The organism is Sphaerotilus natans (assembly GCF_900156335.1).
Lineage (GTDB): Bacteria > Pseudomonadota > Gammaproteobacteria > Burkholderiales > Burkholderiaceae_C > Sphaerotilus > Sphaerotilus natans.
The window spans coordinates 1-84,822 of sequence record NZ_FTMZ01000023.1 but is presented as its reverse complement, the minus strand read 5'-3'; the positions used below and the strand labels follow the sequence as shown (position 1 = coordinate 84,822).

Annotated in this window: 90 protein-coding genes, 2 tRNA genes and 2 pseudogenes; 62 read left to right on the top strand and 32 right to left on the bottom strand. The window is 69.3% G+C overall.

Annotated elements, in window-relative coordinates; all coding sequences use genetic code 11:
* Positions 1-316 (top strand): annotated as a pseudogene (locus BW996_RS21810) (IS3 family transposase); the annotation flags it as partial.
* Between the two features lie 46 nt (positions 317-362).
* Here BW996_RS21810 and BW996_RS17635 read toward each other — a convergent pair.
* Positions 363-947, bottom strand: a complete 585-nt coding sequence (locus tag BW996_RS17635) for a hemerythrin domain-containing protein (protein WP_037476938.1) — start codon at positions 945-947, stop codon at positions 363-365.
* Between the two features lie 259 nt (positions 948-1,206).
* Here BW996_RS17635 and tkt point away from each other — a divergent pair, with 259 nt between their 5' ends.
* Entirely contained in the window at positions 1,207-3,264 is a 2,058-nt protein-coding gene (gene tkt / locus BW996_RS17630) for a transketolase (protein WP_037476936.1), read from the top strand.
* A gap of 78 nt (positions 3,265-3,342) precedes the next feature.
* Positions 3,343-4,344, top strand: a complete 1,002-nt coding sequence (gene gap / locus BW996_RS17625; RefSeq protein ID WP_037476934.1) for a type I glyceraldehyde-3-phosphate dehydrogenase — start codon at positions 3,343-3,345, stop codon at positions 4,342-4,344.
* A gap of 91 nt (positions 4,345-4,435) precedes the next feature.
* On the opposite strand, the gene BW996_RS17620 is transcribed toward gap, so the two are convergent.
* From BW996_RS17620 to BW996_RS17610, 3 genes are all read right to left on the bottom strand, one after another.
* On the bottom strand, positions 4,436-5,278 hold the full coding sequence (locus BW996_RS17620) for an SPOR domain-containing protein (protein ID WP_037476932.1): 843 nt from the start codon (positions 5,276-5,278) through the stop codon (positions 4,436-4,438).
* The gene (locus BW996_RS17615; RefSeq protein WP_037476930.1) at positions 5,272-6,081 is read right to left on the bottom strand and encodes a biotin--[acetyl-CoA-carboxylase] ligase; all 810 of its coding nucleotides are present in this window, start codon (positions 6,079-6,081) and stop codon (positions 5,272-5,274) included. The genes BW996_RS17620 and BW996_RS17615 overlap by 7 nt, the downstream gene beginning before the upstream one ends.
* Before the next feature lie 67 nt (positions 6,082-6,148).
* Positions 6,149-6,628 carry an SET domain-containing protein gene (locus tag BW996_RS17610; RefSeq protein ID WP_037476928.1) on the bottom strand — a complete coding sequence of 160 codons (480 nt, stop codon included), beginning with the start codon at positions 6,626-6,628 and terminating at the stop codon, positions 6,149-6,151.
* A 170-nt stretch (positions 6,629-6,798) separates the two neighbouring features.
* Here BW996_RS17610 and BW996_RS17605 point away from each other — a divergent pair, with 170 nt between their 5' ends.
* Positions 6,799-9,417: a DNA topoisomerase III gene (locus tag BW996_RS17605; protein WP_037476926.1), complete on the top strand. Its 2,619-nt coding sequence runs from the start codon at positions 6,799-6,801 to the stop codon at positions 9,415-9,417.
* A 166-nt stretch (positions 9,418-9,583) separates the two neighbouring features.
* A complete protein-coding gene (locus BW996_RS17600; protein ID WP_051631383.1) occupies positions 9,584-10,606 on the top strand; it encodes an AEC family transporter in 1,023 nt (340 codons plus the stop codon).
* Here the strand turns inward: BW996_RS17600 and BW996_RS17595 are convergent.
* The gene (locus tag BW996_RS17595; protein WP_051631382.1) at positions 10,584-11,105 is read right to left on the bottom strand and encodes a PIN domain-containing protein; all 522 of its coding nucleotides are present in this window, start codon (positions 11,103-11,105) and stop codon (positions 10,584-10,586) included. The genes BW996_RS17600 and BW996_RS17595 overlap by 23 nt on opposite strands.
* A 114-nt stretch (positions 11,106-11,219) precedes the next feature.
* Between BW996_RS17595 and BW996_RS17590 the strand changes: the two genes are divergently transcribed.
* From BW996_RS17590 to BW996_RS21805, 3 genes are all read left to right on the top strand, one after another.
* Positions 11,220-11,981: a YbaK/EbsC family protein gene (locus tag BW996_RS17590; protein WP_051631381.1), complete on the top strand. Its 762-nt coding sequence runs from the start codon at positions 11,220-11,222 to the stop codon at positions 11,979-11,981.
* A gap of 197 nt (positions 11,982-12,178) precedes the next feature.
* Positions 12,179-13,870 (top strand): MFS transporter, encoded by a 1,692-nt coding sequence (locus BW996_RS17585; protein ID WP_037476924.1) that lies wholly within the window; start codon positions 12,179-12,181, stop codon positions 13,868-13,870.
* 158 nt (positions 13,871-14,028) lie between these two features.
* Positions 14,029-14,202: a hypothetical protein gene (locus BW996_RS21805; protein WP_169740563.1), complete on the top strand. Its 174-nt coding sequence runs from the start codon at positions 14,029-14,031 to the stop codon at positions 14,200-14,202.
* 45 nt (positions 14,203-14,247) lie between these two features.
* On the opposite strand, the gene BW996_RS17580 is transcribed toward BW996_RS21805, so the two are convergent.
* Positions 14,248-14,880: a response regulator gene (locus tag BW996_RS17580; RefSeq protein WP_037476922.1), complete on the bottom strand. Its 633-nt coding sequence runs from the start codon at positions 14,878-14,880 to the stop codon at positions 14,248-14,250.
* Positions 14,877-16,391: a sensor histidine kinase gene (locus BW996_RS17575; protein ID WP_051631380.1), complete on the bottom strand. Its 1,515-nt coding sequence runs from the start codon at positions 16,389-16,391 to the stop codon at positions 14,877-14,879. The genes BW996_RS17580 and BW996_RS17575 overlap by 4 nt, the downstream gene beginning before the upstream one ends.
* 177 nt (positions 16,392-16,568) lie before the next feature.
* Here BW996_RS17575 and pqqA point away from each other — a divergent pair, with 177 nt between their 5' ends.
* The 5 genes from pqqA to pqqE are packed head-to-tail and all read left to right on the top strand — an operon-like array spanning position 16,569 to position 19,791.
* Positions 16,569-16,643, top strand: coding sequence for a pyrroloquinoline quinone precursor peptide PqqA (pqqA, locus tag BW996_RS21800; protein ID WP_169740564.1), 75 nt, complete (start codon positions 16,569-16,571; stop codon positions 16,641-16,643).
* Between the two features lie 10 nt (positions 16,644-16,653).
* On the top strand, positions 16,654-17,568 hold the full coding sequence (gene pqqB, locus BW996_RS17565; RefSeq protein WP_037476918.1) for a pyrroloquinoline quinone biosynthesis protein PqqB: 915 nt from the start codon (positions 16,654-16,656) through the stop codon (positions 17,566-17,568).
* A gap of 32 nt (positions 17,569-17,600) precedes the next feature.
* Complete coding sequence (pqqC, locus tag BW996_RS17560; protein ID WP_037476916.1) at positions 17,601-18,401, top strand: pyrroloquinoline-quinone synthase PqqC; 801 nt, start codon at positions 17,601-17,603, stop codon at positions 18,399-18,401.
* On the top strand, positions 18,398-18,652 hold the full coding sequence (gene pqqD, locus BW996_RS17555; protein ID WP_037476914.1) for a pyrroloquinoline quinone biosynthesis peptide chaperone PqqD: 255 nt from the start codon (positions 18,398-18,400) through the stop codon (positions 18,650-18,652). Before pqqC ends, pqqD begins: the two co-directional genes overlap by 4 nt.
* A 2-nt stretch (positions 18,653-18,654) precedes the next feature.
* Positions 18,655-19,791 (top strand): pyrroloquinoline quinone biosynthesis protein PqqE, encoded by a 1,137-nt coding sequence (pqqE, locus tag BW996_RS17550; RefSeq protein ID WP_037476957.1) that lies wholly within the window; start codon positions 18,655-18,657, stop codon positions 19,789-19,791.
* Positions 19,792-19,818: 27 nt separating this feature from the next.
* On the opposite strand, the gene BW996_RS17545 is transcribed toward pqqE, so the two are convergent.
* Both BW996_RS17545 and BW996_RS17540 read right to left on the bottom strand, forming a co-directional pair.
* Entirely contained in the window at positions 19,819-21,627 is a 1,809-nt protein-coding gene (locus BW996_RS17545) for a putative bifunctional diguanylate cyclase/phosphodiesterase (protein ID WP_037476955.1), read from the bottom strand.
* A gap of 20 nt (positions 21,628-21,647) precedes the next feature.
* The gene (locus BW996_RS17540) at positions 21,648-24,362 is read right to left on the bottom strand and encodes an ATP-binding protein (protein ID WP_081837879.1); all 2,715 of its coding nucleotides are present in this window, start codon (positions 24,360-24,362) and stop codon (positions 21,648-21,650) included.
* A gap of 246 nt (positions 24,363-24,608) precedes the next feature.
* On the opposite strand from BW996_RS17540, the gene BW996_RS17535 reads away from it, so the two are divergent.
* The 3 genes from BW996_RS17535 (at position 24,609) to BW996_RS17525 (ending at position 27,171) form a co-directional block, all read left to right on the top strand.
* Positions 24,609-25,052: a universal stress protein gene (locus BW996_RS17535; protein ID WP_037476912.1), complete on the top strand. Its 444-nt coding sequence runs from the start codon at positions 24,609-24,611 to the stop codon at positions 25,050-25,052.
* A 76-nt stretch (positions 25,053-25,128) separates the two neighbouring features.
* A complete protein-coding gene (locus BW996_RS17530; protein WP_037476910.1) occupies positions 25,129-26,037 on the top strand; it encodes a bestrophin family protein in 909 nt (302 codons plus the stop codon).
* A gap of 318 nt (positions 26,038-26,355) precedes the next feature.
* Positions 26,356-27,171: an SDR family oxidoreductase gene (locus tag BW996_RS17525; protein WP_037476908.1), complete on the top strand. Its 816-nt coding sequence runs from the start codon at positions 26,356-26,358 to the stop codon at positions 27,169-27,171.
* A gap of 19 nt (positions 27,172-27,190) precedes the next feature.
* Here BW996_RS17525 and BW996_RS17520 read toward each other — a convergent pair whose 3' ends face one another.
* Both BW996_RS17520 and BW996_RS17515 read right to left on the bottom strand, forming a co-directional pair.
* A complete protein-coding gene (locus BW996_RS17520) occupies positions 27,191-27,547 on the bottom strand; it encodes an iron-sulfur cluster assembly protein (RefSeq protein ID WP_139330933.1) in 357 nt (118 codons plus the stop codon).
* A gap of 45 nt (positions 27,548-27,592) precedes the next feature.
* The gene (locus BW996_RS17515) at positions 27,593-28,006 is read right to left on the bottom strand and encodes an iron-sulfur cluster assembly protein (protein WP_037476906.1); all 414 of its coding nucleotides are present in this window, start codon (positions 28,004-28,006) and stop codon (positions 27,593-27,595) included.
* A 253-nt stretch (positions 28,007-28,259) separates the two neighbouring features.
* Between BW996_RS17515 and BW996_RS17510 the strand changes: the two genes are divergently transcribed.
* Positions 28,260-32,399, top strand: coding sequence for a ribonucleotide reductase barrel domain-containing protein (locus tag BW996_RS17510; RefSeq protein ID WP_051631376.1), 4,140 nt, complete (start codon positions 28,260-28,262; stop codon positions 32,397-32,399).
* 10 nt (positions 32,400-32,409) lie between these two features.
* Here the strand turns inward: BW996_RS17510 and BW996_RS17505 are convergent, their stop codons facing one another.
* From BW996_RS17505 to BW996_RS17485, 5 genes are all read right to left on the bottom strand, one after another.
* The gene (locus tag BW996_RS17505; RefSeq protein ID WP_051631375.1) at positions 32,410-33,414 is read right to left on the bottom strand and encodes a methyl-accepting chemotaxis protein; all 1,005 of its coding nucleotides are present in this window, start codon (positions 33,412-33,414) and stop codon (positions 32,410-32,412) included.
* Positions 33,414-33,776, bottom strand: a complete 363-nt coding sequence (locus tag BW996_RS17500) for a response regulator (RefSeq protein ID WP_037476904.1) — start codon at positions 33,774-33,776, stop codon at positions 33,414-33,416. The genes BW996_RS17505 and BW996_RS17500 overlap by 1 nt, the downstream gene beginning before the upstream one ends.
* Positions 33,777-33,962: 186 nt before the next feature.
* Positions 33,963-34,262 (bottom strand): hypothetical protein, encoded by a 300-nt coding sequence (locus BW996_RS17495; protein ID WP_037476902.1) that lies wholly within the window; start codon positions 34,260-34,262, stop codon positions 33,963-33,965.
* A 165-nt stretch (positions 34,263-34,427) separates the two neighbouring features.
* Positions 34,428-34,886: a thioredoxin TrxC gene (trxC, locus tag BW996_RS17490; protein WP_037476900.1), complete on the bottom strand. Its 459-nt coding sequence runs from the start codon at positions 34,884-34,886 to the stop codon at positions 34,428-34,430.
* Positions 34,887-34,950: 64 nt separating this feature from the next.
* On the bottom strand, positions 34,951-35,451 hold the full coding sequence (locus BW996_RS17485) for a flavin reductase family protein (protein WP_037476899.1): 501 nt from the start codon (positions 35,449-35,451) through the stop codon (positions 34,951-34,953).
* Positions 35,452-35,574: 123 nt separating this feature from the next.
* On the opposite strand from BW996_RS17485, the gene BW996_RS17480 reads away from it, so the two are divergent.
* Positions 35,575-37,152 (top strand): MFS transporter, encoded by a 1,578-nt coding sequence (locus BW996_RS17480; RefSeq protein WP_037476897.1) that lies wholly within the window; start codon positions 35,575-35,577, stop codon positions 37,150-37,152.
* A 36-nt stretch (positions 37,153-37,188) separates the two neighbouring features.
* Positions 37,189-38,127, top strand: a complete 939-nt coding sequence (locus tag BW996_RS17475) for a M48 family metallopeptidase (RefSeq protein ID WP_037476895.1) — start codon at positions 37,189-37,191, stop codon at positions 38,125-38,127.
* Positions 38,128-38,131: 4 nt separating this feature from the next.
* Here BW996_RS17475 and BW996_RS17470 read toward each other — a convergent pair whose 3' ends face one another.
* On the bottom strand, positions 38,132-38,821 hold the full coding sequence (locus BW996_RS17470) for a Crp/Fnr family transcriptional regulator (RefSeq protein ID WP_037476893.1): 690 nt from the start codon (positions 38,819-38,821) through the stop codon (positions 38,132-38,134).
* Between the two features lie 149 nt (positions 38,822-38,970).
* Positions 38,971-39,609, bottom strand: coding sequence for an MBL fold metallo-hydrolase (locus BW996_RS17465; RefSeq protein WP_037476891.1), 639 nt, complete (start codon positions 39,607-39,609; stop codon positions 38,971-38,973).
* A 119-nt stretch (positions 39,610-39,728) separates the two neighbouring features.
* On the opposite strand from BW996_RS17465, the gene BW996_RS17460 reads away from it, so the two are divergent.
* The 10 genes from BW996_RS17460 to BW996_RS17415 all read left to right on the top strand — a co-directional run bounded on the left by BW996_RS17460 (position 39,729) and on the right by BW996_RS17415 (position 48,910).
* Positions 39,729-40,370 (top strand): dioxygenase family protein, encoded by a 642-nt coding sequence (locus BW996_RS17460; RefSeq protein ID WP_081837877.1) that lies wholly within the window; start codon positions 39,729-39,731, stop codon positions 40,368-40,370.
* A 26-nt stretch (positions 40,371-40,396) separates the two neighbouring features.
* Entirely contained in the window at positions 40,397-41,398 is a 1,002-nt protein-coding gene (locus BW996_RS17455; protein ID WP_037476889.1) for a metal-dependent hydrolase, read from the top strand.
* A gap of 96 nt (positions 41,399-41,494) precedes the next feature.
* Positions 41,495-42,082 carry a restriction endonuclease gene (locus BW996_RS17450; protein ID WP_310732025.1) on the top strand — a complete coding sequence of 196 codons (588 nt, stop codon included), beginning with the start codon at positions 41,495-41,497 and terminating at the stop codon, positions 42,080-42,082.
* 11 nt (positions 42,083-42,093) lie between these two features.
* The gene (locus BW996_RS17445) at positions 42,094-43,032 is read left to right on the top strand and encodes a LysR substrate-binding domain-containing protein (RefSeq protein ID WP_037476888.1); all 939 of its coding nucleotides are present in this window, start codon (positions 42,094-42,096) and stop codon (positions 43,030-43,032) included.
* 33 nt (positions 43,033-43,065) lie between these two features.
* Positions 43,066-44,277 carry a CaiB/BaiF CoA transferase family protein gene (locus tag BW996_RS17440; RefSeq protein ID WP_037476886.1) on the top strand — a complete coding sequence of 404 codons (1,212 nt, stop codon included), beginning with the start codon at positions 43,066-43,068 and terminating at the stop codon, positions 44,275-44,277.
* Positions 44,278-44,286: 9 nt separating this feature from the next.
* The gene (locus BW996_RS17435; RefSeq protein ID WP_037476884.1) at positions 44,287-45,234 is read left to right on the top strand and encodes a hydroxymethylglutaryl-CoA lyase; all 948 of its coding nucleotides are present in this window, start codon (positions 44,287-44,289) and stop codon (positions 45,232-45,234) included.
* A complete protein-coding gene (locus BW996_RS17430) occupies positions 45,231-45,623 on the top strand; it encodes a VOC family protein (protein ID WP_037476882.1) in 393 nt (130 codons plus the stop codon). Before BW996_RS17435 ends, BW996_RS17430 begins: the two co-directional genes overlap by 4 nt.
* 51 nt (positions 45,624-45,674) lie before the next feature.
* The gene (locus BW996_RS17425; protein ID WP_037476880.1) at positions 45,675-46,637 is read left to right on the top strand and encodes a Bug family tripartite tricarboxylate transporter substrate binding protein; all 963 of its coding nucleotides are present in this window, start codon (positions 45,675-45,677) and stop codon (positions 46,635-46,637) included.
* Between the two features lie 10 nt (positions 46,638-46,647).
* Positions 46,648-47,601 carry a D-2-hydroxyacid dehydrogenase gene (locus BW996_RS17420; protein WP_037476878.1) on the top strand — a complete coding sequence of 318 codons (954 nt, stop codon included), beginning with the start codon at positions 46,648-46,650 and terminating at the stop codon, positions 47,599-47,601.
* On the top strand, positions 47,588-48,910 hold the full coding sequence (locus BW996_RS17415) for a glycerate kinase type-2 family protein (RefSeq protein WP_037476876.1): 1,323 nt from the start codon (positions 47,588-47,590) through the stop codon (positions 48,908-48,910). The genes BW996_RS17420 and BW996_RS17415 overlap by 14 nt, the downstream gene beginning before the upstream one ends.
* Here the strand turns inward: BW996_RS17415 and BW996_RS17410 are convergent.
* Positions 48,899-51,192, bottom strand: a pseudogene (locus BW996_RS17410) (helicase C-terminal domain-containing protein). The gene BW996_RS17415 and the pseudogene BW996_RS17410 overlap by 12 nt on opposite strands.
* Positions 51,189-52,658: an aminotransferase-like domain-containing protein gene (locus BW996_RS17405; protein WP_051631373.1), complete on the bottom strand. Its 1,470-nt coding sequence runs from the start codon at positions 52,656-52,658 to the stop codon at positions 51,189-51,191. The pseudogene BW996_RS17410 and the gene BW996_RS17405 overlap by 4 nt, the downstream one beginning before the upstream one ends.
* A gap of 167 nt (positions 52,659-52,825) precedes the next feature.
* Here BW996_RS17405 and BW996_RS17400 point away from each other — a divergent pair, with 167 nt between their 5' ends.
* Positions 52,826-53,188 (top strand): DUF2917 domain-containing protein, encoded by a 363-nt coding sequence (locus tag BW996_RS17400; protein WP_081837876.1) that lies wholly within the window; start codon positions 52,826-52,828, stop codon positions 53,186-53,188.
* Here the strand turns inward: BW996_RS17400 and BW996_RS17395 are convergent.
* Positions 53,101-54,282, bottom strand: a complete 1,182-nt coding sequence (locus BW996_RS17395) for a GGDEF domain-containing protein (RefSeq protein ID WP_037476873.1) — start codon at positions 54,280-54,282, stop codon at positions 53,101-53,103. The two genes, BW996_RS17400 and BW996_RS17395, sit on opposite strands and share 88 nt — an antisense overlap.
* 122 nt (positions 54,283-54,404) lie before the next feature.
* Here BW996_RS17395 and BW996_RS17390 point away from each other — a divergent pair, with 122 nt between their 5' ends.
* Together BW996_RS17390 and BW996_RS17385 are read left to right on the top strand one after the other, a co-directional pair.
* Positions 54,405-55,292 carry an aldo/keto reductase gene (locus BW996_RS17390; protein ID WP_037476871.1) on the top strand — a complete coding sequence of 296 codons (888 nt, stop codon included), beginning with the start codon at positions 54,405-54,407 and terminating at the stop codon, positions 55,290-55,292.
* Positions 55,292-56,074 (top strand): hypothetical protein, encoded by a 783-nt coding sequence (locus tag BW996_RS17385; protein WP_051631371.1) that lies wholly within the window; start codon positions 55,292-55,294, stop codon positions 56,072-56,074. Before BW996_RS17390 ends, BW996_RS17385 begins: the two co-directional genes overlap by 1 nt.
* A 243-nt stretch (positions 56,075-56,317) precedes the next feature.
* Here the strand turns inward: BW996_RS17385 and BW996_RS17380 are convergent, their stop codons facing one another.
* A complete protein-coding gene (locus tag BW996_RS17380; protein ID WP_037486295.1) occupies positions 56,318-57,931 on the bottom strand; it encodes a peptide chain release factor 3 in 1,614 nt (537 codons plus the stop codon).
* Positions 57,932-58,033: 102 nt separating this feature from the next.
* Positions 58,034-58,585, bottom strand: coding sequence for a YaeQ family protein (locus tag BW996_RS17375; protein ID WP_037486296.1), 552 nt, complete (start codon positions 58,583-58,585; stop codon positions 58,034-58,036).
* Between the two features lie 66 nt (positions 58,586-58,651).
* Here BW996_RS17375 and BW996_RS17370 point away from each other — a divergent pair, with 66 nt between their 5' ends.
* Positions 58,652-58,954, top strand: coding sequence for an antibiotic biosynthesis monooxygenase family protein (locus tag BW996_RS17370; RefSeq protein WP_037486297.1), 303 nt, complete (start codon positions 58,652-58,654; stop codon positions 58,952-58,954).
* Between the two features lie 115 nt (positions 58,955-59,069).
* Here BW996_RS17370 and BW996_RS17365 read toward each other — a convergent pair whose 3' ends face one another.
* Positions 59,070-60,950 (bottom strand): phosphoenolpyruvate carboxykinase (GTP), encoded by a 1,881-nt coding sequence (locus tag BW996_RS17365; RefSeq protein ID WP_037486299.1) that lies wholly within the window; start codon positions 60,948-60,950, stop codon positions 59,070-59,072.
* Positions 60,951-61,217: 267 nt separating this feature from the next.
* Here BW996_RS17365 and BW996_RS17360 point away from each other — a divergent pair, with 267 nt between their 5' ends.
* Positions 61,218-62,120 carry a recombination-associated protein RdgC gene (locus tag BW996_RS17360; RefSeq protein ID WP_037486301.1) on the top strand — a complete coding sequence of 301 codons (903 nt, stop codon included), beginning with the start codon at positions 61,218-61,220 and terminating at the stop codon, positions 62,118-62,120.
* Between the two features lie 177 nt (positions 62,121-62,297).
* Complete coding sequence (locus BW996_RS17355; protein ID WP_139330932.1) at positions 62,298-62,615, top strand: hypothetical protein; 318 nt, start codon at positions 62,298-62,300, stop codon at positions 62,613-62,615.
* Between the two features lie 6 nt (positions 62,616-62,621).
* Here the strand turns inward: BW996_RS17355 and BW996_RS17350 are convergent, their stop codons facing one another.
* The 3 genes from BW996_RS17350 to BW996_RS17340 are packed head-to-tail and all read right to left on the bottom strand — an operon-like array spanning position 62,622 to position 65,459.
* A complete protein-coding gene (locus BW996_RS17350) occupies positions 62,622-63,371 on the bottom strand; it encodes a 16S rRNA (uracil(1498)-N(3))-methyltransferase (RefSeq protein WP_076459025.1) in 750 nt (249 codons plus the stop codon).
* Positions 63,372-63,409: 38 nt separating this feature from the next.
* Entirely contained in the window at positions 63,410-63,889 is a 480-nt protein-coding gene (gene rfaE2, locus BW996_RS17345) for a D-glycero-beta-D-manno-heptose 1-phosphate adenylyltransferase (RefSeq protein ID WP_037485104.1), read from the bottom strand.
* Between the two features lie 43 nt (positions 63,890-63,932).
* Positions 63,933-65,459 (bottom strand): YifB family Mg chelatase-like AAA ATPase, encoded by a 1,527-nt coding sequence (locus tag BW996_RS17340; protein ID WP_037485101.1) that lies wholly within the window; start codon positions 65,457-65,459, stop codon positions 63,933-63,935.
* A gap of 303 nt (positions 65,460-65,762) precedes the next feature.
* Between BW996_RS17340 and BW996_RS17335 the strand changes: the two genes are divergently transcribed.
* The 23 genes from BW996_RS17335 (at position 65,763) to BW996_RS17225 (ending at position 78,923) form a co-directional block, all read left to right on the top strand.
* The gene (locus tag BW996_RS17335) at positions 65,763-66,101 is read left to right on the top strand and encodes a P-II family nitrogen regulator (RefSeq protein WP_037485099.1); all 339 of its coding nucleotides are present in this window, start codon (positions 65,763-65,765) and stop codon (positions 66,099-66,101) included.
* Between the two features lie 28 nt (positions 66,102-66,129).
* Positions 66,130-67,638 carry an ammonium transporter gene (locus tag BW996_RS17330; protein ID WP_037485097.1) on the top strand — a complete coding sequence of 503 codons (1,509 nt, stop codon included), beginning with the start codon at positions 66,130-66,132 and terminating at the stop codon, positions 67,636-67,638.
* A gap of 149 nt (positions 67,639-67,787) precedes the next feature.
* Complete coding sequence (gene gshA, locus BW996_RS17325; protein WP_037485093.1) at positions 67,788-69,083, top strand: glutamate--cysteine ligase; 1,296 nt, start codon at positions 67,788-67,790, stop codon at positions 69,081-69,083.
* 238 nt (positions 69,084-69,321) lie between these two features.
* Positions 69,322-69,690, top strand: coding sequence for a 50S ribosomal protein L14 (rplN, locus tag BW996_RS17320; protein ID WP_012348938.1), 369 nt, complete (start codon positions 69,322-69,324; stop codon positions 69,688-69,690).
* A 21-nt stretch (positions 69,691-69,711) separates the two neighbouring features.
* On the top strand, positions 69,712-70,029 hold the full coding sequence (rplX, locus tag BW996_RS17315; protein ID WP_037485090.1) for a 50S ribosomal protein L24: 318 nt from the start codon (positions 69,712-69,714) through the stop codon (positions 70,027-70,029).
* Between the two features lie 17 nt (positions 70,030-70,046).
* On the top strand, positions 70,047-70,598 hold the full coding sequence (gene rplE, locus BW996_RS17310; protein WP_037485088.1) for a 50S ribosomal protein L5: 552 nt from the start codon (positions 70,047-70,049) through the stop codon (positions 70,596-70,598).
* 14 nt (positions 70,599-70,612) lie between these two features.
* Positions 70,613-70,918, top strand: a complete 306-nt coding sequence (rpsN, locus tag BW996_RS17305; RefSeq protein WP_037485082.1) for a 30S ribosomal protein S14 — start codon at positions 70,613-70,615, stop codon at positions 70,916-70,918.
* A gap of 32 nt (positions 70,919-70,950) precedes the next feature.
* Positions 70,951-71,346 carry a 30S ribosomal protein S8 gene (gene rpsH / locus BW996_RS17300; protein WP_037485079.1) on the top strand — a complete coding sequence of 132 codons (396 nt, stop codon included), beginning with the start codon at positions 70,951-70,953 and terminating at the stop codon, positions 71,344-71,346.
* 18 nt (positions 71,347-71,364) lie between these two features.
* Positions 71,365-71,898 (top strand): 50S ribosomal protein L6, encoded by a 534-nt coding sequence (rplF, locus tag BW996_RS17295; protein ID WP_037485077.1) that lies wholly within the window; start codon positions 71,365-71,367, stop codon positions 71,896-71,898.
* An 11-nt stretch (positions 71,899-71,909) separates the two neighbouring features.
* Positions 71,910-72,275 (top strand): 50S ribosomal protein L18, encoded by a 366-nt coding sequence (rplR, locus tag BW996_RS17290; RefSeq protein WP_037485073.1) that lies wholly within the window; start codon positions 71,910-71,912, stop codon positions 72,273-72,275.
* Positions 72,276-72,305: 30 nt separating this feature from the next.
* On the top strand, positions 72,306-72,824 hold the full coding sequence (gene rpsE, locus BW996_RS17285; RefSeq protein ID WP_037485069.1) for a 30S ribosomal protein S5: 519 nt from the start codon (positions 72,306-72,308) through the stop codon (positions 72,822-72,824).
* A gap of 26 nt (positions 72,825-72,850) precedes the next feature.
* The gene (rpmD, locus tag BW996_RS17280) at positions 72,851-73,042 is read left to right on the top strand and encodes a 50S ribosomal protein L30 (RefSeq protein ID WP_037485067.1); all 192 of its coding nucleotides are present in this window, start codon (positions 72,851-72,853) and stop codon (positions 73,040-73,042) included.
* 2 nt (positions 73,043-73,044) lie between these two features.
* The gene (gene rplO, locus BW996_RS17275) at positions 73,045-73,479 is read left to right on the top strand and encodes a 50S ribosomal protein L15 (protein WP_037485065.1); all 435 of its coding nucleotides are present in this window, start codon (positions 73,045-73,047) and stop codon (positions 73,477-73,479) included.
* A gap of 46 nt (positions 73,480-73,525) precedes the next feature.
* The gene (gene secY, locus BW996_RS17270) at positions 73,526-74,836 is read left to right on the top strand and encodes a preprotein translocase subunit SecY (RefSeq protein WP_037485064.1); all 1,311 of its coding nucleotides are present in this window, start codon (positions 73,526-73,528) and stop codon (positions 74,834-74,836) included.
* A gap of 69 nt (positions 74,837-74,905) precedes the next feature.
* Positions 74,906-75,124 carry a translation initiation factor IF-1 gene (gene infA, locus BW996_RS17265; RefSeq protein WP_003264140.1) on the top strand — a complete coding sequence of 73 codons (219 nt, stop codon included), beginning with the start codon at positions 74,906-74,908 and terminating at the stop codon, positions 75,122-75,124.
* 58 nt (positions 75,125-75,182) lie between these two features.
* Positions 75,183-75,296 (top strand): 50S ribosomal protein L36, encoded by a 114-nt coding sequence (gene rpmJ, locus BW996_RS17260; RefSeq protein WP_037485061.1) that lies wholly within the window; start codon positions 75,183-75,185, stop codon positions 75,294-75,296.
* Between the two features lie 39 nt (positions 75,297-75,335).
* Complete coding sequence (gene rpsM / locus BW996_RS17255; RefSeq protein WP_037485059.1) at positions 75,336-75,701, top strand: 30S ribosomal protein S13; 366 nt, start codon at positions 75,336-75,338, stop codon at positions 75,699-75,701.
* Positions 75,702-75,734: 33 nt separating this feature from the next.
* The gene (gene rpsK / locus BW996_RS17250) at positions 75,735-76,139 is read left to right on the top strand and encodes a 30S ribosomal protein S11 (RefSeq protein ID WP_037485057.1); all 405 of its coding nucleotides are present in this window, start codon (positions 75,735-75,737) and stop codon (positions 76,137-76,139) included.
* Between the two features lie 223 nt (positions 76,140-76,362).
* Positions 76,363-76,986 (top strand): 30S ribosomal protein S4, encoded by a 624-nt coding sequence (gene rpsD, locus BW996_RS17245; RefSeq protein ID WP_037485055.1) that lies wholly within the window; start codon positions 76,363-76,365, stop codon positions 76,984-76,986.
* Between the two features lie 139 nt (positions 76,987-77,125).
* Positions 77,126-78,112: a DNA-directed RNA polymerase subunit alpha gene (locus tag BW996_RS17240; RefSeq protein ID WP_037485052.1), complete on the top strand. Its 987-nt coding sequence runs from the start codon at positions 77,126-77,128 to the stop codon at positions 78,110-78,112.
* Positions 78,113-78,219: 107 nt separating this feature from the next.
* Complete coding sequence (rplQ, locus tag BW996_RS17235; RefSeq protein ID WP_037485050.1) at positions 78,220-78,615, top strand: 50S ribosomal protein L17; 396 nt, start codon at positions 78,220-78,222, stop codon at positions 78,613-78,615.
* An 82-nt stretch (positions 78,616-78,697) separates the two neighbouring features.
* Positions 78,698-78,774, top strand: a tRNA-Met gene (locus tag BW996_RS17230).
* 72 nt (positions 78,775-78,846) lie between these two features.
* Positions 78,847-78,923: transfer RNA gene (locus BW996_RS17225), tRNA-Met, on the top strand.
* Between the two features lie 74 nt (positions 78,924-78,997).
* On the opposite strand, the gene BW996_RS17220 is transcribed toward BW996_RS17225, so the two are convergent.
* Both BW996_RS17220 and BW996_RS17215 read right to left on the bottom strand, forming a co-directional pair.
* Complete coding sequence (locus tag BW996_RS17220) at positions 78,998-79,996, bottom strand: GGDEF domain-containing protein (protein ID WP_051632240.1); 999 nt, start codon at positions 79,994-79,996, stop codon at positions 78,998-79,000.
* Between the two features lie 59 nt (positions 79,997-80,055).
* Positions 80,056-80,463 (bottom strand): cupin domain-containing protein, encoded by a 408-nt coding sequence (locus BW996_RS17215; RefSeq protein ID WP_037485046.1) that lies wholly within the window; start codon positions 80,461-80,463, stop codon positions 80,056-80,058.
* Between the two features lie 171 nt (positions 80,464-80,634).
* Here BW996_RS17215 and BW996_RS17210 point away from each other — a divergent pair, with 171 nt between their 5' ends.
* The 3 genes from BW996_RS17210 to BW996_RS17200 all read left to right on the top strand — a co-directional run bounded on the left by BW996_RS17210 (position 80,635) and on the right by BW996_RS17200 (position 81,824).
* On the top strand, positions 80,635-80,862 hold the full coding sequence (locus BW996_RS17210) for an oxidoreductase-like domain-containing protein (RefSeq protein WP_037485124.1): 228 nt from the start codon (positions 80,635-80,637) through the stop codon (positions 80,860-80,862).
* A gap of 15 nt (positions 80,863-80,877) precedes the next feature.
* Positions 80,878-81,168: an oxidoreductase-like domain-containing protein gene (locus BW996_RS22305; RefSeq protein WP_051632239.1), complete on the top strand. Its 291-nt coding sequence runs from the start codon at positions 80,878-80,880 to the stop codon at positions 81,166-81,168.
* Positions 81,169-81,260: 92 nt separating this feature from the next.
* Positions 81,261-81,824 carry a CAP domain-containing protein gene (locus BW996_RS17200; protein ID WP_051632238.1) on the top strand — a complete coding sequence of 188 codons (564 nt, stop codon included), beginning with the start codon at positions 81,261-81,263 and terminating at the stop codon, positions 81,822-81,824.
* Here BW996_RS17200 and BW996_RS17195 read toward each other — a convergent pair.
* Positions 81,734-82,984, bottom strand: coding sequence for an MFS transporter (locus BW996_RS17195; RefSeq protein ID WP_051632237.1), 1,251 nt, complete (start codon positions 82,982-82,984; stop codon positions 81,734-81,736). The genes BW996_RS17200 and BW996_RS17195 overlap by 91 nt on opposite strands.
* A 67-nt stretch (positions 82,985-83,051) precedes the next feature.
* Between BW996_RS17195 and BW996_RS17190 the strand changes: the two genes are divergently transcribed.
* A complete protein-coding gene (locus tag BW996_RS17190; protein ID WP_037485043.1) occupies positions 83,052-83,969 on the top strand; it encodes a LysR family transcriptional regulator in 918 nt (305 codons plus the stop codon).
* An 85-nt stretch (positions 83,970-84,054) separates the two neighbouring features.
* Here BW996_RS17190 and rpsJ read toward each other — a convergent pair whose 3' ends face one another.
* Both rpsJ and BW996_RS17180 read right to left on the bottom strand, forming a co-directional pair.
* Complete coding sequence (gene rpsJ / locus BW996_RS17185) at positions 84,055-84,366, bottom strand: 30S ribosomal protein S10 (RefSeq protein WP_037485042.1); 312 nt, start codon at positions 84,364-84,366, stop codon at positions 84,055-84,057.
* Between the two features lie 111 nt (positions 84,367-84,477).
* On the bottom strand, positions 84,478-84,822 hold a 345-nt coding region (locus tag BW996_RS17180), incomplete at its 5' end, for an EF-Tu C-terminal domain-related protein (protein ID WP_445683263.1).

The following is an 84,822-nucleotide window of genomic DNA, read 5'->3' as shown; positions in this document are numbered from 1 at the left end:
CCGCCCGGAGTTCCCGGCCAGCGGCGGCTTCAAGGATCTGCAGGCCGCGCGGCAGTGGGCCAGCGCGTTCGTGCATTGGTACAACCACGACCACCGTCACAGCGGCATCCGGTTTGTGAGTCCGGCACAGCGCCATGCAGGGCAGGACCGGGAGATCCTGGCGGCGCGCGATGCGCTGTACGGCCAAGCCCGTCAGGCGAACCCGAAACGCTGGTCGGGCAAGACCCGCGACTGGTCGCCCATCGGTGCGGTCACGCTCAATCCCGAGCGGGAATGTGTGGCCGCGGCTGCCGAAATAAGCGCAGTCGCGGCATGACTTACGCGGCAACTACCTTGACATGCTCCGGGACGCGGCGGGCGCCTTATTCCCCGCCCAACCCAATCGGCGCTGGCGCCGTGTGCACGATGCGGCTGAACAGCTGCTCGTATTCGTGCGACGGCGGGTGGCCGGTCAGCGGGTCGCGGTTCTCGGCGAAGGCGGCGTCGAGCGTGCGCCAGTCGGCCTCGCCGAGCACCTGCTGCGCCAGCGGCAGCACCACTTCTTCCTCCAGGCGCATGTGCGCGGCGTAGAAGTCGAGATAGCGGTCGAGCGCGGTCTCGAAGTCGATGCGGCGGCTCTCGCCGATCATTTCCCAGGCCAGCAGCGCGCGCTCGAGGTCGCGGATGGCGCGCTCGCCGGCGGCGTGGTCGCGGTCGAGGCGGTCGAGGATGTCGGCGGCCGCGTCGCTGTGCTGGCGGATCAGCGGGAACAGCAGCTCGCTCTCCTTGCGGTGGTGCAGCCGCTCGGGGAATTCGTCGATGTAGAACAGCATCGCGCGGATCACGTCGAAGCGCGGCGTGCTGCCCTGGTCACGCTGGCGGCGCAGCATCAGGCGCAGCGAGTCGAGCATCGCGCGCAGCGCCTGGTGTTCGTCGCGGATGACGCGGATCGAGAGCGGGGTGGTCATGCGGAGGTCTCCTGGGGGGCCGGACAAGGGGGCGGACGGTGTCCGCAAGATTCGCAGGCTCGGGCCGCGAGCCCTTGACCGGGGTCAATCCGCGTTGACGTGAGCGCAAGCGCGCGGGCACGATGCGCGGCCGCGCCGGTGCCGCACCCGTGCCGCGATGACCGGGCTCGCGAAGCGCAAATCAAAGGGCGCGATCGCGCCGGGCCGTAAAATCGCGGATTCCTCCCCTCGATCCCTCCTCCCACAGCAGATCGTGCCCATGGCCGCCACCACCGTTTCCCTCTCTACCTCGATGGCCAACGCCATCCGCGCACTGGCCATGGACGCCGTGCAGCAGGCCAACTCCGGCCACCCCGGCGCCCCGATGGGCATGGCCGACATCGCGGTCGCGCTGTGGAAGCGTCACCTCAAGCACAACCCGGCCGATCCGCTGTGGCTGGACCGCGACCGCTTCGTGCTGTCGAACGGCCACGGCTCGATGCTGATCTACGCGCTGCTGCACCTGACCGGCTACGCGCTGTCGATGGACGACCTCAAGGCCTTCCGCCAGATGCACAGCAAGACCCCGGGCCACCCGGAAGTCGGCATCACCCCGGGCGTGGAGACCACCACCGGCCCGCTGGGCCAGGGCATCACCAACGCCGTGGGCATGGCGCTGGCCGAGAAGCTGCTGGCATCGGAGTTCAACCGCGAAGGTCACGTCATCGTCGACCACCGCACCTACGCCTTCCTGGGCGACGGCTGCCTGATGGAGGGCATCAGCCACGAGGCGGTCGCGCTGGCCGGCGCCTGGAAGCTGAACAAGCTGATCGCGCTGTACGACGACAACGGCATCTCGATCGACGGCCAGGTCGCGCCCTGGTTCATCGACAACACCCCGCAGCGCTTCGCCGCCTGCGGCTGGAACGTCGTCGGCCCCGTCGACGGCCATGACATCGACGCGGTGGACGCCGCCATCGCCCAGGCCAAGCTGAGCGCCGACAAGCCGACGCTGATCGTCTGCAAGACGCACATCGGCAAGGGCTCGCCGAACCGCGCCAACACCTCCAAGGCCCACGGCGAGCCGCTGGGCGCCGCCGAGATCGCGCTGACCCGCGAGGCCATCGGCTGGTCGGCCGAGCCGTTCACCATTCCCGCCGACGTCGCCGCCGCCTGGGACTGCCGCGAAGCCGGCGCCGCCGCGCAGGCCGAGTGGGAAGACCGCTATTCGCTGTACGTGCGCGACTTCCCCGCGCTGGCCGTCGAGTTCGAGCGCCGCATGGCCGGCGACCTGCCCGACAACTTCGCCGACATCTCGGTCGAGGCCGTCGCGGCCGCCCACGAGAAGGCCGAGACGGTCGCCAGCCGCAAGGCCAGCCAGATCGCGCTCGAGCACTTCACCGCCAAGCTGCCCGAGCTGCTGGGCGGCTCGGCCGACCTGACCGGCTCGAACCTGACCAACACCAAGTCGACGCCGAACCTGCGCTTCGACGAGACCGGCGCGGTCGTGAAGAACGAGGCCGGCGTCGGTGGCCGCCACATCAACTACGGCGTGCGCGAGTTCGGCATGGCCGCGATCATGAACGGCGTGGCGCTGCACGGCGGCTTCATCCCCTACGGCGGCACCTTCCTGACCTTCAGCGACTACAGCCGCAACGCCATCCGCATGGCCGCGCTGATGAAGCAGCGCGTCATCCACGTCTTCACCCACGACTCGATCGGCCTGGGCGAGGACGGCCCGACCCACCAGTCGGTCGAGCACGCCGCCTCGCTGCGCCTGATCCCGGGCCTGGACGTCTGGCGCCCGGCCGACACCTGCGAGACCGCCGTGGCGTGGACGATGGCGCTGGCCAACCGCAACCGCCCCAGCGCGCTGCTGCTGTCGCGCCAGAACCTGCCCTACGCCGCCAAGACCGGCGCCGACGAGATCACCAAGGGCGCCTACGTGCTGTCCAACCCGTCGGACGTCGGCTTCAAGAAGAAGGACGACAAGGCCCCGGCCGCCGTCATCGTCGCCACCGGCTCGGAAGTGCAGCTGGCCATCGCGGCCCAGGCCGAGCTGGCCAAGGATGGCGTCGCGGTGCGCGTGGTCTCGATGCCCTCGACCACCGTCTTCGATCGCCAGAGCGTCAAGTACAAGTCCGACGTGCTGCCCGCGGGCGTGCCGCGCATCGCCGTCGAGGCCGGCGTGACCGACTTCTGGTGGAAGTACGGCTGCGCCGCCGTCATCGGCATCGACACCTACGGCGAGTCGGCCCCGGCCGGCGTGCTCTTCCAGCACTTCGGCTTCACGACGGACAACGTCGTGGCCACCGTGCGGAAAGTCCTCGGCAAGTGACGCTTTCGGGCTGACACTCGATCGATTTGCCCGGCTTTTTCAGGCCAGTTCCGGTTTTTCTTACCCAGGAGTCCTTCCATGACCATCAAGATCGGTATCAACGGTTTTGGCCGCATCGGCCGCATGGTGTTCCGCGCTGCGGTGCAGAACTTCGCCAACGACATCGAGATCGTCGGCATCAACGACCTGCTGGAGCCGGACTACCTGGCGTACATGCTGAAGTACGACTCGGTGCACGGCCGCTTCAAGGGTGACGTCGCCGTCGAGGGCAACACCCTGGTCGTCAACGGCAAGCCGATCCGCCTGACCGCGGTGAAGAACCCGGCCGAGCTGAAGTGGGACGAAGTCGGCGCCGACATCGTCATCGAGTCGACCGGCCTGTTCCTGACCAAGGAAACCGCCGAAGCCCACCTGAAGGCCGGTGCGAAGAAGGTCATCCTGTCGGCCCCGTCGAAGGACGACACCCCGATGTTCGTCTACGGCGTCAACCACGAGACCTACGCCGGCCAGGCGATCATCTCGAACGCTTCGTGCACGACCAACTGCCTGGCCCCGGTCGCCAAGGTCCTGAACGACAGCTTCGGCATCAAGCGCGGCCTGATGACCACCGTGCACGCCGCCACCGCCACCCAGAAGACCGTCGACGGCCCGTCGAACAAGGACTGGCGCGGCGGCCGCGGCATCCTCGAGAACATCATCCCGTCGTCGACCGGTGCCGCCAAGGCCGTCGGCGTCGTGCTGCCGGTGCTCAAGGGCAAGCTGACGGGCATGGCCTTCCGCGTGCCGACCTCGGACGTCTCGGTCGTCGACCTGACCGTCGAGCTGGACAAGGAAGCCTCCTACGCCGACATCTGCGCCGCCATGAAGGCCGCCTCCGAAGGCGCCATGAAGGGCGTGCTGGGCTACACCGAGGACAAGGTCGTCGCCACCGACTTCCGTGGCGAATCGTGCACCTCGGTGTTCGACGCCGAAGCCGGCATCGCGCTGGACAAGACCTTCGTCAAGGTCGTGTCCTGGTACGACAACGAGTGGGGCTACTCGAACAAGTGCCTGGAAATGGCGCGCGTCATCGCCGGCTGATCGCTGGGCGCGGCGGCGATCAGCCGCCGCTCAGCCGCCGCTGATGAACGAAGGGCTCCCTCGGGAGCCCTTTTTCATGTCCGCAGCGTCTTCAGCGTCCGCAGGGCTCGAAGGCGTTGCCGCTCAGGCGCGGCTTGAGCGCGGCCAGCCGGGCGCGCATCGCCGGATCGGCTTTCGGGATGCGCACGGTGTGGCTGACGGTCGGGCGCACCAGCGGCACCACCCGCACATAGCGGATCTTCTGCGAGGTCAGGCGGGTCTGCAGCGCCCGGGCATCGGCCTCGACGCCGTAGCGGCCGAAGACGAAGCCGGGAATGTACTCGTCGGGCAGGTCGCGCGCCTCCTCGAAGGCGATCTCGAGCTGGCGCAGCTGGTCAGCGCGGCGCGCCATGATCTCGCGGCTCTTGTACGGGCCGACATAGACCATCCAGGTGCCGGCCTTCTCGCGGCTGGTCAGCGTCCAGCTGCTGTCGTCGAGCACCCGGCGCAGCGCGACCTGGGCGGTGCGCCATTCGGCGGCGTTGAAGGGGCCGGCCTCCAGGCAGACGGTCGGCACCGGCGTTGCGGGCACCGGCACGGCCGGCGGCGGCGTGACCGCGGCCGCGCTGGCTTCGGCCGGCACTGCGGAGGCCGCGGCAAGCGCCGATGCGGCTGCGGTTGCGGCTGATGCCGTCGATGCGGGCGATGCCGCTTCCGCCGCGAGATCCGCTGCGGAGGCGGTGCTGGCCGGTGCCGCCGGTGCGGCGGGCGCCGCGGAGGCTGGCAGTTCGGTGCGCAGAATCTCCAGCCGCTCCGGCGCGATCTGCGCGGCCAGGCGCTGCGGCTCGCGGTCGCTGTCATGCGGCACGCCGGTCAGGCCGTCGAGCGCGCCTTGCGACCAGGCCCAGAAGCCGATGTTGGCCGCCAGCAGCAGCATCACCAGCGGCCTCAGCATGGGCGCACGCTCGCTTCGCCGCTGTGGACCGTCTGCAGCCGGCCGGCCTCGTCACGCAGCAGCAGCGCGCCGTCATGGCCGATGCCGCTGGCGATGCCGGTCAGCTCGCCGACCTGCACCCGGCGCCCGGCCAGCACGTCGCGTGCGGCAAAGCGCGCCAGCGCGGCCGCGCCGCCCTGCGCGCCGAAGTCCAGCACCGCGCGCAGCAGCGGCGCGGCGACGCGGTGCAGCGCGGTCGGCGCGTCCAGCCGCGGGTCGATCTCCTGCAGGCCGGCGTGGCCGGTGCGGAACAGCGCCGGGTCGGCGGCGCCGGGCGGCAGCGGCGCGATGTTCAGGCCGACGCCGATCACCAGCCAGCGCTCCTGCGCGCTGACCGCATCGGCCAGCGGCGCGACCTCGATCAGCACGCCGCCGAGCTTGCGGTCCTGGCCGCGCAGCCACAGGTCGTTGGGCCACTTCAGGCCGAGATGCTCGCCGGCCGGATCCAGCGCTTCGGCCAGCGTCAGGCCGACCGCCAGCGACAGGCCGCTCCAGTCGGCCGGCGCCAGCCGCAGGCCCAGCGAGAAGGTCAGCGTGTGGCCCGGGGCCGCGTCCGACCACCAGCCGCGCCCGAGCCGGCCCCGGCCGGCGGTCTGGCGCTCGGCCACCAGCAGCGTCGGCTCGGTCAGCCCGCGCCGGCTGCGCTCGAGCAGCTCGGTGCTGGTCGAGCCGGTTTCCGGCAGGATCTCGACGCTCAGGCCCGGGGCCAGCGGCTCCAGCGTCTGCCACAGCGTCTCGGGGTCCCAGTGCAGCGGTCGGTTCATGAGGACATGAGGATGTCGGGAGGGATCGGGGGCAAGCGGCTTCAGCGCCGGGCCTCAGCGTCGGGCATCAGCGCTTCGGGCCGAGCATCGTACCGCGGCACTTCGGCGATCCGCAGTGGCAGGCGTAGGCTTTCTTCAGTTTCGGGGTGTGCCGGCCATCGATCACGAGCCGGTAGTCGAAGGACAGCTCCTCGCCCGCGGCGATGTCGCGCAGCGCACGGATGAAGATGCGGCCCGCGGTCTCCTCGCTCTCGCAGTTGGGCTCGCAGGCGTGGTTGATCCAGCGCGCGGAGTTGCCGCGCACGCCGCCGTCGATGACCCGACCGTCCTCGAGGTGAAAGTAGAAGGTATGGTTCGGGTCGGACGGATCGCGCGGGTGGCGCCGCAGGGCCTCGTCCCAGTCGATCACCTCGCCGGCGTATTCCAGGATGATCTCGCCCTGCGCGATCGCCACCTCGGCGAAGACGCCGCGGCCGTGCACGCCGGAGCGTCGCACCTGGATGCGCCGGCGCGGGCGCGCGGGGGCCGGTTCTTTCATCGACGGCATGGCGGCGCGACTTCTGGTTAGATTGGATGTGTGGGCGCGTGCGGGCGTGTGCGCATGTGCATGCGGATGCGTGCATGCGTGCGCGTATAGCGCCGATTGTATGAAGCAGCCTGACGGGGAATCGGTCGCGGCTGCAGGTTTCGACAGGTTTCGATCAGCATCAACTCATCATGAGCAAGTCACTCGTCATCGCCGAGAAGCCGTCGGTCGCGCAGGACATCGTGCGCGCGCTGACACCCGTGTACGGCAAGTTCGAGAAGCACGACGACCATTTCGAGAACGACCAGATGGTCGTCACCTCGGCCGTCGGCCATCTGGTGGAGATCAAGGCGCCCGAGGAGTTCGACGTCAAGCGCGGCAAGTGGAGCTTCGCGCACCTGCCGGTGCTGCCGCCGCACTTCGAGCTGGCACCGATCGACAAGACCAAGAGCCGCCTGAGCGCGGTGGTCAAGCTGGTCAAGCGCAAGGATGTCACCGCGCTGATCAACGCCTGCGACGCGGGCCGCGAGGGCGAGCTGATCTTCCGGCTGATCGAACAGTACGCGCTGGGCGCCAAGGTCGGCTCGAAGCCGGTGAGCCGGCTGTGGCTGCAGAGCATGACGCCGCAGGCCATCCGCGACGGCTTCGACCGGCTGCGCTCGGACGCCGACATGCGCGGCCTGGCGGACGCCGCGCGCAGCCGCTCCGAGGCCGACTGGCTGGTGGGCATCAACGGCACGCGCGCGATGACCGCGTTCAACTCGCGCGACGGCGGCTTCTTCCTGACCACCGTCGGTCGGGTGCAGACGCCCACGCTCTCGATCATGGTCGAGCGCGAGGAGAAGATCCGCAAGCACGTCGCGCGCGACTACTGGGAAGTGCGCGCCGAATTCGGCGCCGAGGCCGGGGTCTACGAGGGCAAGTGGTTCGACCCGAAGTTCAGGAAGGACGACGACGCTGAGCGGCGCGCCGACCGGCTGTGGACGCTGGCCGAGGCGCAGGCCATCCAGGAGGCGGTGCGCTCGCGCAGCGGCACGGTGCGCGAGGAGGCCAAGCCCAGCACCCAGGCCAGCCCGCTGCTCTATGACCTGACGACGCTGCAGCGCGAGGCCAACTCGCGCTTCGGCTTCTCGGCCAAGACGACGCTGTCGATCGCGCAGGCGCTCTACGAGAAGCACAAGGTGCTGACCTACCCGCGGACCGACGCGCGCGCGCTGCCCGAGGACTACGTCGGCGTGGCGAAGCAGACGCTGGAGATGATCGCCGCCGAGTCGATGCCGGGGCCGCTGCAGGAGCTCTCGCGCCATGCGGCCAAGGCGCTGAGCGCGGGCTACGTCAAGCCGACCAAGCGTGTCTTCGACAACAGCAAGATCTCGGACCACTTCGCGATCATCCCGACGCTGCAGACGCCGAAGGCGCTGACCGAGATCGAGGCCAAGCTCTACGACCTGGTGGTCAAGCGCTTCATCGCGGTGTTCTATCCCACGGCCGAGTTCATGGTCACCACCCGCGTGACGCAGGTCGAGGCGGCGGGCCAGACGCACCATTTCCAGACCCACGGCAAGGTGCTGGTCAATCCGGGCTGGATGGCGGTCTACGGCAAGGAAGCCGCCGGCGAGGACGCCAATCTGGTCGCGGTGCGCCCGGGCGAGACGGTGGTGGCCGAGGAGGTGGCGCTGTCGGCGCTGCGCACCAAGCCGCCGGCGCGCTACAACGAAGCGACGCTGCTGAGCGCGATGGAGGGCGCGGGCAAGCTGGTCGAGGACGAGGAGCTCAAGGCCGCGCTGCAGGAAAAGGGCCTGGGCACGCCGGCCACCCGCGCGGCCATCATCGAAGGCCTGATCACCGAGAAGTACCTGCTGCGCGACGGCCGCGACCTGGTGCCGACCGCCAAGGCCTTCCAGCTGATGACGCTGCTGCGTGGCCTGGCGGTGGAAGACCTGACCAAGCCCGAGCTGACCGGCCAGTGGGAGCACCAGCTCGCGCAGATGGAGCGGGGCCAGCTCAGCCGCGAGCAGTTCATGCAAGGCATCGCCGACATGGCGCGGCGCATCGTCGTCAAGGCCAAGGAATATGACCGCGACACCATTCCGGGCGACTACGCGACGCTGGCCGCGCCCTGCCCGAACTGCGGCGGCGTGATCAAGGAGAACTACCGCCGCTTCGCCTGCACCGGCGCGGACGGGCAGGGCGCGGGCTGCGGCTTCTCGATCGGCAAGATTCCCGGCGGGCGCAGCTTCGAGCTGCACGAGGCCGAGACCTTCCTGCGCGATCACCGCATCGGCCCGCTGGAGGGCTTCCGCTCCAAGGCCGGCTGGCCCTTCACCGCGGAGATGAAGCTGGTGAACGACGACACCGTGCCCGGCCGCTGGAAGCTGGAGTTCGACTTCGGCGACGACGCGCGCAAGGAGGCCGAGGAGGCGGCCGAGCCGGTCGACCTGTCCGGCCAGCCCTCGCTGGGCGCCTGCCCGAAGTGCGGCAGCCCGGTGCACGAGCATGGCAGCAACTATGTCTGCGAGCGCTCGGTCGGCACCGCCGCGACCTGCGACTTCAAGACCGGCAAGGTCATCCTGCAGCAGACCATCGAGCCGGCGCAGGTGACCAAGCTGCTGGCCAGCGGCAAGACCGACCTGCTCGAGGGCTTCATCTCGAACAAGACCCGCCGCGCCTTCAAGGCCTTCCTGACCTACGACCGCAAGGAGGGCAAGGTGGTGTTCGAGTTCGAGCCGCGTGCGGCCAAGTTCCCGGCGAAGAAGGCGGCGGGCAAGGTGGCTGCGGGCAAGGTGGCCGCGAAGAAGACGCCGGCCTAGTTAGTGTTCCCGGCGATCCACGGTCGTCTCCCGCCACCGTCATCCTCGCGAAGGCGAGGACCCACGCCTGCCGCCGGCTTCTGCTCGTCGTGGGTGCCCGCCTTCGCGGGCATGACGGGGAGGGGGGCGGGCATGACGAGGGTGCGTGCATGACGAGGGTGCGGGCATGACGCTCGATCTCTTCCTGCGGCTGCTGGCGCTGTTCATCGTCGGCGGCATCGGCTTCGGTGCGGCCCGTGCCGGGCTGACCGGCGGCGCCGTCGGCCTGCGTGCGCTGTCCAACCTGGCTTTCCTGGTCTTCGTGCCGGCGCTGCTGTTCCGGTCGATGGCGAAGGTGGATCTGGCGCATCTGCCGTGGACGCTGCTGCTGGCCTTCTTCGCGCCGCTGCTGCTCTGGAGCCTGCTGGCGCGGTGGAGCTTCGCCCGGCGCGACCGCGATGATCCGCGTGCGCGGCAGGACGGCCCGGCCGCACCGGCGGTCAGCGCGGTGACCGCCAGCTTCGGCAACACGGTGCAGGTCGGCCTGCCTTTTGCCGCGGCGATGTTCGGCGAGGCCGGGCTGCAGCTGCACATCGCCATCGTCAGCCTGCACGCGCTGGTGCTGTTGAGCGCGCAGACGGTGCTGGCCGAGATCGCGCTGGCGCGGGCCGCGGCGCGGGCGGCCGGCGCGGCCCGGCCGCCGCTCGGCACGATGCTGCTGACCATCCTGCGCCAGTCGCTGATCCATCCGGTCACGCTGCCGGTGCTCGCCGGCCTGGGCTGGAACGCGCTGGGCCTGCCGCTGCCACGGCTGCTCGACGAGGTCAGCGGCCTGCTGGCCCAGGCCGGCGTGCCGCTGTGCCTGGCGCTGATCGGGGTGTCGCTGGCGCAGTACGGTCTGGGCGAGCACTGGCGCCGCTCGGCCGCGATCGCGGCGATGAAGCTGCTGCTGCTGCCGGCGCTGGTGGCGGCCTCGGCGGTGCTGGTGTTCCGGCTCGACGGGCTGGCGCTGTCGGTGCTGGTGCTGGCCGCGGCCCTGCCCACCGGCAGCAACGCGATGCTGTTCGCGCAGCGCTACCAGGTCCGCGAGGGCGAGGCCAGCACGGTGATCGTGCTGTCGACGGCCGGCTTCATGCTGAGTGCGCCGCTGTGGCTGATGCTGCTCGACCTGTGGCGCCGCGGCGGCTTCAGCGCAGCGGCTGCGGGTTGATCGGGCTGTCGCGCAGCATCAGCAGGAAAGGCTCGAGCGCCATCACCGCGAAGGGCAAGGTGGTGCCGCGCGCGGTCAGCAGCGCCGCATCCGCGCTCACCAGCACATGGGCGCGCCCGGCCAGCGCCAGCTGCACGAAGGGCAGCATCAGCGGCTGGCTGGCGTCGGGCGGCAGCACGCCCGGGGCCCGCACCTTCAGCGCATGGGGCAGGAACTCGCCCAGCAGCGTCTGCTGCTCATGCGGGGTGAAGCCGAACTCCGGTCGGGCCAGGGCCTGCATCAGGTCGATCAGCGTGGCCCGGCACAGCATCGGCCGGCAGTAGCCGTGGCGCCAGGCCCGGCGCAGCCGTGCCGACTGGCTGCCGCCAAAGACCAGGGCCGAGACGATGACCGCGGTGTCGATCACCACCCGGGGCGGACGCGTGCCGTCAGGCTGGACCGTCGGCGGGATCGGGTCGTTCAGGGTCGAGGCGGGATCGCTGACGCGGGTCATGGGCATGAGTGGATGATCGCGAGCAGCGAGGATGGACACGTCCCCCGTGTTCGCGGGGGTACCGGGCGGACATGCGAAGATCCCCGACTCTTTCCACACTTCCCGGATGCGCGTCGGCTCATGACAACAGATCGGTTCCAGGCCCCCTCTTCCTCGACGATCGACCGGCCCGAGCTGTCCGAGCTGTCCGAGCTGTCCGAGCCGGTCCGGCGCGTGACCGATCGACTGGCGCAGCTCGGGCATGCCCGTCTGCCACGCTGGCTCGACGTGGCAGCCCGCACCGCCCAGGAGGCGGCCGATGCGCTGGGCGTCGAGCTCGGCCAGATCGCCAAGAGCGTGATCTTCCGGCGTCGAGCCGACGAGCGGGCCGTGCTGGTGGTGACATCCGGCGACCGCCGGGTCGACGAGCGCAAGGTGGCTGCCCATGCCGGACCGATCGGCCGGGCCGATGCAGCCTTCGTCAAGGCGCGCACCGGCTTCTCGATCGGCGGCGTCTCGCCGGTTGCGCACCGGGAGCCGCCGGTGGTGCTGATCGACCGAGAGCTGTTCCGGTTCGACCTGATCTGGGCCGCCGCGGGTCATCCCAACGCGGTCTTCCCGCTGAGTCCGGCCGATCTGGTTCGTCTGAGCGACCAGGCGCCGGTGCTCGACGTGGTGACCGAGACCGCGCCTGCTCCAGCGCCCGCCCGCCCGGCCAGTCCCTGCATCAACCTGTGCCGCATGGATCCGGTCACTGGCTGGTGCGAGGGCTGCCGGCGCACCCTCGACGAGATCGCGGCTTGGTCGTCGATGGACGCGACGCGGCGCGAGGCGGTCTGGCAGCAGCTCCCGGCGCGATCCGGTTCAGGTCGCGGTGCAGGGGTTTTTCCTGACGAAAATTGATGCTGATCATGACTCGGGACTATCCCTATGTTGCTGGATCAATTCCTACGATTTGTCACATGGCGGAATGAACGGTCCGGGTTGCCCTTGATTCCGTAAGCTTCTGTTGGAATTGAGTCAGGAATCGGTCAGAAGTCACTTCGACAGTGGAGCTGCGCCGTGGTCGCGGCGCCAGTCATGGTTGAGGAGACAAAGACATGTCCAGCATTCCCGCAAACGCCCGGGGCGCCGCGCCGCCAATGACCGCCGAGGAAAAGAAGGTCATCTTCGCCTCGTCGCTCGGCACCGTGTTCGAGTGGTACGACTTCTACCTGTACGGCTCGCTCGCGGCGATCATCGCCAAGCAGTTCTTCAGCGGCCTGGATCCCTCGGCCGCCTTCATCTTCGCGCTGCTGGCGTTTGCGGCCGGCTTCATCGTGCGGCCGTTCGGCGCGCTGGTGTTCGGCCGGCTCGGCGACATGATCGGGCGCAAGTACACCTTCCTGGTCACGATCCTGATCATGGGTCTGGCCACCTTCATCGTCGGGGTGCTGCCGAACTACGCGTCGATCGGCATTGCTGCGCCGATCATCCTGATCGTGCTGCGCATGCTGCAGGGCCTGGCCCTGGGCGGCGAGTACGGCGGCGCCGCCACCTATGTGGCCGAGCACGCGCCGCACGGCCGCCGTGGCGCCTACACCGCCTGGATCCAGACCACCGCGACGCTGGGCCTGTTCCTGTCGCTGATGGTGATCCTGGGCACCCGCACCGCGGTTGGCGAGGAAGCCTTTGCCGACTGGGGCTGGCGCGTTCCCTTCATCGTCTCGATCCTGCTGCTGGCCATCTCGGTGTGGATCCGCATGACGATGAACGAATCGCCCGCCTTCAAGAAGATGAAGGAAGAGGGCAAGACCTCGAAGTCGCCGCTGTCGGAGTCCTTCGGTCAGTGGAAGAACCTGAAGATCGTGCTGCTGGCGCTGTTCGGTCTGGTGGCCGGCCAGGCGGTGGTCTGGTATTCGGGCCAGTTCTACGCGCTGTTCTTCCTGACCAGCGTGCTCAAGGTCGACGGCTCCACCGCCAACATGCTGGTGGCCGCTTCGCTGATCGTCGGCACGCCGTTCTTCGTCGTCTTCGGCACGCTGTCGGACAAGATCGGCCGCAAGCCGATCATCCTGGCGGGCATGCTGCTGGCGGTCGTCACCTACTTCCCGCTGTTCAAGGCGCTGACCGAAGCGGCCAACCCGGACCTGGCCCGCGCCCAGGCGACCGTGCCCATCGTCGTGAAGGCCGACCCGGCGACCTGCTCCTTCCAGGGCAGCCCGATCGCCCGCGAGGTCGACTTCACCAACCCCTGCGACATCGCCAAGCGTGCGCTGGCACAGAACTCGGCCAGCTACTCGAACGAGGAGGCTCCGGCGGGCTCCGGTGCGGTCATCCGCATCGGTGACAAGGAGATCGTGCCCCCGACCGGCGTGCTGACCGCCGGTGGCCACAAGTTCGACGACGCCAGCGGCAAGGCGATCGCGCAGTTCAAGAAGGACGTGAGCGCTGCGCTGAAGGACGCAGGCTACCCGCCGAAGGCCGATCCGGCCAAGATCGACAAGGTCAAGATCGTGCTGATCCTGTCGGTGCTGGTGCTGTACGTGACCATGGTCTACGGCCCGATCGCCGCGATGCTGGTCGAGATGTTCCCGACCCGGATCCGCTACACCTCGATGTCGCTGCCGTATCACATCGGCAACGGCTGGTTCGGCGGCCTGATGCCGACGATCGCCTTCGCGATGGTCGCCCAGAACGGCAACATCTATCACGGCCTGTGGTATCCGATCACGATCGCGGCAGTCACCTTCGTGATCGGCCTGCTGTTCGTGCGCGAGACCAAGGACGTCGACATCTACGCCGGCGACTGAGGCCACGCACGGAGGCCGCGATTCCGGATGGCCTCCGTCATCCGGGCACGGACGCCGGGGGCTGCGCAAGCGGCACCCCGGCGTCTTGTCGACCACACGCCACCTGGCATTTCCCCCGCATCCCGCACTCTGCACCCTGCACTCAGGAGACTTCTCTCATGTGGAAACTGATTCTCGGCTTCATCGTCTTTGCCGCCGCCGCGATGTACATGCTCAGCAAGGGGGGCGACATCGACATGGGCGGCGAGAAGCATGGCGTCGAGAGCCATGACAGCTCGTCGGCCCACGGGGCCAGCGCGCCAGCGGCGCCGGCCTCGGCCGCATCGAACTGAGCCGACTGGCCGACCGGCCGGCGGTCCCGGCCTCGCTTGTGCGCGTCACGCCTCGATCAGGCCCCAGCGCAGTGCCAGCAGCGTCAGCTCGGCCTGGTTGGCGGCCTCGAGCTTCTGCTTGACGTGATAGAGGTGGGTGCCGATGGTGCTGGCCGACAGCTTCAGGTCGGCCGCGATGTCCTGCACCGAGCGGCCGCGCGCGAGCTGCACGAAGACCTCGAACTCGCGCGAGGACAGCCGCTCGGCCGGATGCGCACCGCTGCCATCGATCGCCGCCAGCGCGAGCTGGCGGGCGATGTCGGCATCGAGCCAGCGCCGCCCGGCCGCGACGGCCCGGATCGCCTCGGGCAGGTTTTCCGGCGCACTGCGCTTGGACAGGAAGCCGGCCGCGCCGGCGTCGAGCGCCCGGCGCGCATGCGCGCTGTCGTCATGCGCCGACAGCATCAGCAGCCGCAGACCGCCGCGCGCATGCAGCCGGCGCAGCACCTCCAGCCCGCCCATGCCCGGCATCGAGATGTCGAGCACGACGACTTCCGGCCGCAGCTCGGCGACGCGGGCCAGCGCCTGCTCGCCGCTGTCGGCCTCGCCGACGACCTCGATGTCGCCGCTCTCGGCCAGCAGCATGCGAAATCCCATGCGCACCAGCGCGTGGTCGTCGACCAGCATCACCCGGATCATCTCGATGTTTCCCGTCCTGCAGCAGTGTCGTCGGTGCCGTCGTTCGTGCCGGCGCGGCTGCCCGGCGGGCGGCGCGACCAGTCGCGCTCCAGCGGCAGCCAGGCCTCGATGCGGGTGCCGCCGCCTTCCGGACGCTCACCCAGCGTCAGCCGGCCCTCGAGCGCGGCGACCCGCTCGCGCAGGCCGCGCAGGCCGTAGTGGCCGCGCCGGGCCCAGTCCTCGGGCAGACCGCGGCCATTGTCATCGATCGTCAGCCGCAGCGACTGCGGGTCGGCCTCGGCGCGCAGGCTGATGCGCGAGGCGCCGCTGTGGCGCAGTGCGTTGGTCAGCGCCTCCTGCGCCGCCCGGTAGGCGGCGCGCGCCGGCTCGGCCGGCAGCGAGCGGCTCTGCTCCAGGCCGCTGAGCGCCAGATCGATGCCGACGTCGTTGAAGCGGCTGCGCGAGGCGTCGGCCAGCTCGGTCAGCGCGTCGGCCAGGCCCAGGTCGTCGAGCGCGGGCGGCGCCAGCCGCGGGATCAGGCCGTGCATCGCCTCGTAGAGCCGCGCGGCCTCGTCGGCGATCATGCCGGCGGCCTGGGCCGCGGTGGCGTCGCGCTCGCCCAGCCGGGCGTGAATGGTGCGTGCCAGCGTGCGGATCGCGGTGACCGACTGCGCGAACTCGTCATGCAGCTCGCGCGCGATGGCGCGGCGCTCGGCCTCGGTGTGGGCCTCGAGCCGGCGCGAGAACTCGCGGCTTTCCTCCAGCGTGCGCTCGGCCTCGTAGGCGCGCAGCCGCGCCTGGATCTCGGCCTCGATCGCCTCGGCGAGCTGGTTGACCGCCTGGCCGATCACGCCGACATCGCGGCCGGGCAGCGCCGGCAGCCGCGCGGCGTAGTCGCCCTTTTCCAGCCGGCTCAGCCCGGCGACGATGGTCGGCAGCGGTCTGAGCGCCCGCCCGAGCAGCCAGAACACGCCGATGTTGAGCAGCACCAGCACGGTGGCGCCGGCCCCGGCCAGCCGCACGAAGTCGTCCCAGCCGTCCAGGATGGCGCGCGAGGGCTCGGCCTCGACCGTCAGCCGCCCCCCGGGGAGCTGGATGACCTGGCGCTGCAGTGGCGGGGTGACCAGGTCGGTGTACCAGGCCGGCGCATCCCGGCCCTGCTTGTAGGTCGGCGGCGGCGAGACGAACAGGCTGCGGCCGTCGTCGCTCTCCAGCCGGATGTCGTTGGCGCGCACCCGGCCGAGCTGCTGCAGGAAGCCGACCAGCGCCTCCGGCCCGGCATTGGTGTAGATCCAGCCGACGCGCTGCAGCAGCTGGCCGGCGACCCGGTTGGCCGCGACGATCTCCTCGCGCACGCTGCGCCGGGTCGCGTCGATCTGCAGCGCGATCACCGCCGCGACGAACAGCCCCATCAGCGCCGCGACGATCAGGTGGATCTGCCAGCGCAGCCCCAGGCCCCGGGGCGCGCGGGTGCGCACCGCGACCGGGCGGGCCTCGTCCTCGTCCATCGCCAGGGAGATCTCGTCGTTCATGTGCGGATTGTGAACACAGCCGGTACCGCGTGGGCAAGCCACCGGCTGTATCTGGCGGTGTCCGCGTCATTCATGAAAATCATGAGGATCGATTCAACAGGCTGGCGACGACAGCCGGGCCGGCGGCCGCGACACTGGGATCTCCATTCACCCCCACCCTTGTTCGAGGAGACTGCGATGACCTGGGAAACCCCTTCCGCCTGCGACTTCCGCTTCGGCTTCGAGATCACGATGTACGTGGCCGCCCGCTGAGGACGCGCCGATGAAACTGCGGGTGCTCGGCTCGGCCGCCGGCGGCGGTTTTCCCCAGTGGAACTGCAACTGCGCGCAGTGCTCGGCCGTCCGGTCGGGCTCTTCCAGCCACCGCGCCCGCACCCAGTCGTCCGTCGCCGTCGGCGGTCCGGACGACTGGCTGCTGGTCAATGCCTCGCCCGACATCCTGACGCAGCTCCAGCGCAGCCCGGCGCTGCAGCCGGCGCGTGGCCCGCGCGACACCGGCATCGCCGCGGTGCTGCTGTGCGATGGTCAGGTCGATCACAGCACGGGCCTGTACATGCTGCGCGAGCGCGGCGCGAAGCTGCCGCTGTGGACGACACGCCCCGCCTTCGAGGACCTGAGCGAGGGCAACCCGATCCTGCGCGTGCTCGGCCACTACTGCGGCGTCGACTGGCACGAGATCGGCCTGGACGGCCGGTCCTTCGAGATTCCCGGCGTCGCCGATCTGAAGATCACCGCGCTGCCGCTGGAGAGCAAGCCCGCGCCCTATTCGCCGCACCGCGACTGCCCGGTGCCGGGCGACAACATCGGCCTGACCTTCGAGAACACCGCCAGCGGCGGGCGGGTCTTCTACGCGCCGGGGCTCGGCGAGATCACTCCGCCGGTCTGGGAGGCGATGATCCGTGCCGACGCGGTGTTGGTCGACGGCACCTTCTGGACCGACGACGAGATGATCCGCCTGGGCTTCTCGACGAAGACCGGTCGCAGCATCGGCCACCTGCCGCAGTCCGGCGCGGGCGGCATGATCGAGTGGCTGGGGCGCCTGCCGGCCACGACGCGCAAGCTGCTCATCCACATCAACAACACGAACCCGATCCTCGACGAGGCCTCGCCCGAGCGGCGTGCGGTCGAGGCCGCCGGCGTCGAGGTGAGCTTCGACGGGCTGGAGATCGCGTTCTGACCGCGCACTGACCGCGTTCCGAGGACTTTCCCATGAGCACCGCCACCGGCAACCGCTTCGGCACGCCCTTCAACGCGCCGGCCACTACCCGCCCGCGCGACCCTGATGCGCCGGCCTGGGACCGCGTCGCGTTTGAAGCGCAACTGCGCGAGCAGGGCAGGAGCTATCACATCCACCACCCCTTCAACGTCATGCTGAACACCGGCAAGGCGAGCCCGGAGCAGATCCGCGGCTGGGTGGCCAACCGCTTCTACTACCAGATCGCCATTCCGGTGAAGGACGCGGCGGTGCTGGCGAACTGCCCGGACCGCGAGGTGCGCCGCGAGTGGATCCAGCGCATGCTGGACCACGACGGCTTCGAGATCGGTGGCGTGAACGGGACGATCCGGGACGAGGGCGGCATCGAGGCCTGGATCCGCCTGGGCCTGGCGGTGGGCCTCACTCGCGAGGAGATCACCGACCTGCGCCATGTCATTCCGGCGGTGCGCTTCGCGGTCGATGCCTATGTCAATTTCGCGCGCCATGCGCCGTGGCAGGAGGCGGTGTGCTCCTCGCTGACCGAGCTGTTCGCGCCGGAGATCCACAAGCAGCGCCTGGCGACCTGGCCCGAGCACTACGGCTGGATCGACGCCGAGGGCCTGAGCTACTTCCGCAACCGCGTCAGCCAGGCGCGGCGCGACGTCGAGCAGGGCCTGGCGGTCACGCTCGACCACTTCCGCAGCCGCGACCAGCAGGAGCGCGCGCTGGAGATCCTGCGCTTCAAGCTCGACATCCTCTGGGCGATGAACGACGCGATGGCGCTGCGCTATGGCGTGCAGGGGGCGGACGCATGAACCCGCGCGTGGCCCGGGGCTTCCGGCTGCAATGGGAAGAAGCGCAGGGCTGCCACGTCCTGCTCTACCCGGAAGGCATGGTCAAGCTCAACCGCAGCGCCGGCGAGATCCTGGCGCGCTGCACCGGCACGGCGAGCGTGGCCGAGATCGTCGCCGAGTTGGAGGCCGCGTTCGGCGCGACCGGGCTGCAGGGCGACGTGGAGCGCTTTCTCGACATGGCGCGCCAGCAGCGCTGGGTGGAGCTGGCGTGAGCGTGGCGCCGGTTGCCCCCGCGATCGCGCCGCCGGGCCCGCCGCTGTGGCTGCTGGCGGAGGTGACCTACCGCTGCCCGCTGCACTGCGTGTTCTGCTACAACCCGCTGGACTTCGCGCAGACCGGCCGCGGCGAGGAGCTCTCCACCGCCGACTGGCTGCGGGTGCTGCGCGAGGCCCGCGCGCTCGGCGCGGTGCAGTGCGGCTTCTCCGGCGGCGAGCCGCTGATGCGCGACGACCTCGAGGAACTGATCGCCGAGGCGCACCGGCTCGGCTACTACACCAACCTGCTGACCTCGGGCGTCGGGCTGACGCGCGAGCGCGCCACCGCGCTGAAGGCCGCCGGCCTCGATCACGTCCAGCTCAGCTTCCAGGACTCGACCCGCGAGCTCAACGACTTCCTGAGCCACACCAAGACCTTTGCGCTCAAGCAGGAGGTCGGCGAGATCATCAAGAGCCACGGCTGGCCGATGGTGATGAACGTGGTGATCCACCGCCTGAACATCGACCACATCGACCGCATCATCGCGATGGCCGATGCGCTGGGCGCCGAATACATGGAGCTGGCCAACTCGCAGTACTACTCCTGGGCGCACCTGAACCGCGATCACCTGCTGCCCACGAGCGCGCAGATCCGCCGCGCCGAGGCCGTCACCGACGCATGGCGCGAGAAGGTCGCCGACCGGATGAAGCTCTTCTTCGTCGCCCCGGACTACCACGAGGGCAAACCGAAGAAGTGCATGAACGGCTGGGGCAATGTCTTCCTGACCGTGACGCCGGACGGCACCGCGCTGCCCTGCCACACCGCGAGGATGCTGCCGGGCCTGGCCTTCCCGAACGTGCGCGAGCACGACGTGCGCCACATCTGGCTTGAGAGCGAGGGCTTCAACCGCTACCGCGGCACCGGCTGGATGAAGGGCGCCTGTGTCACCTGCCCGGACAAGGAGAAGGACCTGGGCGGCTGCCGCTGCCAGGCCTTCCTGCTTGCGGGCGACCCGGCCGCGACCGATCCGGTCTGCCCCAAGAGCGACCGCCACGGCGTGGTGCAGGCGGCGGTGGCCGCGGCCGATGCGGGCGAGGTGCCGGCGCGGCCGCTGGTGTTCCGCGATCCGAAGGCCTCGCGCGCGCTGAGCGGCTGAGCCGATCAGCGGTTCAGCGGCACCGGCTCAGGCCGCCGTCAGCGCCTCGGCCGTCAGCGGCTCCGGCCGGTGAAAGTGGTAGCCCTGCGCCCACTGCACGCCCAGCTCGGCCAGCAGCCGCGCCACCGGCTCGGATTCGACGAACTCGGCCACCACCGGCTTGTCGAGCTGGCGCGCCATCTCGACCATCGAGCGCACCATCGCGCGGCTGTCGGCGTCCTGGTCCATGTGGCGCACGAACAGGCCGTCGATCTTCAGCGTGTCGAAGGGCAGCTCGCGCAGGTGCGCAAACGAGGCGTAGCCGGAGCCGAAGTCGTCGAGCGAGAAGCGGCAGCCGTGCGCCCGCAGCTGCTGCATGAACTGGCGCGCCTGCGCCAGGCTGGCGATCGAGGCGGTCTCGGTGATCTCGAAGCAGAGCTGCTCGGGGCGGACCTGGTGGCGCGTCAGCAGCGTGATGATCTCCTCGGCCAGGCCGTGCTCGCGCAGCGTGACCGCCGACAGGTTCAGCGTCACCTGGTCGATGCGCTGGCGCAGCGCCGGCTCGGCACCCAGCAGCGCCAGCACATGGCGCAGCATCCAGCGGTCGATCTGGCCGACGAGCTGGAAGCGCTCGGCCGGCGCGATGAAGCGCCCGGGCTCGATCAGCGCGCCGCTGGTGGCGTCGATCAGCCGCACCAGCGCCTCGATGCGCAGCGTGCGCTCGCCCGGCGCCAGCGGCTGCAGGCGCTGGAAGTGGATGCACAGCCGGTCGTGGCGCAGCGCGTCCATCAGCGTCAGCGCCCAGCCGGCGTCCTCGTGCGGGCCGCCCTGGGCCAGGCCTCCGGCACGGTACCAGTGCGGCACGCCCCGCTCGCCGCCCTCGCGGCGCACCCGCAGCGCGGTCTCGTCGGCGCGCTGCATCAGCGCGTCGAAGGAGGGCAGCGCCGGCTCCAGCGGCACGATCGCCAGCGTGGCCTGCAGCCGGAAGTCCTGGCCGTTCCAGCAGAACAGGAAGCGCTCGATCGCGGCCAGGATCAGCCGTGCCAGCCCGGCGCCGGCATCGCCGCTGCGGTCCTCGGCCAGCAGCGCGAACTGGTCGGCGCCGAGCCGGGCCAGAAAGTCCTCGCGCCCGACCAGCCCGGCGAGCAGGTCGGCGAACTGGCGCAGCAGCTCGTCGCCGGCGATGCAGCCGCAGCTGTCGTTGACCCGGCGGAACTGGTCGATGTCGATCAGCATCAGCACCGGGCTGCTCGCCGGAGCGGCTTCGAGCTGCAGCCGCGCCAGCCGCTCCGAGACCTGCGCGTCCAGCGCCTGGCGGTTGTGCAGCCGGGTGACGAAGTCATGGCTGGCCAGATAGTTCAGCCGGTCCTGCATGTAGCGGCGCTCGCGCACTTCCTGGCGCAGCTGCAGATTGGTGCGGGTCAGCTCCGCGGTGCGCTCGCGCACCCGGTCCTCGAGCTCGCGGTTGAGCCGGCGCAGCGACTGCAGCAGGCTGCGGCGCTCGAGCTGGTGGTGCACCCGGGCGCGCACCTCGCCGGCCACGATCGGCTTGGTGATGTAGTCGGCGCCGCCCGCGGCGAAGCCGGTGGCCACATCGTCGCTGCGGGCGGTCACGAAGATGACCGGAATGTCCGCGGTGGCCGGATCGGCCTTGAGCCGGCGGCAGGTCTCGAAGCCGTCGATGCCGGGCGGCATCATCACGTCGAGCAGGATCAGGTCCGGGTGCAGGCGGCCGGCCAGCTCGATCGCGCGCTCGCCGCTGGTGGCGGCCAGCAGGTCGGCCTCGAAGGCGGACAGCGTGTCCTCGAGCAGCGCGATGTTCTGCGGCGTGTCGTCGACCAGGAGGATCTTCGGCATGGCGCGGTCGGGTGCAGTGGTCATGGCGTGTGCGGTTTCTGCGCAGCGGTGCTGGCGGCACCGGGCCGCAGCAGGGCGTCGACCTGGCGCGCCAGATCGTCGAAGGCGTAGTCCTGGGCGGCGCGGCGCAGGCGCTCGCGGGTGGCGGCGGGCAGCGGGGCGGCGGCGTCGATCCGGTCGAGCGCGTGGCGCACCGCGCGCATCTGGCCATCGAGCGCGGCCTGGCGCAGCGCCTCGAGCAGGGCGAGCGCATCGGTCTCGAGGGCCGCGGCCGGCGCGGGCGGGCAGGGCGCGGGGATCGGCGTGGCGGCATGCCCGGGCTCGGGCTCGGGCGATGCCGCGATGAAGCGGGCGCCGGCATGCTGCGCCAGCATCCGGTGAATCTCGTCGAAGGCATAAGGCTTGCCGACGAAGTCGCTGAAGCCCTGCTCGATGTAGTGGCGGCGTTCGTGCTCGAGGCTGGAGGCCGAGACCGCCACCACCGGCGGCACCGCCTGCTGCAGCGTCGCCGCACTCGCGTGCAGCTGCGCGAGCATGCGCAGGCCGTCGAGCACCGGCATGCGGATGTCGGTGAAGACGATGTCGGGCCGCGTCTGGCCGATCAGCCGCAGGCCCTGCAGCCCGTCGTGCGCCGCCTCGACCCGGCAGCCCAGGCGCTCGAGCAGATGCACCAGGATGTCGCGGCTGTGCTCGTCGTCCTCGACCACCACCGCGTGCACCGGCGTGGCCGGATCGAGCCGCTCGTGGCCGGGCAGGGTTCCGGCAGGCACCGGGGAGGCCGCCACCTCGTGGGCCTGCCGGGGCAGCGGCAGGCTCAGCCGGGCCTGGGTGCCCTGGCCGGGCCGGCTGGAGATCTCCAGCCCGCCGCCCATCGCCGTCGCCATGTGGCGCGCCAGCACCAGGCCCAGCCCGGTGCCGCCCTTGTCGATGCCGGCCCGGCCCTGGCGGAAGGGGGCGAACAGCTGGGCCAGTTCCTCGGGCGCGATGCCGGGGCCGCTGTCGCTCACGCGGATCTGCACCTGATCGCCCTCGCGGCTGACCTCGAGCCCGATGCGACCCTGCTCGGTGAACTTGACCGCGTTGCCCAGCAGGTTCATGACGATCTGGCCGATCTTGGTGCGGTCGCCCCGCACCGGCTCGTGGGCGTCCAGGTCGATGCTGCAGTCCAGCGTCAGGCCGCGTGCGCCGGCGCGCTCGGCGAACAGCCGGGCGATCTCGTCGATCTCCTGGCGCAGGTCGAAGGGCGCGGCGTGCAGCTGCAGGCCGCCGGCCTCGATCTTCGAGAGGTCGAGCACATCGTTGATCAGCCGCAGCAGCCGCTGGCCGGCCTGCAGGATGGTCTGCAGGCGCTGCTGGGCGGGTGTGGCCAGCGTGCGGTCTTCCAGCAGGATCTGGGTGTAGCCGATCACCGCGTTCAGCGGCGTGCGGATCTCGTGGCTCATGTTGGCCAGGAACATCGTCTTGGCCTGGCTGGCCTGGTGCGCCTGCCGGCTGGCCTGGCGCAGGTCGTCCTCGAGGCGGCGGCGCTCGTCGACCTCGGCGGCAAGCTGGCGGTTGCCCGCCTCCAGCGCGGCGGTGCGCTGAGCTACCAGCCGCTCGAGGTCGTCATGCGCGGCCTGCAGCTCGGCCGTGCGGCGCTGGCGGCTGCGCAGCAGCGCGCCCAGCAGCGCGGAGAACACCAGCCCGCAGGCCAGCACCGACAGCACCAACGCATCGGGCTGCCAGGCCCGGCCGGCCCAGCCCGGGCGGGCCAGCAGCTGCCACTCCCGGCCGCCGAGCTGCAGCGACTGCACCGCGTGCGGGCCGCTGCGCATGCTGGCCAGCAGCGCCTGCGCCTCGTCGCCGCTGTGCGCGCGCACCAGCCGGCTGTCATCGAGCCGCACCAGCACCGGCGCCTCCTGGCGGGGGTCGAGCAGCAGCATCTCGGTGCCGTCGATGCCGGCCTGCGCCTGCACATGCTGCAGCATCCAGCCCAGGTCCAGCGTGGCCGAGACCAGGCCGCGGGTGCGCTCGGGCCGATAGTCCTCCGCCAGGGTCCAGGCCCGTTCCATCACCGGCGCGTACAGCACGCTGGCGCAGGCCTCGCTGGCGGTGCGGCTCAGCGAGGAGAAGGGCGGCGAGGCGATGACCCGACCGCTGGCCAGCGCCTGATGCAGCGCCGGCGCCCGGACCGGATCGACGCCCTCGTCGATGCCCTCCAGCGCCTCCAGGCCCGAGGCCGGCACGGTGTCGGCCACCGGAAAATGCTCGGCGCGGCGCGCCGCCGGTCGCACCAGCCCATCGGCATCGAGCTGGCGGATCGACTGGCCGTCCAGCCCGTCGCGATGCTCCTCGAAGGCGTTGCGCTGCGCCTGCGTCACCCGCGGCAGCCAGGAGAACAGCCGGATCCACGGGCTGTCGCGCAGGATGGCCTCGCCGGCAATCTCCAGCTCGTCCCGGCCGAGATCGATGCGGTAGTGCAGGTCGCGCAGCCGCTCCAGATCGCGCTGCGCCATTTCCAGATGATCCTGCAGCGAGATCGACAGCACCCGGGTGTGGCCGTTGAAGTCGGCCAGACGGGTGCGGTGTTGCAGATGGCTGGCGACAAGCGCGGCCACCAGGGTCAGTCCCAGCCCGAGCCCCTGCAGCGCCAGCGCCTGCGCCGCCAGCCGCCGGGGAGCGCGCCAGCGGCCGGTCACGGCGGCACCGGACCGCTCGGGCAGCTCGGGCAGGACAGAGGAAACAGGCGACGACATTGGCAAATGTGAAAGAGATGAAGCCTAGCGCAAACCCGCAGGCCTGCCATGAAATCGCAACAATCTCGGCTGCCATGCCGTGATTGACGGACTTTTGGTGCCAAAAGGTACCGGAATGGTGTTGCGGCACTTCGCCGGATTCCGTGCGAATTCGGCCTGGCGAGCGGTTTTTCTTGATGTCCATCAAGACCGGATGGCGGGCAAACCCTAGAGTGGAACCGTTACAACCCGATCCGCAGATTCACCATGTTCAAGCACATCTTTGTCCCGGTCGACGGCTCCGAACTCTCGGTGCGTGCGATGGATGCCAGCCTGGAGCTGGCGCTGAAGCTGGGCGCGCGCGTGACCGGCTTCGTCTGCGAGCCCGACATTCCGCTGGCGGCGGTCAACGCCAGCCCGACCACCTTCGCCCGCAAGATCGAGGCGCATGAGGCCCGCACCGAAGCCCACGCCCATGCGGTGCTCGACAGCTTTGCGCAGCGCGCCCGCGAATGCGGCGTGCCCTTCGAGAGCGAGTACCGTCGCAGCGACCAGACCGACGCGACCATCGCCGAGGTGGCCGATCTGGTCCAGGCCGATCTGATCCTGATGGTCACCCATGGTCGCGGCCTGTTCGGCGAGATGCTGTTCGGCTCGCACACCAAGAACGTGATGTCGCGCACCAAGGTGGCGATGCTGGTCCTGCACTGAGCCTGCAGAGCCTCGTGGGGTCGAGGCGGCGATTTCGGCGAGACTGCGGCCTTTGCCGTCGCAGGCCTGAATCGCCGTGATTGTCCGCCCCCGTCCCCATTGGCTGCGCATGCTGTTCGTCGTGCGCGGCTCGATCCTTCATCGCATCACGCCGCAGCTGCTGTGCATCCTGCTGCTGTCGGTGCTGGTGGTGGCCTTTCATGGCCAGCTGCTGCATCACAAGATCACGCTGACGGCGGTGCCGTTCTCGCTGGTCGGGGTCGCGCTGGCGATCTTCCTGGGGTTCCGCAACAGCGCCAGCTATGACCGCTACTGGGAGGCGCGCAAGCTCTGGGGGCGTTTGCTGACCGATGCCCGCAGCGCCGCGCGCCTGGCGGTGACGATGACCGATGTCGCCACCGCGCGGCCCTTCGTGCTGGGTCTGGCGGCCTTCGTGCATGCGGCGCGCCACCAGTTCCGCGGCCGCAGCGGCGAGGACGATCTGCGCCGGCTGCTGCCCGCCGAGGTGGCCGATGAGGTGCTGTCGCGGCGCTTTGCGGCGATGGCGGTGCTGCTGTGGCTGTCGCGCTGGGTGCGCGAGCAGCGCGATGCCGGCCGGCTCGACTCGGTGCTGGCGATGCAGATCGACCAGAGCCTGACCGGCCTGAACGATGCCTACGGCGGCTGCGAGCGCATCGCCTACACGCCGCTGCCCTTCACCTACTCGGTGATCCTGCACCGGACCGTCTACCTCTACTGCCTGATGCTGCCCTTCGGGCTGCTGGACTCGATCGGGGTGATGACACCGCTGATGGTGACCTTCGTCGCCTACACCTTCTTCGCGATCGAGGCGCTGGGCGACGAGATCGAGGAGCCCTTCGGCACCTCGCCCAACGATCTGGCGCTGGATGCGATGAGCGTCAACATCGAGGCCTCGGTGCGCGAACTGCTCGGGGACCGCGATCTGCCGGCGCCGCTGCGGCCGGTCGACTGCGTGCTGACCTGAATCCGTCGGATCCGTGCTGGATCCTGTCTGCCTCCGACTTTCGTCACGGCAATTTTCCGCTGCCCCGGAACGAGGGGTTTTCGGGGCGGGAAAGTCCGGATATGGTTGGATCCATATCGTTTTTCCACTTATCGGCTCCATTCCATTCGTGTATGCGGGGTTGCAGTCCCCGCTCTTCTGCACCATGGACTCGGTCTGGCGACAGGTCGAATATGCATCCAGGGAGGCCCCGCCACACGTGGCGGGGTTCTTATTTGTGGCGAGCGGATCGCGCATCATCGGGACCCCAGAAACCCGAACGGCCGAGAGTCCCCGCCCATGTCCGACGTCCTGTCCTCTTCCCCCTCGTCCTGCGGCTCGCCCCGTGTCTCGCGCACTGTGCTGATCACCGGTGCGGGCAGCGGCATTGGTCGCGCGTGCACGCTGACCTTCCTGCGTGCGGGCTGGTCCGTCGTGCTGGCCGGCCGCCGTCTGGAGCGGCTGCAGGCGGTGATCGACGAGGCCGAGGCCGCGCAGCCTGAGGCCGGCGTGCGCGAGCGCACGCTCGCCGTGCCCACCGACGTGACCGACGAGGTCGCGGTCGCAGCGCTGTTCGCCGCCGCGTCCGCGCGCTTCGGTCGCGTCGACGTGCTGTTCAACAACGCCGGCATCTTCACGCAGGGCGTCTCGATCGAGGACGTGACGCTGGCCGACTGGCAGCGCTCGGTCGACACCAACCTGACGGGCATGTTCCTGTGCACCCGCGAGGCTTTCCGCACGATGAAGGCGCAAGCGCCGCAGGGCGGGCGCATCATCCACAACGGTTCGATCTCGGCGCAGGTGCCGCGCCCCGGCTCGGTGGCCTACGCCGCGACCAAGCATGCGATCACCGGCCTGACGAAGACAGCGGCGCTCGACGGCCGCGCCTGGAACATCGCCGTCGGCCAGATCGACATCGGCAACGCCGCCTCCGACATGACCACGGCGATGAGCGCCGGCATTCGCCAGGCCGACGGCTCGCTGAAGGTCGAGCCGGTGATGGACGTGCAGCATGCCGCCGACGCGGTGCTGCAGATGGCCGCGCTGCCGCTGTCGGCCAATGTGCTGCAGATGACGGTGATGGCCAGCGCGATGCCCTTTGTCGGCCGCGGCTGAGGCGAGCGCGGCCGGCGCGTCAGTGGTTCGGGCAGCCGCCCGAGTGCTCGTGGCGCAGATAGAGATCGAGGTCGAGCGGCGCCAGCTGCTGGCGCATCACGTCGAAGGCCAGCTCGGCCAGCACCTGCGCGCTGCCGCAGCGCCCGCCGCCGAGCCTGAGGATCAGCACCGCCTCGTCCGGCCCGACCTCGATCGCGTGCACCCGGCCGCTGCTGACGATGTCCGGGCCGTCGCCCCGCTCGCGCACCGTGCGCAGCGCCTCGAGCACCTGGGCGGCGATCGCCGCGTTGCCGCCCAGCCGCGGTGGCTCGGGGGGCGGCGGCGCGAGATCCGCCGGCGCGGTGCGCATCCAGATGGGACGACGAGTGACTGCCATGGATTCATCATGCCAGTCGCATTCCGGTACCGGTCTTGATCCGACTCAATCTTCAGGGTTGTCAGGTCGCTGCAAGGGCAGGCCCCGCTCGGTTTCCGGATGGAAGTCCGGCAGCCCGCCGAGGCGGTGCCGCAGCGCGGTGCTGGCGCGCCGCGGGCTCCATTCGACCGCGTGATCCTGGGTCAGGTAGATGTCGGTGTCGGGCAGGGCCAGCTGGATGGCGCGGAAGGCCGCGTCGGCGGTCAGGTCGCTGCACGGGCAGCTGGCCCCGGGCGTGACCAGGCAGAGCTCGGCCTCGCCGTCGCGCAGCCGCAGCGATTCGACCAGGCCGAGCTCGAGAATGCTGGCGCCGACGCCGGGATCACGCACGCCGCGCAGCGCGTCGAGGCTGCGCAGCAGCGCATCGGCCGGGCCGGCCAGCAGCAGCTCCGGCGGGGCGGAAGCTTGGGATGGGTTCATGGCAGCACCTTTCGTTCCAGCGCAACCAGCGCATGACCCGCGCGTGATGCCGGGGTGAGCCCACTATCCCCAGCCCGGCGTGACGTGCCCTTGCGTCGGGTCAACGCCGATCGATTTCTCACTTCAGGTTCGTCAAGTTGTTCACTGGAAGCTGATGCGGCGCACATGGGATTGCCCTTGCGCGCGCCGCCCGGCCGGCGCAGAGTCCGTGGCTCCGAGGAGAGAGCGGCCGGTGCGGCCAGGAGAACGCGCAATGACGACGGATGTGAGCCGGGACGAGCGGACCCGGGACGAGACCCCGCTGCCCGCGCAGCCGATCAGCGCCGAGGTGCTGGTCGAGAAGTACGCCAAGGGGGGCGAGCGCAGCGCCGCCGAGGTGCGCCGACGCGTGGCGCGTGCGCTGGCGGCCGGCGAGGCGCCCGAATCGCGCGCCCACTGGGAGGCGCGCTTCGTCGAGGCCCAGGAGCGCGGCTTCGTGCCGGCCGGGCGCATTGCCTCGGCGGCGGGCACGCCGCTGGGCGCGACGCTGATCAACTGCTTCGTGCAGCCGGTGGGCGACTCGATCGCCGAGCCGGAAGAGGGTTTTCCCGGCATCTACACCGCGCTGACCGAGGCGGCCGAGACCATGCGCCGCGGCGGCGGCGTCGGCTACGACTTCTCGCGCATCCGGCCCAAGGGGGCCTGGGTCGGCTCGACCGACAGCCACGCCTCCGGCCCGGTGAGCTACATGCGCGTGTTCGACCGCAGCTGCGAGACGGTCGAGTCGGCGGGCAGCCGGCGCGGCGCGCAGATGGGCGTGCTGCGCTGCGACCATCCCGACATCGAGGAGTTCATCCACGCCAAGGACCAGGGCGACCTGCGCAACTTCAACATCTCGGTCGGCGTCACGAACGAGTTCATGCGCGCGGTCGAGGCCGACGACGACATCGAGCTGATCCACAAGGCCGAGCCGGGCCGCAAGATCAAGGCCGCCGGCGCCTGGCGGCGCGACGACGGCCAGTGGGTCTACCGCCGCATTCGCGCGCGCGAGCTGTGGGACCAGATCATGCGCTCGACCTACGACCATGCCGAGCCGGGCATCCTGTTCATCGATCGTATCAACGAGGACAACAACCTCGGCTATTGCGAGTCGATCACCGCGACCAACCCGTGTGTCGTCGGCGAAACCCGGCTGGCGACCCAGTACGGGCTGATCCCGATCCGTCAGCTGCATCAGAGCGGCGTCGCTCTGCAGGTGACGGTCGATCGTCGGGTGTTCGACGAGCAGACGCGTGGCACCGAGGTCCGTCCGGCCGTTCCAGCCTTCATGACGGCACCGCAGGCGCAAGTGTTCCGGGTCGTCACCCGCGAGGGCTACGAGATCACCGCCACCGCCTGGCATGACTTCCACACCTCCCGCGGGCGTCTGAAGCTCTCCGAGCTGCAGGTGGGCGACGAGCTGCTGGTCCAGTCCGGCAAGGGTCAGTTTGGCCAGCAGGGCTCGGAGGAGCTGGGCTGCCTGCTCGGCCTGATGGCTGGAGACGGGCATTTCACGAACCGCGGCCACGGTCAGGAGGCGGCGGTCATCACGCTCTGGAACGAGGAGCGGGCGCTGGCCGATACGGTGACCGCCTTCGTCAACCGGGTGCTCGGTGCCATGCAGGAGGGCGGTCGGCTTTATCAGGTCGCACCGGTCGCGGTGCCGCAGCGCCAGAGCGTGTCGATCCGCTCGACGCTGCTGGCGCGCTGGCTGCGCACGCTGGGCTTCACCCGGGAGACCAAGCTGCAGGTGCCTGAGGTCGTGTGGCAGGGCAGCGAGGACTGCGTGCGCGGCTATCTGCGCGGCCTGTTCCAGACCGATGGCACGGTCAACACCCAGCCGGGGGCCGACACCTGCTCGGTGCGGCTGAGCTCAGTCCATCGGCCCCTGCTGCGCGAGGTCCAGCAACTGCTGGCCAACTTCGGCGTGCTCTCGCGCATCCACGCGCGGCGCCCGGCGGGCGAGCGCCTGCTGCCGGATGGTCGCGGCGGCCATCGCGCCTATGCCTGCCAGGCCTCGCACGAGCTGATCATCGATGGCGAGTCGCGCGATGTCTTCATGCGCGAGATCGGCTTCCTGCTGCCGCTGAAGAACGACAAATACCAGGCCTGGGCCGCCGACAAGGTGCTGCGCAAGTCGCAGCGCTTCACCGCCCGGATCAGCGCGATCGAGCCGGCGGGCAGCGCGCCGGTCTACGACACCACGCAGGTCGATCGCAACACCGTCATCTTCAATGGGCTGGTGACTGGACAGTGCGCCGAGCAGCCTCTTCCGTCCTACGGCTGCTGCTGCCTGGGCTCGGTGGACCTGACGCGCTTCGTGCGCGATCCGTTCGCCGCGACCGCTTCCTTCGACGAGACGGCGTTCTCCGAGGTCTGCGCGGTGGCGGTGCGCATGCTCGACAACGTGCTCGACGAGACGGTCTGGCCGCTGCAGCAGCAGCAGGAGGAGGCCGCGAACAAGCGCCGCATCGGCCTGGGATTCACCGGTCTGGGCGACGCGCTGATCATGCTGGGCCTGCGCTACGACACGCCGGCGGCGCGCGCGATGGCGCGGCGCATTTCCGAGGTGATGCGCGACGCCTCCTACGGGGCTTCGGTCGAGCTGGCGAAGGAGCGCGGCGCCTTCCCGCTGTTCAACGCCGACCTGTACCTGAGCCGCGGCAGCTTCGCGTCGCGGCTGCCGGCCGACCTGAAGGAGCGCATCCGCGCCCACGGCCTGCGCAACTCGCACCTGTTGTCGATCGCGCCGACCGGCACGATCAGCCTGGCCTTCGCCGACAACGCCAGCAATGGCATCGAGCCGCCGTTCAGCTGGACCTACACCCGGCGCAAGCGCGAGGCCGACGGCAGCTTCCGCGAGTACGCGGTCGAGGACCACGCCTGGCGGCTCTACCGCCACCTGAAGGGCCACAACGCGCCGCTGACCGAGGCCTTCGTCACCGCGCTGGAGATGAGCGCCGAGGCGCACGAGGCGATGGTCGCGGCGGTGGCGCCCTTCATCGACACCTCGATCAGCAAGACGGTCAACGTGCCGGCCGACTATCCGTACGAGGACTTCCAGGATCTGTACTTCATCGCCTGGAAGTCCGGGCTGAAGGGGCTGGCGACCTACCGCCCCAACAGCGTGCTGGGTGCGGTGCTGAGCGTCGATCCGCCGGCGGCTCCGGCCGCGCCCGCGCCGGTGGCCGAGGCCCCGGCTGCCGCGCCGACGCCGGCCTTGCCGGCGGCGCCCCAGCCCCAGCCGCTGACGGTGGCCGAGGCGGGCGACGACGGCACCAACCGCCGCCTGCGCCTGGACCGCCTGCCCCAGCCGGTGCTCGCCAGCCTGCGCTGGCCGGGCCGCCCGGAGCTGGCCGCCGGCAATCCGGCGTGGAGCTACCTGATCCAGCATCCGCACGGCGACTTCGCGCTGTTCATCGGCGAGTTGCCGGCCGAAGCCGGGCCGGACGCGGGCCTGTTCGGACAGACGCTGCCTTTCGAGGTCTGGTTCAACGGCGCCGAGCAGCCGCGCGGGCTGGCGGCGCTGGCCAAGACGCTGTCGATGGACATGCGCGCCAACGATCCGAGCTGGCTCCGGCTCAAGCTCGACGCGCTGGCGACGGTGGCCGAGGAGCGCGCCTTCGACATGCCCTTCCCGCCGACCGGCGAGCGTCGGCGCTTTCCCGGCGTGGTCGCCGCCACCGCCGCGGTGATCCGCTGGCGCTGCGAGCAGCTCGGCGCGCTGCAGGAGGGCGGCCCGACGCCGGTGCTCGACGCGATGTTCAGCCGCGAGGAGCCGCGCACTGGCGTCGATGGCACGCTGGCCTGGGCGGTCGACATCGACAACCCGGCCAGCGGCGAGGCCTTCACGCTGACGCTCAAGGAGGTCTCGCTGCCGACGCCCGAGGGCGGCCATGTCACGCGGCCCTGCGCGATCGGTTTTGCCGGCAACTATCCGCGCGCCTTCGACGGGCTGGCGCGGCTGCTGTCGCTGGACATGCGCGTCATCGATCCGGGCTGGATTGGCATGAAGCTGCGCAAGATGCTGAGCATCGGTGAGCCGCTGGGCCACTTCATGGCGCCGGTGCCGGGCCTGCCGCCGGGCCAGCGGCGCCAGCAGGTCTGGCCGAGCACGGTGGCCTATGTGGCGCGGCTGGTCATCCACCGCTACGCGATGCTGGGCATCCTTGACGAGGAAGGCTATCCGGTCAGCGAGATGGGCGTGCTGGCCGCGCCGGGCAGCGTGACCGAGGGCGAGGCGGCCGCCACGCCGCCGGTCGCCGAGCGGGTGATGGCCGGCAAGCCGTGCCCGGAATGCGGCAACGCCGCGATGATCCACAAGGACGGCTGCGAGTTCTGCACCGCCTGCGGCTTCGTCGGCGCCTGCGGCTGATCAGACCAGTTCAGAACAGCTCGATCGGCGGCTCGTCCGGCGCCCGGGCTGCCGATGCATCGCCGGTGGCTGCGGCGTGGGCCTTGCGCTGGCTGTGCATCACGTAGCCTTCGCGCCAGGTGCCGATCGTGCGGCTCAGCGCCTGCTGGCGCTGCAGGTCGGGGCCCTGGCCGGCGGCCTCGCAGTGGCGCGCCAGATGTTCCAGCCCTTTCTGCACCTGCTCGAGCAGCTGCCGGTTGATGTCCTGGAACTGCATGCGCCCCAGCGCCTCGAGAATGTCGTCGCGGACCTCGCGAGTGGTCTGTTCCATCTCGCGCGACAGCTCGTCGACCTGCCGCGCCACCGTGCCGGGCGTGCGCGCGAGCAGGTCGATCTCCTCGCTGAGCAGGCCCAGCTCGTCGGCGCCGTGATCGCGGGCCGGTTCGCCGAGCCGGACCCGGCTGCGCGTCTCTATCGCCAGCCGAATGCCGCTGCTGATCTCGCCGGCTGCCTCGGCCGTCATGCCCGAGAGATTGCGCACCTCGCCGGCGACGATCTTGAAGCCGCTGCCGGCCTCGCCGGCGCGTGCGGCCTCGATCGCGGCATTCAGCGCCAGCAGATTGGTGTGGCGGGCGATCTCGGCGATCCGGTCCGCCCATGGGGCGAGCGCCTCGACCTGCTGCAGCAGCGAGCGGATCTCGTTCTGGTGGCGCTCGTCGGCCGAGCGGCCCGTCTCGCGATGACGGCCGATCGCCTCCAGCGCCAGCGTCTGCCGGCCGGCCTGCTCGAGCGCCTCGCTCGACAGCGTGCGCGAGGTCTGCAGCAGCCGGTCCATCTCGCGCTGCAGCGCGTCGCAGCGCTGCTGTACCCGCACCAGGCGGTCGGTCATGTCCAGCACCGCTTCGGCCGAGGCGCGCTCGGCCGCCGCGAGCTGGCCGCGCAGGATGTCGAGGCCCTGGCGCAGCGTGTCGAGTTCGGCCAGGCTGCCCGCATCGGGCCGGCGCTGCGGTCGCAGGCGATCCCAGAGGCGGCGCATCAGCGTGTCAGGACCTGGTTGACCACCTTCAGCAGGTCGCTGCCGCCCACCGGCTTGACCAGCCAGCCGGTGGCGCCATGCCGCTTGGCCTCGTCGCGCTTGTCGCGCTGGCTCTCGGTGGTCAGTGCCAGGATCGGCGTGAAGCGCAGCAGCTTGCGGGCCTCGCGGATCAGCGACAGGCCGTCCATGTGCGGCATGTTGATGTCGGTGATGATCAGGTCCGGGCGCAGACCGGAGCTCAGCCTGCGCAGCGCGGCGGCGCCGTCAGGCGCGGTCTCCACCCGGAAGCCGCTGATCTCCAGCGATCCTTTCAGGCTCATCAGCATCGTCGCCGAGTCGTCCACCAGCAGCACGCTCTTCATCGCGAATCCTAGTTGTCGCCGAGTGTCAGGCTGGAGCGGGGCTGCTCCGGCCGCATCGGTCACTGATCGACGAAGGCGATGCCGTCTTGACGCTCCGGCATGACAAAGAAGTCTTGTCTAGCTCCTGTCCATGTCAAATGAACAAGAAAGTCGCGGCTAGCCCGCGTACCGCGGGCGTTTCGTGTCTCAGCGCTGGCGCCGTGCCGGCGTCGGGGCACTGAACCAGATGCCTCGCGGCAGGCCGCTGGAGGTGCGGTTGAAGACCTGGCCGCCGTGCTCGGTCTGCATGTGATCGAGCAGCTGGGCCGGCAGCACCCGGCGCTGGCAGACGCTGCAGCAGACCGGGCGCATGCGCGCCGAGCCGAGGCTGCCTTGCTGCACCGGCGCGCTGCGGGCGCTGCGCGGCGGATGGTCGAGCTCGCGCAGCACCGCGTCGATGATGGTCGGATTGCGGAAGTCGGGGAGATCGCCGAACTGGGTGTTCATGGCCGGGTTGCCAGTGGTTGTCGAGGTGAGGTCATCGTAGACCCCGGCCTGTCCGGCGTCCGCAACCGGGTCGGCTCAAATTGCCGAAATTGAAATAACTGTCAGCACTCAGATGCGATCGGTACGCTGCAGGCTGTGAATCAAGCCGATTTCGTCACGACCGGCTCAGGCCTGTCCGCTCAGACCCTCGACCCAGCGCACGATCTGCGCGGCCGGCATCGCGCCGCTGAGGCGGCCGATCTCTCGGCCGCCGTGAAAGGCCACGAGTGTGGGGATGCTGCGGATCGCGTGGCGGGCGCTGGCTTCGGGGCAGGCATCGCTGTCGACCTTGGCGAACAGCGCGCGGCCCTGCAGCTGGGCCGCCGCGGCCTGGAACTGCGGCGCCATCTGCCGGCACGGGCCGCACCAGGCGGCCCAGAAGTCGACGATGACCGGCCGGTCGCTGTGCTGCAGCACCGCATCGAGGTTGAGGTCGTCGAGCGCGACCGGCCGGCCGTCGAGCAGCGGCTGGTGGCAGCGACCGCAGCCAGGCTGCTCGCCCAGGCGCGCTTCGGGAATGCGGTTGGTCGCCTGGCAGTGCGGGCAGCTGACCAGGACGGACGGGGACGCGGCGGCGGTGCTCATGGGTCGGGCTCCAGATACGGAGGGGTGCATCGATGCCCTTCAACTGGGGGCGGAGCCCCGGGCTTCAACCGCCGGACGAGGGCAGGGCGGTGTGGAAGCGCCCGCCGTGGAAGATGAGCGGCGCGGCCTCGCCGCGGTAGCGGCACTGCTCGACCTCGCCGACCAGGATCACATGGTCGCCTTCCTCGTGACGGCTGCGGTTGCGGCACTCCAGCACCGCTGCGGCCCCATCGAGCAGCGGCGCGCCGCCGGCGCCGGCGGTCCAGGTCAGGTCGGCGAAGCGGTCGACGCCGCGGGTGGCGAAGCGTTCGGCCAGCTCGCGCTGACCGGCTTCGAGAATGTGGATGGCGTAGTGCGAACAGGTCTGGAAGACCGGCATCGAGCCGGCCTGCAGCGCCAGGCTCCACAGCACCAGCGGCGGCGTCATCGACACCGAGTTGAAGGAATTGGCGGTCAGGCCGACCGGCGTGCCGTCTTGTGCGCGGGCAGTGACGATGGTGACGCCGGTGGCGAACAGGCCGAGCGCGGCTCGGAAATCCTGTCGGGTGAACGGTGCAGCTTGCATGGGAGGGCATTGTGAGCGATCGCCGTGCATCGTGCGTCCGCCCGGTGCCGGGCTCGTGACGCCTCCTAGAATCGGCGCATGACCGCGTCTGCCCCTGCCCCGAATCCGCCTGTCCTGCCTGCCTTGGCGCCTGCCGGTCCGGGCTGGCGGCTGTGGCGGCTGGCGGCGGTGCTGGTGTTGGGCTTCGCCTCCGGGCTGCCGCTGGCGCTGACCGGGCAGGCGATGCAGGCCTGGCTGAGCCTGGAGGGCATCGATGTCGCGACCATCGGCTTCCTGAGCCTGGTCGGTCTGCCCTATACCTTCAAGTTCCTGTGGGCGCCGCTGATGGACCGCTTCGATCCGCCGTGGCTGGGCCGGCGGCGCGGCTGGCTGGTGCTGACGCAGCTGCTGCTGGCCGGCGCGCTGCTGCTGATGGCGGGCACCTCGCCGAAGGACTCGATGCGGCTGTATGCGCTGCTGGCGGTGGCGATCGCCTTCCTGTCGGCCTCGCAGGATGTGGTGATCGATGCCTATCGCACCGACCTGCTGCCCGCGCCCGAGCGTGGGCTGGGCGCCTCGCTGTCGGTGCTGGGCTACCGGCTGGCGATGATCCTGTCGGGCGGCATCGCGCTGATCTGGACCGATCCGGTCAACGCGGGCGGGCCGGCCGGCTGGACCTGGCCGGAGGTCTACCGGCTGATGGCGGGGCTGATGGTGGCCGCGGCAGGGGTCTCGGCGCTGCTGCTGCCGCGACTGCCCCGGCTGGCTCGGCCCGAGAGCGTCGCACGTCATGACCTGATCGGCTTCGCCGCGGTGCTGGCGGCGGCGGCCGCCGGCTACCTGCTGACCGACCGGGTGCTGGGGCCCTTGTCCGGCGCGCTGCTCGGGCCGCTGCTGGAGCAGACCGCACTGGCCCCGACGCTGCGCCAGCGCTGGGCCGACCTGCTGGCGCTGCTGCTGGGCATCGCCATCACGCTGCCGCTGGGGGCCTGGGCGGCGCGGGTGGCACGCTTCGAGACGCTGCTGGGCGGCATGGCCAGCTACTTCGCCCAGCCCGGCGCCTGGGCCTTCCTGGGCTTCATCGTGCTCTACAAGCTGGGCGACGCCTTCGCCGGCAGCCTGATGACGCCCTTCCTGCTGAAGGCGATGGCCTTCGGATCGGCCGAGGTCGGCGTGGTCAACAAGGTGATCGGGCTGTGGCTGACGATCGGTGGCGCGCTGCTGGGCGGGGCGCTGATGCTGCGCCTCGGGCTGTGGCGCGCGCTGATGCTGTTCGGCGTGCTGCAGATGGCCAGCAATCTGGGCTTCTGGTGGCTGGCGGTGCATGGCCAGGGCGCGCTGCCCGGGCTGACGGTGCCGGCCTTCGACTGGGGCTTCCTGAAGCTGGCGCAGGCCACGCCGGTCGACGGCGGGCTGCTGATGGTGATCGCCTTCGAGAACATTTCCGGCGGCATGGGCACCGCGGCCTTCGTGGCCTTCCTGATGAGCCTGACCAGCCAGCGCTTCACCGCCACACAATACGCGATGCTGTCGGCCTTCGCCTCGATCGGCCGGGTCTGGGTTGGCCCGCTGGCCGGGGTGCTGGCCGAGTCGATCGGCTGGCCGAGCTTCTTTCTCGTGTCGACGCTGGCGGCGCTGCCGGCGTTGTGGATGCTGATGCGGCTGCGCCCGACCGTGCAGGCGCTGGAGATCGCGCCCGGCACCGCGGCCGCCGACGATTGAGCCCGAGTCCGAGTCTGAAGAGGAGTCCTGACCGTCATGAGCACCCCGATCCCGGAGTTCGTCCACGACGCCACGATCACCACCCCGATCGACCTGCACCGCGGCGGCTGCCGCTGCCCGCTGCATGGCCGGCGCCTGTTCACCGGCCTGCTGGCGGGGGCGGCCGCCACCGCCGCCTGGCCGGCGCTGGCCCGCGAGGGCGTCGAGGTGGGGGGCAACTCCAAGTTCACCAAGCTGGTCTCGGCCGAGGAGATCGAGGCTGCCGCCGCGACCCAGTACCAGCAGATGCGCACCGAGGCTTCCGGCAAGAAAGCGCTGGCGCCAGCCAACCATCCGCAGCAGCAGCGCCTGCAGGCGATCGCCGACCGGCTGATCCCGTTCACCCACGAGTGGAACCGGCGCGCGCGCGACTGGCGGTGGGAGGTCAGCCTGATCGGCTCGAAGGAGATCAACGCCTTCTGCATGCCCGGCGGCAAGATCGCCTTCTACTACGGCATCCTGCAGCAGCTGCAGCTCAGCGACAGCGAGGTGGCGATGATCATGGGCCACGAGATGGCGCATGCACTGCGCGAGCATGCCCGCGAGCGCATGGGCAAGCAGATGGCGACCCAGGGCGTGATCGGCATCGGCGCGGCGCTGCTCGGGCTGGGCGACGTGGGCCGCACGGTCGCCAACATGGGCGGCCAGCTGCTGACGTTGAAGTTCGGCCGCGAGGACGAGTCCGAGGCCGATCTGGTCGGCATGGAGCTGGCCGCGCGTGCCGGCTACGAACCGCGCTCGGGCGTGACGCTGTGGCAGAAGATGATGGAGGCCAACAAGGGCGCGCCGCCCGAGTTCCTGTCCACCCATCCGGCTGGCAACACCCGCATCCGCGACATCGAGGCCAGCCTGCCCAAGGTCGAGCCGCTCTACGCGCGCGCGCCCCGACCGGCGCGCCAGTTCGGGCCGCCGCCGCTGCGCAGCTCGGCGGGTTGAGCGCTCACCAGCGCAGCGGCAGCGGGCGCAGCAGCGTCAGGCGCTGACCGACCTGATCGATGTAGCCGCCGCGCTCCAGATCCTTCAGCAGCCGGCTGACCATCTCGCGCGAGCAGCCGATGCGGCTGGCGATCTCGGAATGCGTCAGCCGGCCGTCGATCGGCCGGATGCCGTCCGCGGTCGGCTCGGCCAGTTCGTCGAGCAGCATCGACAGCCGGCCGTAGCTGTCGAGCAGCGCCATGTTGCGGGCGTCCCGGAGGGCCGAGCGGGTGCGTCCGATGACCCGCGTCAGCAGTTCCTGCGCCAGCGCCGGCTGCTGCGCCATCTGCTCGAGCAGCAGGCTGCGGGTGAACACGCCGGCGGAGGTGGCCTCGGTGGTGACCACGCTGGTGGCGCGCGGGCCGCCGTCCAGGCTCATCTCGCCGACCATCTCGCCGGGGCCGTGCAGGCCGAAGGTGATCTGGCGTTCGGTGCCGCTGCCGCCCGGGCTCTGTTCGCTTGCGTAGACTCGCACCCGGCCCGACAGCAGCAGATAGATCGTGTCGCCGACATCGCCCTCCTGGATCAGCAGCACGCCCTTGCGGTAGCGGCGCAGCACGGACTGCCGCGCCAGTGCCTTCAGCGCGGGCGACAGGGCCAGGCTGTCGATCAGGCTGTCCGGTGGTCCTGGCGGGCGAGGCGGGAGTGTCGGCATCGCCGCCGAAGATAGGCCAGCGGGTACCCTGGTGCAAGGCGGCTGCCTCGGTGTGCAGCCGGTTTCATCCCAACGGACGAGACGGATGCACCGCCTCAGTGCGCCTGGGTGTGGTTCAGTACCGACACGATCGGCGGCAGCAGCGCCAGTCAGGTGCCGCGCACGTAGGGGTTGCCCAGGCGTTCCTCGCCGAAGCTGCTCTCCGGGCCGTGGCCGGGAATGAAGACGGTGTCGTCGCCCATCGGCCACAGGCGCTGGGTGATCGAGTCGATCAACGTCTGGTGGTGGCCGCCGGGAAAGTCGGTGCGTCCGATGCTGCCGGCGAACAGCACGTCGCCGACGAAGGCGCGCTTCATCTCCGGGCTGTGGAAGACGACATGGCCGGGCGTGTGGCCGGGGCAGTGGCGCACGTCCAGCGTGTGCGCGCCCAGCGTCACGGTGTCGCCGTCCTCGAGCCAGCGCGTCGGCGTGAAGGGCTCGGCCGTGGGGAAGCCGAACATCTTGCTTTGCTGCGGCAGGCCGTCGATCCAGAACTGGTCGCCGCGGTGCGGGCCGATGATCGGCAGGCCGCGGGTGCGCGCGAGCTCGCCGGTGCCGCCGGCGTGGTCGATGTGGGCGTGGGTGAGCCAGATCTGCTCGAGCTTCAGGCCCAGGCGGTCGATCGTGGCCAGCAGCTCGGGCAGGTCGCCGCCGGGGTCGATGACGGCGGCCTGCTTCGTCTGGTCGTCCCAGACGATGGAGCAGTTCTGGGCGAAGGCGGTGACGGGGTGGGTGTGGTAGCGCAGCATGGCTGGAATCTTGCCAGCCTCGGGAACCGAATCCGGTCCGTGAGGCCTCCAAGCCGCAGTCCTCGTTGTTTTCCGACCTCCTTTTTCGACCTCCTTTTCTGTCCTCCCCGGAGCCACTCATGCCGCCGATCCTGCCCACCTCCCGCCGCTCCCTGCTGCTGCAGGGCGCCGGCGTGGTGATCGCCTCGTCCTTGCCGCTCGGAGGGCGTGATGCCCGGGCGCAGGCCGTCGCCCTGCGCCCGACGCCGTCGCAGACCGAAGGGCCGTTCTATCCGGTCGCCCTGCCGGCCGACCGCGACGCCGACCTGCTGCGCAACGGCCGGGCCGTCTACACCCCGCGCCAGGTCGCCTGGGTCGGCGGCACGGTGACCGACACCCAGGGCCGCCCGCTGGCCGGTGGCGTCGTGGAGATCTGGCAGTGCGACGAGGCCGGCCATTACCACCACCCCGGCGATGGCGACCGGGCGGACGCCGCTTTCCAGGGCTTCGGCCAGGTCACGCTGGCCCGGGACGGCCGCTTCCGTTTCCGCACGCTCAGGCCCGCGCCCTACACCGGCCGCACGCCGCACATCCATGTCAAGGTCAAGCTCGGCGGGCGCGAGCTGCTGACGACGCAGTTCTATGTGCAGGGTGATCCGGGCAACGCCCGCGACGCCCTGTGGCGTCGGCTGGACGCCGAGGCACAGGCGGCGCTGACCCGGCCGTTCGTGCCGGGGCCGGACGGCTTCTCGGCCGACTATGCCGTCGTCGTTCGCACCTGAACGATCACCGATCACGGATTGACCGCATGGATTCGCTCACTCAGATCGCGCTGGGCTCGGCGGTGGCTGTGGCCGTCATGGGTCGGCGCACGTCGGTGCGTCGCTCGGCGGCCTGGGGCGCGGTGGCCGGCACGCTGCCCGACCTGGATGTGCTGGTCGATCATGGCGATGCCCTGCTCGACATGGTGCTGCACCGCGCCGAGAGCCATTCGCTGTTCTATCTGACGCTGCTGGCGCCCCTGCTGGCCGGGCTGGTCTGCCGCCTGCACCGCGAGCGTGCCCTGTTCCGGCGCTGGTGGCTGGCGCTGTGGCTGGTGCTGCTGACGCACCCGCTGCTGGACGCGATGACGGTCTACGGCACGCAGCTGCTGCTGCCCTTCACCCGCCATCCCTTTGGCGTGGGCAGCGTGTTCATCATCGATCCGGCCTACACCTTGCCGCTGCTCGTGGGCGTGATGGCCGCCCTGTGGGGCCGCGAGGGCGGACCTGGCCTGCGCTGGAATCTGGCAGGACTGGTGCTGTCGACGGCCTATCTGGGCTGGAGCGTGCTGGCGCAGGCGCACGTCGAGCAGGTGGCGCGAGCGTCCCTGCAGGCCCAGGGCCTGGCGGCCCAGCGCCTGCTGGTCACGCCGATGCCGCTGCAGACCCTGCTGTGGCGCGTGGTCGCCGTGCCTGAGGATCCGGCCGATCCGCATTTCCGCGAGGCCTTTGTCTCGGTGCTCGACGGCAGCCGCCCGGTGGACTGGGCCGCACATGACCGGGGCGCCGCGCTGATGGTCCGCCACGGGTCGGCGCCGCCGGTGGCCCGGCTGGCCGCCTTCTCGCACGGTTTCGTGAAGCTGGCCGTCACCGCGGACGGCCAGTTGCGCATCACCGACCTGCGCATGGGGCGCGAGCCCGAGTACGTCTTCAACTTCGATCTCGGGCCGTTGCACGCGGTCGGCAGCGTGCCCGCCACCCAGGTCAGCGAGCGTCCGGACTTCGGTCCCGCGCTGCGCGAGCTGTGGCGGCGCCTGCGCAGTCCGTAGACTGCGCCACCGGCTTGGTCGCGGGGATGGCGGCCGGCCTTTTTCCTTCCCCTTGTCTTTGCCCTTGTCCTTTCCCTGTCGTGCTGGAGACCGAGCTTGAAACTGAACTGGAAGATGTCCGAGAACTCGCTGTTCGCGATCCTGCTGCGCTCGCCGTGGTGGATCAGCGTGGCCGTCGGGGCGCTGATCGGGCTGGTGGCCGCGGCCGCGCTGCCGGCGGATTTCCAGACGGCTGGCGCCCTGTCGGGATTTCCGTTCTTCGTCATCGCCGTGATGGCCGCACGGCGCCAGCGCGGCCAGCCCAGCGCGGCCCAGGTGACCGAGACCGCCCAGGCGCTGGGCGCCCTGACCTGGCCGGCCTTTGCCGACCGGCTCGAGACCGCCTTTCAGCGCGCCGGCTACCAGGTGCAGCGCGGCACCGCGCCGGGCGTGGACTTCGTGCTGGAGCGCCAGGGCCGCACCACGCTGGTCGGCGCGCGCCGCTGGAAGGCCGCGCGCACCGGGCTGGAGCCGCTGCGCGAGCTGCAGGCCGCCCGCGAGGCGGCAGGCGCGCAGGCGGCGCTCTACATCGCGCTGGGCGGCGTCACCGACAACACCCGCCCGTTCGTGCGCGAGCACGGCATCACGCTGTGGCAGGCGGCCGAGCTCGCGAAGGCCCTGCGCGGCATCTCGCCTCTCCTCTGATGTCCTGTGCGATGAGCCTGCCTGTCTACAACCTCGCTCGCTTCGACTTTGTGTCCATTCGTCTGGCAGTGGAGTGTGCCCGTACAGGCAATCTGACCGAGGCGGCCCGAGAGTGTCATCTGGTGCTGCCTGCGGCCAGTCGGCGGTTGCGTGACCTCGAGAAGGCGCTGGGCGCACAGTTGTTCGAGCGCCACTCGCGCGGGTTGACGCCCACGGTGCTGGGCCAGACGTTCATGAAGCGTGGCATGGCGGTGCTTCAGGAGCTGGACCATCTGGTCACCGAACTCGCCGATGCCCGCCAGGGGGTGGTCAGGCATCTGCACATGTGCGCCTGCACGGCCGCCATCACCCAATTCTTGCCGCCCTTGCTGGCCCAGTACACCGATCTGAGCCCCGAGGTTCAGGTGGAGCTGGAGGAGCAGGTGTCGGCGCGTGTTGTTTCCGCTGTGCGCGAAGGGCGCGCAGACCTGGGCGTGTTCGTGGCTGGTCCGGACGTGCAGGGGTTGGCTGTGCGTGATTTCCGGGCTGACGAACTGGTGTTGATCCTGCCGGCCGGACATCGGCTGGCTGGCCGCGCACCGATTGCCTTCGAGGCCACGCTCGACGAGCACTGGATCAGTCTGAACGCCGGGGCAGCGGTGCTGCAGGCCCAGCAGCTGGCTGCCTTGGCCGCAGGGAGGCCGTTCAAGCTGCGCATGCAGGTGCGCAGCTTCGACGCCGTGGGGCACATGGTCGCGTCTGGGCTGGGCATCGCCGCTCTGCCTAGAGGGGCGGCGCAGCCCATCGTGCGGGCCATGAAGCTGCAGTGGCGACCGCTGGCTGACGCCTGGGCGAAGCGGCAGCTGCAGGTCTGCGTGCGTCCGGATGCCGATGATGCCGTGCGGGCGTTCAGGGATTTCCTGGTGACGACTTCGCAGAATGCTAAGGCTGGCCAAGCCAGATTCGAATAGACCATCCCCTGCGGTGGCCAGACACTGGCCGCCATGGACACCGCTTCTTTCACTTCCCCCGCTGCTCTGGCGGGACTCAAGGTCCTCGAACTCGGGCAACTGATCGCCGGGCCCTTCGCGGCCAAGACGCTGGCCGATTTCGGGGCGGACGTGGTCAAGATCGAGCCGCCGGATGCCGGTGACCCGCTGCGCAAATGGCGTCTGCTGAAGGACGGCACTTCGGTGTGGTGGCAGGTGCAGTCGCGCAACAAGCGCTCGCTGGCGCTGGACCTGCGCACGCCGGAGGGGCAGGACGTGGTGCGCAGCCTCGCCGCCGAGGCCGATGTGCTGATCGAGAACTTTCGCCCCGGCGCGATGGAGGGCTGGGGCCTGGCGCCTGAGGCGCTGATGGCGGCCAACCCGCGGCTGATCGTGCTGCGCATCAGCGGCTATGGCCAGACCGGGCCTTACCGCGACCGTCCTGGCTTCGGCGTGGTCGCGGAGGCCATGGGCGGTCTGCGCCACCTGACGGCCGAGCCTGGGCGGGTGCCGGTGCGGGTGGGCGTGAGCATCGGGGACACGCTGGCGGCGCTGCACGGCGTGATCGGCATCCTGCTGGCGCTGCAGCACCGCCAGGCCAGTGGGCGTGGGCAGGTGATCGACGTGGCGCTGTACGAGGCGGTGTTCAACTGCATGGAAAGCCTGCTGCCCGAGCACAGTGCCTTCGGGGCCGTGCGCGGACCGGCGGGCAGTGCGCTCCCCGGCATCGCGCCGTCCAACGCCTACCGCTGCCGCGACGGCGGCTACGCGCTCATCGCTGGCAATGGCGACTCGATCTTCCGCCGCCTGATGACCCTGATCGGCCGCCCAGACCTCGCGCAGGATCCGGCGCTGGCTGACAACGCTGGCCGCGTAGCCCGCGTGGCCGAACTGGACGAGGTCATCGGGGCGTGGACCGCCACGCGCACGGTGGACGAGGTGCTCGCGGCGCTGGACGGGGCGTCGGTGCCGGCCGGGCGCATCTACAGCGTCGCCGACATCGCCGCCGACCCGCACTACCAGGCCCGCGGCATGCTCGAACAGGTCCACCTCGACGACGGCAGCACGCTCACCGTGCCGGGCATCGTGCCCAAGCTGTCCGAGACACCCGGCCGCCACCGCCGCAACGCCCCGACGCTGGGCCAGGACTCGAACGCTGTCCTGCGCGACATCGGCCTCACCGACGCGCAGATCGCCGCGCTGCGCGAGCGCGGCATCGTGAACTGAGGAGCCTCCATGCAACGCATCCTTTTCAACGAGGTCGTCACCCGCGACGGCTTCCAGAACGAACCCGAGTTCGTCTCCACCGACGCCAAGGTGGCGCTGATCGACGAACTCAGTGCCTGCGGCTACGCCAAGATCGAGGTGACCTCGTTCACCTCGGCCAAGGCGATCCCGATGCTGCGCGACGCCGAAGAGGTGATGGGCCGCATCCGCCGGGTACCCGGTGTCGAGTACACGGTGCTGGTGCCCAACGTGCGCGGGGCCGAGCGTGCGCTGGAGTCGCGGGCCGACGAGTTCAACCTCGTGATGTCCACGTCCGAGACCCACAACCTGGCCAACCTGCGCATGCCGCGCGAGAAGAGTTTTGCCGGGCTGCGCGAGGTGATCGCGATGGCGCAGGGCCAGGTGCCGGTGAACGTGTCGCTGTCGGCCTGCTTCGGCTGCCCGATGGAGGGTGACGTGCCCGAGGACGAGGTGCTGCGCTGGGCGGACCGGTTCGCCGAGCTGGGCGTGCGCGGCCTGACGATCTGCGACACCACCGGCATGGCGCACCCGGCCCAGGTCCGCCGCATGGCCCGCGTGCTGCGCGAGCGCTTCGGCGCGCTGCAACTGACCCTGCACTTCCACAACACGCGCGGCATGGGCCTGGCCAACGTGCTCGCCTCGGTGCAGGAAGGCATCGACCGCTTCGACGGCTCGCTCGGCGGCCTGGGCGGCTGTCCGTATGCACCGGGCGCGACCGGCAACATCTGCAGCGAGGACGCGGTCCACATGCTGCACGCCATGGGCCACGAGACGGGCATCGACCTGGCCCGTCTGCTGGCCGCGGCACGCCTGCTGCCCCACATCGTCGGGCATGACGTGCCCGGCCAGATCGCCAAGGCCGGTCGCATCACCGACCTGCACCCCGCTCCCTCCTACGTCGCCGAACTGCGGCAGCAATTCACGTCCCTCTCATGATCGACCACCTCGACCACCTTGTCCTGACCACCTCCCGCCGCGAGGCCTGCGTGGACTTCTACACCCGCGTACTCGGCATGCAACTGGAAACCTTCGTCGGTGGCACGCCCCCGGTGGAGCGTCAGGCGTTCAAGTTCGGCCACCAGAAGATCAACCTGCATGTGCAGGGCAGCGAGTTCGAGCCCAAGGCCCACCTGCCGGTGCCCGGTGCGCTGGACCTGTGCTTCATCGCGGCCATCCCGCTGGCACAGGTGATCGAGCGGCTGGCCGCAGCGAACTGGCCGATTGTCGAAGGTCCAGTCCTGCGCACTGGCGCGACACAGAAGATCCGCTCGGTCTATGTGCGCGACCCGGATTTCAACCTGATCGAGCTGTCCGAGCCGGCCTGATCGGGCCTGACGCGCCGTACGGGTCTCGAGTCCTCCGAGGAGACAACCCCCATGACCTCCAAAAAAATCGCCCTGGTGGCTGCCGTGACACTGGCCTGCGTGGCTGCCCAGGCCCAGACCTGGCCTGATCGCCCGATCACCCTGGTCGTGCCGAGTTCGCCCGGTGGCTCGACCGACCTGAGCGCACGCCTGATCGGCGAGCCGCTGAGCAAGGCGCTGGGCCAGCCCATCGTCATCGACAACAAGGCGGGGGCGGCCGGCAACCTCGGCACCGAGGCCGTCGCCCGCGCCAAGCCTGATGGCTACACGCTGCTGATGCAGTACTCGGGCTACCACGTCGGCAACCCGGCCCTGTTCCCGCAGATCCGGTGGAGTCCCAGGGACTTCGTTCCGGTGGCACTGGTGATGCGCGCGCCGCATGTCATCGCCGTGTCGGGCGCGATCCCGGTGAGCAACCTGCAGGAGTTCATCGCGCTGGGCAAGAAGAACGGCAAGGGCTTGTTCTACGCCTCGTCCGGCAACGGCTCGATCCAGCACATCGCGGGCGAGCTGTTCGAGCAGCAGGCCAAGGTGCCGCTGACGCATGTCCCGTACAAGGGGGCGGGGCCGGCGGTCAATGACCTGCTGGGCGGTCAGGTGGACATGTTCGTGACGACGCCCCCTTCGGTCATCGGGCACATCGCCAGCGGCAAGTTGAAGGCCCTGGCCTACACCGGCAAGCAGCGCCACCCGTCGCTGGCCAACGTGCCGACCTCCGCCGAGGCGGGGCTGCCCGGGTACGAGGTGGACTCGTGGTTCGCGGTGTTCGCACCCGCCGGGACGCCCGCGCCGGTCGTGGCGCGCCTGTCGGCCGAGATCAAGACCATCGTCGAGAGCGAGACCTACCGCAAGAAGGTGAATGACCAGGGCGCATTCGCCACCTACATGGATCCCAAAGCGCTGGGCAGCTTCGTGCAGAGCGAGCTGGACCTGTGGGCCGGTGTCATCAAGGCCAAGAACATCCAGGCGGACTGACGCACCCACCATGAACATCGTCTTCCTCGACCGCGACACCCTGTCGCCGCAGACCCGGCTGCGTGAACCCGGATTCACGCACACCCTCGTCTGTCACGGCCGCACCGCCCCCGCCGACGTGGCCGAACGCATCGCCGACGCGCAGGTCGTCATCGTCAACAAGGTCCGTCTCGACGCGCAGGCGCTCGACGCCGCGCCCAACCTGCGCTTCATCGCCGTGGCCGCCACCGGCACCGACAACATCGACCTGGCCGCCTGCCGCGCCCGGGGCATCGTGGTCAGCAACATCCGGAACTACGCCGTGAACACGGTGCCGGAGCACACCTTCGCCTTGATCTTCGCGCTGCGCCGGAGCATCTGCGCCTACCGCGACGCCGTGCGGGCCGGGCGCTGGCAGGCCGCCGGGCAGTTCTGCTTCTTCGACCACCCGATCCGCGACCTGGCCGGCTCGACGCTGGGGGTCATCGGGGATGGTGTGCTCGGTCAGGCGGTGGCCAGCATCGGGCGCGCCCTGGGGATGCGGGTGCTGATGTCGGCGTTCAAGGGGCGTTCCGACATGGGCACGCTGTACACGCCGTTCGAGCAGGTGCTGGCGGTGTCGGACGTGATCACGCTGCACTGCCCGCTGCTGCCGTCGACGCGCCACATGATCGGCGCGGCCGAGTTCGCCGCGATGCGCCGCGCACCGTTGCTGGTCAACACGGCGCGCGGCGGACTCGTGGACGAAGCCGCCGTCGGCCCGGCGCTGGCGGCGGGTCAGCTCTCCGGCGCGGCGTTCGACGTGGTGGCGGGCGAGCCACCGGCGCTGGACCACCCGTTCATGGCGCTGCTGGACCGCCCCGACTTCATCCTGACGCCGCACGTGGCCTGGGCCAGCGACGAAGCGGTGCAGGCGCTCGCCGACCAGCTCATCGACAACATCGACGCCTTCCAGCGCGGCGCCCCGGTCCATGTCGTGGCCTGAGCCCCAGCAGGTCGCGCTGTGGCTGCAGGCCTTGTTCGAGGCCGCGGTCGCTCGGGCGCAACCCGAGCGGGTGCTGGCGGCGCACCTGCCCGAGCCACCACGCGGGCGGACGGTGGTGATCGGCGCCGGCAAGGCGGCGGCGGCGATGGCCCAGGCGGTGGAGGCGGCGTGGCCCCGCGCGGCGCCCTTGTCCGGCGTGGTCGTCACGCGCTACGACCACACGCCGCCCCGGCCAGCCGACCTGCTGGCGCGCATCCGCGTGCTGGAGGCCGCCCATCCCGTGCCGGATGAAGCCGGCATGGTGGCGTCGGGTGAACTGCTTGCGGCGGTGCGCGGGCTGTCGGCCGATGACCTGGTACTGTGCCTGATGTCCGGGGGGGCGTCGTCGCTGCTGACGCTCCCGGCCGAGGGGTTGAGCCTGGCGGACAAGCAGCGCATCAACCGCCAGCTCCTGCGCAGCGGGGCGCCCATCGACGAGATGAACGTCGTGCGCAAGCACCTGTCGCGCATCAAGGGCGGTCGGCTGGCCATGGCCTGTGCGCCCGCGCGCGTGCTCACGCTGGCGATCAGCGACGTGCCGGGCGACGATCCGGCGGTCATCGGCAGCGGGCCGACCGTGCCCGATCCGTCGAGCTGCACCGAGGCGCTGGGGGTGATCCGGCGTCACGCCATCGACCTGCCGCCTGAGGTGCTGCGGGCGCTGGAGACCGGCACGCTGGAGACGCCCAAGCCCGGCGCAGCGCACTGGGCGCGGGTCGAGACGCGCATCATCGCCACCCCGTGGCAGTCGCTGGAGGCCGCCGCTGAACGGGCGCGCGCCATGGGACTGGAGGCCCACATCCTGGGCGACGGCATCGAGGGCGAATCGCGCGACATTGGCCGGATGCACGCTGCGATCGCGCGGTCGGTGGCGCAGCGGGGCCAGCCGTTCCGCTCGCCCTGCGTGCTGCTGTCCGGTGGTGAAACCACGGTGACGGTCCGTGCGACCGCCCCGGGGAAGGTGTTGGGGCGCGGAGGCCGGGCGGGCGAGTTCTGTCTCGGGCTGGCGCAGGCGCTGGGTGGCGCGCCCGGCATCTGGGGTCTGGCGGCGGACACCGATGGCATCGACGGCCTTGACGACAACGCCGGCGCCTGGGTCGGGCCTGACACGCTGGTGCGGGGTACAGCGCTCGGCCTGCGCATCGACGATCACCTGGACCGCCACGATGCGCACGGCTACTTCGCCGCGCTCGGAGACTTGGTGGTTACCGGGCCGACCTTCACCAACGTCAACGATTTCCGGGCGGTGCTTGTGCTGTCATCTGGCTGATCCCGTCCCCAGCCCCCACCAGCGCGGCAGCAGCGCGCGCACCTCGGCCCGTCCGAAGCGGTCGTCGATCAGGTGCACCACGCCGCGGTCCTCGGGCGTGCGGATCACCCGGCCGGCGGCCTGCACCACCTTCTGCAGGCCGGGGTAGAGGTAGGTGCAGTCGAAGCCGCTGCCGGTGTCGCGGCTGACCAGCGTGTCCAGGCGCTGGCGGATCTGCTCGTTGACCGGATTGACCTGCGGCAGGCCCAGCGTGGCGATGAAGGCGCCGATCAGCCGGTCGCCGGGCAGATCGATGCCCTCCGAGAAGGCCCCGCCCAGCACCGCGAAGCCCACGCCGCGCCCGCCCGCGACGAAGCGGGCCAGAAAGTCGGCCTGCTCGGCCTCGCTCATGCGCCGGGCCTGGCGCCAGACCGGCACCTCGGGGTGCGCGGCCTCGAAGGCGGCGGCCACCCGGTCGAGGTAGTCGAAGCTGCTGAAGAAGGCGAGGTAGTTGCCCGGCCGCGCGGCGTGCTGCGCGCCGATGCGGGCCGCGATCGGCGCCACCGAGGCGTCGCGGTGCTGCCAGCGCGTCGAGATGTCGCGGGCGATGTGGATGTCGAGCTGCGTGCGCTCGAAGGGCGAGTCCACGTCGATCCAGGCGGTGCGCTCCGGCAGCCCGAGCAGCTCGCGGTGGAAGGCCGGCGGCTGCAGCGTCGCCGAGAACAGCGTCGCGGTGTGCGCCGCCGCCCAGCGCGGGCCCAGGAAGGGCGCCGGCACCACATTGCGCAGGCACAGCACCGAGGTGCGCCCGTCGCGCGAGCGGCTCAGGTCGCACAGCGAATGCGGTCCGAAGCCCTCGGCCAGCTTCGTCAGGTGCAGCGCGTCGAACAGGAAGCCCTGCAGGCTCGCGTCCACCGTGGTCGGATGCTCGGCGAGGTGGTCGAGCACCGCGGTGGCGGCCTGCTGCAGCGCGCCCATCAGCTCGTCGGGCAGCGCGGGCAGCACGCGGTAGGCGTTGTCCGCACCGTCGTTCGACGCGCTGGCGTTCAGCGCCTTCCAGGCGCGCTCGAGCCGGTCGAGCGGCTTGCGCAGCGCCTTCGGCGCGGTGTGGCGCAGGCCGCGTACGCGGATCTGGTCCAGCTCGCCGGTGTGCATCAGCCGGGCACGGTCCACCAGGTTGTGCGCCTCGTCGAGCAGCAGCGCCACCCGCCAGCCGTGCAGCTGGGTCAGCGCGTGCAGCATCGCGCTCGGATCGAGAAAGTGGTTGTAGTCGCCGATGACCAGATCGGCCCAGTGCGCCAGCTCCTGGCCGAGGTAGTAGGGGCAGACGCGATGCGCCTGCGCCAGCTCGCGCACCGCGGCGCGGTCCCAGACCGGCACCGCCAGCGCCGCCGCGCGCGCCTCGGGCAACCGGTCGAGCCCTGCGCCAGCGGGCAGGACTCGCCGTGGCAGGCCTTGTCCGGGTGCTCGCAGGCCTTCTCGCGGGCGACCAGCTCCAGCGCGCGCAGCGGCAGCGCCGGCTCGGCCCGGCGCAATGTCGCCACCGCGTCGAGCGCCAGCGCGCGGCCGGAGGTCTTGGCGGTCAGGAAGAACAGCCGGTCGATGGGCTCGCCCTGCAGGCCGGGCATCGCGCGCAGCAGCGGGAAGACAGTGCCGAGGGTCTTGCCGATGCCGGTGGGCGCCTGCGCCATCAGCGTGCGGCCAGCGCGCGCGACCCGGAAGACCGCCTCGGCCAGCGGGCGCTGGCCGGTGCGGAAGTCGCCGTGCGGAAAGCGCAGCGCCGCCAGCGCGGCGTCGCGCGCGCCGCGGTGCCTCTGCTCGCTGCGCGCCCAGGCGAGATAGGCCTCGCAGCATTGGACGAAGTGCTGGCGCAGCGCCTCGGCGTCGAGCGTGCGGGTGAACACCGTCTCGCGGCGGCTGCCGATGTCGAAGTAGACGAGGGCCAGCTCGAGCTGCGCCCGCCCGTCGCGCTCGCACATGAGCCAGCCGTAGATCATCGCCTGCGCCCAGTGCAGCGCGCGGTGGTTGGCCGGCTGGCGGGCCAGCGCACCGGCGCCGCGGTGGGTCTTGATCTCTTCGAGCCGGCCGCGATCGGGATCGAAGCCGTCGGCGCGGCCGCGCACCTGCAGCTCGCCGTGTTGTCCCGACAGGCTGATCTCGCGCTGGTAGCTCGCGCCGCGCCGGGCGGCGACGGCCGCATGGCCTTCCTGCCCCTCGAGCGCGGTCGGCGCGGGCGTGAAGCGCACGTCCAGATCGCCCGCCTTGGCGGTGAAGGCGCACAGCGTTCGGACGGCGACCTTCATCCGGCGCCGCGCTCGGCCATCTTTCGCGCGATCTCGCCGATGCGGCGCAGCGCGGCGCGGTGCGTCTCGTCCCAGCGCCCGCCCACGCCCAGGCGGATGCAGTGGCGGTAGCGGCCGGTGGCGCTGAACATCGTGCCCGGCGCGATGCAGATGTGCTCGGCCAGGCAGGCCTCGAACAGCGCGCCCGAGTCCAGCCCGCCGGGCAGCTCGATCCACAGGATGAAGCCGCCGGCCGGATCGGTCACGCGGGTGCCGCGCGGAAAGCTCTCGGCGATCAGGCCGCGCGCCTCGTCCACGCGCGCGGCGATGGTGGTGCGCAGCTGGCGGTAGGCCGAGCCGTGGCCGGGCTGGGTCAGCAGATCGGCCATCGCCAGCTCGAGCAGCTCGGTGTGGCCGCCCGAATGCACCGCCTTGAGCCGGCGCACCTGCGCGCCCCAGCGCCCGGCCTCGACCCAGCCCAGGCGGATGCCCGGCGCCACCGTCTTCGAGAAGGAGCCGCAGATCATCACATGGCCACCGGTGTCGAAGGCCTTGACCGCGCGGCGGCGGTCGTCCTGTTCGGCCAGGTCGTTGTAGAGCACGTCCTCGATCAGCGGGATGCCGCACTCGGCCACCATCTGCGCCAGGCGGCGGCGCTCGGCCAGCGGCATCGAGGCGCCCAGCGGGTTGGACAGCGTCGGCACCGCCAGCACCGCCTTGACCGGCTGAGTGTCGAAGGCCAGCTGCAGCGCGTCCAGCGACAGGCCGGTGCGCGGATGCGTCGGGATCTCCAGCGCGCGCAGGTGCATGCTCTCGAGGATCTCGAGGAAGCCGAAGTAGGTCGGCGACTCCAGCGCCACCACGTCGCCGGGCTGGGTGACTGCGCGCAGGCACAGGCTGATCGCCTCCAGGCAGCCGTTGGTGACCAGGATGTCGCGGGCGTCGAGCTGACAGCCCAGACCGAGCGCATGGCGGGCGATGGCGCGGCGCAGCAGCTCGTGGCCCGGGCCGATCGGGTAGCGGCACAGCGAGGCGCGGTGGCGCTGCGCGGCGCGGCTGACCGCGCGGCGCACCCGGTCCTGCGCGAACAGCTCGCCGCTCGGACAGGCGGCGCCGAAGGAGATGTAGCGCGGATCGGTGGCCAGGCGCATCACCTGCTCGCCCAGCGAGCTGACATCGACCGGGCGCGAATCGGGCGGCGGCAGCGAGGGCTCGGGCTCGGGCAGGCGCGGCACCCGCGCGGCGACGAAGTAGCCCGAGCGCGGGCGTGCCTCGATCAGCCGGGCGTCCTCCAGCGTGCGGTAGGCCTGCACCACGGTCGACAGCGACACGCCCTGCTGGCGTGCCAGCGCACGCACCGACGGAATGCGCTCGCCGCGCGCCAGCGTGCCGGCGCGGATCGGCTGCGCGATGCCTTCGGCGATCTGCAGATAGAGCGTGTCGTTGGCGGGCAGGGGGGCGGGGAGAGGGGCAGGCTGCGGCGGCATGAGGAATCCCGTTCGAGCCCCATTCTGTCGGGGTGTGTGCCGCATCGACCAGTACAGATTCGGGTCATCCCGACCGGAACAGTTGGTGCTGGAAACGATGTTGTCGCGGCTGTGCTGGTCGGTGCGTGTGCCTGTGCGGTGCGCGCCCGCTCGCCTAAGGTGCCGTCATGGACAGCGACCTTTGCCCCTCATTCTCGCCCCGCCGGGTGCTGCCCCGCGGCCATGTGACCTGCCTGAGCCGTCCGCATGACGGCATCCTGCGCATCGCGGTCGAGCACGGCCGGCTGTGGCTGACGCAGGAAGGCGATCCGGACGATCACTTCATTGCTGCTGGCGAGGACATCGCGCTGTGCGGTCCCGGCACGGTGGTGATCGAGTCCGACGGCGCGGCCGATGCGGTCTTCTCGGTGAGCTTCGGTCCGGCGCCGGTGTCGGTGCCCGCTCAGGCGTCGGCCGCGTCGGTCAGCGCGACGGCCGGGGCTTCGGGCGCCGTGCCCGCCCGGCCGCTGCTGGCGGGCGTCGGCGGCTGAGCGCTGACGACCCGGTTGCCGCCAGCGCCCTTGCCCTCGACCAGCGCGCGCTCGGCGCGGCGGATCGCCGCGCTCAGGCTCTCGCCCGGCACGATCTCGGCCAGGCCGATCGTCGCCGACACCGGCAGCTGGCCGTAGGCCTGCGGCACGCCGAGCTGGGCGATGCGGTTGCGCAGCGCCTCGATCCGCTCGAAGGCCTCGGGCATGTCCAGCCCGCTCATCATCACGATGAACTCCTCGTCGCCCCAGCGGCCGACCAGGTCGGTGGTGCGCAGGTTGTCGCGCAGCACCCGGGCGATGCCCGACAGCGAGCGGTCGGCGGCCTCGTGGCCGCAGCGCTCGTTGATGAGCCGGAAGCCGTCCAGATCGGCCACCGCCACGGTCAGCAGGCCCTCGGGCGGCAGCTCGCCGTCCTCGCCGGCGGCCGGGCGCGCGTCGAGCCGGGCCTGGGCCTGCAGCGTCCAGTGGCGGCGGTTGTCGAGCCGGGTCAGGCTGTCACGCTGCAGCAGCTCGCCGAGCTGGGTGGTCGTCTCGTCGGTCAGCCGGCGGCTCACCTTGGCCAGCGTCATCAGCATGACCAGCGCCATCAGCAGATTGGCCTGCATCAGCGTCTCCAGCACCACCGGCGGCAGCTCGTGCAGCGGCGCGGCGAGCTGGCTGCCCAGGCGCAGCGTCACGCAGCCGGCGATCAGGCAGACCGCGGCACGCCAGCGGATGTCCTCGGTCAGCCGGGTGTGCAGGATGATGGCCGGCAGCAGCCCGACCAGCGGCCACCACAGCCCGCTGTCCCAGCCCAGCGACCACACGCCGAAGAGCGCATGCGCCGCCACGCCCCCCAGCAGCACCCAGAACGAGCCCTGCGTGCGGCCGATGCGCTGCAGCACCGTGGCCACCGCCAGCAGGCCGACGCTGCCGACGCTGGCGGCGGCCAGCGTGCGCGCCCCGAAGCTCAGGAACAGCGGGATGTAGAGCAGATGCAGCGCCGCGCCGGCCCAGCTGAACTGGCGCAGCAGTTGCCAGAAGGCGGTGTCGACCACCGCTTCCTGCGGGGTCAGGACACGGCCGGAGGGGGTCAGGATCGAGGGCGTGCTCATCGCGTGGGGCTCGGGTCGGGACGGAATCTCCCGGCGCTATCGGCCAGAAATCGAAAAAACTGAAGTCGTGTGGCTCTGCCTAGAATCCGGCGCATCGCCAACCCGACATGACGAGTCTTCCGATGAGCGAACATTCCCCGCGCCCGGCCCTGTCGCCGGTGGTGGCCGGCTGCTGGCGTCTGGCCGAATGGGGCTGGAGCGCGCCCGAGCGGCTGCGCTGGATCGAGCAGTGCCTCGAGCGCGGCGTCACCACCTTCGACCACGCCGACATTTACGGCGGCTACACCGCCGAGGCGCTGTTCGGCGAGGCGCTGGCGCGGGCGCCGCACCTGCGCGCACGTCTGCAGCTGGTGAGCAAGTGCGGCATCCGTCTGGTCGACGCGGCGCGGCCGGGGCACCGCGTCAAGTCGTATGACACCTCGGCAGCGCACCTCGTCGCCAGCGTCGACAACAGCCTGCGCGCGCTGCAGACCGATCACCTCGACCTGCTGCTGATCCACCGTCCCGACCCGCTGATGCGCCCGGCCGAGGTGGCCGACGCGGTGGCGCAGCTGAAGGCGGCCGGCAAGATCCTCGACTTCGGCGTCTCGAACTTCACGATGTCGCAGTTCGCGATGCTCAACCAGTGGGTGCCGCTGGCCACCAACCAGATCGAGCTGAGCCCGCTGCGCCGCGCGCCGCTGCATGACGGCACGCTCGACCAGATGCTGGCGCTGGACCTGCGGCCGATGATCTGGTCGCCGCTGGCCGGCGGGCGGCTGTTCTCGGGCCAGCAGCCCGACGCGCTGCGGGTGCGTGCGGTGCTGGAGGCGGTCGCCGAGCGCCACGGCGTCGCGCCCGCCACCGTGGCCTACGCCTGGCTGCTGCGCCATCCGAGCCGGCCCCGCCCGATCGTCGGCAGCCGCCGCCTCGAGGCGCTCGACGAGGCGCTGGCCGCGCAGACGCTGACGCTCGACGCCGAGACCTGGCACGAGATCTGGAGCGCCGGTGCCGGCGTGGAGGTGCCCTGATGAGCGCCGCCGACATCGACAGCCCGCGCCTGCGCAGCGAGCGCGAGCGCCTCTTCGGCCCCGGCGAGGACGGCCAGGTTCGAGCGCTGGTGCTGGCGCTGGCCCGGCCGGCCGACTGGGACGTGCTGGGCCGGGTCTGGAAGGGCGTGCAGGACGAGCTGGGCTGGCCGGCACCGGGCATCGCGGTCTCGGGCACCGACGCCTGCCAGCTCTGGTTCTCGCTGGCTGATCCGCTGCCGCCGGCGCAGGCCCATGCGCTGCTCGAGTGCCTGCGCCAGCGCTATCTGGCCGAGGTGCCGGCGCACCGGGTCGAGCTGATGCCTTCGGCCGACGGCGCGCGCCAGGTGCCGCGCATTCCGGCCGCGCTCGGCGAGGAGGCCTGGTCGGCCTATGTCGCGCCGGACCTTGCGCCGGTCTTTGCCGAGACGCCGTGGCTGGACATCCCGCCGCGTGCCGAGGGCCAGGCCGAGCTGCTCGCGCGCCTGCGCCCGATCGGCACGGCCGAATGCGCCATGCTGTTGCCCGAGGTGGCCGAGCGCGCCGCAGCGCCGACGGCGCAGGGTTCGGCGGCATCCGCCCCCACCGTCGCCGCGCCCGCCAGCGCCTTCACCGATCCGCAGGCCTTCCTGCTGCAGGTGATGAACGACGAGCGGGTGGACATGGCGCTGCGCATCGAGGCGGCGAAGGCGCTGCTGGGCGCGCCGGCGCGTGGTCGTGCGACCAGCGCCTCGGGCACGGCGACGAGCACGCGCAAGAAGAGCGCCGCGCCGGAGGTGGGCTGAAGAGCGGGCAGGGTGGCGGCGCTGACACGGCCGCCCATCGTGGGCCCCCGCCTGCGCGGGGGTGACGACTGCGCGGGGGTGACGACAGCGTGGGGATGACGACGGCGCGGGGGTGACGACGGCGTGAGCCTGCCACCTCATCCCCGGCACCTCCGTCATCCTCGCGAAGGCGAGGACCCACGCAGGCGAGGACCCACGCGTCGCGCACTCTCGGCGCGCCCAGCGCTGTTGCGCCTCAGCGCCTCAGAGCGTCGGTGCCGCGCCGAACACCCGCCCCGAGTGCTCGCGCATCGCGTGGAACTGGATGTCGGGCATGCGCTCCTGCGCCACGCGCAGGTCCGAGCTGTACTGCACCAGGAAGGCCGGCGCGCCGACCACGTCGTAGGCGATGCGCAGCGGCTCGGAGTCGATGAACTTCTTCAGCTTGGCCTCGTCGTCGCAGGTGATCCAGCGCGCGATGGTGAAGCGGCAGGGGTCCAGGCGCGCATCGACGCCGTATTCGCTCTTCAGGCGGTGCAGCACCACCTCGAACTGCAGCTGGCCGATGGCGCCCAGCATCAGCGATCCGCCCGAGACCGGGTTGAAGACCTGGATCGCGCCTTCCTCGCCGAGCTGCTGCAGGCCCTGGCGCAGCTGCTTGGAGCGCAGCGGATCCTTGATCTCCACCGTGCGGAAGCTCTCCGGCGCGAAGAAGGGCAGGCCGGTGTAGTGCAGCGCCTCGCCCTCGGTCAGCGTGTCGCCGAGCTGCAGCACGCCGTGGTTCGGGATGCCGATGATGTCGCCGGCCACCGCCTCGTCGACCAGCTCGCGGCGCTGCGACAGGAAGCTCACCACCGTCTGCGGTCGCATCTCCTTGCCGTTGCGCACCACCTTCAGGCGCATGCCGCGGGTGAACTTGCCCGAGGACACGCGCACGAAGGCGATGCGGTCGCGGTGCGCCGGGTCCATGTTGGCCTGCACCTTGAAGACGACGCCGGAGAACTTCGGCTCGTCGGGCTGCACGGTGCGCTCCAGCGCCTGGCGGCTGCCCGGCGGCGGGGCGAGCTCGACCAGCGCGTCGAGGATCTCGCGCACGCCGAAGTTGTTGATCGCCGAGCCGAAGAACATCGGCGTCTGCTTGCCCGCCAGGAAGGCGGCGTGGTCGAACTCAGGGGCGGCCTCGCGCAGCAGCTCGACCTCGCCGAGCGCCTGCTCGAACGGGCCGCCGAAGCGCTCGACATGGGCCGGGTTCTCCAGGCCGTGCAGGACTTCCTCGTCGCCGCCGGCGCGGTCCTCGCCCGGCGCGAACAGGCGCATCTGGTCGGCGCGCAGGTCCATCACGCCGTGGAAGAACTTGGCCATGCCGACCGGCCAGGTGAAGGGCACGACGGTCATGCCCAGCTCCTGCTCGATCTCGTCCATCAGCGCCAGCGGATCCTTCACCTCGCGGTCCATCTTGTTGATGAAGGTGAGGATGGGCGTGTTGCGGGCGCGGCAGACCTGCAGCAGGCGCCGGGTCTGCGGCTCCACGCCGTTGGCGGCGTCGATCACCATCAGCGCGGCGTCCACCGCGGTCAGCACGCGGTAGGTGTCTTCCGAGAAGTCCTGGTGGCCGGGCGTGTCGAGCAGGTTGATGACGCAGTCGCCATATTCCATCTGCATGACGCTTGAGGCGACCGAGATGCCGCGCTGCTTCTCGATCTCCATCCAGTCGGAGGTGGCGTGGCGGCTGGCCTTGCGCGCCTTCACCGAGCCGGCGATCTGGATTGCGCCCGAGAACAGCAGCAGCTTCTCGGTCAGCGTGGTCTTGCCCGCGTCGGGGTGGGAAATGATCGCGAAGGTGCGACGGCGGCGGATCTCGGGGGTGAGGTCGGACATGGCGGTGAGGAAGAACGACGCGGTTCGGGGGCGCGGCAAGCGCGAACCCGTGATTGTCGCCTGTGGCGCCGCCGTGTGGCGCTCAATGGCCCGGGGCGGACCTCAGCCCGCCTGCCCGCGCTGCCAGAGCTGCGGCGTGATCTCGACGCTGGCCTTGTCGCCGGCGAGCAGCAGGTGGCCGTCCTGGATCGTCGCGCCCAGGCGCATCGTGCGCTCGACCAGCGGCAGCAGCGCCTCGCACTCGTCGTCCGGCAGGTACCAGATGGTGAGCTTCGACAGCTTGGCCAGCGCTGCCGCATTGTCCTGGCGCCAGGCCTCGGCCTTGCGGCCGCCGTAGGTGTAGAGGATCACCTCGTCGGAGCGGCCGCTGGCCTTGCGCAGCAGGCGCTCGTCGGGCAGGCCGACCTGCAGCCACAGCCGGATCGAGCCGGTGTCGTCAAGATGCCAGAAGTCGGGCTCGTCCTCGGTGGAGATGCCGCCGGCGGGCGTCAGGCGCTCCTCGGCGTGCATCGAGAACGCGACCAGGCGCACCATCAGGCGCTCCTCGGTCTCGGAGGGGTGCCGCGCCAGTGTCAGGCTGTGGTCGGCGTAGTGGTGTCGATCCATGTCGGCGATCGACAGGTCGGCTTTGTGGACGGTGGAGCGAATGGCCATCGGGCGATTCTAGGTGGGGCGGCTCAGCCGCTACGATCCGGGCTTCCCTATCGATGGAGTTTCCCGATGATTCTCGAAGTTGCCGACATTCGCATCCAGCCGGGCCGTCAGGCCGAGTTCGACGCCGCGATACAGCATGGCGTGAACACCGTCATCAGCCAGGCCAAGGGCTTCGCCGGCTTCAAGGTCAACAAGGGCATCGAGTCGCCCGAGCGCTACCTGCTGATGATCTGGTGGGAGACGCTGGAGAACCATACGGTCGACTTCCGCGAGTCGCCGGCCTTCCAGGCCTGGCGCGGCATCGTCGGCCCGTTCTTCGCGCAGCCGCCGCAGGTCGAGCACTTCGAGCTGCTGGCCAAGTCGGCCTGAGGCCGGAGCGACCGACCAAGAAGGAAGGGCCTGCCATTCCTGGCAGGCCCTTCCTGGCGGCGTGTCTCCTCCGCCTCTTTTGTCTTCTCTTGTGCGTCGGAGGCGGCGGCGGCGATCAGGCCTCGAGCTGGGCGAGGATCTTCTCGCGGGTGGCCTTCAGCTCGGCCGGCAGGTGGTAGGCCAGCTGCTCGAACAGCTCGCCGTGCAGCTTCATTTCCTGCACCCAGGCGTCGCGGTCGATGCTGATGACGCTCTGGAACTGGGCTTCGCTGAAGTCCAGGCCCGACCAGTTCAGGTCACGGTAGTTCGGGCTGACGCCGAAGATGTGCTCGCTGCCGGCGCCGGCGGTGCCGTCGATGCGGCCCAGCATCCACTGCAGCACGCGGGCGTTGTCGCCGTAGCCCGGCCAGACGAACTTGCCGTCGGTGCCCTTGCGGAACCAGTTGACGCAGAAGATCGCCGGCAGCTTGGCGCCTTCGGCCTGCAGCCTGGCGCCCACGTTCAGCCAGTGCTGGAAGTAGTCGCTCATGTTGTAGCCGGCGAAGGGCAGCATCGCGAACGGATCGCGGCGCACCACGCCCTGCGCGCCGAAGGCGGCGGCGGTGGTCTCCGAGCCCATCGTCGCGGCCATGTAGACGCCTTCCGTCCAGTCGCGGGCCTCGGTGGCCAGCGGCACGGTGGTCGAGCGGCGGCCGCCGAAGATGAAGGCGTCGATCGCCACGCCGGCCGGATCGTCCCAGGCCGGATCCAGCGCCGGGTTGTTGGTCGCGGCGATGGTGAAGCGGGCGTTCGGGTGAGCGGCCGGGCGCAGCTTGCCGTCGGGCAGGCGGGCGGTCTCGGGCGTCCAGTCCTTGCCCTGCCAGTCGACCAGGTGCGAGGGCAGCTCGTCGGTCATGCCTTCCCACCAGACGTCGCCGTCATCGGTCAGCGCGACGTTCGTGAAGATGACGTCACGGTCCAGCGACGCCATGCAGTTCGGGTTGGTCTTGAAGTTCGTGCCCGGGGCGACGCCGAAGTAGCCGGCTTCCGGGTTGATCGCGCGCAGACGGCCGTCGACCGGCTTGATCCAGGCGATGTCGTCGCCGATCGTGGTGACCTTCCAGTCGCCCAGCGCCGCCGGCGGGATCAGCATCGCGAAGTTGGTCTTGCCGCAGGCCGACGGGAAGGCGGCGGCGACATGGCTCTTCTTGCCTTCCGGCGAGGTCACGCCCAGGATCAGCATGTGCTCGGCCAGCCAGCCCTGGTCGCGACCCATCGTGGAGGCGATGCGCAGCGCGAAGCACTTCTTGCCCAGCAGCGCGTTGCCGCCGTAGCCCGAGCCGTAGGACCAGATCTCCTGGGTCTCGGGATAGTGGACGATGTACTTGGTCTTCGGGTTGCACGGCCAGGTGGTCGTGTCCTTCTGGCCTTCGGCCAGCGGGGCGCCCACGGTATGCACGCACGGCACGAAATCGCCGTCGGTGCCCAGCACGTCATGGACGGCCTTGCCCATGCGGGTCATCAGCTTCATGTTGACCGCGACATAGGCGCTGTCGGACAGCTCGATGCCGATGTGGGCGATCGGCGAGCCCAGCGGACCCATCGAGAAGGGCACGACATACATCGTGCGGCCCTTCATGCAGCCCTTGAACAGCGCGTTCTCGCCGGTCTGCAGCAGGCTGCGCATCTCGGCCGGGGCCATCCAGTTGTTGGTCGGGCCGGCTTCTTCCTTGGTGGCCGAGCAGATGTAGGTGCGGTCCTCGACGCGCGCCACGTCCGACGGATCGGTCCAGGCCAGGTAGCTGTTGGCGCGCTTGGCCGGGTTGAGTTTCTTGAAGGAACCGGCGTCGACCAGCAGCTGGCACAGGCGGTCGTACTCTTCCTGCGAGCCGTCGCACCAGTAGATGGCGTCCGGCTGGGTCAGGGCGGCCACTTCGGCGACCCAGGCGATCAGCTTGGCGTTCTTGACGTAGGCGGGTTCGTTCACAGTGACGCCGGCCATCAGCGGTTGGTTCATCGGAAGGGCTCCTAGGTTGAAAAAGGCATCTCGAAAGCCGATCGCGGACGCGCTGTCCTACGTGGTTTTCGGGATGCCTCCCGCGGGGCAGTGTAGGGGTGGGGGTCTGGCCATTACAGTCGGGTTACATGCGTTTTTTGCATGACCTTGTGCTGTCCAGAACCTAGAAGGGGGTGAAATGTCCTGCTTTGTGAATTTCGACCCGCAGCTGCGGGGGCAGGACAATCACGGCTTTTCAATCGGCTTTTGCATGGAAGGAAGACGCGAGTGTTCAAGAACCTGACGGTGTTCCGCATCGGCCCGGACTGGGCCGCCGATCTGCTTCAGGCCGAGGCGGCGCTGGACAAGGACCGCTTCGTCGAGTGCGGCGCGACCCAGCAGCAGTCGGCCGGCTGGGTGGCGCCGCGCGGCCCGGCCGAGGCGCCGCTGCTGGAGTCGATCGCCGGCCAGTGGCTGATGCGGCTGATGGTCGAGCAGCGGGTGGTGCCGGGCGCGGTGGTCAAGCGCCGTACCGACGAGATCGCCGACCAGCTCGAGCAGTCCACCGGCCGCCGCCCGGGCCGCAAGCAGACCAAGGAGCTCAAGGAGCAGGCGCTGCTGGAGCTGCTGCCGCAGGCCTTCACGAAGCGAGGCAGCATCGATGTCTGGCTGTCGCCGACCGACCGCTGGCTGATCGTCGACACCGGCAGCGCCACCCGCGCCGACGAGGTGGTCACGCTGCTGGTCAAGGCGCTGCCGGGCCTGTCGGTGCAGGCGCTGCACACGAACGAGTCGCCAGCGGCCGTGATGTCGGACTGGCTGCTCAGCGGCGAGCCGGCGGCCGACTTCACGGTCGACCGCGAGTGCGAGCTCAAGACGCCCGACGAGATGAAGTCGGTGGTGCGCTACGCCCGCCACCCGCTCGACATCGAGGAGGTGCGCGAGCACATCCGACAGGGCAAGGTGCCGACCCGGCTGGCGCTGACCTGGAACGCGCGCATTTCCTTCACGCTGACCGACCTGCTGCAGATTCGCCGCATCGAGTTCCTCGACGGCGTGTTCGAGGACGACGCCAGCGTGTCGAAGGAAGAGCGCTTCGACGCCGACGCCGCGATCGCCACCGCCGAGCTGCGCCGGCTGCTGCCCGCCCTGGTCGAGGCGCTGGGTGGCGAGCACCTGCCTGCATCCTGAGCCCGCGGCGATACGCGCGAATACGCGTCAAAACACCTGGATTCCTCTGGAACTTCAGCGTTTTGGGGGGAATGGCCCACAAATGTTGCGGTCAGTTGCAACAGGAATCGACAAAAGGGGTCGGAGTCCGCAGGCCGCGCTAGACTGATTTGCCAGATCAGGGTGGATCCGATGTCCTTGCACAGGAAACCGAAGACCCAGCAGGCTTTCCTGCTGGAGGCCATGCAGCGCATGGGAATGGACGCCGACCAGTTCGCGCGTCGTCTCGGTGCGTCGCGGCGTCGGCTCGACGACTGGCTGCGTGCGCCGGGCGAGCCGGGCTATGTCGAGCTCGATCCGGTGATCTGGACCTTCGTGCGCGAGATTCTCGAGCGTCTCGACGAGCGCGACACCGTGCGCGACGCGCTGCTGCCGAGCGATCCGCCGACGGCGGCGCTGTCCGCGCCGATCCACGCCGCCACCCCGATCGTGCCGACGACGACCTGGCTGACCTGATCCGGCTCAGTCCCCCAGGCGTTCCTGCAGGCCCAGCGCGGCCAGCACCGCCAGCGGCGCAGTTTCCGAGCGCAGCACCCGGGCGCCGAGGCTGACCGCCACCGCGCCGGCCGCGCGGGCTGCGGCCTCCTCGGCTGGCGACAGCCCGCCCTCCGGCCCGCTGATCACCCGGACCCGGCCGCCCGTGCGCAGCGCGGCGGCCCGCTCGGCCAGCGGCTGGGCCTCGCCCAGGCTGAGCAGCCACAGCGGCGCTTCGGCGTCGGCCCGGGCCTCGCCCAGGGCCTGGGCCAGCGTGCGCACCGGCGCGATCCGCGGCACGCGGGTGCGGCCGCACTGCTCGGCCGCGGCGCGCGCCACGCCCTGCCAGTGCTCGCGCCGGCGCTCGGCGCGCTCGCCCGACAGCCGCAGCACTGAGCGCTCGCACACCAGCGGCTCGATCGCCGCCACGCCCAGCTCGGTGGCCTTCTCGACCAGCCAGTCGAAGCGGTCGTTGGCCGGCATGCCCGCCAGCAGCACGATGTCGATCGGCAGCTCGCGGTCCACCGGATCGTGCGCACCGATGCGCACCTCCACCGACTGCCGCCCCATCGCCAGGATCTCGGCCGACCATTCGCCGCCGCTGCCGTCGAACAGCGTGATCGTCTCGCCGGGCTGCATGCGCAGCACCTGGACATGGCGGGCGGGGCCGGGTGGCAGCGCGATCTCGGCGCCGGTGCTCAGCGCGGTGTCGGTCTCGATGTGCAGGCGTGCGGGCATGGGCAAGGCGCAAAAGAGAAGGGAACGGGCGTGCGCCTTCAGGCGCGGATGCGTTTCACCAGCGCGGTGGTCGAGTAGCCGTCGACGAAGGAGATCGCGCGGGCGTCGCCACCCCAGCTGCGTACCAGCCGCGTCTCCTCGAGCGTCTCGATGTCGTAGTCGCCGCCCTTCACATAGAGATCAGGGCGGATCTCGGTCAGCAGCTCGCACGGCGTCTGCTCGTCGAACAGCACCACCAGCGAGACGCTCTCGAGCGCGGCCAGCACGCAGGCGCGGTCGGCTTCGGCATTGAGCGGGCGGTCCGGCCCCTTGCCGAGCAGCCGCGCCGAGGCGTCGCTGTTGAGCCCGAGCACCAGGCTGGCGCCCTGCGCGCGCGCCTGCGCGAGATAGGTCACATGACCGCGGTGCAGGATGTCGAAGACCCCGTTGGTGAAGACCATCGGGCGGGGCAGGGCGGCCAGCCGCGCCGGCAGGTCGCGGCGCAGGCAGAGCTTGTCGAGAAAGGCGGGCGGCGTCATGGGGCGCGATTGTCGCCGCTCGGGCGCCCGACGTGCGTGCGGGTCAGCGGCCCGGCAGCGCGCGGCGCAGCTGGATCGCCTCGGCGACATGGATCACGCCGAGGGTGTCGGCCTCGGCCAGATCGGCGATGGTGCGCGCCACCCGCAGCACCCGGTGCAGGCTGCGGCCCGACCAGCCCAACCGGCTGGCGGCGGTGTTGAGGAAGCGTGTCGCCTCAGGCTCGGCGCGCACCTGATCGTGGAGCTGGCCGGCTTCCAGCTCGGCGTTGCTGCCACCTTGGCGGGCCTGCTGGCGCCGGCGCGCCTCGGCCACTCGCTCGGCCACCAACCGGCTGGGCTCGCCGTCGGGCGCGCCGGTCAGCTCCTCGGGCGGGATGGCCAGCACCTCGACGCGCAGGTCGATGCGGTCGAGCAGCGGCCCCGACAGCTTGTTCTGGTAGCGCTGCACCGCTTCGGGCGTGCAGCGGCAGGGCTTGGCGGTCGAGCCGAGCATGCCGCAGGGGCAGGGGTTCATCGCGGCGACGAGCTGGCAGCGCGCCGGGAACTCGGCCTGCTGCGCCGCGCGCGAGATGGTGATGCGGCCGTTCTCGAGCGGCTCGCGCAGCGCCTCGAGCGCGCCGCGCGGGAATTCGGGCAGCTCGTCCAGGAACAGGATGCCGTGATGGGCCAGAGAGATCTCGCCAGGCCTGGGTGGCGAGCCGCCCCCCACCAGCGCCACCGACGAGGCGCTGTGGTGCGGCGAGCGCAGCACCCGACGCGCCCAGTCGGCCGGCTCGAAGCGCCCGGCCAGGCTCAGGACCGCGGCGGATTCCAGCGCCTCCTCCTCGGACAGCGGCGGCAGTAGCCCGGCCAGGCGCTGCGCCAGCATCGACTTGCCGGTGCCCGGCGGCCCGACCAGCAGCAGCGAATGCCGTCCTGCCGCCGCGATCTCGAGGGCACGCTTGGCCGCGGCCTGGCCGCGCACGTCCTGCAGGTCGGGCAGCAGGGCGCCCTCGCGCACCTCGACCGGGCGCGGTCGCGGCAGCACCGGGGTGGGCGGATCGCCGGGCTCGACCGGCTGCAGCGCCTCGACGATCTCGTCGAGGTGGTCGGCGCAGCGCAGCGCCAGGCCGGGCACCAGCGCAGCCTCCTCGGCGCTGCGCCGCGGCAGCACCAGGGTGCGGCCGCGCCCGCTGCGCTGCAGCGCCAGCGCCATCGGCAGCGCGCCGCGCACCGGGCGCAGGTCACCCGCCAGCGAGAGCTCGCCGGCGAACTCCAGCCCGTCGAGCGCCGCCGCGTCGATGTGGCCGGCCGCAGCCAGGATGCCCAGCGCGATCGGCAGGTCGAAGCGGCCGCCCTCCTTGGGCAGGTCGGCCGGTGCCAGGTTGACGGTGATGCGCCGGTTGTGCGGGAAGTCCAGCCCGCTGTGCTGCATCGCCGCGCGCACCCGCTCGCGCGCCTCCTTGACCTCGGTGTCGGCCAGACCGACCAGCGTGAACGAAGGCAGGCCGTTGGCGAGGTGGACCTCGACGGTCACCTCGGGCGCCTGCAGCCCGAGCAGGGCGCGGCTGTGGACGATGGCAAGCGACATGGTGGTGCGCGGCAGCAGGTGTCTGTGCGCGGACGGTGCACCGGCCGCGGGCCTGGGCGGATTGTGCGAAGCGCATCACGGGCTGCATCTCACCCCGATGGGGGTGCAGAACCAGCTTGGTGCATTCCCATGGCACCGAAATGGGTCGGCATGCCGGCTCGTGTGGCATCACGGCCCGATCCGGGGCGCGGTCCTGATGCGTATCGATGACGCGTCGGTGTGCAAATGGCATGGCACGGAAGATGCAGCAGCGGCTCCCAGCCACTTTCCATCACCAGTCAGTCAGATCAACCAGGAGCTGCCATGAAGATGGTCACTGCCATCATCAAGCCCTTCAAGCTCGACGAGGTCCGCGAGGCCCTCGGCAACATCGGCGTGCAGGGCATCACCGTCACCGAGGTGAAGGGCTTCGGACGTCAGAAGGGTCACACCGAGCTGTACCGCGGTGCCGAGTACGTCGTCGACTTCCTTCCGAAGGTCAAGATCGAGGCCGCCGTCGACGACGCGATCGTCGACCGGGTCATCGAGGCGATCGAGGGCGCGGCCCGCACCGGCAAGATCGGTGACGGCAAGATCTTCGTGACGCCCCTGGAGCAGGTCCTGCGCATCCGCACCGGCGAGACCGGCAAGGACGCGCTCTGATCAACCGCCCGACGAGACAACCATGTCAATGAACAAGAAACTGCTCGCCGGTCTGCCGCTGGGGCTGGCTGCCCTGGGTCTGACCGATCTCGCTCTCGCTCAGGACGCCGCGGCGTCCGCACCCGCCGTGGCCGAGGCCGCCTCCGCGGTGGCCGAGGCGGCTTCTGCCGTCACCCAGGCCGCCGCCGCTGCGCCGGCGCCGACCTTCGACAAGGGCGACGTGTCGTGGATGATGCTGTCGACCCTGCTGGTCATCATGATGGCCGTGCCGGGCCTGGCACTGTTCTACGGCGGCCTGGTGCGCGCCAAGAACATGCTGTCGGTGCTGATGCAGGTGATGGTGACCTTCTCGCTGATCGTGGTGCTGTGGTTCGTCTACGGCTACAGCCTGGCCTTCACCGAGGGCAATGCCTTCATCGGCGGCTTCGATCGCCTGTTCATGAAGGGCGTCTGGGACAACGTCGCGGGCACCTTCGCGCCGGCGGCCACCTTCAGCAAGGGTGTCTACATTCCCGAGATCGTCTTCGCGGCTTTCCAGGCGACTTTCGCGGGCATCACCTGCGCGCTGATCGTCGGTGCCTTCGCCGAGCGCGCGAAGTTCTCGGCCGTGCTGATGTTCATGGTGCTGTGGTTCACCTTCAGCTACGCGCCGATCGCGCACATGGTCTGGTTCTGGATGGGTCCGGACGCCTATGCCTCGGCTGACGTGGTCGACGCGATGAACGCCAAGGCCGGCCTGATCTGGCAGCACGGCGCGCTGGACTTCGCCGGCGGCACCGTTGTGCACATCAACGCCGCGGTGGCGGGTCTGGTGGGCTCCTACATGGTCGGCAAGCGCATCGGCTACGGTCGCGAAGCCTTCATGCCGCACTCGCTGACGCTGACGATGGTCGGCGCCTCGCTGCTGTGGGTGGGCTGGTTCGGCTTCAACGCCGGCTCGGCGCTGGAAGCCAACAACTTCGCCGCGCTGGCCTTCATCAACACCTTCGCGGCCACCGCAGCCGCGGTGCTGGCCTGGTGCCTGGGCGAAGGCCTGATGAAGGGCAAGGCCTCGATGCTGGGCGCCGCCTCCGGTGCGGTCGCCGGTCTGGTCGCGATCACCCCGGCCGCCGGCAACGTCGGCATCGTCGGTGCGCTGATCATCGGCCTGATCGCCGGCTTCGTCTGCCTGTGGGGCGTGCATGGTCTCAAGCGCATGCTGGGCGCTGACGACTCGCTCGACGTGTTCGGTGTCCACGGCGTGGGCGGCATCCTGGGCGCGCTGCTGACCGGCGTGTTCAACTCGCCGAACCTGGGCGGCCCGAGCATCGTCGCCGACTGGGTCACCGTCGGCATGGTCGCTCCGGACGCCTACTCGATCGCCTCGCAGGTCTGGATCCAGGCCAAGGGCGTGCTGATCACCATCGTGTGGTCGGCGGTGGTCTCGGTGATCGCCTTCAAGATCGTCGATCTGGTCATCGGCCTGCGCGTGCCGGAAGACGACGAGCGCGAGGGCCTGGACATCACCTCGCACGGCGAGACCGCCTACTCGAAGTGATGCCGGTCTGCTGACCGCACCCGCAAGGGGCCGCCTCAGGGCGGCCCCTTTTGCTTTGGATCCCTGCCCGCATCTGCAGACCTTCCTAGAATCGTCGACATTCCCTTCATCCGTCCTTCCTTTTCCTCTTCCTGAGCAGGTCGTCCACCATGGTTCCCCATCTCGTCACCGCCCTGAACGGCCCGATCAACGAACTGGAAGCGCGCATGCTGGATTCGGTGCCGGCGATCGAGCGCTGGTTCCGCCTCGAGTGGATGGAGCACACCCCGCCGCTGTACACCTCGGTCGATGTGCGCAACGCCGGCTTCAAGCTCGCGCCGGTCGACACCAACCTCTTTCCCGGCGGCTGGAACAACCTGACGCCCGAGATGCTGCCGCTGGCGGTGCAGGCGGCGATGGCGGCGATCGAGAAGATCTGTCCGGAAGCCAAGAACCTGCTGCTGATCCCCGAGAAGCACACCCGCAACACCTTCTATCTGACCAATGTCGCGCGGCTGGTGCAGATCTTCACCCAGGCGGGCCTGAACGTGCGCCTGGGCACGCTCGACCCCGAGGTGACCGCGCCGACCGAGCTGGCGCTGCCCGGCGGCGACACGCTGACCATCGAGCCGCTGATCCGCACGCAGCGTCGCCTGGGGCTGAAGAACTTCGATCCCTGCACCATCTTGCTGAACAACGACCTGTCGGCCGGCATCCCGCCGGTCCTGGAGGGCCTGCACGAGCAGTACCTGCTGCCGCCGCTGCATGCCGGCTGGGCGGTGCGGCGCAAGACGCACCACTTCCAGGCCTACGAGGAGGTGGCCAAGAAGTTCTCCAAGCTGATGGGCATGGACCCGTGGCTGATCAACCCGATGTACACCCGCTGCGGCGAGGTCAACTTCGGCGAGGGCAGCGGCATCGAATGCGTGCAGACCAACGTCGACGCGCTGCTGGGCAAGATCCGTCGCAAGTACAAGGAGTACGGCATCAACGAGAAGCCCTTCGTCATCGTCAAGGCCGACAACGGCACCTACGGCATGGGCATCATGACGGTGCGCGACGCCAAGCAGCTCGAGGAGATCAACCGCCGCACCCGCAACAAGATGAGCGTCATCAAGGACGGCCAGGAGGTCACCGAGGTGATCATCCAGGAGGGCGTGCCGACCTGCGAGCGCATCAACGAGGCGGTGGCCGAGCCGGTGGTCTACATGCTCGACCGCTATGTGGTGGGCGGCTTCTACCGGGTGCACGCCGACCGTGGCATCGACGAGAACCTGAATTCGCCGGGTGCGCAGTTCGTGCCGCTGGCCTTCGCGGAGTCGGGTCACATGGCACGCGCCGGCGCCAAGCCGGGTGCCAGCGCGCCGAACCGCTTCTACATGTACGGCGTCGTCGGCCGGCTGGCGATGCTGGCGGCCAGCTACGAGCTCGAGGCCACCGATCCGGATGCCGAGGTCTACAACTGAGCGCCGGCATTGCCACCCTGGCGTCAGCTGGGTTGGCGGTGTTGACATGCTTCCGAAGTGGCAGCATAATCCGTGATTCTTCTGGCTTGCGCGCGTGCCTAGCCGTACGTGGCGCAATCTGGTTTCGCCCCAAACGCAGAACCTCGATGGAGACGTCGGGAGGCTGTGACGGGCCCAAGACTGACCGCGAGCGGTGGCCGAGTGGGGCTGTTAGCGCGGGATAAGTTGGGGATTCCACATGATCCAAATGCAATCGCGACTCGACGTCGCGGACAACACCGGTGCGAAGTCCGTCATGTGCATCAAGGTGCTCGGCGGCTCGAAGCGTCGTTATGCCGGCATCGGCGACGTGATCAAGGTCAGCATCAAGGATGCTGCCCCGCGTGGTCGTGTCAAAAAGGGCGAGGTCTACAACGCCGTCGTCGTGCGCACCGCCAAGGGCGTGCGTCGTCAGGACGGCTCGCTCGTCAAGTTCGATGGCAATGCAGCCGTGCTGCTCAATGCCAAGTTGGAGCCGATCGGCACCCGCATCTTCGGCCCGGTGACGCGTGAACTGCGTACCGAGCGCTTCATGAAGATCGTGTCGCTGGCTCCGGAAGTGCTCTAAGCCGACCGCGAAGGACTGGCCATGAACAAGATTCGCAAGGGCGACGAGGTCATCGTGCTGACCGGTCGCGACAAGGGCAAGCGCGGTACGGTTTCTCTGCGCGTCGATGCCGACCACCTGGTGGTCGACGGCATCAACGTCGTCAAGAAGCATGTGCGCCCGAACCCGCTGAAGGGCACGACCGGTGGCATCGTCGACAAGACCATGCCGATCCACCAATCCAATGTGGCGATCTTCAACCCCGCGACCGGCAAGGCCGACCGCGTGGGCATCAAGCTGCTTGACGACGGCAAGAAAGTGCGCGTCTTCAAGTCCAGCGGCGAAGAGATCAAGGCCTGAGGCGGGGTAGAGAAGACATGTCTCAACAGCAAGCTCGTCTGCAGACCTTCTATCGCGAGAAGGTCGTCGCCGATCTGATGGCCAAGTTTGGCTACAAGTCGGTCATGGAAGTGCCGCGCCTGACCAAGATCACCCTGAACATGGGTGTCTCGGAAGCCGTGTCGGACAAGAAGGTCATGGACCACGCCGTCGGCGATCTGACCAAGATCGCTGGCCAGAAGCCGGTCGTCACCAAGTCGCGCAAGGCGATCGCGGGTTTCAAGATCCGCGAGAACGTGCCCATCGGCTGCATGGTGACCCTGCGCGGCGTGCGCATGTACGAATTCCTGGATCGCTTCGTCACGATCGCGCTGCCGCGCGTTCGCGACTTCCGTGGTATCTCGGGCCGTTCGTTCGACGGTCGCGGCAACTACAACATCGGCGTCAAGGAACAGATCATCTTCCCGGAAATCGAGTACGACAAGGTGGATGCTCTGCGTGGTCTGAACATCAGCATCACGACGACCGCGACGACCGACGACGAGTGCAAGGCGCTGCTGGCTGCCTTCCGCTTCCCGTTCAAGAACTGAGGCCGAGGCTCACCATGGCAAAAGTTGCCCTCATCCAGCGCGAAGAAAAGCGCGAGAAGCTGGTCGCCAAGTACGCCAAGAAGTTCGCTGAACTGAAGGCGATCATCGACGACCAGAGCAAGTCGGAAGAAGAGCGTTACATGGCTCGCCTGGCGCTGCAGAAGCTGCCGCGCAATGCCAACCCGACCCGTCTGCGCAGCCGCTGCGAGATCACCGGTCGTCCGCGTGGCACCTTCCGCAAGTTCGGTCTGGCGCGCAACAAGATTCGTGAACTGGCCTTCCGTGGCGACATCCCCGGTGTCGTCAAGGCGAGCTGGTAAGCCGGCCCCAGGGCACGAACAGGAGTTATTCCATGAGCATGAGTGATCCGATCGCCGACATGCTGACCCGCATCCGCAACGCTCAGATGGTCGAGAAGACCAGCGTCGCGATGCCGTCGTCCAAGCTGAAGACCGCGATTGCGCAGGTCCTGAAGGACGAGGGTTACATCGATGGTTTCCAGGTGAAGACCGAGAGCGGCAAGTCGCAGCTCGAGATCTCGCTGAAGTATTACGCTGGTCGTCCGGTCATCGAGCGCATCGAGCGCGTGAGCCGTCCCGGTCTGCGCATCTACAAGGGCCGTCACGACATTCCCCAGGTCCAGAATGGTCTGGGTGTGGCCATCGTCACCACGCCGAAGGGCGTGATGACCGACCGCAAGGCGCGCGCTGCCGGCATCGGCGGCGAAGTGCTCTGCTACGTCGCCTAACCGCAGGAGACACACACAATGTCCCGCGTTGGAAAAATGCCGATCGCCATCCCGCAAGGCGTGGATGTGGCGGTCACCGAGGACCAGATCAGCGTCAAGGGTGCCAAGGGCGCGCTGGTGCGTCCGGCCCATCGCCTGGTCAAGGTGAGCAACGAGTCCGGCAAGCTGTCGTTTGCGCCGGCGGATGAATCCGCTGAAGCCAACGCCATGTCCGGCACCGTGCGCGCCCTGGTCAACAACATGGTCGAGGGTGTCAGCAAGGGCTTCGAGCGCAAGCTGAACCTGGTGGGCGTGGGCTTCCGCGCCCAGGCTCAAGGCCAGAAGCTGAACCTGCAGATCGGTTTCTCGCATCCGGTGGTCAAGGAAATGCCGGAAGGCATCAAGGTCGAGTGCCCGACGCCGACCGAAATCCTGATCAAGGGTGCAGACCGCCAGGTCGTCGGCCAGCTCGCCGCTGAAGTGCGTGCCTTCCGTCCCCCCGAGCCCTACAAGGGCAAGGGCATCCGTTATTCGGATGAGAAGGTCACCCTGAAAGAGACGAAGAAGAAGTAAGGAGCCGCACCATGTTGAACAAGAAAGAACAGCGCCTGCGCCGCTCCCGTCAGACCCGTGCCCGCATTGCCCTGCAGCGCGTGGCCCGTCTGACCGTCTTCCGCTCGAATCTGCACATCTACGCCAGCGTCGTCTCCGAAGACGGCTCGAAGGTGCTCGTCAGCGCCTCGACCGCCGAGAAGGACGTGCGCGAGCAGCTGGGCGCCGCCGGCAAGGGTGGCAATGTCGATGCAGCCACGCTGATCGGCAAGCGCATCGCCGAGAAGGCCAAGGCCGCCGGCATCGAGAAGGTTGCATTCGACCGTTCCGGTTTCGCCTATCACGGCCGCGTCAAGGCGCTGGCCGAGGCGGCCCGTGAAGCGGGTCTGCAGTTCTGACGCCCCGGCTCGCACACGAAGGAACACGAAATGGCTAAGTTTCAACCGAAGGTTGCGGACGAGGGTCGCGACGACGGCATGCGCGAGAAGATGATCCAGGTGAACCGCGTGACCAAGGTGGTCAAGGGCGGCCGGATCATGGCGTTTGCTGCGCTGACGGTGGTCGGCGATGGCGACGGTCGCGTCGGCATGGGCAAGGGCAAGGCGCGTGAAGTGCCGGCCTCGGTCCAGAAGGCGATGGAGTCTGCTCGTCGCAACATGGTCAAGGTCCCGCTGCGCAATGGCACCGTGCCGCACAACGCGACCGGTGAGCATGGCGCTGCCAAGGTGCTGCTGGCGCCGGCTCCTGCCGGTACCGGTATCATCGCCGGCGGTCCGATGCGCGCGGTCTTCGAAGTCATGGGCATCACCGATGTCGTCGCCAAGAGCCTGGGTTCGTCGAACCCGTACAACATGGTTCGTGCGACCTTCGACGCCCTGTCGCGCATGACGACCGCCTCCGAGGTGGCCGCCAAGCGTGGCAAGACGATCGAAGAGATCTTCAACTGAAGCGTCGATCGGCAAGGAAAGACACCATGTCTGAAAATACCGACAAGAAGACCGTCAAGGTCAAGCTGGTCAAGAGCCCGATCAGCACCCGCGCTTCGCACCGTGCCACGGTCCGCGGCCTGGGTCTGCGCAAGCTCAACAGCGAGTCCGTGCTGGAAGACACCCCGGCGGTGCGCGGCATGATCAACAAGATTTCGTACCTGGTGAAGGTGCTCTAATCATGGAACTCAATTCGATCAAGCCGGCAGAAGGCGCCAAGCACGCCAAGCGCCGTGTCGGTCGCGGCATCGGTTCCGGTCTGGGCAAGACCGCCGGTCGTGGTCACAAGGGTCAGAAGTCTCGTGCAGGCGGCTACCACAAGGTCGGCTTCGAAGGCGGCCAGATGCCGCTGCAGCGTCGCCTGCCCAAGCGTGGCTTCAAGTCGCACCTGCTGAAGTTCAATGACGAGGTCACCCTGGCCCAGCTGCAGGATCTGTCGGTCGAGGAAATCGACCTGGCTGTCCTGAAGAACGCCGGTCTGGTGAGCGTGCGTGCACTGAACGTCAAGGTCGTCAAGTCTGGCGAGCTGTCGAAGAAGGTTGTCCTGAAGGGCATCGGCGCCACCGCCGGCGCCAAGGCAGCCATCGAGGCGGCAGGCGGATCGATCGCGGCCTGATCGGCCACGACGTCGGCTACATCTCGACTCGAGCAACAGGTTCCAAGTGGCATCCAACGCAACACAACTGGCCAAGAGCGGAAAGTTCGGCGACCTGCGTCGTCGCCTTGTCTTCCTGCTGCTTGCACTGGTGGTCTATCGCATCGGCGCCCATATTCCCGTTCCAGGCATCAATCCTGACCAGCTGGCACAGCTGTTCAAGAGCCAGGAGGGCGGGATACTGAACCTGTTCAACATGTTCTCCGGTGGTGCACTGTCGCGCTTCACCGTCTTCGCGCTGGGCATCATGCCCTACATCTCGGCCTCGATCATCATGCAGCTCATGGGCTATGTGGTGCCGACGCTGGAGGCGCTGAAGAAGGAAGGCGAGGCAGGTCGTCGCAAGATCACGCAGTACACCCGCTACGGTGCCCTGGCGCTGGCTCTGTTCCAGTCGATCGGCATCGCGGTGGCGCTGGAAGGCTCTCCGGGCCTGGTGATCGACCCGGGTCCGATGTTCCGCATCACGGCCGTGGTCAGCCTGACGGCTGGCACGATGTTCCTGATGTGGCTGGGTGAGCAGATCACCGAGCGGGGTCTGGGCAATGGCATCTCGATCCTGATCTTTGCGGGTATCGCGGCGGGCCTGCCCAGCGCGATCGGCGGTCTGATCAACTTGGTCAACACCGGCGCGATGAGCATCATCGTCTCGCTGCTGATCATCGCGATCGTCATCGCCGTCACCTATGTGGTGGTCTTCGTCGAGCGGGCACAGCGCAAGATCCTGGTCAACTACGCCAAGCGCCAGGTCGGCAACAAGGTCTATGGTGGCCAGTCGTCGCATCTGCCGCTGAAGGTCAACATGGCCGGCGTGATCCCGCCGATCTTCGCCTCGTCGATCATTCTTCTGCCCGCCACGGTCGTCGGCTGGTTCGCCACCAGCGAAAGCATGAGCTGGCTGAAGGATGTGTCTGCGGCGCTGTCGCCGGGTCAGCCGATCTATGTGCTGCTGTATGCGGCGATGATCGTGTTCTTCTGCTTCTTCTACACGGCGCTCGTGTTCAACAGCCGCGAGACCGCTGACAACCTGAAGAAGAGTGGCGCGTTCATTCCGGGCATCCGTCCGGGTGACCAGACCGCACGCTACATCGACAAGATCCTTGCTCGTCTGACGCTGGGTGGCGCGGTCTACATCACGCTGGTGTGTCTGCTGCCCGAGTTCCTGGTCCTGAAGTACAACGTGCCGTTCTACTTCGGTGGCACTTCGCTGCTGATCATCGTGGTCGTCACGATGGACTTCTGGGCGCAGGTGCAGTCGTACGTGATGTCGCAGCAGTACGAGGCTCTTCTGAAGAAGTCGAGCTTCAAGGCAGGCTGAGGGCATCACCGGCCAGGAAAGATACCCATTCGGAGAGCAACGTCAGAGTCAACGTGGTGAGCCGACGAGATGGCCAAAGACGACGTTATCCAGATGCAGGGGGAGGTCCTCGAAAACCTCCCCAACGCCACCTTCCGGGTCAAGCTGGAAAACGGCCATGTGGTGCTGGGGCACATCTCCGGGAAGATGCGCATGCACTACATCCGCATCCTGCCCGGTGACAAGGTGACCGTTGAACTGACCCCCTACGACCTGAGTCGTGCTCGCATCGTTTTCCGGGCGAAGTGAGCGAATCCATCAACACAGTCCGGAAGAGAAGCGCAAGCCGCCGATCAAGGAGAAGACCATGAAAGTCTCGGCATCCGTCAAGACGATCTGCCGCAATTGCAAGATCATCCGTCGCAAGGGTGTGGTCCGCGTGATCTGCACCGATCCGCGCCACAAGCAGCGCCAGGGCTGAGTTTCTCGCTCGACTGCTGCAACCGTTTAGAGGACGCACATGGCACGTATTGCTGGTATCAACATTCCGCCGCACAAGCACGCCGAGATCGGTCTGACCGCGATCTACGGCATCGGCCGCACCACCGCGCAACAGATCTGCACGACCTGCGGCATCCCGTTCGACAAGAAGGTCAAGGACCTGACGGACGGCGATCTTGAAAAGATCCGCGAAGAAGTGGGTCGCATGACGATCGAGGGCGACCTGCGTCGCGAGATCTCGATCAACATCAAGCGCCTGATGGATCTGGGCTGCTACCGTGGCTTCCGTCACCGCCGCGGCCTGCCGATGCGCGGTCAGCGCACCCGCACCAACGCCCGTACCCGCAAGGGTCCGAAGAAGGGCGCTGCTGCGCTGAAGAAGTAAGCGCCACTTCGTCGCGCTGGAAAGACTCGAGTCATGGCAAAAGCACCCGTCAACAACGCTGCTCGCCGCGTGAGCAAGAAGGTCCGCAAGAACGTTGCGGATGGCGTCGCGCACGTTCACGCATCGTTCAACAACACCATCATCACGATCACCGATCGCCAGGGCAATGCCCTGTCGTGGGCATCGAGCGGTGGCCAGGGCTTCAAGGGTTCGCGCAAGTCGACCCCGTTCGCCGCCCAGGTCGCAGCTGAAGTCGCCGGTCGTGCTGCCCAGGAACAGGGCATCAAGAACCTGGACGTCAAGATCAAGGGCCCGGGCCCGGGTCGCGAGTCGTCGGTTCGTGCGCTGGCCTCGCTGGGCATCCGCATCGCGTCGATCTCCGACGTGACGCCGGTCCCGCACAACGGCTGCCGTCCGCAGAAGCGTCGTCGCATCTGAGGCTGCCTGCATGAGGTGTGCGTGACTCTTGCAGTCACGGCATCAGATTGCCTTATAATCGCAGGTTCGCCGGCGAGCGCCATAGCGTGCTCGCCGGCAATCTCGTTGAAGAGCCGCCTTGCGCGGCTCCTCTCATCCCTGAAGACCACCGTCATGGCGCCTGGCGCGCACATGACTCGCGCACGGTTCGCGTGCGTCAGACATTCTCACAAGGACACCGTCCGTGGCACGTTATCTCGGCCCGAAGGCCAAACTTTCCCGCCGTGAAGGCACCGACCTGTTCCTGAAGAGCGCTCGCCGCTCGATCAGCGACAAGGCCAAGTTCGACACCAAGCCGGGTCAGCACGGCCGCACCTCGGGCAGCCGCACCTCCGACTACGGTCTGCAGCTGCGCGAGAAGCAGAAGGTCAAGCGCATGTACGGCGTGCTGGAGAAGCAGTTCCGCCGCTACTTCGCCGAGGCCGAGCGCCGCAAGGGCAACACCGGCGCCACGCTGCTGTCGCTGCTGGAGTCGCGTCTGGACAACGTTGTCTACCGCATGGGCTTCGGCTCGACCCGCGCGGAAGCCCGCCAGCTGGTCTCGCACAAGTCGATCACCGTCAACGGCCAGGTCGTCAACATCCCGTCGTTCATGGTCAAGGCCGGTGATGTCGTCGCCGTGCGCGAGAAGGCCAAGAAGCAGCTGCGCATCGCTGACGCGCTGAAGCTGGCGGACTCGATCGGCCTGCCGGGCTGGGTTGCCGTCGACATCGCCAAGATGGAAGGCACCTTCAAGAAGTCGCCGGACCGCGACGAGTTCGGTGCCGAGATCAACGAATCGCTGATCGTCGAACTGTACTCGCGCTGATGTGCGAGAGGGCGCTTGCGGTCGTGCCGCAGGCGTCATCGGCCTCCTTGCGTCCCGGGCGCACGGAGGCTTTTCAATGCCCGGTGGGTCCATCAGCCTTATCGGTGTAACGAGCCGAGGGTATTGACAGGAACTTTGAATGCAAACCAATCTGCTGAAGCCCAAGGCCATCAACGTCGAACCGCTGGGCGGCCACCGTGCGAAGGTGACGCTGGAGCCGTTCGAGCGTGGCTATGGTCACACCCTGGGCAATGCGCTGCGCCGCGTGCTGCTGTCGTCGATGGTCGGCTACGCGCCCACCGAAGTGACGATCGCCGGCGTGCTGCACGAGTACTCGACGGTGGATGGCGTTCAGGAAGACGTGGTCCACATCATGCTCAACCTGAAGGGCGTGGTGTTCCGTCTGCACAACCGCGACGAGGTCACGCTGGTCCTGCGCAAGGAAGGCGAAGGTCCGGTCACCGCACGCGATATCCAGACGCCGCATGACGTCGAGATCATCAACCCGGATCTGGTGATCGCTCACCTGGCCCAGGGTGGCAAGCTCGACATGCAGATCAAGGTCGAGAAGGGCCGCGGCTATGTGCCGGGCACGATGCGTCGCTACGCTGACGAGCCGACCAAGTCGATCGGCCGCATCGTGCTGGACGCCTCGTTCTCGCCGGTCAAGCGTGTCAGCTACACGGTCGAGAGTGCCCGCGTCGAGCAGCGCACCGACCTGGACAAGCTGGTGATGGAGATCGAGACCAACGGTGCGATCTCCCCGGAAGAGGCCGTGCGTGCCTCGGCCAAGATCCTCGTCGAGCAGCTGGCGGTGTTCGCGCAGCTGGAAGGCAACGATCTGGCCGGCATCGTCGAGCCGGCACCGCGTGCCCAGCACTTCGACCCGATCCTGCTGCGTCCGGTCGACGAGCTGGAGCTGACGGTCCGTTCTGCCAACTGCCTGAAGGCCGAGAACATCTATTACATCGGCGACCTGATCCAGCGCACCGAGACCGAGCTGCTGAAGACCCCGAACCTGGGTCGCAAGTCGCTCAACGAGATCAAGGAAGTCCTGGCTTCCCGTGGTCTGACCCTCGGCGCGCGTCTGGAAAACTGGCCGCCGCAAGGCCTGGACAAGCGCTGATTTTGCGCTGATCCAGACTTTTTCGGGCGAGCCGCAGCGGCGGCCGCCCGGTCCCCCGGTGGTACCTGATCCGGCCATCGGCATTAATTCAACGAAAGGACTTCACCATGCGTCACGGCAACGGCCTCCGCAAGCTCAACCGCACCTCGTCGCACCGTCTGGCGATGCTGCGCAACATGGCCAACTCGCTGATCGAGCACGAGGCCATCAAGACCACCGTGCCCAAGGCCAAGGAACTGCGCCGCGTCGTCGAGCCGCTGATCACCCTGGCCAAGGAGCCGACGCTGGCCAACAAGCGCCTGGCTTTCGACCGTCTGCGCAACCGCGACAACGTCGTCAAGCTGTTCAACGTGCTGGGCCCGCGCTTCCAGACCCGTCCGGGCGGCTACACCCGCATCCTGAAGATGGGTTTCCGCGTTGGCGACAACGCACCGATGGCTTTCGTCGAGCTGGTCGACCGTCCGGACGTGGACGCGGCCCCGGCCGAACAAGCTGCCGAGTGATCGGTCTGATGCCCTGAGCGATTTTCCTCTCGAAAATCCTTGCTGAATGGGCATCAAAAAGGCTACAATCTGATTCTTCAGTCGCGGGGTGGAGCAGTCTGGTAGCTCGTTGGGCTCATAACCCAAAGGTCGTCGGTTCAAATCCGGCCCCCGCAACCAGTTTCAGTCATCATCAGAAAGTGCGCGATTCTTTCTGGTGAGTGTGAGGAAAATCCTCAAGCAGATTTCAGTCGCGGGGTGGAGCAGTCTGGTAGCTCGTTGGGCTCATAACCCAAAGGTCGTCGGTTCAAATCCGGCCCCCGCAACCAAGTCAGAAAAAGCCGATTCGACTCTGTGCGAATCGGCTTTTTTCTTTCCCGCGCGCCGGCTTTCCGGCCGGGTGTCAGAAGAACTCGACGCCGCCGTCCTGGTTCTTGGCCTCGAGCAGGCCGCAGGCGGTCAGGGTCTCGTACGACAGTGCCAGATTGCGGCCATTTTCCTTAGCGTGATAGACCGACTGGTCGGCCCGCTCGAAGGCGCTGCCGGGGGTGTCGCTGGCATCGATGGCGGTGAATCCGATGCTGACCGTCAGGTGTTCCACCCGAGGAAAAGGCGTCTTTTCGACCGTGTGTCTGAAACGCTCGAACGCGGTTTCCGCGCCATGGGCGTCATTGCAGCGGAGCAGCACCACGAACTCCTCGCCGCCGAAGCGGTAGAGCCTGTCGCTGGCGCGGAAGGTGCTTTTCATCAGTTGCGCCACCAGGATCAGCACCTCGTCACCGATCAGGTGACCGTGAACATCATTGACCCGCTTGAAGTGGTCGATGTCGATGACGCCGAGCCAGTGGCTGCCTTCCGTGCCTTGGCGGCGTCGCTCCAGGCCTTCGGCGGCCGAGGTGCTGCTGGCATCAAGATTCAGCGCAGCACGAACGAAGGTCTCGTCGAAGGACTTGCGGTTGAGCAGTCGGGTCAGCGAGTCGCGTTCGTTCTCGTCCAGCAGCGCGTGCAGATGCATGCTGAAGCGCTGGATCGCATTCACGGTGCGCAGAAGCTCCCTGCTGATGACCGTGCTGGTGGTGATCTCCACCACCGCGATCTCGTCGCTGTCGCCGGTCAGCGGCACCAGCGTGCGAATGTCGCTCTGCTGTGCAGGCACAGGCAGCAGCATGGGTTCGCCCAAGGTGATGCAGCGCAGCAGCAGCGGCTCTTCTTCTGCGGCAAGTGGCGCGTCAGGGGCCAGCTGATCGAACTGGCCGTGGTGGCGGGTCACATACCACTTGCGCTGTTCTGCAGCATGGCTGCGCAGCACGCGCAGCCGCAGCGGGGCGAGGAGTTCAGCGAACAGGTCGACGAAACAGCTGTCGAGCGCGGCCGGGTCGCGCTGCCCGGCCAGTTGGGCCATGTGCTCGACAAGGTGTGACATGCGAAGACCTAGGGCTCCGTGGCGGACAAAGAGGAGAATCAGCCGCGCACGAAGAGCGTGCGCAGGGGCTCGCTGCCGAGCTGGCGGCTCCAGTGGCCGTGAACGGCCGGATCGAACACCGCACCTTCGGGCAGCACGTCGGCCGAGTAGAAGTGCTCCCCGGCGCTGAAGATGCGCGAGCTGCCATCCTGCAGCCCGATCTCCATCTGACCCGAGAGGATGAAGACCCACTGCGGCTCGCCGGTGCAGTGGAATTCGCTGCGGAAGCCCGGCGGACTTTCGCGCAGCTGCAGCTCGCGCGCGGGCAGGCTGGTGGACAGCCGTGAGGCGGGCTTGCCCTGGTCCAGTGCGATGGCCTGCTCGCGGAAGCGGGCACGGCCGTCGCCGTCGGTGAACAGGATGGTCTGAAGGAAGATCGGCGTGGTGTCGGACGCAGGCTGGCTCATGTCGGAAGTGCGGGAAGTCGTGAACATCCGGGATTGTGCGTGCGGCGTGGGAAGGCAATCGTCCAGGACGAATTGGATCCGATGTGAAAGGAGCCACAGGCTCCGAATAATGCGGCTCCAGCGGGTCAGACTCGCGACGAGACGCGTGTGCTAGAAAGCCACCCCATCATGATGAATGACCTTGTTCTCCAATCCTGGAACCCGACCGATCCCGGCGAGGCGAAGGCGCTGATCAGCGCCATCATCGCGCGCGCACGGGCCGCAGGTGTCGAGCTGTCCGATCCGCCGGCCGAGCCGGACAACTGCTGCGGCAACGGCTGCATCGGCTGCGTCTGGGACGGGTTCTACAGCGAGCTCGGCTACTGGCGGGACGAAGCGCTGCTGCGCTGGGCGGCCTGAGAGGCGGGGGTCCACATGCTCTGGCCTGCGATGACACCGCCCGACTACAGCGGGCTGGACGACGAGGCTCTGGCGCGGCTTCAGCCTGCCCTGAAGCTCGAAGCCGAGGCGCTGATCGCAGAGGTGATGAGCCGCGCGCGGCGGCACGCGGTGGCCGAGGCGCTGCCGCCGGCGCCGCAGAGCCCGGTGAGCTGCTGCGGCCGGGGCTGCAGCAACTGCGTCTGGCTCTATTTCTATGGCGAAGTGATGTTCTGGCGTGACGAGGTCATGGGTCGCTGGCGCACCGCCAGACCCATCACGCACTGACGGCCTGTGGTGGCTGCTCCCCGCGGATGCGGGAGTGGTGACCCGCCAGTACCCCTCCACGATCGTGATTGTCGATCGTCATGGGGTGGGTCATGTTCAATGTGCATGGGGTGCTGCGCGGTTTTCGGGGGGCGGCGCTTGTCTGCTCGGCGCTGCTGCTGGCTGCTCCGGGCTGGTGCGGCAGCGAGCGCACGGCGACCTCCGTGTCGCGTCTCGAGCGGGAGGTGCTGGCGCAGATCAATCAGATTCGGCTGCATCATGGCCTGTCGGTGCTGGAGATCGATCCCCGCCTGCAGCAGGCGGCCGCCCATCATTCGACCGACATGGCCGTTTCGCGCTGCTTCCAGCATGACGACTGCGACGGCGGCCGCTGGTCCGAGCGCATCCAGGCCCATTACCCGCATGCGCAGCGCATCGCCGAGAACATCGCGGCAGGGCAGGACAGCGCCGTCACGGTGGTCGAGGGCTGGATGCGCAGCGAGGTGCATCGCGCCAACATCCTGCGGCCGGAATGGCAGGGCACCGGCATCAGCCTGGTCAGCCTGCCGGGCAGCCCCTACGGGCACTACTGGACCCAGACCTTCGGCACGCTGCCGGTGCCCGAGCCGGTGCCCGTGCCGATGCCTGAGCGCATGAGCCGCTCGTCCTCGCGCTGAGCCTGGCGCGAGCGCTGCAGCGCCAGCGTGCCCAGCAGCGTCAGCAGCAGCGAGGCGGGAATCAATGTTTCCACGCCTGCCAGTTCGTAGAGCCGAGCGCCCGACCAGGCGCCGAGCGACATGCCGAGATACATCGCCGAGGCATTGGCCGCCAGGGCCAGACTGCGCAGTGCCGGCGGTGCCAGCTGGATCAGGCGCTGCTGCTGGGGTGCGGCGAACAGCAGGCCGCAGACCGACCACAGCATCATCAGCAGCACGCCGGGCATGGGCAGGGCGGGCGCCAGCATCAGGCCGGAGAATGCGATCGTCAGTCCGAGCACCGAGAGACGGATCAGCCGAACCGGGCCGAGGCGGCTGCCAAAGCGTCCGGCCAGCAGATTGCCGATCACGCCGCCCAAGCCGAACAGCATCAGCAGGGCCGTCATGTCGCCGGCGGCCAGGCCGAAGCGCTTCGTCATCAGGGGCACCAGCAGGGTGTAGGCGCAGAACTGGCCAGCCATCAGCAGCAGCATCATCAGCAGCGCCCAGGCCGTGGCCGGGCGCTCGAGCACCCTCAGAAAGCCTGAGCCGGCGATGCGCGGGCCTGCCGTGCCGCAGCCGATGGCGCGCCACAGCGTGATGCCCAGCAGCGGCGCGCTGATCGCCAGCAGCACGAAGACAGTCCGCCACGAGCCGACATGGCCCAGCCAGGCCGCCAGCGGCGTGCCCAGCACGATGGCCAGCGTCATGCCCGCGAAGATGGTCGCCAGCGCTCCGGACTGACGCGTCGGCTCCACCACGGCCGCGCCCTGGGCGGATGCCGCCGGGCCGATGGCGGCCGCGCCCAGCGCCATCAGCACGCGGGCGGCCAGGCCTGCGCTCCAGTCCGGCGCCATGGCCGTCGCCAGCGCACCGAGGCCCAGCAGCAGCAGACCGCCGCTGATCAGCTCACGGCGCGGCCGGTGACCGAAAAGAATCTGAAGCAGCGGCGCCGCCACCGCGAAGGTCAGCGAATGCACCGCGACCAGCTCGGCGATGCGTGCCGGCGTGACCTGCCAGGCGCTGGCCATCGCCTCCAGCAGACCGATCACCGCCAGCGAGGCGGTGCCGAACAGGAAGTAGCTGGCGCCCAGGGCCGGCAGCAGCAGGCGGGCATGTCGAGCGGAAACGGTATGACCCATGATGGCGCCGAGTCTCCGTCGCGCTGCCCTATATTGGAAATCGTTTGTTTGTCTATGAGGTATCGATATGGTCGATCTGAAAGGGGTGGATCTGAACCTGCTGGTCTCGCTGTCGGTGCTGCTGGACGAGGGCAATGTGACCCGAGCGGCCGCGCGGCTGCACGTGGGTCAGCCGGCGCTGTCCGCGCAGCTGGCGCGGCTGAGACGGCTGTTCGATGACCCCCTGCTGGTGCCGGCGCCGGGCGGGCGCGGTATGGTCGCCACCCCGCGTGCGCAGGCGCTGATCGAGCCGCTCCATGAGGCGCTGCGCGGCCTGGAGCAGCTGGTGCGCCAGCGTCCGGATTTCGATCCGCACCGTGACGAGCGCGTCTTCCAGGTGGCAGAGACCGACAATGCCTCGGTGATCGTCGGCCTGCCGCTGATCGAGGCGATGGCGCGGCAGGCCGGGCCGGGCCTGCGGCTGGCGCTGCGTGCGCCGGATGCGTCCGAGGCGATCGCGCAGCTCGAGCGGGGCGATATCGATCTGCTGATCGGCACCGGCGACCGGGTTCCGGGCGCGATGCGTTCACGCCAGCTGCTGACCGAGCGCTTCGTGCTGGTGCAGAGGCGCGGGCATCCGCGCGGCAGCGGGCCGCTGGATCCCGAGACCTACTGCCGGCTGACCCATGTGGTGGTCAGCGCCACCGGCGGCAGTCACATCGGGCTGCTGGATGCGCATCTGGCTGGGCTGGGGCGTCGGCGCGAGATCGCGCTGTCGGTCCAGCACTTCACGCTGCTGCCGGAGATCGTGCGGGTGACCGATCATGTGGCGACCTTGCCGAGCCGGCTGGCCGAGCGCCATGCCGCGACGCTGGAGCCATTCGAGCTGCCGTTTGCGTCACCGCTGTTCTCGCTGCATGCGGCATGGCATCCCCGTCAGCATGCCGATCCGGCCTTGCGCTGGCTGCGGCAGCTGCTGGTCGATGCGCTGGCTGCTCAGACATGAAAAAAGCGACCCGAAGGTCGCTTTTCTGGCAGGGCGTGTCATCAGCGGGTCATCTGCGGCGCGGACGATCCGGTGACGGGCACGATCACTGCAGCTTGATCTCGACGTCCACGCCAGCCGGCAGGTCGAGCTTCATCAGCGCGTCGACGGTCTTGTCGGTCGGGTCGATGATGTCCATCAGGCGCTGGTGCGTGCGGATCTCGAACTGGTCGCGCGAGGTCTTGTTGACGTGCGGCGAACGCAGGATGTCGAAACGCTGCATGCGGGTCGGCAGGGGCACCGGGCCCTTGACGATCGCGCCGGTGCGCTTGGCGGTATCGACGATTTCCAGGGCCGACTGGTCGATCAGCTTGTAGTCGAACGCCTTCAGGCGGATGCGGATCTTTTGCTTCTGCATGACTTTTCCTTCGTAAAGAGCGATGCGGCCGGCGGCATCATGCCGCCTTGCTTGGCCGCGGAGAGGGAAGAGAAAGCCCCGCTCAGCGAGGCCTTCCCGTCACACAAGAGCTCAGGCGATGATCTTGGCAACCACGCCGGCGCCGACGGTGCGGCCGCCTTCGCGGATGGCGAAGCGCAGGCCTTCTTCCATGGCGATCGGGGCGATCAGCTTGACTTCGATCGACACGTTGTCACCCGGCATGACCATTTCCTTGCCTTCCGGCAGCTGGATGGCGCCGGTGACGTCGGTGGTGCGGAAGTAGAACTGCGGGCGGTAGTTGTTGAAGAACGGGGTGTGGCGACCACCTTCGTCCTTCGACAGCACGTAGACCTCACCGGTGAAGTGGGTGTGCGGCTTGATCGAACCCGGCTTGCACAGCACTTGGCCGCGCTCGACGTCTTCGCGCTTGGTGCC

Bases quoted from the DNA above. Each gene is read 5' to 3' on its own strand.
- rpmJ (WP_037485061.1), top strand. From the start codon at position 75,183: ATGAAAGTCTCGGCATCCGTCAAGACGATCTGCCGCAATTGCAAGATC.
- BW996_RS17370 (WP_037486297.1), top strand. From the start codon at position 58,652: ATGATTCTCGAAGTTGCCGACATTCGCATCCAGCCGGGCCGTCAGGCC.
- rpsJ (WP_037485042.1), bottom strand. From the start codon at position 84,366: ATGCAGAAGCAAAAGATCCGCATCCGCCTGAAGGCGTTCGACTACAAG.
- BW996_RS17425 (WP_037476880.1), top strand. From the start codon at position 45,675: ATGACCTCCAAAAAAATCGCCCTGGTGGCTGCCGTGACACTGGCCTGC.
- BW996_RS17545 (WP_037476955.1), bottom strand. From the start codon at position 21,627: ATGCCGAAGATCCTCCTGGTCGACGACACGCCGCAGAACATCGCGCTG.
- BW996_RS17210 (WP_037485124.1), top strand. From the start codon at position 80,635: ATGAATGACCTTGTTCTCCAATCCTGGAACCCGACCGATCCCGGCGAG.
- gshA (WP_037485093.1), top strand. From the start codon at position 67,788: ATGGTTCCCCATCTCGTCACCGCCCTGAACGGCCCGATCAACGAACTG.
- BW996_RS17420 (WP_037476878.1), top strand. From the start codon at position 46,648: ATGAACATCGTCTTCCTCGACCGCGACACCCTGTCGCCGCAGACCCGG.
- BW996_RS17405 (WP_051631373.1), bottom strand. From the start codon at position 52,658: ATGCCGCCGCAGCCTGCCCCTCTCCCCGCCCCCCTGCCCGCCAACGAC.
- trxC (WP_037476900.1), bottom strand. From the start codon at position 34,886: ATGAGCACCGCCGCCGCGTCCCCGTCCGTCCTGGTCAGCTGCCCGCAC.
- BW996_RS17620 (WP_037476932.1), bottom strand. From the start codon at position 5,278: ATGCTGAGGCCGCTGGTGATGCTGCTGCTGGCGGCCAACATCGGCTTC.
- BW996_RS17610 (WP_037476928.1), bottom strand. From the start codon at position 6,628: ATGCCGTCGATGAAAGAACCGGCCCCCGCGCGCCCGCGCCGGCGCATC.
- BW996_RS17520 (WP_139330933.1), bottom strand. From the start codon at position 27,547: ATGGCAGTCACTCGTCGTCCCATCTGGATGCGCACCGCGCCGGCGGAT.
- BW996_RS17475 (WP_037476895.1), top strand. From the start codon at position 37,189: ATGAGCACCCCGATCCCGGAGTTCGTCCACGACGCCACGATCACCACC.
- BW996_RS17495 (WP_037476902.1), bottom strand. From the start codon at position 34,262: ATGAACACCCAGTTCGGCGATCTCCCCGACTTCCGCAATCCGACCATC.
- BW996_RS17540 (WP_081837879.1), bottom strand. From the start codon at position 24,362: ATGTCGTCGCCTGTTTCCTCTGTCCTGCCCGAGCTGCCCGAGCGGTCC.
- BW996_RS17455 (WP_037476889.1), top strand. From the start codon at position 40,397: ATGGATTCGCTCACTCAGATCGCGCTGGGCTCGGCGGTGGCTGTGGCC.
- BW996_RS17380 (WP_037486295.1), bottom strand. From the start codon at position 57,931: ATGTCCGACCTCACCCCCGAGATCCGCCGCCGTCGCACCTTCGCGATC.
- infA (WP_003264140.1), top strand. From the start codon at position 74,906: ATGGCCAAAGACGACGTTATCCAGATGCAGGGGGAGGTCCTCGAAAAC.
- BW996_RS17535 (WP_037476912.1), top strand. From the start codon at position 24,609: ATGTTCAAGCACATCTTTGTCCCGGTCGACGGCTCCGAACTCTCGGTG.
- BW996_RS22305 (WP_051632239.1), top strand. From the start codon at position 80,878: ATGCTCTGGCCTGCGATGACACCGCCCGACTACAGCGGGCTGGACGAC.
- BW996_RS17195 (WP_051632237.1), bottom strand. From the start codon at position 82,984: ATGGGTCATACCGTTTCCGCTCGACATGCCCGCCTGCTGCTGCCGGCC.
- BW996_RS17575 (WP_051631380.1), bottom strand. From the start codon at position 16,391: ATGAACGACGAGATCTCCCTGGCGATGGACGAGGACGAGGCCCGCCCG.
- BW996_RS17445 (WP_037476888.1), top strand. From the start codon at position 42,094: ATGAGCCTGCCTGTCTACAACCTCGCTCGCTTCGACTTTGTGTCCATT.
- rplE (WP_037485088.1), top strand. From the start codon at position 70,047: ATGTCTCAACAGCAAGCTCGTCTGCAGACCTTCTATCGCGAGAAGGTC.
- BW996_RS17510 (WP_051631376.1), top strand. From the start codon at position 28,260: ATGACGACGGATGTGAGCCGGGACGAGCGGACCCGGGACGAGACCCCG.
- BW996_RS17595 (WP_051631382.1), bottom strand. From the start codon at position 11,105: ATGCCCATGACCCGCGTCAGCGATCCCGCCTCGACCCTGAACGACCCG.
- rplR (WP_037485073.1), top strand. From the start codon at position 71,910: ATGTTGAACAAGAAAGAACAGCGCCTGCGCCGCTCCCGTCAGACCCGT.
- BW996_RS17635 (WP_037476938.1), bottom strand. From the start codon at position 947: ATGACCACCCCGCTCTCGATCCGCGTCATCCGCGACGAACACCAGGCG.
- BW996_RS17400 (WP_081837876.1), top strand. From the start codon at position 52,826: ATGGACAGCGACCTTTGCCCCTCATTCTCGCCCCGCCGGGTGCTGCCC.
- BW996_RS17440 (WP_037476886.1), top strand. From the start codon at position 43,066: ATGGACACCGCTTCTTTCACTTCCCCCGCTGCTCTGGCGGGACTCAAG.
- BW996_RS17335 (WP_037485099.1), top strand. From the start codon at position 65,763: ATGAAGATGGTCACTGCCATCATCAAGCCCTTCAAGCTCGACGAGGTC.
- tkt (WP_037476936.1), top strand. From the start codon at position 1,207: ATGGCCGCCACCACCGTTTCCCTCTCTACCTCGATGGCCAACGCCATC.
- BW996_RS17585 (WP_037476924.1), top strand. From the start codon at position 12,179: ATGTCCAGCATTCCCGCAAACGCCCGGGGCGCCGCGCCGCCAATGACC.
- BW996_RS17590 (WP_051631381.1), top strand. From the start codon at position 11,220: ATGACAACAGATCGGTTCCAGGCCCCCTCTTCCTCGACGATCGACCGG.
- BW996_RS17470 (WP_037476893.1), bottom strand. From the start codon at position 38,821: ATGCCGACACTCCCGCCTCGCCCGCCAGGACCACCGGACAGCCTGATC.
- rplF (WP_037485077.1), top strand. From the start codon at position 71,365: ATGTCCCGCGTTGGAAAAATGCCGATCGCCATCCCGCAAGGCGTGGAT.
- BW996_RS21805 (WP_169740563.1), top strand. From the start codon at position 14,029: ATGTGGAAACTGATTCTCGGCTTCATCGTCTTTGCCGCCGCCGCGATG.
- BW996_RS17515 (WP_037476906.1), bottom strand. From the start codon at position 28,006: ATGAACCCATCCCAAGCTTCCGCCCCGCCGGAGCTGCTGCTGGCCGGC.
- BW996_RS17395 (WP_037476873.1), bottom strand. From the start codon at position 54,282: ATGAGCACGCCCTCGATCCTGACCCCCTCCGGCCGTGTCCTGACCCCG.
- BW996_RS17505 (WP_051631375.1), bottom strand. From the start codon at position 33,414: ATGCGCCGCCTCTGGGATCGCCTGCGACCGCAGCGCCGGCCCGATGCG.
- BW996_RS17240 (WP_037485052.1), top strand. From the start codon at position 77,126: ATGCAAACCAATCTGCTGAAGCCCAAGGCCATCAACGTCGAACCGCTG.
- BW996_RS17375 (WP_037486296.1), bottom strand. From the start codon at position 58,585: ATGGCCATTCGCTCCACCGTCCACAAAGCCGACCTGTCGATCGCCGAC.
- BW996_RS17385 (WP_051631371.1), top strand. From the start codon at position 55,292: ATGAGCGCCGCCGACATCGACAGCCCGCGCCTGCGCAGCGAGCGCGAG.
- BW996_RS17605 (WP_037476926.1), top strand. From the start codon at position 6,799: ATGAGCAAGTCACTCGTCATCGCCGAGAAGCCGTCGGTCGCGCAGGAC.
- BW996_RS17435 (WP_037476884.1), top strand. From the start codon at position 44,287: ATGCAACGCATCCTTTTCAACGAGGTCGTCACCCGCGACGGCTTCCAG.
- BW996_RS17460 (WP_081837877.1), top strand. From the start codon at position 39,729: ATGCCGCCGATCCTGCCCACCTCCCGCCGCTCCCTGCTGCTGCAGGGC.
- rpsN (WP_037485082.1), top strand. From the start codon at position 70,613: ATGGCAAAAGTTGCCCTCATCCAGCGCGAAGAAAAGCGCGAGAAGCTG.
- pqqC (WP_037476916.1), top strand. From the start codon at position 17,601: ATGAGCACCGCCACCGGCAACCGCTTCGGCACGCCCTTCAACGCGCCG.
- BW996_RS17415 (WP_037476876.1), top strand. From the start codon at position 47,588: ATGTCGTGGCCTGAGCCCCAGCAGGTCGCGCTGTGGCTGCAGGCCTTG.
- rplO (WP_037485065.1), top strand. From the start codon at position 73,045: ATGGAACTCAATTCGATCAAGCCGGCAGAAGGCGCCAAGCACGCCAAG.
- BW996_RS17390 (WP_037476871.1), top strand. From the start codon at position 54,405: ATGAGCGAACATTCCCCGCGCCCGGCCCTGTCGCCGGTGGTGGCCGGC.
- BW996_RS17350 (WP_076459025.1), bottom strand. From the start codon at position 63,371: ATGCCCGCACGCCTGCACATCGAGACCGACACCGCGCTGAGCACCGGC.
- BW996_RS17600 (WP_051631383.1), top strand. From the start codon at position 9,584: ATGACGCTCGATCTCTTCCTGCGGCTGCTGGCGCTGTTCATCGTCGGC.
- BW996_RS17200 (WP_051632238.1), top strand. From the start codon at position 81,261: ATGTTCAATGTGCATGGGGTGCTGCGCGGTTTTCGGGGGGCGGCGCTT.
- BW996_RS17365 (WP_037486299.1), bottom strand. From the start codon at position 60,950: ATGAACCAACCGCTGATGGCCGGCGTCACTGTGAACGAACCCGCCTAC.
- rpsH (WP_037485079.1), top strand. From the start codon at position 70,951: ATGAGCATGAGTGATCCGATCGCCGACATGCTGACCCGCATCCGCAAC.
- rpsM (WP_037485059.1), top strand. From the start codon at position 75,336: ATGGCACGTATTGCTGGTATCAACATTCCGCCGCACAAGCACGCCGAG.
- pqqB (WP_037476918.1), top strand. From the start codon at position 16,654: ATGAAACTGCGGGTGCTCGGCTCGGCCGCCGGCGGCGGTTTTCCCCAG.
- BW996_RS17485 (WP_037476899.1), bottom strand. From the start codon at position 35,451: ATGCAAGCTGCACCGTTCACCCGACAGGATTTCCGAGCCGCGCTCGGC.
- BW996_RS17465 (WP_037476891.1), bottom strand. From the start codon at position 39,609: ATGCTGCGCTACCACACCCACCCCGTCACCGCCTTCGCCCAGAACTGC.
- rpsE (WP_037485069.1), top strand. From the start codon at position 72,306: ATGGCTAAGTTTCAACCGAAGGTTGCGGACGAGGGTCGCGACGACGGC.
- pqqD (WP_037476914.1), top strand. From the start codon at position 18,398: ATGAACCCGCGCGTGGCCCGGGGCTTCCGGCTGCAATGGGAAGAAGCG.
- BW996_RS17580 (WP_037476922.1), bottom strand. From the start codon at position 14,880: ATGATCCGGGTGATGCTGGTCGACGACCACGCGCTGGTGCGCATGGGA.
- rplQ (WP_037485050.1), top strand. From the start codon at position 78,220: ATGCGTCACGGCAACGGCCTCCGCAAGCTCAACCGCACCTCGTCGCAC.
- rpsK (WP_037485057.1), top strand. From the start codon at position 75,735: ATGGCAAAAGCACCCGTCAACAACGCTGCTCGCCGCGTGAGCAAGAAG.
- BW996_RS17615 (WP_037476930.1), bottom strand. From the start codon at position 6,081: ATGAACCGACCGCTGCACTGGGACCCCGAGACGCTGTGGCAGACGCTG.
- BW996_RS17500 (WP_037476904.1), bottom strand. From the start codon at position 33,776: ATGAAGAGCGTGCTGCTGGTGGACGACTCGGCGACGATGCTGATGAGC.
- BW996_RS17190 (WP_037485043.1), top strand. From the start codon at position 83,052: ATGGTCGATCTGAAAGGGGTGGATCTGAACCTGCTGGTCTCGCTGTCG.
- BW996_RS17430 (WP_037476882.1), top strand. From the start codon at position 45,231: ATGATCGACCACCTCGACCACCTTGTCCTGACCACCTCCCGCCGCGAG.
- rfaE2 (WP_037485104.1), bottom strand. From the start codon at position 63,889: ATGACGCCGCCCGCCTTTCTCGACAAGCTCTGCCTGCGCCGCGACCTG.
- BW996_RS17330 (WP_037485097.1), top strand. From the start codon at position 66,130: ATGAACAAGAAACTGCTCGCCGGTCTGCCGCTGGGGCTGGCTGCCCTG.
- BW996_RS17525 (WP_037476908.1), top strand. From the start codon at position 26,356: ATGTCCGACGTCCTGTCCTCTTCCCCCTCGTCCTGCGGCTCGCCCCGT.
- gap (WP_037476934.1), top strand. From the start codon at position 3,343: ATGACCATCAAGATCGGTATCAACGGTTTTGGCCGCATCGGCCGCATG.
- BW996_RS17340 (WP_037485101.1), bottom strand. From the start codon at position 65,459: ATGTCGCTTGCCATCGTCCACAGCCGCGCCCTGCTCGGGCTGCAGGCG.
- rpmD (WP_037485067.1), top strand. From the start codon at position 72,851: ATGTCTGAAAATACCGACAAGAAGACCGTCAAGGTCAAGCTGGTCAAG.
- BW996_RS17215 (WP_037485046.1), bottom strand. From the start codon at position 80,463: ATGAGCCAGCCTGCGTCCGACACCACGCCGATCTTCCTTCAGACCATC.
- BW996_RS17220 (WP_051632240.1), bottom strand. From the start codon at position 79,996: ATGGCCCAACTGGCCGGGCAGCGCGACCCGGCCGCGCTCGACAGCTGT.
- rplX (WP_037485090.1), top strand. From the start codon at position 69,712: ATGAACAAGATTCGCAAGGGCGACGAGGTCATCGTGCTGACCGGTCGC.
- rplN (WP_012348938.1), top strand. From the start codon at position 69,322: ATGATCCAAATGCAATCGCGACTCGACGTCGCGGACAACACCGGTGCG.